This is a genomic window from Schaalia naturae (assembly GCF_042665795.1).
In the GTDB taxonomy this organism is placed as follows: Bacteria; Actinomycetota; Actinomycetes; order Actinomycetales; family Actinomycetaceae; genus Pauljensenia; species Pauljensenia naturae.
Genome location: NZ_JBHTEF010000001.1, coordinates 2,293,956 through 2,408,152, shown reverse-complemented (window position 1 = coordinate 2,408,152; position 114,197 = coordinate 2,293,956). Strand labels below are relative to the sequence as shown.

The following is a 114,197-nucleotide window of genomic DNA, read 5'->3' as shown; positions in this document are numbered from 1 at the left end:
CGTCTACCACATCTACGATCTCGGGTTCCGCAAGATGGAACTCGGGTTGTCCTCGGCCGCCTCGATCGTCCTCCTGCTGCTCTCCGCCGTCATCACGCTCGTGCAATTCGGGTTCGAGAAGAGGTTCGTCCACTATGAGAACTGAGTCCGCGCCGTCCCCGGCGGCGCTCCGGCCACGACGCCGGGGGCTGTGCCCTTCCCGACTGGTGCTCCACCTGATCCTGCTCGTGGGGGCCGTGGGGATGTTCGCCCCCTTCGTGTGGATGGTGCTCTCCTCCTTCAAGACCCTGCCGCAGCTCCTCACCCGTCCGCTGAGCCTCCTGCCCGAGCCGTGGACCGCGAGCAACTTCGCCGACGCCTGGGCCGCGCTGCCCTTCGGGCGCGCGTATCTCAACTCGATCTACATCACGGTCCTCATCGTGGCGGGCGGCATCCTCACGACGTCGATGGCGGGCTATGCCTTCGCGCGGATCCGCTTCCGCGGGAGCAAGGCGCTCTTCGCGGTCGTGCTCGTATGCCAGATGATCCCCAAGCAGGTGACGCTCGTCCCCTTCTACCTCCTGATGTCGAAGCTCGGCTGGGTCGACTCTCACCTGTCGCTCATCATCCCGGGGATGCTCGTCAACCCGTTCGGGATCTTCCTCACGCGCCAGTTCATCCTGTCGGTCCCCGCCGAGCTCGAGGAGGCCGCCATGCTGGACGGAGCCTCCCGCCCGCGCACCTTCTTCCGGGTCATCCTCCCGCTCATCCGCCCCGGACTGGGAGCCCTCGGCATCATCATCGCCATCGACGCCTGGAACAATTTCCTGATGCCCCTGATCCTGCTCAACCGCACGGAACTGTTCACGGTTCCCCTTCTGCTCTCGCAGTTCCAGGGCCAGTTCGGCGGCGTCAATTACGGGTTGATCATGGCGGCGACCAGCCTGTCGACGATCCCCATGCTCATCGCCTTCGTCATCGGGCAGCGCCAGATCATCTCCAGCCTGGCGACCTCGGGGCTGGGAGGGAGATGACGATGCCCACCGCCCTTCCCTTCGTGGATCTCGAGCGGGTGCCGTTCACCGCGCCGGGGTCGCGGTTCGTGGTGCGCAGGTCGCGGGGGCGCATCGAGATTCTCCACGTCCGCTACGAGGTCCCGATCGACCAATGCGTCGCGGCCCGCATCGACTGCGTCACCGACGGGCGGATCCGCGCTCTCGGGGGGCATCTCGAGGTCGACGCGGTGAGGATCGCGATCCTCGGCGAGGAGGTCCGTGTCCTTGGCCCGGGCTGCCGGGTCGAGTCTGCCGACGACGGGGCGCCCGATGTGCGCGTCGCCGCCGCCCCGGCGCGCACGGTGCTCTCCGGGGCGGGTGCGAGACGCTCCGAGCTGGGTGACAGCGAGTTCGTGGAGGCCGCGGACTCGGTCGTCGGCCGGTGGATGGACCGCCTGCCCGCCGTGGCCGGCGGACGCACGGAGATGGCGCGACAGTGCTGGTGGGTGCTGGGTGCGAACACGCTGGAGATCGCGGTTCCCGGGGGCGCCGCCGAGCAGGGCGCTCCGCGCCGGCGGACGGTGGTCGTCCCCTCGAAGATGGGCTATGTGGCGCTGTGGCAGTGGGACGCCTACTTCATCGCGATCGGGCTGCGCAGTGGAGCGCCCGAACTCGCCCTCGAGCAGCTCGAGACCGCATTCGGCGCGTGCGAGGACGGCCAGCTTCCGGACGTCGTCCATGACGGGGGCGTGCTCGCCTCAAGCCGGGACCTTCCTCCCGCCGACCGGGAGCGGTTGGAGGCCTCCGGGTCGCGGTCGGGCGACCACGGCGTCGTGCCCCTGACGAAGCCTCCGCTGGGAGCGTGGGCCGCCGACCGCGTGCTCGAGGCGCTGCCGGCGGATCGGCGTCGCCGGCTGATGGCCCGGTGGTTCCCGGTCCTGACCGCCAACCAGGACTGGTGGTTCCGGGTGGGGGACTCCGATGGGGACGGCGTCCCCGAGTATGCCCACCCCTACTCGTCCGGCCTCGACGACTCCCCCATCTTCGACGGGGCATTCCCGGTGGTCACCCCCGATCTGCTTGCCTACCTCGTCGTCCAGGACGAGGTACTCGCCCGGTGGGCGGATGACCTCGGGGACGCGGTACCCGGAGCGCGCCGGATCGGGGAGTCCTGTCGCGCCCGTTCGGCCTCGACCCGGCGAGCCCTGGACGGGCTCTGGGATCCGCGTCGGCAGATGTTCGAGGCGCGGGACGCCGGGGGGCCGGGCGCGTTGCCACGCACCATCGTGTCCTTGCTCGCCTGTTTCGCCGGGGGCCTTCCTGACGACAGGATGCGCGGTCTCATCGCCGACATCGAGGACGAGCATCGTTTCGCCGGCGCATGGCCGCTGGCCACCGTCTCACGGGACGAGAGGGACTTCGAGCCTCAGACCATGTGGAGGGGCCCGGTGTGGATCAACACGAACTACCTGGTGGCCGAGGGACTCGAACGCTGCGGGCATCCGCAGCGGGCGCGCCGCCTCAGGCGGGCCACCCTCGACCTCGTCGAGCGGGCGGGCGGGCCCGTCGAGTACATGGATCCCCGCACCGGGAACCGGCCCCCGGCGGCGGCGGCGAACTTCTCCTGGTCCGCCGCCCTCTATCTCGACTTGGCCGTTCGGGAGGCCGCGGAGCCTCCGCGCTGACGGCGGCTCACAGCCACCCGGCGTCCGTGGCCAGGCGGACGGCCTCCGCACGGGTGCGGGCCCCCGTCTTCGTCATCGCGGAGCTGATGTGGTTGCGCACCGTGCCCTGCCCCAGTCCGATGCCCGCCGCGATGTCCGCGATCGTGCCGCCCTCGGCCACCAGGCGCAGGACCTCGACCTCGCGGTCGGTGAGGGGGCATGCCCCATGGGTGAGCGCCTCGACCGCCAGCGTCGGATCGATGACGCGCTCGCCGCGGGAGACGCGCCGGACGGCCTCAGCCAGCTGCTCCGAGGGCGCGTCCTTGACGACGAACCCGATGGCGCCGGCGTCGAGGGCCCGCTGGACGTAGCCGGGCCGCCCGAATGTCGTGAGCATGAGGACACGCACCTCCGGGAAGCGCGCCCGCACGGCCGCGCACGCGGTGATCCCGTCCATGACGGGCATCTCGACATCCATGAGGACGACGTCCGCGGCGGGCCGTCCCGCCGCCACGGCCTCGACGGCCTCGCGTCCGTCGCCGGCCTGGGCCACGACCTCGATGTCGGGCTCCAGGTCGAGCAGGGCCGCCAGGGCTCCGCGGACCATCGCCTGGTCGTCCGCGACGACGACGCGCAGGGGGCCGACGGTCATCGGAGCCTCAGCTCCAGGGCCCAGCGCCGTCCAGCGACCGGCCCCCACGTCACGGTGCCCGGCCCGTCCTGCGCGGCGCGCGCCCGCAGCCCCTCCAGCCCCGATCCGCCGCCCGCCGTCGTCTGCGCCTTCCTCGGCGAGTAGCCGTCGTTCGTCACGCGCACGCCGTCGCCGCGGATCTCGATGTCGATGCGGGTGGGCTCCGCGTGGGCGAGCGCGTTCGTGACGCCCTCGCGGATGGTGTGGGCCACCAGGGACGAGGGCGCCCCCGGGGCAGGCTCTCCCGGCCGGGCGACGTCCAGTCGCACGCCGGCGGCGTCGAGGAGGTCGCGGGCGGCCTCGACCTCGGTCTCGGGGAGCATGGCGCGGGTCCGGGCGACCACGGCGCGGACATCGGCCAGCGCCTCGCGCGAGAGCTCGGTGAGCTCATCGATCTGGGTGCGTGCGGTCTCGGCGCGTCCGGCGTCGAGAAGGCGTCCGGCCAGATCCGCCTTCACGGTGATCCCGGTGAGGGTCTGGCCGAGGATGTCGTGCAGGTCGGAGCTGATGCGCGAGCGCTCGGCCTCGCGGGACAGGGCAAGCGCGCGGCGGTGGTCCAGGCGCTCGCGCGCCTCCCGGGCGATGCCCGAACGGACGAGAAGGCAGAAGAGCGCTGTCATGCCGACGGCGACCAGGGGGAAGATCACTTCGTTGCCGGGGGTGAGCAGTGATTCGGCGAGGGCGAGGGCCGGCGTGAGCGAGGCCCCGGGCAAGATGAGGCGGCGGGGAGCCTGGAGCACCCACGCGGCGGCGATGAACGTCACCATGTAGGCGGCGCCCGTGGAGCCCATCGCCCAGATGACCACGGCCATCGCGATCTGGAGGACGGCGAGGGCGGCGGAGGTGAGAGCGAAGGGGAGCGACACGGAGCGGCGCGCGGGCGCCACGGGGTTGATCAGCCAGGACGCCGCGTACACGAGGATCATGCCGATCGTGGCGGCCAGGAGGGCCGCGCCCAGGGGATGGCCGAGCCCGTACTCGACGGCGCCGAGGACCGGGAAGACGAAGAACACCATGAACGGGGAGGCCCACACCAGGGAGGTGGGTCCTCCGCGCTCCGGCGCCTCCGGTGACCGCGTCATGCCACGAACCTACCCGGCGGCGGCCGGTCAGCGTCCCGTGTCGCGGCGCTGGCCCCACACCGCGACCCCGGCGAACAGGAGGGTCCACGCGGCGTAGTTGGCCACCCAGGACCACCGGAAGCCGTCCCAGCCGGTGAGCGGCAGCTGGACCAGCTGGACGATCCCGTGGAAGGGCGTCCACGGGGCCGTCGACTGGAAGAAGGAGCCCATCTGCTCCAGGGGGATGAACATCCCCGACAGGAAGGAGCACAGCACCGTCACGATCGAGGTCGCCGCGAACGCGCCGTCGGAGCGCACCGCGAATCCCGCGGCCAGGCCCAGGACCGTCGGCAGGACCGCCAGCACGACCAACAGCAGGGCCGACATCGCCCACGCCGGCCCCTCCATCCGCGATCCGGTCAGGGCTCCGAAGGCGTAGGTGACGCCGATGACGACGCCCGCGGCTCCGATGCCCGCCAGGACGCGGGCCGCGATCTGGGCGGCGGGGCCCAGCGGGGTCAGCGCGAACAGGCGGGTGACGCCGGAGGTGCGTTCCAGGGAGACGTTCGCCCCGGCCGACGAGGTCGTCATGACGGCGCCGTAGAGCGCCATGTTGACCAGGACGGTCGCCGCGACGTTCGCGTGGCCCGCCCAGATGCCCGAGTAGTCCTGGTTCGCGCCGAACATCAGGTACATGAGGATGGGCAGGGCGATCGCGAAGGCCAGGGAGAAGGGGTTCGTCACCAGCTTGGCGAACGAGTACCAGGCGAGGCGGCCCGCTCCCCGCATGGGCGAGGCGGGTGCGCGTGTGGCGGGGGACGCGGCGGATGCGGCGCTCATGATGGGGTCCTCTCAGGCGGTGAGCTCGGCGAAGACGTCCTCCAGCGAGGACGGCACGATCTCCAGGTCGTGGGCGCCGGGCACGCTCAGCAGCAGCCGCGCGGCGTCGTCCAGGCCGGAGCCCTGGATGGTGACGGCTCCCGGGGGCCACTCGATGAGCCAGTCCCCGGCTCCCGGCAGCGCGCGCAGATCGCGTTCCAGGTCGGTGCGGCCCCGGGCGGCGGGGCCGTCCTCGTCGACGGAGATGCGCAGGGAGCACGAGGTGTCCAGGTGGCGGATGTCGTCCGTGGGGGCGTCGGTGAGGATGCGGCCGTCCTTGACGATGACGGTCCGCTCGGCGAAGTCCTGGGCCTCCGCCAGATAATGGGTGGCGAAGACGATCGTGCGTCCGGCGTCCGCCTGGGCGCGCATGAGGCGCCAGAACGTGCGCCGGGCCAGGGCGTCCATGCCGGCGGTGGGCTCGTCGAGGATGAGCAGGGCCGGGTCGGGCAGCAGCGCCAGGGCGAGGCGGACCCGCTGCTGCTCGCCGCCGGAGAGCTTGCCGACGCGGCGCCCGACCAGGTCGGCGAGGTCGGCCTGGGCCACGACCTGCTCAAGGGGGAGGGGGCGGGCGTGCATGCCTCGGAAGACGCGCAGGGTCTGACCCACCGTGTAGTCCGGCAGCAGGGCGCCGGTCTGGTGGACGACGCCCACCAGCGACCGGCGGATCGCCTCGCGCGGCGCCATGCCGAACAGGCGCGCGGTCCCGGCGGCCCCGTCCGCGTCCCCTCCGGCGGGATCGGGATGCTGGAGGCCCAGCGCGATGTCGATGAGGGTCGTCTTGCCGGCGCCGTTCTGGCCCAGGAGGGCGAGGACCTGTCCGGCCGGGATGGACAGGGTGACGTCGTCGACGGCACGGGTCGAGCCGAAGACCTTCGTCACGTGGAGGATCTCCAGGGCGGGGAGCGCGTTCATGGCTCCATCGTCAGGCACCGGGGTCCGCGCCGGAAGGGCCGGGTGTCGCGGGCGTCTCCATGACATCCGTCATGGTCGCGGCCGGGCTGAACGCCAGGACCACGCACGCCGCCAGCGCCACCAGGCAGGCGATCCCGGCGGCGGGCCCCCAGCCGGGGCGCGCGCGGTCGTCCAGCACGAGGACGCCGATCAGGCCGGGGACGGCGACCTCGATGACGGATCCGGCCGCCGCCACCATCCCGGCGGACCCCGATTCGAGCGCCCGCAGGTAGGCGAGGATCCCGACCGCCCCGCACACCGCGATCACGGCGGCCGCCGGCTGCCAGACGACGGACCACAGCGGCCCCGTCAGCCTCGCGGCCCGCACGCCGACCGCGGCGCCCGCGTACCCCAGGCCGCTGCACACGGCCATCGACCAGGCCGGCCCCCGCCGGTAGAGGGCGGCCGAAACGACGGCCAGCGCCGCGGCCCCTGCGAGCAGGGCGGGCAGCAGGGCGTCGGAGCGGGCGGGGTGCTCGGGCCCCGAAGCGCCGGCCAGCACCGCCAGGCACGCCACGGTCACGCAGGCCGCGCCCACGTCGCGTGCCCGGCGCTCGGCGTGGAGCACTGCCGGGGCCGCCAACACGACGACCACCACGGCTGCCGCGATGATCGTCTGGACGACGAACAACGGCAGGCGGGCCTGGGCGATCAGCGACAGCAGCGACGACGCCCCGTCCAGTGCCAGTCCGCCCAGTACCAGCGGATGGAGGAAGGCCCGAAGACCGCCCGCGGAGCGCCGCGCACCCAGGCTCTGCAGCAGGGTCGCGGTGCCGAAGCCGGCGCTCGCGCCCACGGCGGCCAGGATCGCGGCGTTCACCGCGGGGAGTCCGCGGCGGAGCGGCCGAGGAGGCGGCCGATGACGGGGAGCTCGGTGAGCCCCTCGGCGTCGGCGAGCGCCAGCGCCTGGCCGGCGACGTACTCGACGGCGTCGAGGACGACGTAGCGCGGCATCCACGAGGGGTCGAACTTGTCGTTGAATCGGCTGAGGGAGCCCATCTGGGTGGCGCGCGAGAGGCTCTGGAGGATCGGGCGGATGGCGGCCTCGAGGGCGGAGCCGGGGCCTCCGGGCTCCAGCACGTCCCGCATGACGGCGAAGTTCAGCGTGAGCGAGTGCTCGCCTCGGTCGGCCACCTGCTGGATCGTCGCCGCGATCGTCGCGTCCATGAGGCCGTTGGGCAGATCGTCGACGTCGAGTCGACGGCGCATGAGGTCCAGGGACCATCCGCGCAGGGCGCGCGCCGGGACCCATTGGCACACGGCGTCGATGCGGCCCTCCGGGCTGCGGGTCACGGACATCAGCAGGCCCCGGTCCTCGGGGTCGAAGAGACGCGACAGTGTCATCGAGTAGCCGCGTTCCGTGTCGCCGCGGCGGGACTGGCCGATCATCTCGAGGATCTCGCGGCGCGCGTCCGGGGGGAGGTCCAGGGGGTCCGCGAGCGTCGTCGTCCACCCTCCGCGGGTCACGCGGTTGACCGCCTGACGCAGCGCCTTGTGCGCGTGCCCCTCCAGGGTGAAGGTGCGGCAGTCGACGACGGCCTCGTCCCCCAGGTACACGGTGCGCAGACCGGTGGACTCGTACACCGGCAGCCAGTCCCGTGAGGCGCCGACGACGCAGAGAGAGGTGCCCAGGTCGCGGGCGTAGGCCGTCATCTCCGCCCACACGGCCTCGCGCTCCCCCTCCGGGCCGATGGGGTCGGGGGAGACCAGGCAGACTCCTCCGCGCGCCGAGTAGGCGACGACGGAGGACCCGCTGAAGAACCAGTCCTTGTCGTCTCGCAGCGCGAACCAGTCCAGGCTCCCGGCGCCGTAGCGCTCCACGATGTCTCGGGCGCGTTCGCGTCGGGTCCGGTGCTCCGAGCGCGACAGGTGCGGCGGGCGGGTCGGCGAGAACAGAGACCAGGCGACGGCCGGCAGGAAGACGACGAGCAGCACGATGTCGGCCTGGTGGAGGACGTGGTGCCAGGCGGTGTCGCGCACGAGGGCGATGAGGCCCAGCCCTCCGATCAGGACGGCGACCGCGATCAGGCCCTCGACCAGGCGCCGCCGCGGAGCCAGGGTGAGGCGCACCGGGAAGGCGTCGCGCCTCAGGACCAGCCAGACGGCGACGCCGCAGGTCAGCACGCCGACGAGGGGTTCCGATCCGTGCACGATGTGCAGGATCACGCTGAGGGTCAGCGCCGCGGAGGACAGCAGCCATGCGGTGTGATGGCCGCGGCGCAGGCCACGCGCCAGGATGACGAGGACGGTGGCCATGATCAGCAGCCCGGACCGGGCGGTGCGCGACGTGATCGCGGGGAAGAGGTCGATGGCGATCCACCGCATGCGTGGATGGGTGGCGGCGACCACGGTGAGGATGGCCACCAGGAGCATGAGGCGCGAGGCCAGCGACTGGGTCGCGCCGCGCCGGCGCTGGGTGTCCAGTGGCGAGATCGCACGTCGGGGGGAAGAATCGCGCCGGAAGGCATACTGTGCATTCTTGCACCGCCCGCGCGGGCCGGCACCGGAGAGGATCCCCGGACGCGGAGCGCCGGGGGGAGGACGCGGAGGTGGAGATGGGCGTCGCGGGAGGGCCGTCCGCCGCGGACTCGGATGTCACGTTGCCGCGCGACGTCGCCCGGGCGCTCGGCGGGGGCGGCGGCTGGATCAGCTCGTGGTGGACGGTCGCCGCGGTGCTCGGCGTCGTCGCCGGGGCCGTCGTGTGGGCGGCGCTGCGCCGCCGGCGGGGGCGGCGCGCGTGGCCGGGCGCCATGGTCGCCGTGCCCGCCGCGATCCTGGCGGCCGCCATCGGGGCGAACGCCTACGTCGGGTACATCCCGACGACGGACGCGCTGAGGGTGACACTGTCCTCGTGGGGCATCGGATCCCCGCCGACGACGGCCGCGGCGGTCCCGGGGGCCGCGCAGTCGGGGGCGGGAGGTGAGGGCGTGGGCGCGGTCTCCTCGGCGAGCGTGCCGGCGCCCGCGTCCCTGAAGATGCCTTCCGACGCGCTGACCTGGGTGTACACGCCCCCGGGGTACGACCCCGCGGGCTTGGTTCGCTACCCGGTGGTCTACCTCGTCCACGGGGAGCCCGGTCAGGCCGGGGACTGGATCGCGGCCGGGGACGCCGGGCACACGATGGACGTCCTCATCGATCAGGCGGCGGCCCAGCCCATGATCGTCGTGTCCGTGGACGTCAACGGGACGGGACCCTCGGCCGGCGACACGGAATGCCTGGACTCGACGACGGGCGGCTCCCAGGTGGAGACCTACCTCAACACGGTCGTGGTCCCCTGGGTGGACGCGCACTATGCGACCGTCGCCGACGCCTCCCACCGGGCCGTCGGCGGATTCTCCTCGGGAGGTTTCTGCGCTCTCGACCAGGGGCTTCGCCACCCGGACACGTTCGGCACGGTCCTGTCGATCGCGGGCTACACGGATCCCGGCGACGGGGGGACCGCGATGCTGGCGACCGCCGATCAACGCGCCGCCCACGCCGTGGCCGGGTATGTCTCGGGGCTGGACGGCGCCGGCCGCCACGTCTTCCTCTCCACCGGCGGGGACGAGGGCGATCAGGGCGTCCTGGCCACCCGGGCCCTCGCGGATCCCCTGCGCGCCGACGGCTTCGACGTCGCGACCCAGATCCTGCCCCACTACGGCCACACCTGGGTCTACGCCCGTGCGGCGCTCCCCTACGGCATCGTGTTCTTCTCCCAGTCCCTCACGGCCTCCGCCTCGTCCTCCGGGTGAGAGGCTGGGGGCGCCTCACGCCGGCTCCGAGCGCGGGAGCGGGTGCTCGCGCCGCGTTTCTCCTGCGGCGAGGAGGGTGAGGCGGAACCCGATCCCCCTCACGGAGAGGATCCTCAGCTCCGTCGTGACGACGAGGACGCGGCGGCGCAGCCGCTTGACGGCGGAGAGGACCATGTCCGCGTCGCCGAGGAAGGGCATCTTCCACACGGTCGCCGTGATCTCCTGGAAGGTCCAGACGCTGTTGTCGCCGCGATGCTGGTTGGCCAGCGCGCGATGGTCGTACTGAACGCCTGTGTCGACGCTCGCCACCGTGATGTCAGCGCCGGTCAAACCCGTGGATCAGACTTCGGAGGCTCCTGTCTCGTCGACGCGCCACTCGACGACGTACTGGCCGCGTTCGGTCCGGTCCGCGATGCCGGTGGCCGCAGAGAGGTCCGCCCGGTCCTCCATCTTGACCCAGAAGTCGGCGGCCTGGTCGGAGGTGAGCTCGGAGCGGACGGCGTCCGTGAGCTTGTCGGGCGCATCGTCCGGGGTGGTCGCGGGTGCGACCCGTGTGGTGGCGGGTTCCGGCGGGGTCTGGGCGTTCGCCGGCCCCACCCCCGCCGCTGTCGTCGCGAGGAGCGCGACGCCGACCGAGATGGTCAGCAGTCGCCTCCCCGCCCTGTCGCGCGGTACGTGCACGGTTCCTCCTGGTGAAGTGGCCCCGGGCCCTGCCGGGGCATGACGCACCCATATCGGTGCCTGTCTCCCACTTCACTCATGAAGACGCCGGCGAACAAGGTCAAAAAAAGGTCAATTCCAGGGAGGGAAAGGGTCGGAATGAGGCCGGTGCTCACGCGTCCGCGCAGGTCGTCGCCGTTTCTCCCTCATCCCTCTTCGGCAGCCGCCACAACTTGGTCGTACTCCTCGGCGGTGAGCAGCGTGTCCGGCAGCGTCCCGCCCGGCATCTCGACGGTGAACAGCCACGCCTCGTAGGGGCCGTCGTTGATGAGCTCGGGCGCGTCGACCACGGCCTGGTTGACCTCGACGACGGTGCCCGTCACCGGCGAGTACAGGTCCGCCACCGACTTCACGGATTCGATCTCGCCGCAGGTCTGGCCGCCGGCGACCGGCGTGCCCGGCTGGGGCAGGTCGACGTAGACGATGTCCTTGAGCTGATCGACGGCCACGTGCGTGATGCCGACGCGCGCGGGCGAGGCGCCGTCGACCCACTCGTGCTCGGGGGTGTAGCGCAGGTCCTGGGGGGTGCCGCTCATGACGGGTCCTTTCGTGGGGGGTGCTCGGGGACGAGGATGGCGCCGGCCCTCACCGCCGCTCGCGCCGGAGGAACGGGAGGGGGACGACGTCCGCGGGCTGACCCCGGCCGCGGACGTCGACGGACAGGGCGGTGCCGGGCGCGGCGACGGCGGCGTCGACCAGGGCCATCGCGATCGCGTGACCGAGGGTCGGGCTGAAGATCCCGGACGTCACCGTGCCGACGACACGGGTGCCCGGATCGTCGGGCGAGGCGGGCCGCAGCACCGCGAACCCCTCGCGAAGGGGGCGGCGCGTGTCGGCGGAGAGGCCTACCAGGACGGGACTCGGCCCGTTCCCCGCCTCCTGCTCCCGGGCGGCGCGCTCCAGGGCGGCGCGCCCCGGGAAGTCCTGCGGCTTGCCCAGGGCGACCACGCGGCCCAACCCGACCTGGTACGGCATGGTCTCCGACGTCAGCTCATGGCCGCACAGGGGCATGCCGGCCTCCAGTCTCAGCGAGTCGCGGGCCGCCAGTCCGGCCGGCACCAATCCGGCCGGCCCCCCCGCCTCCATCAGCAGGTCCCAGACGCCGCCGGCCGCCTCCCAGGGGAGGAACAGCTCGAACCCGTCCTCCCCGGTGTATCCGGTGCGCGCGCAGATGGCGGGCATTCCCCCCAGGACCACCGGGACCTCGGCGTAGTAGCGGACGTCGCGCACCGGGGCGGCGGACTGCCCGTCCGCCTCCAGCGCCCGGATCAGGATGTCTTGGGCGGCCGGGCCCTGCACGGCGATGAGCGCCGTCGCGGCCGTCCGGTCCTCCACCGTCGCCTCCAGGCCGCGTGCGCCCTCGTCCATGGCGGCGACCCCCACGGCGACGTTCGCGGCGTTGGGGACGACCAGGAACTCCGAGTCCCCCAGGCGGTAGACGATGAGATCGTCGAGGATCCCGCCGGCGTGGTCGCACAGCATCGTGTACTTGGCGCGGCCGATGCGCAGGCGGGAGATGTCGCCGACGAAGGTCCGGTTGAGGGCTTCGAGGGCGCCGGGGCCGGACACCCTGACCTCGCCCATGTGGGACAGGTCGAACAGCCCGGCCCTGCTCCGCACGGCGTGGTGCTCGGCCAGCGCGGAGGAGTACTGGAGCGGCATCTCCCATCCGGCGAAGCCGGTGAAAGACGCGCCCAGCTGCCCATGCCGGCTGTGCAGGGGTGAACGCAGCATGTCAGTCCGCCTCCCCGGCCGGGCGTCCCGCCGACGAGGGCGGCGCCAGCGTGGCCACGAGGTGCCGGTCCCCCCAGGCGCCGTCGATGCGGCCGACCGGCGGCACGTACTTGTCGGCGGACATGCCCGGCAGGGGGAAGGCCGCCTGCGCGCGGGTGTAGGGCCGGTCCCAGCGGTCCGCCATGAGGACGGCCGCCGTGTGCGGCGCCTGCCGCAGGACGGACTCCCCGGCCGGCACGCGCCCGTCGATGACGTCCTGGATCTCGGCCCGGATGGCGCGCATGGCGGCGACGAACCGGTCGAGCTCGCCGAGGTCCTCGGATTCGGTGGGCTCGACCATCAGGGTCCCGGCGACGGGGAAGGCGAGCGTGGGGGCGTGGAAGCCGTAGTCGATGAGGCGCTTGGCGACGTCCTCGGCGGTGATGCCGGACTCGCGGGTGAGGGGGCGCAGGTCGAGGATGCACTCGTGGGCGACGAGCCCCCCGGCTCCGGTGTAGAGCACCGGGAAGTCCCCGGCCAGCGAGCGCGCGATGTGGTTGGCGGCCAGGACGGCTCCCCGGGTGGCGCGCGCCAGGCCGTCGGCCCCCATCAGGCGGATGTACGCCCACGAGATCGGCAGGACGCCGGCGGAGCCGAAGGTGGCGGCCGCGACCGGCGCTCCGGCCCGCGCGTCGTCTGGATCCGGGCCGGGCCGCGCCCCCGCACTGGACGCCCAGGTCGCGGGCGCCTGCGGGCCGGGCAGGAACGGCGCGAGATGCGCGGACGCGGCGACGGGGCCGACGCCGGGCCCTCCGCCGCCGTGGGGGATGCAGAAGGTCTTGTGCAGGTTGAGGTGGCTGATGTCGCCGCCGAAGCGTCCGGGCCGGGCCGCTCCGATGAGCGCGTTGAGGTTGGCGCCGTCGATGTAGACCTGCCCCCCCGCGGCGTGGACCAGGTCGCAGACCTCGCGGATCTGCGGCTCGTAGACGCCGTGGGTGGAGGGGTAGGTCACCATGATCGCCGCGACGCGGCCCGCATGGGCCTCGAGCTTCGAGCGCAGGTCCCCCAGGTCGATGGCGCCGTCGGCCGCGGTGGCGACGGCCGCGACCTCCAGGCCCGCGAGCGTCGCCGAGGCGGCGTTCGTGCCGTGGGCGCTCGCGGGGATCAGGCAGACCCGGCGCTCGGGGTGGCCCTGGGAGAGGTGGAACAGGCGGATCGCCTGAAGGCCGGTGTACTCGCCGGTGGCTCCCGAGTTCGGCTGGAGGCTGACGGCGTCGTAGCCGGAGATCTCCGCGAGCCATCGTTCGAGGTCGCGGGTGAGGCGTCGCCAGCCCCGCGTCTGGTCCGGCGGAGCGAAGGGGTGGATGCCGGCGAATCCCGGCCAGCTGATCGCCTCCATCTCGGCAGCGGCGTTGAGCTTGAGCGTGCACGAGCCCAGCGGGATCATCGTGCGGTCGAGCGCCAGGTCGCGGTCCGCCAGACGCCGGAGGTAGCGCATGAGCGAGGTCTCCGAGCGGTGCTCGTGGAACACCGGGTGCGTGAGGTACGCCGAGGCGCGTCGCAGGGCGTTTGGGATCCCGTCGAGGGCGTCCCCCTCCTCCGGGGGGAGCGGGCCGCTCCCGCTGCGCGGGCGGTCCGGCTCCGCCCCGGCGTCCGCTCCGAACGCCCGCAGGACGACGTCGATGTCGTCCCCGGTGGTCGTCTCGTCGGCGGAGACGGACACGGTTCTCGCGTCGACGCGCCGGATGTTGACGCCGCCGCGGGCAGCGGCCCCGACGACGGAGTCGGCGGCGGCCTCGTCGGGCAGGGCGACGCGGACGGTGTCGAAGAAGGCGTCGTGGGCGGGGCTGATCCCGGCGGCGGAGAGTCGGCCGGCCAGCCGGCGGGCGTGGGCGTGCGCGCGTCCGGCGATGGCGCGCAGGCCCTCCGGCCCGTGGTGGACGGCGAAGAGCGCCGCGACGATGGCCAGCAGAGCCTGGGCCGTGCAGATGTTCGAGGTCGCCCGCTCGCGGCGGATGTGCTGCTCGCGGGTCTGCAGGGCCAGGCGGTAGGCGGGCGCCCCGGCGTCGTCGTGGCTGAGTCCCACCAGGCGCCCCGGCAGCTGCCGGGTGAGCGCGTCGGTCACCGCCATGTAGGCGGCGTGCGGACCGCCGAAGAACAGGGGCACGCCGAAGCGCTGGGTGGAGCCCACCGCGATGTCGGCGCCCTGGTCTCCCGGCGGGGAGAGGAGGGTGAGGGAGAGGATGTCCGCGATGACGGTGGCCAATGCCCCGCGCTCGTGGGCCCGGGCGATGAGCGGCCGCCAGTCGGTGAGCCGTCCGGAGTCGCCTGGCTGCTGGACGATGACTCCGGCCAGGGGGCGGTTCGCGGCGGGGGAGGGCTCGTCGGCCAGGGCGGCGTCGAGCCCGGCGGACAGATCGGCCTCCACCAGGGTGACGCCCGCGGCACGCGCCCGTCCGCGCAGGACGGCCAGCGTCTGGGGGTAGACGTCGGTGTCGACCAGGACGACGGGGTCGGCGCCGCCGCGCGGGGCCCGCGCCGCCGCCCGCCTCATGAGGAGCATCGCCTCGGCGGCGGCCGAGGACTCGTCCAGCAGGGAGGCGTTGGCGACCGGGAGCCCCGTGAGGTCGGCGACCATCGTCTGGAAGACCATGAGGACCTCCAGGCGGCCTTGCGAGATCTCGGGTTGGTAGGGCGTGTAAGCGGTGTACCACGCGGGGTTCTCGAGGACGTTCCTGCGGATGACGGCCGGCGTGACGGTGTCGAAGAAGCCCTGTCCGATCATCTGGCGCATCGGCGTGTTCTGCGCGGCGAGGTCCCGCAGCTCCGCCAGGACCCGCTGTTCGGAGGCCGGTTCCGGGATTGACGAGGGCGGCTCCCCGGCTCGCGCTCCGACCGGCTCGTCGCGGATCGACGCCGGGACGGCGGCGTCCATCAGCGCCTCCAAGGAGTCCACGCCGATGCGCGTCAGCGCGCGGGCCAGATCCGCCTCCGAGGTGATGCCGACATGACGAGGGACAAAGCCTGCGTGATCCATCCATCTCCTCCTGGTCACGGTGGGTCTGGCGCCGGTGAAGCATGGTCGGAGGCCGTTGATGTGGCCTCCGCCACCACTCTACGTCCCTCCGGGAGATTCTTGGGACGTTCGTCCGTCGTCCCGGGCCTTTCGGCGCCGAGCGTTCCGGTTCTCCCAGCCGAACCGTGTCTTTCTTGCCGGACCGTGGAGTTCTCACCGATATGAAGCGATAGATCGCTTCGGTTCGATGCGACGGCCACGGTTCGGCGCGTGATCCGCGTGGCGCCCTCGCCCCCGGCGGGCCCGCGCGAGCGATCCTCCCCATCCCCATCCGCTCCCCCGGCACCGCCCCGGCTGTTCCCGGTCTCCGGGATCGTCCACAGGAGGGCGGGCCCATTTCACCGCCGTCCACAATCGGCGCTCGGGCCTCTGGCCCGCGCGCCCGCAGTCCGCGAGGCTCGCGCCATGAGGACCACGACCAGCGAGATCATCACCGTCGACTCGGGCAGCAGGAACAGGGTCGTCCGTTCCCCCGACCATGTCCGGATCAAGAGGGGCAGATTCCTGCGGCTGAGCCCCGAGGACGTGACGTCCAAGCCCTGGGAGTCCCGGCGGCGCGTTGCGGAGGCGAGGATCCTGGCCGTGGCGCAGACCTGCGCGCAGCCGCTCGTCTTCACGCTGTATTCGGCCCTGGCGTTGTGGGGGATCGAAGGGTGGGTCGACAACCCGGATGTGACCTTCCGCTGCGAGCAGCGATATGCGGGCTCCCGGCTCCCCAGGGTCCGCGTCGGCCGGGCGGATGTGACCGGCGTGCTCGTCCGCCAGACTTGGATGGCGCGCTGGACGGGCCGGCGCTTCCGGCGCGGCGACCTCTGGTTCGATTCCCTGGAGGACACCGCTCTGCTCTTCGCGTGCACCCGCCATCCGCTGGAGGCGTTCGTCGCGGTGTGCGGAATCCTCCGGAGGCTCACGGGCCTCGACAGATGGGCGCTGCGGACCTCGCCGGACGCCGACGGCCCCATCCGTGAGCGGCTCCTGGCCGTGCTAGACGGCAGGCCGGGAACGCGGGGCATCCGGACGGCGCGGCGGATCCTGAGGTTTGCCAGCGCCCAATGCGAAGGCGTGGGGGAACGCGCCTTCCTGTGGGTCCTCCTGTCGGTCTGTCCGGAGATGCCGCAACTCCAGCACGAGGTCGTCGTCAACGGCACCCGCCGCTTCATCGACTTCGCTTTCCCGGCGCTGAGGATCGCCCTGGAATTCGACGGGATGGGTAAACTCGGGGACACCGAAGCAGAGATCGTGAGGAACCGTCGCCGCATGTTCTCCCGGGACCAGGACCTGGTCCGGGCCGGGTGGAAGGTCTTCCATTTCACCTGGGATGACTTCGCGGACTTCGAGGTGCTGCGTGCCCGCCTAGTCGAGTTGCTCGGGTGGGGCGGCGCCGTCGTCGATCCTCAGCGTCGCGGACTTTGGCGGCCTGTGCCTCCAGCTGTCGGCGCGCGCGACCGGAGGGCGTGAACGGGCATGCGACCTGCGTTGCCGCACCGAACCGTGGGCGAGTCGTCGAACCGGAGCGATCTGGCGCTTCCGGTCGGGATGTCCACGGTTCGGCGCGGAGGGGCCCTCAGAGGTTCAGTTGGATCGCCCGTCCGGGGACGGCGTCGATGAGCTCGCGCGTGTAGTCCTGGACGGGGTGGTCGAAGAGCCGGTCGCTGGGCGCGGCCTCGACCAGCCTGCCGTGCTCCATGACCACCACGTCGTCGGCGATCTGGCGGACGACCGCCAGATCGTGCGTGATGAACAGGTAGGACAGCTTGAACTGGGCCTGAAGGTCATTGAGCAGGTAGAGGATCTGGTTCTGGACCAGCACGTCCAGAGCCGAGACGGCCTCGTCCAGGACGATGACCTCGGGATTGAGGGCCAGGGCGCGGGCCACGGCGACGCGCTGGCGCTGCCCGCCGGAGAGCTCGTTGGGGTAGCGCCGCATGGTCGAGCGCGGCAGCGCGACGAGGTCCAGGAGCTCCTCGACGCGCGACTGGCGCTCCTTCTTCGACCCGATGCCGTGGACGCGCAGAGGCTCCTCGATGACGCGGTAGATCGAGTACTGCGGGTCCAAGGACCCGTACGGGTTCTGGAAGACGACCTGGAGCTTGCGGCGCAGGGCGAAGAGCTGCTTCTCCGTGTAGGCCGTCGTGTCCTCGCCGTCGTAGAAGACCCTGCCCGACGTGGGCTCCAGGAGGTGGAGCACCATGTTGGCCACGGTCGACTTTCCGGAGCCGGACTCGCCGACCAGGGCGAGCGTGGTGCCCTGGCGCAGCGCGAAGGAGACGTCGTCGACGGCGAGCAGCGTCTTGGCCTCGCCCTTCGTGCCCCGGACGTCGAACTCCTTGGTGAGGTGCTCGACGCGGACGATCTCCTTCGTCGAGATCGAGCCCAGCCCGGAGCCCGTGAGCTCCTCGTCGGTGACCTGGATGCCGTGGGCGTGGGCGGACTCGATGCGGGCGGAGGCCAGCGACGGGGCCGCCGACACGAGGCGCTTCGTGTAGGGGTGCTGGGGATGCTGGAGGATCTCCAGGGCGGGCCCGGACTCGACGATGCGGCCGCGGTGCATGACGACCAGCTGCTCCGCGCGCTCGGCGGCCAGCCCCAGGTCGTGGGTGATGAACAGGACGGCCGTGCCCAGCTCGGCGGTCATCGTCGCCAGGTGGTCGAGGATGCGCCGCTGGACGGTGACGTCCAGCGCCGAGGTCGGCTCATCGGCGATGAGCAGCTTCGGATGGGCCGCCAGGCCGATGGCGATGAGGACGCGCTGGCGCATGCCGCCGGAGAACTCGTGCGGGTACTGCTTGACGCGGTTCTCGGCCTCGGGCAGACCGGCCTCCTCGAGCAGCGTGGCCACGCGCGCCCCCACCTCGGAGCGCGGCACCACGTTGTTCGCGGTGAGCGCCTCCTTGACCTGGGTGCCGATGCGCTGGACCGGATTGAGGTTCGTCATCGGGTCCTGCGGGACCAGGCCGATGCCGGATCCGCGCAGCTCCACCCACTGCTTGGTGGTCAGGTGCGTGATGTCGCGTCCGTCGAACTCGATGGTGCCGCCGGTGATGCGGCCGGTGCCGGGCAGCAGCCCGATGACGGCGGCGGCCGTCGTGGACTTGCCCGAGCCTGACTCGCCGACGATCGCGACCGTCTGCCCGGGGTAGACGGTGAGGTTCGCCCCGCGCACCGCGGGGACCATCCCGGTCGAGGACTGGAAGGCGACCTCCAGGTCGGTGATCCGCAGGAGCGGGTTCGCGTCGTCCGGGTGGTCGACCTCGTCCGAGGCGGAGGCGCCGCCCAGGACGGCGCGGGTGACCGCCTGCTCCACGTCGTGATCGGAAGCGGGAGGGGTGGTGGAATCGTGTGGATCAGTCACTGGTTGCGTGCCTTCGGATCAAGGGCTTCGCGGACGGCGTCGCCCATCATGATGAAGCTGAGGACGGTGAGCGCCAGCGCCAGGGCCGGGTAGAACAGGACCATGGGCTGGGATCGCAGCGACGCCTGCGCCTGCTGGATGTCCCCGCCCCAGCTGACGATCGTCGAGGGGAGCCCGATGCCCATGAAGGACAGGGTCGCCTCCGCGACGATGAAGGTGCCCAGCGCGACGGTGGCGTACACGATGATCGGGGCCATCGAATTCGGCAGGATGTGGCTGGCCAGGATCCGCCAGGTCGACGCACCCGTCGCACGGGCCGCGGTGACGAATTCCTCGTTCTTCGCGCTCATCACGGCGCCGCGTGTGATACGAGCGATCTGCGTCCATCCGAACGCGGAGAGCACCACCACGACCATGATGACGTTGCGGTGGTCCTTGAACATCTGCATGAACACGATGGCGGCCAGCAGCAGCGGCACCGCGAAGAAGATGTCCGTGATGCGGGAGAGCAGGGCGTCGAGCCAGCCGCCGAAATAGCCCGCCAGCGACCCGATGATCCCGCCGATCAGGACGACGGCGACGGTCGAGAGCACGCCGACGGACACGGAGGCGCGGGCGCCGAAGACCACGCGGGAGTAGATGTCGCATCCCTGGCGGTCGAACCCGAAGGGGTGGCCGTCGGTCGGGCCCTTGAGCGAGTTCTGGAGCTCGCAGAAACGGGGGTCGACGGAGGTGAAGAGGTGGGGGAACAGGGCGACGAGGATCGCGACCACCATGATGACGGCGGAGACCCAGAAGAGCGGACGCTTGCGCAGGCTCTTCCATGCCTCCCCCCACATCGAGGAGGGGGCGGACTCGTCGGCGACGGCGTCGACGGCGCCGAGGCCGGTCTCGTCTGTGTCGGAGACGAAATGGGCCTGCCCCTTGCGGGTGCGGGCGATGTTCGCGGAGGGGATGTACTCACTCATAGCGGATCCTCGGGTCGAGCCAGGCGTAGAGCAGGTCGACGACCAGGTTGGCGAAGATGTAGACCAAGACCAGGACGGTCGTGATGGAGACGACGGTGGCGGGCTCCCCCTTGAGGATGGACTGCCACAGAGCGTTGCCGATGCCGGGGACGTTGAAGATACCCTCGGTGACGATCGCGCCGCCCATGAGGGCTCCGAGGTCGCCTCCGAGGAAGGTGACGACGGGGATCAGCGAGTTGCGCAGCACGTGGTGCTGCATGACGGACCCGCCGGTCATGCCCTTGGCGCGGGCCGTACGGACGAAGTCGGCGTTGACATGCTCCGAGATCGACTGGCGAGTGAGCCTGAGGACGTACGCCAGGGACTGGGCGCCCAGCACGAAGGCCGGTAACGTCAGGGACTTCAGCGAGACGTGGGCGCCGACCGTGGTGGGGAAGATCCCCCACTTGACGCCGAAGAGGAACTGCAGGACGAAGCCGATCACGAAGGTCGGCACCGAGATGACGACCAGGGAGACCACCAGGACGGTGGAGTCGAAGATCCCGCCGCGGCGGACGCCGGCGACGACGCCGGCGGCGATGCCCAGGACGGCCTCGATGATGATGGCGTAGATGGCCAGGCGGATGGTGACCGGGAAGGCGCGGCCCATGACGGCGCTGACCGGCTGGCCGGAGAAGGTGGTGCCGAAGTCGAGGGTGACGACGCCCTTGAGATAGAGCAGGTACTGGAGCCAGAACGGCTTGTCCAGGTTGTACTCCGCGCGGATCCTGGCAGCGGCATCGGCGGTCACGCCGCGATCGCCGCCGAGGGCGGCCACTGGGTCGCCGGGCATCAGGTACACCATCGCGAAGATCAGGAACGTGGCTCCGAAGAAGACCGGGATGGTCTGGAGGAGCCGCCGTCCGATGTATCGGAGCATGGATGATTCCTTATGGGGAGGGACAGTGCGCGGCCGGGCCCGTCACCGTCCCGGTGGATCGCACCTGGAGCAGGTGAACGCGTCGGTTCGCGTTCGCAGCCGTGGGGATCGCCTGTGCCCAGGTTGCGGGCATTGACGAGGTCGCCGCCCGGTGGGCGGCCCACAGCTGCAGCCTAGGGTAAACGAGTCGCAAACGAGTTGTCACGCGGGACCTTGGATCTGGATGCGACACCACACCCGGACGCGACTGTGGCGGGCGGGTCCCGGAGACCCGCCCGCCACAGTGCGCGGTGACGCGTTCAGCGATCAGCCAGAGGTCACTCGGCCTTGGTGATCTCGTAGTACAGCGGCACGGAGTTCCAGCCGAACTCCACGTTGTCGACCAGCGTCGAGTACCCGCCCGTCACGTTCGAGTACCACAGCGGGATGGCCGGAAGATCCTTGAACAGGACCTCCTGGGCCTGGTCGAGCAGGCTGCTGGCCTCATCGGCCGAGGGAGCCGCAGCCGCCTGGCTGAGCAGCGAGTCGAAGTCGGCGTTGGAGTAGTCGCCGTCGTTCGAGCCCGCGCCCGTGCCGTACAGCGGGGCGAGGAAGTTGTACTTGCCCGGGTAGTCGGCCTGCCAGCCCGTGCGGAACGCGCCGGTGATGGTGCGGCCGGTGACGTCGGTGCGCAGCGACTTGAAGTCGGGGTAGGGGTTGCCCTGCGCCGTGATGCCGAGCGTGTTCGAGATGGAGTTCGCCACGGCGTCGACCCATGCCTGGTGCCCGCCGTCGGAGTTGTAGCCGATGGTGAACGTGCCGTCATAGGGCGAGATCGCGTCGGCCTGGGCCCACAGCTCCTTCGCCTTGTCCGGGTCGTAGGTGAGGACCTCGCTGCCCGGGATGGCGTCGTTGTAGCCGTCGACGACGGGGGACGTGAAGTCCTTGGCCGGCGTGCGCGTGCCCTGGAAGATCGTCTCCGTGATCTGGTCGCGGTCGATGGCGTAGGAGATCGCCTCGCGGCGGAGGCGCCCCTCGTCGTCCATTCCGAAGTGCTCAAGCGTCGTCGGGATGGTGAAGGACTGGAAGATCGCGGCAGGCTGGTTGACCGAGCGGCCGTCGAGGTCCGTCTCGAAGGTGCCGAACGCCGAGTCCGGCACGGCGTCGAGGACGTCGAGGTTGTCCGAGAGGAGGTCGTTGTAGGCCGCGTCCTGCGTGGTGTAGAAGACCAGCGTCACGCCGCCGTTCTGCGCCGTGCGGTCGCCCGTGTACTCGGGGTTCGGGATCAGGTCGATCTGGACGTTGTGCTGCCAGCCGCCGTCGGCCACCATGTACGGGCCGTTGCCCACGGGGTTCTCGCCGCCGGTCTCGGGATCGGCCAGCGTGGAGTCGGGGAGCGGGTAGAACGCGGAGTAGCCCAGACGCGAGCCGAAGTCGGACTCAGCCTGCTTGAGCTTGACCGTGAAGGTGTAGTCATCGACCACGTTGAGGCCGGTGAGGTCGCCGGAGCCCTCGTCGTCCGCGCCCTCGATGGGGGAGAAGAAGTAGGCGGACAGATCGGCGTTCTTCGCGCCGGCCTTCCACGCGTCGACGAAGTTGTGCGCCTTGACCTCGGTGCCGTCGGAGAACTTCTGCCCCTGCTTGAGGGTGATCGTCCACGTGATGTTGTCGTCCGTGTCGATCGACTCGGCCATCTCGTTGTGGGCCGCGCCGTCGGCGTCGTAGTACACGAGGCCCGCGAAGATCAGGTCGAGGATCTTGCCGCCGCCGACCTCGTTGGTGTTGGTCGGGATCAGCGGGTTCTGCGGCTCGGAGCTGTTGCCGGTGACGATGCCGGTGGACGCTGCGGTGGAGCCCGACGCGCTCGCGTCGCCGGACGCGGACTGTTCGTCGCCGCCGCCACTGGAGCACGCGGTCAGCGACAGGGCGAGGACGGCTGGAACAGCCAGCCAGGACCTCTTGAACTTCATGGTGCCTCCTGGGACACGGGTGGGATTTGACCTCTGGGGAGAACCACCAGATGTGCTGTGGACTTTACTGGGCTCGGCTGTGCCGATGCCCACGAGGTTCACCATATGAGCGTTACATTCAGGTAACGATCTCATAAATCCACCGAGATATACGCCTCGTCCGTCAACAGGATGAACCCTGCGACCTGCGCGAACAGGCATGTTTGCTTTCGTGGGCGCCGGCGCCTGGGCTAATGTGTCGTGTCGTGGGTGCCCGCCGCCTCGGGCCCCATGGGCAGGCGCCCGGTCTTCGGATCGGGCGCCTTCCCCGTTCCCGGGGATGTCTCCGGGAGTAGGAGTAGTCGGGGAGCAGCGTCCGGGGAAACGGAGCCGGCCGGCCCGCTCCGTGGGAGCGGGCCGGCCGGGCTCGGGGCCGATGCGGGGTCAGGATGTGGAACGGCGCCGCGAGGCGCGGGCGGCCGTGCCGCCGGCGAGGACCAGCATCAGGGCGAGCGGGGCGGCGGCCTGGAGGCCGGCTCCGGTGTCGGCGAGCTTCCCGGGGGCCTGCGCCGCGACCGTCTCGGTCGGCGTCTGGGATGCGGGAGCGGTCGGAGCGGGGGAGGTCGGGGCGGCCGATCCCTGTGAGTGCGTGGGTTCCGGCTGCTCCGTGACGACGGAGGCGGCCGGCTGGCCGGGTTCAACGCTGATGACGGCGCCCGTGACGTCCAGGGTGACCTTCGAGCTGGTCGCGGCCGCCAGATCGAGGCGCTGCCAGCCGTCGGAGGAGGAGTCCAGCGGGAAGCCCGAGTCGATCTCGGTCGCGGCCAGGACGGCGGCGCGCTGCTCGCCGGTCAGCGTCGGGAAGGCGGTGACCAGGAGGCTCTCCGCGCCGGCCGGAACGCGGGCGGCTTGGCCGGAGGTCCCGACCTGACCAAACCCGTAGGTCATGCGCGCCCGGTAGGCCGCGAGCGCCGAGGCGCGGTCTGTGACGGGGGCGGCGGACACCGCGTCGGTGAAGGCGTTCGTGTACCCGCCGGCGTCGTTCGCTCCGAGGGAATCGAGGCACGCCTCGAGCGTGTCGCCGTGTCCGTCCTCCGCGCAGCGCTCGGTCAGGTACTCTGCCAGCTCCTGATGGGCGGGTTCGATCTCCGAGGCCACGTAGTCGTCGTCGGAGAGCAGGTGGGACACGCCGGCCTCGGACGAGCGGGTGATGATCTCGGGAGCGAGCTGCGGCATCAGTGCCGCCAGGGCGAAGCCGACGGAGTAGGCGTAGGTCGTGTGCCCTGACGGGAAGGCCTGCGAGACGCCGTCGATCATGCTCTGGTAGGAGGCGGTGTGTGTCTTCCCGGTCGCGGGATCGGTCCAGTCCGGGATCTCGGCGATCCCGAGATTCGCCTGGAGCCCATCGAGGTCGTTCTCCCCGCCCAGGGAGCGGTCGTCGAGGAACGGTCGGGGGAAGTTGTAGTGGGGCTTGGTCTCTCCGGTTCCGGCCTGCGCCCCGAAGGAGTCGATGACGCCGGTGGTCAGGGGGAGGGAGCCGTCGGCGACGCCCTCGGAGAAGTACGCGCCGAGGACGGGGCCCAGCGCGTCGGGAAGCGTCTGCTTCCAGTCGTAGTCGGCGTCGATCAGGGCCCGGTGGAACTGGGTCTCGTCGGCCGCACCGGCGTGGTTGATCGCGACCAGGATGTCGTCGTTCGCGCCGAGCATGACGGGGTCGACGACGTCCCCGCGGAACCCCGTGCTCGGATCCGCCTTGTCGTAGGGGAAGGGCGTCCAGTAGTCATCGTACTCGTTCATCAGGGCGATGGGGTCGGGCGCGGGAGCCGTCGGCGCCGCGAGGGTGGGGAGGGCCCCGAGCGTCGCGAGTACGGATGCCGAGGCGGCACCGGCGATGAGCAGGCGCCTCTTGTGCGCACGTGGTGACATCTGAATCTTCTTTCTCTCGCCCCGCTGACCAGGATTCCCTCGACGCGAACGCGGTCCGGAACGGGGTCGCGCACTGCCGCGGGAAGGCGCTGGAACGGATCCGGCGTCATACCGGGGGAGCCGGCGATGACCCTACGGATCCCGGCTGTCACAGGGGTGAACGCCGGTGGACAGGTTTCCCTGAGAATCGCGAATGGACAGTGCCTTTCTCGTCCCCATCGACGAGGGTGGCGCCGGTCAGCTCCCACACCTGCGGCGGTACTCCGACGGCGTCATGCCGATCTCCTTGAGGAACCTCCTGTGGAAGTTCGAGCCGTTGGCATACCCGCATTCGTACTGGATCTGCGAGACCGGCAGGTCCGTCGAGGCCAGCAGGTGGCAGCCGCGGGAGATTCGCAGGCGCCGGACCAGCGTCGAGGAGGTCACCCCCGAGTGCCGGTGGAAGAATCGACTGAATGCCGACTCGCTCATCCCCGCCAAGGAGGCCGCCTCGCCCAGTGAGCCCAGACCGAGCTTGCTCTCGACACCGATCCAGCGACCGTCGTCAGCCTCGACGACTGCGTCGAACTCGTCGCGGGCGCGCATGCCCCGATGGTGGAAGACCCCTCGGGCGCCCATGGCCTGGGCGCACACGCGGAGGTCGTGGACCACCTGCGACTCGACGAGGGATCCCGTCCATGCCGTGAACTAACAGCAGGCGGGTGGGCAAATCCGCTTCTTTCTCGTGGACTTGTTCCCCGGAACCTCTTAAGCCTCTCCACTTTTTACGCCCGGAGCCGGGTGTACCGGGGAGCCGGTGACGCCCAGAGGGGATGTCGACGCCGACATCGGCCGTGAGAACCCGTTTTCATGCGGTGAGCCCCGCCCTCGGCGTCGCCGGACGCCGCGACCCCCGCCCTCGGGTCGACGAGGTGGGGTCTCGGCGGGGGATCTGGCGAGTTCCCGGACATGACGGCGCCGAGGTCACAGCTCGCCGCCCCCTCGGCGGCCGGCGGCTCGGCCGGGACCGATCTCGCGTCAGCGTTCGAACACCGCCCCGACGTCCGGGTTCTTCTGGATGTAGCCGTCCAGCACCCGCTTCGCGACGTTGACGGAGTCCACCAGCGGGTGGCTGGCCAGTGCCCGCCAGGCCAGTTCCCGGCGTCCGGTGAAGGCCGCCTCGATGACCAGCTCCTCGCAGGCCTTCACGGATGTCACCAGGCCCAGCTCCGGTCCCGACAGCGCACCGACTCTGCGGGGGTGGACGCCGTCGGCGTCGACGAGGCAGGGGACCTCGACCACCGCGTCCTCGCGCAGCTGGGGGATCAGCAGCGCGCCCGTCCCGGCGCCGTCCGGACCCGCCCCGCCGGCATCGGAGTTCGCGACGTCCAGGATCATCCGGGCCGGCGTCCCCGTCGAGATCGCCGTCATGAGGTCCAGGGCGACCTGCTGGTATCCGCCACCGGCGATGTCCTCCTCGCGGCGCCCGGCGCGCTCCTCCTCGGAACGCGACTCCGCCATGTACGTCGCTTCGCGCTCGTCGTGCGTGGCCGTCCACAACTCACCGGCTCGCTCGGGCGCTGCCGCGGCCTCGCGGTAGAAGGCTCCCTGCTGCTGGTCGAGGAACTCCCCGCGGGTCTGGGCCTCCTCGCGGATGCGCGCCACCGACTCCCGGTTGAGGTAGTAGTAGAACAGGTACTCGTTGGGCAGCATCCCCAGCGTCCGGATCCAGTCCACCCCGATCGCGCGGGCCTCCTCGATGTGATCGAGCAGCGAATCGTCCCCGATCAGCGCCGGAAGACGGTCGCTGCCGTCGACGGTCAGGGACCGCAGCCAGCCCAAGTGGTTGAGTCCGACATAGTCGAAGTCGAGGCCCGCTCCGCCCTCGCCCCCGGCGGGGCCCCCCGGCACCTCCGAGATCCGCGCCGGATCCAGGCCGAGCGCCGCGGAAGAACGCCTGACCAGGCCGATCGGAGTGTCGCAGATCCCCACGACGCGCTCTCCGAGCACGGTGCGCATCGCCTGGGTGATGATTCCCGCCGGGTTCGTGAAGTTGATGACCCAGGCCCCGGGAGCCACCTCGCGCACGGCGCGCGCCAGCTCCATCGCCGCTGGGATCGTGCGGAACGCGAAGGCGTAGCCGCCCGCCCCGACCGTCTCCTGGCCCAGTACGCCCTGGGCCAGCGCGACGCGCTCGTCGAGGACGCGCCCGCATGTCCCGCCCACTCGGAACGCGGAGAAGACGAAGTCGGCGCCGCGAAGAGCGGTGCGCAGCTCGGTCGTGGCCGTGACGCGCGGGGAAGACGGGAACGCGAGATCGCGCAGGACCGCCCGCATGGTGTCCAGCCGCGCGGTCGAGACGTCATGCAGACAGACTTCGTCGACGACGAGCCCCGGATGGGAGCCCGTGCCGGTCCGGGCCTGGGAGAGAACCTCCACGATCTGGGGGACGCGGAACCCGCCCCCGCCGACGATGACCAGTTTCATGCCTGCACCACTTTCGTTGAATCCGCGCCCCCGGCCGGGACGCCCCAGGTGTCCGCGAGGTCCGGGGCGTCCATGACGTCCAGAGTGTCCAACGGCGCCGTGCGCGCGGCAGGCGCCGTGGTGATGACGGCTCGCAGGTCGCCCACCGAGCACACCGGCAGCAGACCCGAGCCCGGGAACTTGTCCGAGCTGGCCACCAGGCACGTGCGCTCGGAATTCGCGAGGATCGCCCGCTTGACGGGCACCTCGATGCCGGTGGTGTCCATGACCGTCCCATCGGGCAGCACGCCCGACGTGCCGATGAACGCGATGTCCGCGCGGAGCTGCGACAGGGCGTGCTCGGTGAGCGAGCCGACCATCGACAGGTAAGAGGGGCGCACCACGCCCCCCAGGATGATGAGCTCGACCTGGCGGTCGTCGCGCAACTCGTCGACGACCGCCAGGGACGCGGTCACCACGGTGATGGCGCGCCCGCGCAGGTGCCGGGCCACCGCGGCTCCGGTGGTCCCGATGTCGATGAGCACGATGTCGCGGTCGCGCACCAGCGCGGAGGCGGCCCGGCCGATGCGGTCCTTCTCCTCCGAAGCCCGCGCCGCCACATGGGCGAAGGGCTGATCGTCGACCTCGGGCGCGCCTCCCCCGCGGACCCGGCGCAGCTTCCCCTGGCGGTCCAGGTCGTTGAGGTCGCGTCGGATCGTCGACTCGGAGACGTCCAGGCGGGTGGCGAGGTCGGCGACGGTGGCTCCGCGCCCCTCCCTCACGAGGGAGAGGATCGTCGAGCGTCGCTGTTGGGCCAACATGGAGTCAATCCTACCGGATCGGCCACCAATTTCGAGCAGAAGCGCGCACAAATGCGCACGCGTCGCGTAGAGTGGGCCATGTCACGTGGCTCGCGCCACGTCGGACACCTCGCACAGAGTGACCGCAATGGGGAGGAGGCGAGGGCGATGAGCGATTCCGGCCAGATCGCGGGCGGCGGCGCGTGGGGGGACCCCCGCGGAGCCGGAGCGGCTAAAGTGCCCTCCGACATGCGCATCTACATCGCTGGCCCGGTCTTCCTCGACGTCGTCATGAGTGGTCTCGCTCACGCTCCGGTCCCCGGCGAGGAGCAGTGGGTGCCCCACTGCGACCTCATGCCCGGCGGTTCCGCCAACCAGGCGGTCGCCTGCGCCCGGCTCGGGTTGCCGGCCTCGCTCATCGCGTTCCTGGGAATGGACGGCGCGGGCGGGCTGGTCCGCTCACGGCTCCTTGACGAGGGCGTCTCCCTGGCCTTCTCGACGGACATCCCCCGGCAGTCGGTCACCACCTCGTTGTTCTTCGACGGCGATCGCGCGATGACGACCTTCGGGACGGACGCCGTGCCGGGCCTAGCCGGTCTGGAGGCTCCGGCCGCCCTGCTCGCGGACCTGCGGGCGCTCGCGGACAACCGCGGCGCCGTGCACTCGTGGCGTGCGGGGGGGCGCGGGGGGACCGGCGTTCCCACCTGGGTGCTGGCGGACGCGGGCTGGGACGACTCGCAGCGATGGGACCCCATGGACCTAGAGGCGCTGGACGCGGCGGATGTCTTCGCGCCCAATGACGTCGAGGCCCGGCGCTACACGCGTCGCGACGACGTGCAGTCGGCGGCGCGCGCCCTGGCCGAGCTGGTCCCCGGCGTCGTGGTGACCTGCGGCCCCCGGGGCGTGACGGCGATCCTGGACGGCCAGGAGATCCGGCTGCCAGCCATGCCCGCGCGTGTGGTCGACACGACGGGGGCCGGTGACACCTTCTCTGCGGGGCTGGCGTGGGCGCATGCGCATGGTCTGGGTCCCCGGGCCGCGCTGAGCGCCGCCTCGCTGGCCGCCGCCTGCACGGTCGAGTCGCCGGGCGGATCAGCCTCGGCTCCGACGGCTGAGCGGCTCGCCCAATGGACGAATTTGCGCAGAGATGACATTCCCAAGGAATATGACATTCAATTCCTTGACCTGATTGAGAGGAAACGTCCATGAGAACACGCATCGCGCGATGCGCGGTCGCCGTGACGGCCGCCGTGAGCATCGCGATCCTGGGGGCCTGCGCCCCTTCGGCCGGAGGCGGCGCGGCCTCCGAGGAGTCCGGGCAGTCCGGCACCGGCGCGTCGGGCGACGTCGAGGTGTCCACCGACATCTCGGACGTCGGGGACTACACGCTCACCGTGTGGGACCAGGAGGTCCGCGGAGGCCAGAACGAGCAGATGGAGCAGCTCAACAAGGCCTTCATGGAGAAGTACCCGAACATCACGATCAACCGGGTCTCCCAGTCCTTCGACGACCTGCAGACCACCCTGCGGCTGGCGCTGACCGGGGACGACGCGCCCGACGTGGTCGAGGCCAACAACGGACGCAACATGATGGGCCAGTTCGTCGCCGCCGGCCAGCTGGTCTGCCTGGATCCCTGGGCTGAGGCCTACGGGTGGGGAGACGAATACTCCGAGTCGATCCTCCAGTACTCCTCCTACTCCTCCGACGCGACGGACTTCGGCACCGGCTGCCTCTACGGCCTCCCGCAGATGGGCGAGGCCGTCGGCATCTACTACTCGAAGGCGAAGCTCGCGCAGCTGGGCCTGGATCTGCCCACCACGTGGGAGGCCTTCGGCGACCAGCTCGGCACGATCAAGGACGCCGGCGAGACCCCGCTCATGCTCGGCAACGTCGAGAAGTGGCCGGGCCTGCAGGACTTCGGCGTGGTCCTGGGCCAGCACGCTGATGCGGAGACGGTGCGCACGCTGGGCTTCGGCAACGCCGGCGCCAGCTGGGACGCCGATGAGAACCTGGCCGCCGCCACCGAGCTGCAGGACTGGGCGAAGGCCGGATACTTCAACGACGGCTTCAACGGCGTCGACTACGACACCGTGTGGCAGGACTTCGCCCAGGGCACCGGCGCCTATCTGATCGCCGGATCGTGGCTGGCCCCCGATCTGGCGGACGCCATGGGCGACGATGTCGGCTTCGTGCTCCCGCCCAGCGCCCAGGGGATGGACAAGGCCCAGACGATCGGCGGGACGAGCCTGCCCTTCGCCGTCACCTCCGCCTCCAAGAACCCGAACGTCGCGGCCGCCTACATCGACTTCATCACGAACGCCGATGCCATGAAGGTCCTGGCGGACACGGGGAACGTGCCCGTCAACGACACGGCGACCTACGCCGCCGACCAGACGGGGGTCGTGGCGGACGTCATGAACGCCTTCGCCTCCGTGTCCACCGATGGCAACATCCTGCCGTACCTGGACTACGCGACACCGACATTCGACCAGGTCGCTGGTGACGCCGTCCAGGGACTGCTCGATCAGAAGTCCTCGCCCCAGGAATTCCTCGACACTCTCGAGCAGGCCTACACGGAGTTCACGGGACAGTGACCTCCGCCCAGCCGATCCGCTCCGCCGCCCTCCCCCTGCGACGCCGCCCGCGGCGCGCGCGAGGGGAGGCGGCGGCGCCCTCGTCCCCCAACCGGGGGAGCGGGATCTCGAAGCGACGGGGACGGGCCCTCGCCGCGGTCGCGCTGATGGCGCTGCCCCTGGCGGTGTACGGGCTGTTCATGCTCTACCCGATCGGGCGGGTCTTGGTGCTGTCGCTGTACACCTGGGACGGCCTGGGGACGGGGACCTGGGCCGGCCTGGACAACTACCGCCTGACATTCACCGATCCGCGCCTTGTCGGCGCCTTCGCCCACGCCCTCGTGCTCATCGTCTTCTATGCGGTGATCCCTCTGGCCATCGGGCTGGTCCTCGCCTCGTTGCTGGCACGCGCGAAGGTGCGCGGCATCGGGTTCTTCCGCACCGTCGTGTTCCTGCCGCAGGTCATCGCCATGGTCGTCCTGGCCATCGCGTGGCGCCAGATCTACCAGCCGAACGGGCTGCTCAACACCGTGCTCTCGTGGTTCGTGCCCGGAGAGGTCACCACGGCCTGGCTCGGGGACTACTCGACGGCTCTGGTGGCGGTCGGCCTCATCGGCACCTGGGTGAGCACGGGCCTGGTCACCGTGCTGCTGATGTCCGGTATCGCCGGGATCCCCAAGGACTACTACGAGGCCGCCACCCTGGACGGCGCCGGATGGTTTCGCCAGTTCCGGTACGTCACCGTCCCCGGGGTGCGCGCGGAGATCCTCGTGTCGCTCACGCTGACGATCATCTCCGCGCTCAAGACCTTCGACCTGGTCTACATGACGACCTCGGGCGGGCCGGGAACGTCGACGACCGTGCCGTCCTACGAGGTGTACAACCAGGCCTTCCGGCTCGGACAGGTCGGGACGGCCTCGTCCCTGGCCGTCGTCCTCACCCTGGTCATCTTCGTCATCAACCTGACCCTCAACCTGGTGGGGGAGCGTGGTCAGAAATGACCGTCTCGCGCACCGAGCGTCTCGTCAATTACGTCATCCTGGCGCTGTTCGCGGCCCAGGCGCTGGTCCCGATCCTCTACGTCCTGTGGCTGGCGCTGAGCTCGGAGCGGATCGGCGACCACTCGTGGTTCCACCCCGAGAACTTCGCCACCGCCTGGGACCAGGGGCACTTCTCCCAGTACATGCGCAACTCGATCGTCATCGCCGCCCTGGTCGTCTCCGTGGCGCTGGTGTTGTCGCTGATGAGCGGGTACGTTCTGGGCATCCTGCGCCCGAGGGGCTCTGACGTGCTCTTCTACGTGTTCCTGCTCGGGATCATGGTGCCCTCCGAGGCGATCGTGCTGCCCTTGTTCTTCGACCTGCGCAGCCTGGGGCTGACGGACACGATCTGGGCGATCGCGCTGCCCCAGATCGCGCAGTCCCTGGCCTTCGGCACGTTCTGGATGCGCGCGTTCTTCCGGGGCGTCGACCCGGCGATCCTGGAGGCGGCGCGCCTCGACGGCGCAGGGGACGCGAGGATCCTGTGGTCCATCCTCCTGCCCATCGGGCGGCCCGCCGTCGTCACCCAGGTTGTGCTCACCTTCATGTGGACATGGAACGACTTCCTCATCCCGCTGGTGATGTCGCCCTCGGGCAAGATGCGCACGGCGCCCCTGGGGCTCGCCTTCTTCCAGGGCCAGTACACCAGCGGCTCGACGCTGCTGGCGGCCGGCGCCGTGCTGGTGGCGCTCCCGATGGTGGTCCTGTACCTGCTGCTCCAGAAGCAGTTCATCTCCGGCATGACGGAAGGAGCCGTCAAGGGGTGAATGCGCCGTCGGGTCGTCGGCCGCGCATCGAGGTGGGGTCTCGGTGGCGCTTCCGGCGGATTCCTGTTCGAGACCTCGTCGAGACCACGGCTCGTCGCCCGATGGCCGCAGGTCCGCGGCGCTCATCGGGTCGACTCACCCGAAGTCCGGGGCGTCGGACAGCGGATGTTCCTCACCGACGATGATCGCGCGCAGGCGGTCCAGTGGGATCTTCGGGACGCGATCGGCGTCGGTCAGGCCGTTGGTCTCCTGCTGGGTATCCGTGAGCTGAGTGAAGCACCATCCGGCCAGACCCGCGCACCGGTGCACGGCGCCGAACAGGTCGCGGAGGTGCTGTTCCAGCTCGTCGACCGAGCCGACGAGGCTGTAGCCCCATGCCCCGTCGTGGTCGGGGTGCAGGCTCACCCCGCCGAACTCGCTGAGGACGACGGGCTGCTCCAGGGTGGACGCCTGCTCCTCGGGCGTGCCCACCGCGACGCGGCGGCCGTTGGGGGCGATCCCGCGGATCCACCGCGCGCGTGCCTCGAAGGTTCCGTAGCAGGCGAGGAGGCTGCGCGGGTCGTTCTCGTAGTCGTGCAGGGTGAGCAGATCTGACCCGGTGTGCTCCCATCCGTCGTTGGAGATCACGAGGCGTGTGGGATCCAGGGATCTGGTCAGGTGGTATGCGGCGCGCAGGAGGTCCTTTTGCGCGCCGTCCATCGCGACGTGCTGGACGCCCCAACTCTCGTTGAATGGCACCCAGGCCACGATGCAGGGGTGGGAGTCATCCCGGTGGATCGCCTCCTGCCACTCGTCCAGGAGACGTCGAGTGCTCCGAGCGCCGAACTCGTAGACGCTGGGCATCTCCTCCCACACCATGAGGCCCAACCGGTCCGCCCAGTACAGGAACCGGGGGTCCTCGATCTTCTGGTGGATGCGGGCGGTGGTGAACCCCAGGTCGCGGATGAGCTGGACCTCGGCGCGCAGGGCGTCCGCATCGGGGGCGGCCAGATGGGACCGAGGCCAGAACCCCTGGGAGAGCACGGCCCGGATCGGATGGGGACGGTCGTTGAGCAGGAACCGTCCCCGATCGGTCCCGACGCTGCGGAACCCGAAGTAGGAGGCGATGGCGTCGGATGCGGCGGCTCCGCCGGGGGGGACGAGGGCGACCTCGGCGTCGATGAGGACCGGGTGCTCCGGGCACCACAGGTACCGGTCCAGGTCCTGGCCGTTGCGCAGGGCGTCCACATCCAGTGTGAGAGCCGTCCGGGCGGTGCCGGGGGCGCAGACGGCGGTGCCCTCGGCCAGCGGGGTGCCGTCGCAGCTCAGACGCACGCGGAGCTGCGTTCCCGGACGGGGGCGGCGAGACAGCTCGGCGTCCATGTGCACCCGTGCCGCCGCCGCGTCCGGGCGCCACGCCACGTGGGTGAGGTGCAGAGGGGGAACGGACTCCAGCCACACGGTCTGCCAGATCCCGCTGGTGCGGTCGTACCACACGGCATGCGGTTCGGGCTGCCAGTCCTGCTTGCCGCGGGGCTGGGCGAGGTCCTCCGGGTCATCGCGGACGCGCACGACCACCGTGGAGGCGCCGCCGGTCCCGATCGGGGGGAGCTCGACGGTGAAGGGGGTGTGTCCGCCCTCGTGATGCGCCAGGTGGAGGCCGTCCGCCCAGACGTCTGCCTCATAGTCCACGGCGCCGAAGTGCAGCAGCAGGGAGTTCCCTTCGGTGTGTCCGGCTTCGGCCAGGTCCTCCTGGCCGATGGAGCGGCGGTACCACAGCACGCCGTGGAACGAGGTGTCCCCGATGCCTGAGGCCCGGGACTCCGGGGGGAACGGCACGATGATCGAGCGGTCGAACGGCATCGAGGCCCTGGGCCATCCGTCGCGGACCCCGCGGTCTTCGTCGTCGAAGGCGAACCCCCATGGGCCGGACAGATCCGTCCACCGCGCGCGGGCCATCTGGGGGCGGGGGTGGGTGTCGTCCGAGACGCGGGCGGCCGGGAGATGCTCATCCATCATGCGGATGAGCTTAGGTCAATGGTTATAGCGCTGTAAAGCTAGTTGAGCCGTCCGTCCGGATGGCTGGGGATGCCGCGCGGGCGGACAGGCGGGCCCAGGCGGCCGATGGGCCGCGGTCGGGCGGGGGCGGGGATCAGCCGGCCGGGCGCGGCGCGGGCGAGGTCGTGGCGCGTTCCGCGATCGAGTAGGCGGTGAGCCGGTGCCGGCCCAGGCCGTCGAAACCGGTCATACGGTCCTCGAGGAGGTCGAAGGCGGTAGTGGCCAGTGCCTTCTTGTCGGGGGAGACGGAGGAGACCGGCGGCGTGGCGTTGCGCGCGTACGCGGTGTCGTCCCAGCCCAGGACCGCGACCTCGCCAGGGACGGATCGGCCGGCGGCGTCCAGGGCGCGCATCGCCGCCAGGGCGAAGAGGTCGTCACGGCAGAGGACGGCGTCGAAGTCCACATCGGATTCCAGGGCCTGGGACACGGCCCGGACGCCGTCCTCGAGCGCGAATCCGTCGCTCTGGAGGACGAGGCCGGGATCCGGATCGATCCCGGCCTCCACCAGAGCCTCCTGGTATCCGAGCAGACGGACCCGCGTCGACGCCGTGATGTCGCCGCGCACGGCGGCCAGGAAGGCGATCCGCCGGCGGCCCTGGGCCAGGAGGAGGCCGACGGCCTCGTGGGCGGCGGCGGTGTTGTCGATCATCACGTGGTCCGCGGTGAGGGGCAGCGCGGCCTCTCCCAGGAGGACCAGGGGGGTGTCCGGCTGGAGGCGCGCGATCTCGACGGTGCCGATGCGGACGGGGTGGAAGATCACGCCGTCGACCAGGCCCTCCTCCCGGTCCCTGAGGACGGCGCGTTCGGCCTCGACCTCGCCCAGGGTCTGCTCGACCAGGATGCGGTAGCCGCGACGGGTCGCCTCCTCGCCGATGAGGCGCGCCATCTCGGCGAAGTAGGGCTGGTCCATCTCGGGGAGGGCGAGGGCGACCATGCCCGTCCGACCCGTCGCCAGCCGACGCGCGGTGAGGTTCGGCCGGTATCCCAGTTCGTCGATGGCCGCTTGGACGCGTTCCCTCATCTGCGGGGAGACGTGCTGGTAGCCGTGGACGACGTTGGAGACCGTCTTCATCGAGACGCCGGCAAGCGCGGCGACGTCCTTGAGACGCACGTGGCCCGAAGATCTTCCGCCGGTGGTCATGTCGTCCATCCTAGAGGGGCGGGGGCCAAAGGGTGTTGACTTTTTCTAGCGCTGTACACTACGGTCGTGAGGGTCACGGCAGTCGCCTCGGGGTCGATGTCGACCCTGCCCCGCACGCACCGGCGCGTGGGAGTGACGAGTGCCCCAACGACAGGAGAGACAGATGAAGCGGTCCCTGACAATGACGGCGGCGCTCGCTGCAGCGGCGCTCGCCCTGGCCGGATGCGGAGGCAGCGGCGGCGGTTCGGCCGCCAGCGGCGAGAGCGGCGATGACGGCGACGTCACGACGCTGACGGTATGGCACGGTTTCACCGGGTCGGACGGACCGGCCCTGCAGCAGGTCATCGATGACTTCAACGCCTCGCAGGACGAGATCAAGGTCGAGGCCGAGGTCTACCCGTGGGACTCCCTGTACCAGAAGTTCCTGACATCGGTCACATCGGACTCCAGCCCCGACATCGTCGCGATGAGCACGTCCAATCTGGCGCAGTACGCGGCGAAGGATGTGCTCTCGCCGACGACGGACTTCTACGCGGACACGACCTACATGGACACCGCGCCACTCGCGAGTGGAGCCATCAGCGCCTCGGAGTACGACGGCGTGAACTACGGAATTCCTCTCAATATCGGTCCGATCATGCTCTACTGGAACAAGGACCTGTTCGAGGCCGCGGGCCTCGATCCCGATCAGCCGCCGACCACGTGGGACGAGTTCGCGGAAGACGCCAAGAAGCTGACGATCGACGAGAACTCGGATGGCAAGCCCGAGCAGTACGCGATCTCGATCGGCGAGACCAACACGGTCCCGATCTACCCTGCGCTGTTCGCGCAGAACGGTGGAGGCGTCGTCTCGGCCGACGGAAAGACCTCGGAACTGGACAGTGAGGCGACCCTCGAGGCCGCGGACTTCTGGATGGACATGGTGGTCAACGATCACATCACCCCGACCGGGATGACGGGGGAGGACGCGGACCAGCTCTTCTCCTCAGGCAAGGCCGCGATGGAGATGAACGGCCCCTGGCTGACCACCGGGCTGACGGACGCCGGCCTGAACTTCGGCGTCACGGTCCCGTTCCGCGCCTCGGAGGACGCGGATCTCTCGGTCATGACCGATGCGGTCTCGTGGACCGTCCCCAAGACCACCTCTGAGAAGGAGAAGGCCGCGGCCTACGCGTTCTTCGCCTACTGGAACTCCGTCGAGGGGCAGACCACCTGGGCCAACGGCTCAGGCTTCCCGCCCGTGAGGTCGGACATCCCCGAGTCGGACCTGACCAACGAGTACACGAAGACCTTCGGCTCCTCCGAGGTGCTCGACGCCATCACGATGTACATGACCGGCGTCCCAGCGAACCAGGAGATCAACAACGACATCTTCACGCCGGCGCTCCAGAATGCCACGAGCGGATCCGGCGACGTCGACCAGCTCTTCACGGAGGCGTCTGCCCAGATCCAGTCGAAGCTGGATGAGTCGGAGTAGTGCGGGCCGAGGGTCGTCCGCCGTCGCGGGCGGCCCCGGGCCGCGTCGCCGAGAAGAAGCAACCGAAGGGGGAAGGAGAACGATGGGCCGCCGATCAATCCGTGCCCCGCAGACGCGCGCCGCGTGGCTCTTCATGACGCCATCGCTGATCATCCTGGCGATATTCATGGTGTGGCCGATCGTGAGGAACCTCTACCTCTCATTCACCGAGTACGACCTGCTGAGCGCACCGAAGTGGATCGGGCTCGCCAACTACCGGTGGATGTTCAGCGACGCCGACACCATGAATGCGCTGAAGAACTCGTTGGTCTACGCAGTCATCGTCACGCCGGTAACGGTGGCGCTCTCCCTGGCGTTCTCGATCGCTCTGAACAAGGCGATCAGGGCGCGGTCGTTCGTCCGGACGGCGATCTTCACCCCGTTCATCGTCTCCCTGGCCATCGTCGCCATCGCCTTCCGGTTCCTCCTCGATCCCAACTACGGGCTGGTGACATCGTGGCTCGAGCGGATCGGCCTCGTCATGACGCAGGGGATCCTCGCCGACCGAACCTCCGCGTTGGTCGCGGTGATGGTCGTCGGGGTGTGGAAGAACGCCGGTTTCTACATGGTGCTGTTCCTGGCGGGGCTGCAATCCATTCCCGGCGACCTGTACGAGGCCGCCGAACTCGACGGGGCCTCGGGGTGGCGGAGGTTCACGACCGTCACGTGGCCCCTGCTGTCGAACCAGACGATGCTCGTGTGCATCCAGGCGCTCTCTGCGAGCTTCCAGGTGTTCGACCAGATCAAGGTCATGACGGACGGCGGACCGGCGAAGGGGACCGAGACACTCGTCGTCCTCATCAACCGACTCGGGATGAACAACCTCGAGTTCGGAGCCGGGGCGGCGATCTCGGACCTCCTTCTGGTCATCGTCCTCGTCCTCTCCGGGATCCAGTACCTGCACTTCTCCAAGAGACAGGTGACGTACTGATGTCACAGGTCCACGCCCCTGCGGGGTGGCGCCAGGGCGGGGCGCACCGTTTGTGGATGGGGCTCCTGTCCGTGGCGATGATCTTCGTCGCGATCGTCATGATCTTCCCGCTGATCTGGATGGTCCTCACGGCCTTCAAGACGAACGCGGACGCGGCATCCGGCACCCCGACGCTGTTCCCGCGCGAACTGACGGTCCAGAACTTCCTCGACATCTGGTCGGCGATTCCGTTCGGCCAGCTCTACGTCAACACGATCATCTTTGCCGGCGCGGTCACGATCTTCTCTCTCGCGTTCGACACGATGACCGGCTACGCGCTGGCCCGCTACCACTTCAAGGGCCGCAACGCCGTCTTCATCGGGATCATCGTCCTCATGCTGGTCCCCTACCCGTCGGTCCTCATCCCCCTCTTCGAGGAGACGGTGAAGCTCGGTGTCGACCACACGCTCATCGGAATGATCATGCCGAGGATGTCGAACGCGTTCGGCATCTTCTTCATGCGCCAGTTCTTCCTGTCACTGCCGAAGGACCTCGAGGAGGCGGCGCGGATCGACGGGGCGAGCGAGATGGGCGTCTTCACCCGGATCATGCTTCCCCTGACGAAGCCGGCCATCCTGACGCTCGGCCTCTTCCATTTCCAGTACAACTGGAATGACCTGCTGTGGCCGCTGGTCATGTCGACGGACATGTCGGGAGCCACCCTGCCCGCGGGCCTCCAGATGTTCACGGGCCAGCACGTCGTGCAGTACGGCCTGCTGATGGCCGGCTCCGTCCTGGCGCTGCTGCCGCTGATCGTGTTCTTCCTGGCCATCCAGAAGACGTTCGTGCAAGGAATCGCCACCACCGGGATGAAGTCGTGAATCCCCCTGCCAATGATGAGGAGTCGAAGTGATGGAGAACCTGTCCCTCGGTGTCGGAATCGAGGACACCTTCATCCCACAGGAAGCGCCCGGGATGAGGAAGCTCGACGAGTACGAACTCACGCAGCACTACACGTACTGGCGCGAGGACCTCAGGCTCGCAGCGGAGTGCGGGGCCCGATACGTGCGATGGGGCGTGCCGTGGTACCTCGTCGAGCCTGAGCAGGGCGAGTACGACTTCCGCTGGATCGACGAGGTCGCGGAGCACACGCAATCCCTGGGCCTCGACGTGGTCGTCGACCTGCTGCACTACGGGACCCCGCTCTGGTTGGACAACTCATTCCTCAACGCGTCGTATCCCGAGCATTTCGGCGAGTACGCGGGGGCCGTGGCCGATCGCTACAAAGACGTCTTCCGCTCCTACACCCCCGTCAACGAACCGATGGTCAACGTCCTCCGCTGCGGGCGGCAAGGACTCTGGCCGCCCTATCTGCGGGGCGAGGACGGACTGGTCAAAGTGCTTGGACCGCTCTGTCGCGGGATGGCGGTCGCAGCCCAGCGCATCCGGGAGACGGTGCCCGACGCCCGTCTGGTCCACGTCGACGCGGGTTTCCGGTGGGCAGGGTCGAACTTCCCGAACATGGGCGAGCAATTGCTCGGCGAGTGGCGTTTCCTGGCGACGGACCTCTACCTCGGACGGGTGGACGGCTCTCATCCGATGGTCCCGTACCTGCGCGAGAACGGAATGGCGGACAGCGACCTCGACTGGTTCCAGGACCACGCGGGCACATTCGACATCATGGGGGTCAACTACTATCCGGCGACCTCGACGGTGCGGTACGGGGACTCCGGCGAGGAGATCTTCGTCGACCGCGGCGTCGAGGGCCTCACCGATCTCCTGCGCGCGTACTGGACGCGGTACGGCATTCCGCTGGCGGTCACCGAGACGTCCCGCAACGAGTCCGACCGAGCGAAGGCCGAGTGGCTGGCGGCGTCCCTCGAAGGCGTCGACGACCTGCGCGCCGAGGGGATTCCGGTCGTCGGATACACGTGGTTCCCGCTTCTGTCCCTGGTGGACTGGACCTATCGCGAGTCCTGCGAGGACGTCGACGGGTTCTGGAACAGGCTCGGGCTGTACGACCTTCAACGAGGAGCCTCCCGGGAGCTCAGGCGAGTCCCATCGACCGCCGTCGACCTGTTCCGCCGGGAGGCGGAATCGAGGAGATCTCCCTCTCGCTGAGTCCGCTCCTTCGGGCGGCGTCGCGCCAGGCGGACGCCGCCGTGGCGCCGCGCGCGACGTGCTGACGTCCGTCGGACGGCGACAGGTCACAGCGTTGACCGGCAGCCGCAGGCTCGCGCGCCGATTCACGCACGCCCATACCGAGGTCGCGAATGCCGGGCGACGACGTTCCCGACCATACTGGGGGCATGGCGAATGAGCAGGCACAGACCACACCGGACCCGGCGGCGTCGCGGGTGGGCGCAACAGACCAGGCGGCGCCGTCCTCGCCGTGCGGCGCAGAAATCGGAACCGGGGGAAGCGCTGACCCGAGGAGCCCGAAGCGTCCCCTGCCGGCCCCGACCACTCGGACGACGCGGCGCACGCTCACGCTGGACGGCGAAGAGCGGTCCTACGACGCGACCGTCGCCACGCTGACCATTGACACGAAGAAGGTCGCGCCCGCCGCCAGCGTCTTCCACGCCGACTTCATCGCGCTGCCCGACGGCGAGCACGCGGACCCCTCAAGGCCCGTGACCTTCCTGTTCAACGGCGGTCCGGGCAGCGCGACGACGTTCCTCCTGCTGGGGTCTCTGGGGCCGCGCCGCATTGTGACGGAGGACCCGGTGCCCCCGGCCGGCGCCGCCCCGGCCACCACCGCGCCCTACGAGCTCATCGACAACCCGCAGACGCTGCTGCCCCAGTCCGACCTCGTCTTCATCGACGCGCCGAGCACCGGGTTCTCGCAGATGGCGGACGAGGCGAAACCCGAGCTCTGGTCCGTCGACGGAGACGTCGCCGCCTTCGCCCAGTTCATCCAGAAATGGCTCTCCGCCAACGGACGATGGAACTCGCCGAAGTACGTCTTCGGCGAGTCCTACGGCACGGTGCGCGGATCCGCCCTGTCCTATGCGTTGCTGGAGGCCGGCATCGCGCTCAACGGACTCGTGCTGCTCTCCGACATCCTCGACTACGGGCACATCCTGGGCAGCAGCGACCAGGCCTACATCGGGTACCTGCCGACCTATGCGGCGATCGCCCACCACCACGGGCGGGCCGGTGGTCGAGCTGATCTGGAGGCTCACGTCCAGGAGGCACGCGTCTTCGCCGACGGCGCGCTGAGGCGGGCCCTGTCGCGTGGGGACCGTCTGGCCCCCGGGGACGCCGCCGCGGCGGCGGAGCGCCTCGGCGAGCTCACCGGGCTATCCCGCGACTACGTGCTGCGATCCGACCTGCGAGTCACGGATCCCCGGTTCCGCAAGGAACTGCTGCGCGACCAGGGGCAGGTCGTCGGCCGCTACGACGGGCGGGTAAGCGCCTACGACCTGGACGCCGCCAGCGACGACGAGACCTTCGTCGCCGACGACGCCTTCCTCAGCCCCGCCTACGCGGCGCTCGTCAACGCCTATCTGCGCGACGAACTCGGGTGGAGCGGGACCGAGGAGCGTCGCCCCTTCGCGGACTTCGACTGGGAGTCCGTCGAGCCCGGCAAGGGGTGGACGTGGTCGCACAAACTGCCTGAGCACACGAAGACGATGTGGGGAACGCAGCTCACCCACCCGCAGGTCATCCCGGATCTGGCGGCCGCCGTCGTGCGCAACCCGCGCCTGAAGGTCCTGGTGGCCAACGGGTACTTCGACCTGGCGACGCCCTTCTTCCAGACCGAGTACGACATCGACCACCTGGCCCTGCCCGCCGCCCTGCGCGCCAACATCGCCTTCACGTACTACCGCGCCGGGCACATGGTCTACACCAGCCCGGCCGCGCTGTCGAAGCTCATCGGCGACCTCCGCCGCTTCTACGAGGCCGACAGCGCTGGCGCGATGACGGCGCTGGACGAGCGCCCGGCGCTCCCTCCCCTCGGGCTGGACGCCTGAACCGGGGCGCCTGAGCGCGCGGGCCCGCCCCCGGCCCGGACCGGGGGCGGGCCGTCAGGGCGTCCTGGCGCGGGCACGCGAGACGCGCCACGCGATCCCGGCCACGGCTGCCACGGCGACGAGCACCGCCCAGTCCGGGACGGCCTGCGTCGCCAGGCGGACGGCGGCCTCCAGCTCCACCTGCTTCGAGGCCCCCAGGAGCCCGCCGAGCGACGAGGTCCCGCCCGTCACGAGCATCAGCACGCCCAGCGCGCAGGTGAGCAGCCCTCCGACGATCCCGGTGACGGTGGTCGTGACCGGACCGAGGCGGACCATGCGCGGGCGCACCAGGCGCTGGATGGCGGGAAGCCGTCGCCACAGCGCCGCGAGCAGCACCAGGGGGAGGGCCATCCCGGCGGCGAAGACCAGCAGCACCAAGCCGCCGTACAGCGCGCTCGCGGACATGGCCGCGACCGTGAGCGCGGCGCCCAGCAACGGCCCTGCGCACACGCCCGCCAGGCCGTAGACCGTGCCCAGGACGTAGACGGCCAGGGCGGACGTGCCGTCGGCGGCGCCGCCCGCGCCCGGTGCGCCCGGGGCCCCGGAGTCCACGCCTCCGGTCCGCCGACGCGAGGGAGGAGAGGGGAGGGGGACGTCGAGGACCATCAGCACGCCCAGCGCGATGACGACCGCGGACAGGACGGCGACCAGCGTGAGGCGATGGGCGGTGACGAAGGCGCCGACGGTTCCGGCGAGGACGCCCAGCGGCACCAGTGTCGTGATGAGCCCCAGGTAGAAGACGCCCGTTCGCGCCAGCAGCTTGGCCGGAGAGGAGAACGCGTAGGAGAAGAACGCTGGGAGCAGCATCACCGAGCACGGACTGAGCAGGGTGAGCACCCCGCCTGCCAGCGCGCCCAACAGGCCCAGCTCCATGGCGTCAGCCGATCTGCGCTGCGCCGGAGACGGTCGCGCCCCCGGGCCTCGCGGCCGCGCCCTCCCGACCGGCACCCGCCGCCCCGGAGCCCGCGGCGGAGGCATCGACCCCCGCCCCCTTCAGCGCTTGGTCCAGGTACTGGCGGAACACGTCGATGGGCTGGGCGCCCGCCAGCGCCTGGTCGCCGACGACGAAGAAGGGCACCGAGTTCACGCCCAGCCCCTGGGCGGTCGCGGTGCTCGTCCGGGCCGCGGCGCGCAGGTCCGCCGAGTCCAGGTCCGCGGTGAACCGCGCGATGTCGGGGACCCCGGCCTGTTCGGCGAATCCGATGAGCGTCTCGCGCGGCAGGTCCGGGTGCCCGCTGGAGGGAGCCGCCGTATAGACCGTCTCCATGTACTCCATCGCCAGGCCCTGCTCGCCGGCCGCGCGCGCCGCGACCGCCGCGTCCTCGGACTGGTCCCCGAAGAAGGCGACGTCGCGGACCTCCAGGCGCACCAGCCCCGAGTCGACATACTCGGAGAGGAGCGCCGGCAGGGTGTCGCGTGCGAACGCCGCGCAGAACGGGCAGCGCAGATCGGTCCACTCGACCAGCACCACGGGCGCGTCGACGCTCCCGGCCGCCATCGGATCCGCCGGATCCCGCGTCACCACGGGCGCGTCCGCGTAGGCGGCGCCCGCGCCGGAGTCCTCGCCCGCCCCGGTTGTCGGCGACGAGGACGCTCCCGGCTGTCCGGGCGCCTGCGACGCCGAGGAGCCGCCGGATGCCGGAACCGCGGCGGGCGAGGTTCCGCGGCCCATCTGACCGGCCAGGACGACCACCAGGAAGACGCAGATCACCGCCAGCACCACGGTCGTGCGCCGGTAGAGGCGAAGCCTCGACTCCATCGTCTGCCGGGTGTACTCCGTCGCCGTGACCACGGGCCGATCGTATCCGGTTTCCCCGCCCGGGTCCCGGTCCTCCGGCCGCCTCGCCGCGCGGGCTGGACCCGCGAGCCGTCCCCGCAGTAAACTACCGACCGATAGATTGTCTGTCGGGGAGCCCCGACCGGCCTGACCCGTCGGCGTCCCGGCGGATCGGGGCCGTCCTCGCCGATGTCCCGAGACCCAGTCCGTCCGTCCTCATGGAAGAAGACCGATGACGTCCCCACGCACCCCCTCGCCGTCCGCGCCCTATCGTGACCCCGCTCTCCCCACCCCCCAACGGGTCGCCGACCTGCTCGCGCACATGACGCCGGAGGAGAAGGTCGGGCAGATGATGCAGCTGGACGCCAAGGCGGACTACGCGTCGTGGATCCGCGACTACCATGCGGGCTCGCTGCTGCACACCTCGCCCGAACGGCTGGCGGACGCGCACCGCCTCAACGCGGGCACGCGCCTGGCCATCCCCCTCCTGGTCGGCGAGGACTGCATCCACGGGTTCTCCTTCTTCGAGGGCGCCACGATCTTTCCGACGCAGCTCGGCATGGCCGCGTCCTGGGATCCGGATCTGATCGAGCGCGCGGCCCGCGTCACCGCGGTGGAGGCGAGCGCCGCCGGCATCCACTGGACCTTCAGCCCGGTCCTGTGCCTCGCGCGCGACCTGCGGTGGGGCCGCGTCGACGAGACCTTCGGCGAGGACCCGTTCCTCATCGGCGAGCTCGCCTCCGCGATGGTCCACGGCTACCAGGGATCGGGGCTGGGGGATCCGACCGCCGTGCTGGCCACCGCCAAGCACTTCGCCGGCTACTCCGAGACCCAGGGCGGACGGGACGCCTCGGAGGCCGACCTCTCCAGGCGCAAACTCCGCAGCTGGTTCCTGCCCCCCTTCGAACGGGTCGCGCGCGAGGGGTGTCGCACCTTCATGCTGGGCTACCAGACCACCGACGGCGTCCCGATCACCCTCAACGAATGGCTGCTCACCGACGTGCTGCGCGGCGAATGGGGGTACCGGGGCATGCTGGTCACCGACTGGGACAACGTCGGACGGATGGTGTGGGAGCAACACGTCCAGCCTGACTTCGAGCATGCCGCCGCCGCGGCGGTCTCCGCCGGCAACGACATGATCATGACGACGCCCCAATTCTTCGAGGGTGCGCTGGCTGCGCTGCGCGACGGGCTCCTCACGGAGTCCCAGCTGGACGCGCCCGTCTCGCGGATCCTCACCCTGAAGTTCGAACTCGGCCTGTTCGAGGACCCGCGGCGCCCCGACCCCGATCGTGTGCGCGCCGACATCGGCACGCCGGACCACGCCGCGCTCAATCTCGAGGTCGCCCGGCGTTCCCTGGTCCTGCTGCGCAACCGGGGCGCCCTGCCCCTCGGCGAGGCCGCCCCCGCCGGTGCGCGCCTCCCTGCCCGGCGGCCTCGTCTGGCGGTTGTCGGCCCCCTGGCGGACGACGCCCAGGCGCAGCTGGGGGACTGGGTGGGCAGCTCCGGCCAGGCCGACTGGATGCCGGACGGACAGCCTCGCGAGATGATCACGACCGTTCTGGACGGGTTGCGCGAGGTCGGAGGCGCCAGGGGCTGGGAGGTCGCGTACGCGCGAGGGGCCGATATCCTCGTCCTCGCTCCGGATCCCGAGGGAGAGACCTTCCCGGACGGCCAGCCCCGGCCGCCCGTCGTCCGGCCCGTTCCCGCCGATCCCGACGAGATCGCGCGGGCCGTCGCCGTGGCCCGCGAGTCCGACGTGTGCGTCGCTGTGGTCGGCGACCGCGTGGAGGTCACCGGCGAGGGACGCTCCACCGCCACGCTGGACCTGCTGGGCGGCCAGATCGCCCTCCTGGACGCGCTGTCCGAGGCGCTGTCCGGCACGGGCATCCCCTTGGTCGTCGTGCTGATGTCCGGCAAGCCTCTGGTCCTCCCCGGGTCAGCCCTCAATGCGGATGCGGTGATCTGGACCGCGAATCCCGGCATGAAGGGCGGTCAGGCCCTGGCGGAGCTGCTCTTCGGAGACATCGAGCCCTCCGGGCGCCTGCCGATCTCCTTCGCCCGCCACGTGGGCCAGCAGCCCGCCTACTACAACCAGATCCGCGGCCAGCACGGTGGACGCTACGCCGATCTCACACAGACCCCGGCCTTCGCCTTCGGCGAGGGGCTGTCCTACACGACGGTGGTGTACTCCGATCTGCAGATCGGGGACGCCCTCGTCCACGTGGACGGCCAGGCCGGCGCGGAGACGGCGGTGCGCGCGCGGGTGACGGTGACGAACACGGGCGAACGCCCGGCGCTGGAGACGGTCGAGGTCTACATCAGGGACCTGGTGACCTCGGCGTCGTGGGCGGACAAAGAACTGAAGGCTTATCGGCAGATCCGATTGGCTCCGGGCGAGCAACGCGTGGCCGACATCGAGGTGCCGCTCGCAGCATGCTCGATCGTCGACGCGTCGGGCCGGCGGGTGGTCGAGCCGGGCGAGTTCGAATTGCTGGTCGGGCACTCCTCGAAGGAGGGGGATCTGCTGCGGGCCGGGTTCACCGTCGCGTCCTGACGACGCCGGCCCCGCGCAGGCGGATCTCACCGGAGGGGAAGAGGGGGCCCTCCCAGGGTGCGGTCCAGCCCGCCCGCGCGCATGCTGGCCAGCAGCGACTCGCCGTCGACGCCGTACCAGACCGGGATGCGCTCGGGGACGCTCCACAGGGCCCCGGGAACCAGGGGGGCCAGCGTGCCGTGGGACATGACCTGCTGGAGGTGCGAGAGCGACCTGATCGCGATGCCGGCGACGTGGTCGGGGTGCTCGCGGGCGAACTCGGCGTAGACCTGGGGATCGCGCTGGCCGTCGTCCCCGACGAGGATCCAGCGCACGCCCGGCAGCTCCGCCGCCAACCGGCGCAGCTCGCGGCGCTTGTGCTCCAGGCCGGACCGCAACCACCCCGTGTTCGACGGGCCGAAGCTGGTCATGAGGAAGGCGCCGCGCGGGTAGTCCAGTCGCGCGAGGAAATCCTTGAGCGTGGGCACGACGTTCCACGCGCCGGTCGACAGGTAGATGACGGGGGCGGCGTCCGGCCCGCCGCTCACCCGCGTGATCGTCGACAACAGGGAGGCCATCCCGGGAACGGCCTCGCGCGAGGACACCCGGTCCACGAGGGCATGGCGCATGGCCGTGAGCGCGCGCGGGACCATCGACACCATGACGGTGTCGTCGATGTCGGAGACGATGCCCACCCGCTCATCGTCGCCGACCACCCGGACGGGGACGGGGACGGCCCGGCCGGCGCGCACATGGCGGGCGCCGGGACGGGAGCGGGATCCGCTCAGGGCGTCGCCCTCGTGGACGCCGGCGCGCGCGACGTCGGCGGGGTGCAGCGGTTGGAGCCGCGCGGAGTGCCATCCGGGAGGAAGGCCATGGTCCGAGAGGGTGAGGTCGATGTAGCCCCACCTGTCGGCGAAGGCGACGGCGCGGGCGGCCCCGCAGGTGACCAGGACGGGCTGGCGCGGAACCTGCGCGTCGAAGAACTGCCGCCATCCCCGGCGTTGCGCCAGCCACCCGCGCTGGTCGCCGGAACGGGTCATGAGCGCTCGCCCCAGGACGCGGACCTGCGTGGTCGAGGCGTAGCCGCCGTAGGCGATCAGCCCGGGCCACCACCCGATCGCGCGCAGCGCCTGGGCGATGAGGACGCTCGAATGCTCGCCCAGGGTCGTGACCACCGTGAGGGGCCACGAGGGCGACTCGTCGTCGATGAGCGGCTCGCCCATCCATCTTCGCGCGCCGGCTGGGCGTCCGGGGGTCACGTGATCACCGGCCGGACTGGTCGGGCCGGTCGGGCGGCGGGGCGGCCGAGGCCCGCTCGACCAGGCTGGGGAGGAACTTCCGGTGCCCGACCGGGGCGCCGTCGGCGGTCGCGAAGAGCGCCTCCGCGGCGGCCCAGCCCAATTCCTCCATCGGCTGGCGGATCGTGGTCAGCGGCACCGACATCTCCGACGCCATGGGGATGTCGTCGAAGCCGACCAGGGAGACATCTGTGGGCACGCGCACGCCGGCGTCGCGCAGAGCGGTCATGGCGCCGAAGGCGATGAGGTCGTTCGCGCAGAAGAAGGCGGTGGGGAACGAGGCGGGCAACGGCCGCGGGGCGGGCCCCGCATGGATCCCGGCGTCGAGGAGCAGCTGATGGACGCGGTCGCGGGCGGCGTTCGCCGTGAAGGACTCGAGCGGGATCTCGACGAGGTCGACCCTGTCGTTCGGGGAGGGCCTCCTCGAGGCGGGTCGCCCGGCCCCTCCGGCGGAGCGGCGCGCGGCCAGGCTGACGGCGCGCCGCACGCCCGCCAGGCGGTCTCGGGCCTGACGGACCCGGCGGGGCCCGTTGAGGAAGGCGATGCGCCGGTGTCCCAGCCCCAGCAGGTGCGTGAGCGCGAGCTCCGCGCCCTTCTGGTCGTCCACGGAGATCGAGGGCATGTCGGGCGGCGTGGCCGGAGAGTCGAAGAGGACGACGGGGATGCCCCGGCCGACGACCTCGTGGGCGACGGTCAACGCGGTGTCGCTGGGCGTGAGGAGGATGCCGCGCACTCCCTGGCCGGCCAGGGCGTGCAGCAGGCGCGCCTCCTCCTCCACGTCGGAGTGGGTGGAGGACAGCGCCATCACGCAGCCGTCCTGGTTCAGGCGGCGCTCCATGCCGGTGGCCGCCTCCATGAAGAACGGGTTCGCGAGGTCGAGCACGGCGACGCCGACCAGGGGCGACACCCCGGTCCTCAGGGCCTTGGCCGTGGCGTTTCGGACGAATCCGAGCTCCGCGATGGCGGCCTCGACGCGCTCGCGGGCCTCGGCGCGCACGAAGGTCCGCCCGTTGACGACGTTGGAGACGGTGCCCACCGACACGCCGGCCAGCCGGGCCACGTCCTTGACGCTCGGTCGTCTCGCGGTCCCGGAGGCTGTCGGCGGGGAGGCGGGGGAGGTCGGACGGGACGCGGTCACGAATTCCTTCTCGAACGGATCGGCGATGGAGGCGGTGCGCGGGCACGACGGTGCCCGCCGTCCATTGTGCCCGATACGCGGGCCGGGCGGATCCGCCGCCGCGGTTCGGCGCGGCGCTACAGTGCCCATCGAAGACGGGCCGTCCCCGTCGACGGCACAGGGAGGAGCCCGATATGGCCAGATTCGACCTTCCGTTGGAGGAGTTGCGCGCGTATCGTCCCGAGGTGCCCGAGCCCTCCGACTTCGACGACTTCTGGCAGGAGACGCTGGAGGAGTCCCGCGCGGCGGTGGACCAGGGCCCCGGGGTGCGCCTCAAGCGGGCCGACACCCCGGTGAGCGTGGTCGACGTCTACGATGTGACGTTCCCGGGGTTCGCCGGGGAGCCGGTCAGGGCGTGGCTGTCCGTGCCGCGCGGCGCCACCGGCCCCCTGCCCGGGGTCGTCGAGTTCCTCGGGTACGGCGGCGGAAGGGGGCTCGCGCACACGGCGGTGGGGTGGTCGCTGGCGGGATTCGCCTATCTGCTCATGGACACGCGCGGGCAGGGCAGCGGATGGGCCCCGGGGGACACCCCCGACCCCCATGGCTCGGGGCCGGCGGCGTCCGGCGTGATGACGCGGGGCATCGAGTCTCCGCGGACCTACTACTACCGCCGGCTCATCGCCGATGCTGTGCGCGCGGTGGAGACGGCGCGCTCCCTGCCGCAGGTGGACGCCGACCGGGTGGCGGTGACGGGCACCAGCCAGGGTGGCGGGCTGACCCTGGCGGTGGCGGGCCTGGTCGGCGGACTGGTCGCCGCGATGCCGAACGTGCCCTTCCTGTGCCATTTCGTGCGGGCCGTGGGGCTCACGGACCGTGCGCCCTACACGGAGATCCGCGACTACCTGCGCATCCACCGTGATCTGGCCGAGCAGACCTTCACCACCCTGTCCTACGTCGATGCGGTGAGCTTCGCGGCACGGGCGACGGCGCCTGCCCTGTTCTCCACGGCCCTGGAGGACCAGACCTGCCCGCCCTCCACCGTCTTCGCCGCCTTCAACCGCTACGGGGCACCGGGATCGGCGGGCGCCGTCGACAAGGACATCACGGTCTACCCCTACAACACCCACGAGGGCGGCGGGGAGTTCCAGTGGCCGCTCGAGGTCGCGTTCGTGAGGGAGCGCCTCCGGCGCCTCGACTGACGTCGGCGCGACCCTGCGCCCCGGCTGTCTCGGCAGAAGGGACCCCTTGACAATGAATCGGTTCAATTGCAATATATCGCTCGGTTAATTACCGATTCGAAGGGGAGTCACATGTCTTCATCAGAAGGGTCGGCCGAGCCCAAGATCCCGGCCACAGTCTGGTTCAGATCCGGCGTCGCCGGCATGGCGTCTTACCTGGACGCCGCCGGCATCGTCTCCACGGGCACGGCGCTGGTGCTGTTCCAGGAGCCGCTGGGCCTCGACGCCGCGCACATCGGGCGGCTCAGCTCGCTGCTGACCATCATGATCGCCGCAGGCGCCCTGGTCGGCGGGCGGCTGGGCGACCGGTTCGGCCGCCGCCGGGTCTTCACGGCCACCATGGTGGTCTACGCCCTCGGCGCCCTCCTCCTGCTGACCGCGGGCTCCGTTACGACGCTCTACATCGCCATCCCGCTGCTCGGATTCGCCGTCGGAGCCGACCTTCCCGCCTCCCTCGCCACGATCGCCGAGGAGGCTCCCGAGGGCACGGCCGGCAAACTGATCGGCTTCTCGCACATGCTGTGGATGATCGGGATGGCCGTGACCATGGTCATCCAGATCATCGTCGGGGGCATGGGCGCCACCGGTGCCCGGCTCCTCTACGCCCATCTCCTCGTCGTCTCGCTGGCGGTGCTCGTCCTGCGCTGGCGGCTGCCCGAGTCGGAGAAGTGGACCGCCGCCCACGACCGCGAGGTGGCCGGACTGGACGAGGGCAGCATCGACACGGCCTCCCTCAAGCAGCTCGCCCACGCCCCCTGGCTCGCGCCGATGCTGGCGGTCTCGGCCTTCTATGCCCTCGTCAACATCGCGGCCAACACCAACGGGCAGTTCGGGACGTACATCTACGTCAACGTCGCAGGGTCGACCGTCCAGATCGCCTCGACGATCAGCCTCGTCACGCTCGCCCTCTCCTTCGTGATGACGTACGTCCTCATGAGGGTCGTCGACACGAAATACCGCATGCCAGTCTTCGCCGTGTGCGCGATCCTGAGCCTCGTCGCGTTCCTCATCCCGATCGCCTTCGGGTTCAAGGTGCCCATGCTGGCCCTCCAGGGCATCCTGTACACGATCGGCGGCGCGATCGCCGGCGAGCCGATGTTCAAGGTCTGGGCCCAGGAGCTCTTCCCGACGATGCTCCGCGGGACGGCCCAGGGCATCGCCATCGCGTTCACCCGCCTGGTCGCCGCCGCGGTGGCGCTGTGGACCCCGACCGTGCTGTCGGCCGGGCCCCGCATCCTCTACGGTTTCATCGCGGCCGTCGTGGCCATCGGATGCGGGCTCGGCTACTTCGTCGTCGGGCGCATGCGCAAGGCCGAGGACGTCGTCGCCGAGTCGGAGTCCCTGGAGGGGCCTCGGCCGGCCCCGGTGGCCCGCGGATCCCAGGAGGCGTGAACGGAGATGGAAGCGACCCGGCTGAGCGCACCCGCGCGTCTCGCCCTCGGCGGTCATCGCGACGGCGCCCTGGCCCTCGGATCCACCACGCCGCGGATCTCCTGGACGGTGCCCGAGGCGCCGTCCGGATGGGTCCAGGAGGAAGCCGTCGTGGAGATCACCCGGGTGGTCGGGGGCCGGCGCAGCAGCCGGTCCTTCGCCGTCGGCGGCGCCGCCCGGATCCGGACCGGTTGGCCGGATGAGCCGCTGCGCTCGCGTGAGCGCGTCGAGCTCCGCGTCCGGGTGGCAGGCGGCGGCCTGACGAGTCCGTGGTCGGATGCGGCCGTGTTCGAGACCGGGCTGATGTGGCCGTCGGACTGGGCGGCTCAGATGGTCGGGCCGGGGTGGCCCGAGGCCCCGGGGACGGACCGCCGTCCCGCCCTCGTGCGCACCGAGGCGGTCCTGCGCGGGGCGCCAGTGCGGGCGCGCCTCTACGTCACCGCCCACGGCCTGGTCGAGATGGAGGTCAACGGGCGGCGGGTCGGATGCGACGAGCTGGTGCCGGGATGGACCGTCTATGGGGAGCGTCTGGCCTACCGGGCCTACGACGTCACCGGGCTGGTCGAGGAGGGGCCCGTGGCCGTGGGCGCCTGGCTGGGGGACGGCTGGTACCGGGGGCGCATCGGCTTCGAGGGAGGGTCCTTCGACAACTTCGGCACGGACCTCGGCGTGATGGCCCAGCTCGAGGTCGGATTCGCGGACGGGACGACCCAGACGGTCGCCACGGACGGGTCGTGGCAGGCCGGGTTCGGACCCATCCTCTTCTCCGGCCTTTACGAGGGCGAGATCTACGACGCGCGTGAGATGCCCGAGGGGTGGAGCAGGGCGGGCTTCTCCGGGACTCCGGCGGCGTCCGGGTTCTCCCCGGTCCGCGTCGGCCGCCGGGATCCGGCCACGCTCGTCGCCCCGTCCGCGGAGCCGGTCCGGTGCGCGGGGCGGATCGAGCCCGTCTCCGTCGAGCCCAGGGGGGAGGGCCGCTACCTGCTGGACTTCGGGCAGAACGCCGCGGGCCGGCTGAGGCTGCGGATCGACGCCCCCCGTGGTGCGACGGTGACGATCCGGCATGCGGAGGTCCTCGAGGGCGGGGAGCTGGGCACGCGTCCCCTCCGGCGCGCAGTGGCCACGGACTCCTACACCTCCGACGGCCGCGGGCCGGCGGAGTGGGAACCCCGTTTCACGATCCACGGCTTCCGCTATGCGGAGGTCTCGGGCTGGCATGGGCCGTTGCGGCCCGGCGATGCCGTCTTCCGCGTCCTGCACACCGACATCGAGCGCACCGGGTGGTTCGAATGCTCTCATCCGGGCGTGACGCGCCTCCACCGGAACGTCGTGTGGTCGACGCGATCGAACTTCGTCTCCATCCCCACCGACTGCCCTCAGCGCGATGAACGCCTCGGCTGGCTGGGGGACATCCAGGTGTTCTGCCCGACGGCCCAGTATCTGTTCGACGTGGCCCCCATGCTCACGGACTGGATGCGCGACGTGTGGATCGAGCAGCGGCGCGTGGGCGCAGGCGTCCCCGTGTACGTCCCGTGGATCCCGGGAGGTTTCTGGAACGGGAAGAACGCCATCGCGGCATGGGGCGACGCGACGACCGTGGTTCCGTGGTCCCTCTACGAGCAGACCGGCGATCGCGACGTCCTCGCCCGGCAGCTGCCGTCCGCGCAGAAGTGGGTGGAGGACATCCTCCGCCTCGCGGGCCCGTCGCGGGTCTGGGACGGCGGACTGCAGCTGGGCGACTGGCTCGACCCCTCCGCCCCTCCGGACAACCCCCTCCAGGCCATGACCGACGCCCACCTGATCGCCACGGCGTACATGGCGCGGTCCACGCGCCTGCTCGGCCTGATGCACGAGACGCTCGGCCACGCCGGGGAGGCACGGCGCTGGGCGGCCGAGGCGTCCGCGGTCGCCGAGGCGTTCAGGGGCCGCTATGCCCTGGACGAGGACGGCCGTCTCTCGTCGGACACCCAGGCGGCCTATGCCCTGGCCATCGCGTTCGACCTGCTCACGCCCGAGCAGCGCCTGGGGGCCGGAGAGCGTCTGGCGGAGCTCGTGCGCGCGGCCGGAGGAGCCATCTCGACCGGCTTCGCCGGGACGCCGGTGGTCACCCGGGCCCTCCAGGACACCGGCCACCTGGAGGAGGCCTACCTGCTGCTCGAGCATGAGGACTGCCCCTCGTGGCTGTACCCCGTGTCGATGGGGGCGACCACGACCTGGGAGCGCTGGGACTCCATGCTGCCGGACGGCACGATCAACCCCGGCGAGATGACGTCGTTCAACCACTACGCGCTGGGCGCCGTCGCGCAATGGCTCCACGAGTCGGTGGCCGGCCTGGCGCCGGACGCCCCGGGCTATCGGCGCATCCGCTTCGCGCCGCGTCCGGGCGGGTCGCTGACGTGGGCGCGGACCACGCGGCAGACGCCTTACGGGCTGGCCGGCATCGAGTGGAGGATCGAGGGCGGGACGATGACCGTTCGCGGCCGCGTCCCGGTGGGGGTCACGGGGATCCTGGATCTGCCCGGCCTGCCGGTCGAGACGGTGGGCAACGGCGCGTTCACGCGCTCCGTCGCCATGTGAGTGCGCCGGGCGCGAGGCGTCCGCTGGGGGAGGGCGACCGGAGCTGGTGCGGCGAGGCGCGCCCTTGACGATCTCACGGCGACGACGTATCTTTCTCATGCGCGCCTGAATCGATTCAAATCCCGGGCGCGCCACCGAGACGATGGAGACGAGGCACGTAGCACATGGATGACGAAGTCCATCAGTCACTGGCCGACCAGCTGGCGGCCACCACCCAGAAGTCCCCGACCCGTTGCTGCTTCCTGCTGAGGGTCAGGCCGGAGCGGCTCTCCGAGTACATCGAGGTCCACCAGCATGTGTGGGCGGAGATGCGCCAGACGCTCAGCGGCTCCGGCTGGCGGAACTACTCGTTGTTCCTGCAGCCGGACACCGGCATGGTGGTCGGCTACTTCGAGTCGGACGACGTCGACGCCGCCCAGCGGGCGATGGCCGCCACGGAGGTCAACGCGCGCTGGCAGGCCCAGATGGCCGAGTACTTCGTCCAACCCGACGGCGGCACCAACGAAGTGCTGTCCCAGTACTTCTATCTGGCCTGATCACAGACCTCACCGAGAGATTCGACGAAGGAGTCTTGCCCACATGAGCGTTCATCCGCACGCCCGCCGATTGACGGGCTGGAAAGCGACGGCCGCGGTGTCGATGTCGAACTACATCGACTCCGGATCGATCATCGCCATCGCGACCTCCCTGGGTTTCTGGGGATCCCAATACTTCCCGGGCGACGACGGCACCATCGCGGGCCTGCTCGCCGCCTTCAGCTCCAACGCCTTCGGCGCGACCATCGGAGCCCTCATCGGCGGTCCGCTGTGCGACAAGTACGGCCGGAAATTCATCTACACGTACGACCTGCTGGTCTACGCCCTCGGCGGGCTGATCGTCACCTTCGCCGGGGATCTGGCCATGCTGTTCGTCGGTTTCGTCATCATCGGCCTGGCCGTGGGCGCCTCGGTGCCCGCCGGCTGGACCTACATCGCCGAGTTCGCGCCCGCCGACAAGCGCGGCCGCCATGTCGGCGCGACCCAGCTGGCGTGGTCCTTCGGGCCGTTCATCGGCTTCGGCCTGGCGGCGGCCCTGGAGCCGCTCGGGCTGCTGGGCTCGCGCATCATCTTCGCCCACCTGGTCGTCATCGCGCTGGTCACATGGTGGATCCGGCAGGGCCTGGACGAGTCCGCCGCCTGGCAGGCCTCCAAGGGCGGGGCCGGCGCCAAGCCGCCGTCGGCCTGGTCGTCGTTCCGCGCGCTCTTCAGCCGCAAGGCGAACATCACGGCGCTCATCTTCCTGGCGTGCATCTACACGTTCTGGAACCAGGCCGCCAGCCAGAACGGCATCTTCCTGCCGACCATCCTGGGGAACATGGGATGGAGCACCTTGCAGTCCGATCTGTTCTCGATGCTGACCTGGGGCATCGTCATCATCGGCACGGCCGTCTACATGGCCCTGGTCGACCGGGTCCCCTACCGCTGGTTCTTCCTCGTCGGCGGCCTCCTGGCCATCGCCTCCTGGATCGTCCTGGCCTTCGGGCCGGCGACGGCGGCGAGCACGGCGTTCACCTACGCCCTGCTGTGGGGCCTCAGCTCCGGCCCCTCCGCCCAGGCGTTCTACTCCGTGTGGTCGCCCGAGCTGTTCGCCACGCCCTACCGCGCCGGGGCCCAGGGCTTCGTCTTCTTCGTCGTCCGCCTGGCATCCGGCCTGATCTCGTTGGTCTTCCCGGTCATCCTGGCCACGGAGAACGGCCTGCTCAAGGATGGGCTGATCCTCATCGGCTTCCTCGTCGCCTCCACCCTCATCGGCACCATCTGGGCGCCGAAGACCCAGGGCAAACCGCTCGAGCAGATCGAAATGGAGCGCTACGGCGAGGTCATCTCGGCCACGCGCATCGAGTCCGAGCTGGCCTCCGCCCCCGTTTCCGCCACCGCAACCACCAAGGAGTGACAACACATCATGGTCGCACTTTCTGACCTCACCCCCGAGCAGCACCGACTGCTGTCCGAGCAGACCGTCGAGCTGGCCAGCTGGGCCTTCGGCAACGCCGGGACCCGCTTCAAGGTCTTCTCCACGCCCGGGACGCCACGGGATCCCTTCGAGAAGGTCGCCGACGCCGCCCAGGTCCACCGCTTCACCGGCATCACCCCCCGCGTCTCCCTGCACATCCCGTGGGACGAGACCGAGGACTACGCCAAGTTGCGCGCCTACGCGAAGGACCAGGGCATCACGCTGGGCAACATCAACTCCAACGTCTTCCAGGACGACGACTACAAGTTCGGATCCCTGACGAACTCCGACCCGAAGCTGCGCCGCAAGGCGATCGACGCCCACAAGCACTGCATCGACATCATGGGCCTGACAGGTTCCGACACCCTGAAGATCTGGCTGGGCGACGGCACCAACTATCCGGGCCAGGACTCCATCGACGCCCGGCAGGACCGCTTGGCGGACTCCCTCCAGCAGATCTACGGCTACCTCTCCGAGGACCAGAAGCTGCTGCTCGAGTACAAGTTCTTCGAGCCGGCCTTCTACGCCACCGACGTCCCCGACTGGGGCACCGCCCTGCTGCACGTGCTCGCCCTGGGCGAGCGCGCGGTCGTCTGCCTCGACACGGGCCACCACGCGCCCGGCACGAACGTCGAGTTCATCGTCGACCAGCTGTTGCGGGCGGGGAGGCTGGGTGCCTTCGACTTCAACTCGCGCTTCTACGCCGACGACGATCTCATGGTGGGCGCCGCCGATCCGTTCCAGCTGTTCCGGATCATGAACGAGATCGTGTCCTACGGCGCCCTGGACAAGGACTCGGGCGTCAACTTCATGCTCGACCAGTGCCACCAGCTGGAGGAGAAGATCCCCGGCGAGATCCGTTCGGCGATGAACGTCCAGGAGGCGACGGCCAAGGCGCTCCTCGTCGACCGCGAGGCCCTGTCGGCCGCCCAGGAGGCGCACGACGTGCTGGGCGCCAACGGCGTGCTCATGGACGCCTTCTACACGGACGTCCGCCCGCTGCTCGCCGGGCTCCGCGAGGAGCAGGGTCTGGATCCCGACCCCTACGGCGCGTTCCTGCGCTCCGGGTACCTGGAGAAGGCCCGCGAGGAGCGCGTTGGCGGCACGCAGGCCAGCTGGGGAGCCTGACACCCGTCCGCGGGGGCGCCGAGGCCGGTCCGCCCGTCCCGGCGCCCCCGCCCCCACGGGCCGCGCTCCCCGTCGCCGCCCACCAGGAACCCCTCCCCCGGAAAGGAAACAACCGATGAGTCACACCGTGGTCGCGATCGACCTCGGAGCCTCCAGCGGGCGGGTGCTCGCCGGCACGCTCGACCAGGGGGTCCTCGCCGTCGAGGAGTGCTCGCGCTTCCCCAACGGCCCGGTCCGCGTCCCCGTCGAGGGCGAGGACAACCTCCAGTGGGACGTGCTGTTCCTGTGGGAGGGCATCCGCAACGGCCTCACCGAGGCGGCGCGGCGCGGCCCGGTCGACGCGATCGGCATCGACACCTGGGGCGTCGACTACGGCCTGCTCGACGCGGATGGGCGCCTCCTGGGCGACCCGGCCTCCTACCGCAGTCCGCGCACCGAGCCCGCCGTCCGGGCCGTGCACGCGCTCATGCCCCAGGCCGAGCTCTACACGCACAACGGCGTCCAACACCAGCCGTTCAACACGCTGTTCCAGCTGGTCGCGGACCGCGGGCGCACGCCGGTGCGCGAGGGCGCGGCCCGCACCGCCCTCCTGCTTCCCGACCTGCTGGCCTACTGGCTGACAGGCAGACGGGTGTGCGAGGTGACCAATGCGTCGACGACCGGGATGATCGATCCCGCGACGCGGAGCTGGTCCCCGGAGGTCCTGGGCCTCCTCCACGACCGCCTCGGCGTGGAGGTCCCTGCCCTCCTCGCCCCCCTGATCGAACCGGGCACCCTCATCGGCCCCGTTTCCTTGGAGGACATCCCGCTGCGCACGCGCGGCGGGGAGCCGACGCCCGTCGTGGCGGTCGGCAGCCACGACACGGCGTCCGCCGTCGTGGGGGTCCCGGCACCCGGTCGCGCGTCCGTCGGCTTCGTCTCCTCGGGCACCTGGTCGCTGGTCGGCATCGAGCTGGACCACCCCGTGCGCACCGAAGAGTCGATGGCCGCGAACTTCACGAACGAGCTGGGAGTGGATGGCACGGTCCGCTACCTCAAGAACATCATGGGCATGTGGATCCAGCAGGAATGCCTGCGCCAGTGGCGCGACGCCGACATGCGCGGCATGTCCTGGAAGGTCCTCGACGCGGAGACGGAGGCGTCGCAGCCCCTGCGCACGCTCGTCGACGTCAGCGATCCCTCCTTCGCCGCGCCCGGCGCGATGACGGGGCGGATCGACGCGTGGACCGCCGCCCACGGCGAGCCTCAGCCGCGCGAGCGCGCCCAGTACCTGCGGGCGATCACGGAGTCGCTGGCGGTGGCCTATCGGCGCGCGCTGCGCGAGGCGACGACCCTGTCGGGGACGCCGATCGGCGCGGTCCACATCGTCGGCGGCGGATCCAAGAACGCCCTCCTGTGCCAGTCGACAGCCGACGCGACGGGCCTGCCCGTCGTCTCCGGTCCCGTCGAGGGCACGGCCATCGGCAACATGGTCGTTCAGCTGCGCGCCGTCGGAGCGCTCGCGGGCGGCCTGGACGAGCTGCGCGAGGTGGTCGCGAGCTCCGTGACCACGACGCGTTTCGAACCGGCGCCGGGGCGGACCCGGCTGTGGGACGAGGCGGAGCAGCGCGTCTTCGGGGCAGAGGAGGCGTCCTCGCCGATCCGCTGACCCCTTCTTCCCGCACCTGACATCCCCACCCTCACGCCGTACAGATCCGGGCACACGCCCGCGAAGGAGACATCACCATGACCCACCCCACCACCGCTGCCGCGATCCTCGACTCGATGGGCCGCGCCGGAGAGCGCCTGGACCACATGGGCGCCTGCGAGGCCGGCGCCGGCAACATCTCGGTGTCCATCCGCCAGACCCCGCCCGACCTCGACGACTTCTTCCCCGAGACCTCCCTGATCGATCTGCCGGTGGCCGTCCCCGGCCTGGCCGGATGGACCTTCTTCGTCACCGGGTCGGGCTGCCGGCTGCGCGACGTGCGTGAGGCCCCCCGGGAGAACGTCTCCGTCGTCATCGTCCAGGAGGGCGGGACCCGCGCCACCTGGCGCACGGCCCCCGAACGGGCCTACACGAAGCCGACCTCCGAGTTCAACAGCCACCTGGGCGTCCACGAGGACCAGGTGACGCGGCGCGGCCTCGACTTCCAGGCCGTCATCCACGCCCAGCCGCCCTATCTCGTCAGCCTGTCGCACATCCCCGGGCTGCGCACGCAGCACGACTTCAACCATGCGGTCCTGAGGTGGGAGCCCGAGACCATCGTGCAGGTGCCGGCCGGCATCAAGGTCCTCGACTTCATGGTCCCCGGCGGGGAGGAACTCGGCGCCGCCAACGTCGCCGGCCTGCGCGACCACCAGATCGTCCTGTGGTCGAAGCACGGGATCATGGTGCGCTCCGACGACTCGCCGCTGGCGGCCGTCGACAAGGTCGAGTACGTCGAGACCGGCGCCATGTACGAGTACCGCAACCGGCTGCTCACCGGGGCCGTCGCCGCGGCGGGGCTCGACCGCACCCAGACGGGCGAGGGCCTGCTCGAGTCCGAGTCGAAGCGGGTCATCGAGGCATTCGGGGTGGACACGGACCTCTTCGGGTGAGCTGTCCCGGGAGGGGCGGTCCCCCTTCGGCGGGCAATAGACTCGGGGACAGGCAACGCCGGTCCGATCGGGGAGGAGTCCCGCAGTGCGTTCGACGCGCGTGACGTTGAGGGACATCGCACTCGCGGTGGGGACGTCGACCAGCACGGTCTCGCTGGCTCTGCGCGGGAACACGCGGATCAGCGCGCCCATGCGGGAACGGGTGCGGGTCGAGGCTGAGCGTTTAGGCTACCAGGGAGATCTGGCCGGGTCGCTGCTGCGGACGGCGAACCCCCGCGTCCTCGGCCTGCTGTGCCGTCTGGACCAGGAACTGCACTTCACATATCACGAGCGCATCCTTGCGCTGGCCTGGGCGCGGGGATACCGGGTCCTCGTCGAGGGCGTGTCGGAGGGGCATCCCGCGCAGCAGGCGATGGGCCTGCTCGAGCAGTTCCGCGCCCAGTCGATCATCGTCATCGACCCGCGGACCCTGGAGGGCGTCAGCGCGGAGACGGCGCGCGTCCCCCTCGTCACGGTCGGCCAGGAGCGCGCGAGGGCGGGCGACGACCTCGTCGTCAGCGACAACGCCAGCGGGATCGGCGAGCTGGTGGACCATCTGGCAGGACTGGGCCACCGGCGGGTGGTCCACCTGGAGGGGCCGGCGGGGGTCTCCTCGCGCGCCCGCCGGCAGGCCCTGTGCGACCAGGCCGCCGAGCGAGGCATGGGCGTGGAGACGGTCCAGGCGGGTTCGGACCTCGACAGCGGGTTCCGGGCCATGGAGTCCCTGGTGGAGGCGGCGGACGGGGCCTGGGGCCTTCCCACGGCCGTCGTCTGCTACAACGACCAGTGCGCGCAGGGAGCGGTCATCGCTCTCCTGCGCGCCGGGCTGTCCGTTCCCGGGGACGTGTCGGTGAGCGGGTTCGACAACTCGCGGGTCGCGGCCTCCCGGGCTCTTGGCTTGACCTCTGTCGACCGTCGGCCCGAGGACATCGCGCGGCATGCGGTCGAACGGGCGATCGCGCGCAGCGAGGGGGACGGGGGCGGCTCCCACCTTCAGCGGGTCGCCAGCCGGCTGGTCGTGCGGACCTCGACGGGGCCCGCACGACCGGGCCGGACCTGAGCGGGCCGGTGGGGCGGCTGCCGGGGCGGCGCCTCAGCGCGGGTCCGCCATCAGCCGCTGGAGCAGCTCGCGATGCGTCTGCGGGGAACCGGCCAGGATCGACCCCTTGTGCCGCACGTCCAGGGGGGTGCCGTCCAGGCGCGTGACAACGGCTCCGGTCTCCTGGCAGATCACCGTGGCGGCGGCGATGTCCCAGGGAGAGACCCACATGTGGACGAAGCCTCCGGCGCGCGCGCAGGCGACCTCCACGCACTCCAGCGCGGCCGAGCCGTAGCGGCGGTGCCCGCGGGACTCCTCCAGGCAGGCCATGAGGCGGGGGAGGGCGCGGATCTCCTTGAGGTCGGTGATGAGGACGCTGTCGCGGTAGCCCCGGTCCCTCTCCACCCGGGGCAGTAGGCGGCCGTCGCAGCGGGCTCCGCGCCCGCGGATCGCGGTGTAGAGGTGGGCGCCGACGACATCGGCGACGATCCCGATCAGGGGGACGCCGTCCTGGCACAGGGCCAAGGAGATCGCGTAGTCGCGATGCGTCTGGACGTAGTTCATCGTCCCGTCGATCGGGTCGAGCACCCACACCCGTCCCGCGAAGGAGTCGATCGTGTGGCCCTCCTCGCCCAGGATCCCGTAGCCGGTGCGAGCGGTGAGCTCGTTCGCCATGTAGTCCTCGATGCCGCGGTCGACCGCGGTGACGAGGTCGTTGCGGTCGGACTTCGTGTCGATCTGGAGCCCGTCGAGGTGGAGATGCCCGATCGGGTCGAGGGCCATGTCCGAGGCGTGGCGGACGAGGTCGGTGGCGATGGCGAGCAGGGCGTCCAGGTCGTCGTCCGGTGTTCCTGCCTGCGCGGTGGCGGCTGTCACTTGAGATCCTCCGATTCTGTGTCGCCGACTGCGCCCGGGCGCGCGGTCGGATCCTGGTCGCTGCCCCGGTCGAGGCGGGCCTTCTGCTCGGTGAACGCCCGGTCGTCGCGGAGCATGCGCTCCTCGAAGAACGCGACGACGGCCAGGCAGAGGATGCCGACGAGCGCGGAGGCGATGAGGACGTTGAACGTCGCCCCCCAGCCGTGGAGGACGTGGCCGAACAGGTGCAGTCCCTCCTTCTCGGGATCGGCGATCCTGCCCAGGAGCACCTTGGCCAGCGAGTCGCCGAAGACGTATCCGAAGGCGCGCGGCACGGCGTTGACCACGACGGTCGCGGACTTCGGGGCGAAGCCGATGACGGAGATCCCGATGAGGGTCACGGGCCCGAAGATGAGGAACCCGATGAAGAAGAGAGCCGGGTAGACGACGGCCGGCGTCGTCGCGTGCGCGTAGACGAGGACGGGGGCGATGACGAGGACCAGGCAGATCGTGGCGGTGAGGGCCCGACGTCCGCCGAGCCGGTCGGAGACGTAGCCCCACAGCAGCGACCCCGCCAGCCCGCCGATCTCGAGGGCGATCGTCGTGTTGACGGCCGTGTAGTCGGAGAACCCGAGGACCTGGCGGGTGTAGAGCACGTTCCAATTGTCGACGCCGATGCGCACGGCGTAGGCCGCGACGTTCGCGATGCACAGGAACCACACCGCGGGGTTCTTCACGACGTAGGTGAGGAGGATCTGTCCCTTGGAGACGCCCTCGTTGACGATGTCGGCCTTGGACTCGGGCTCGCCGAAGATGGCCTCGGGACGGTCCCATCCCAGTTCCGAGGGGTCGTCCTTGCCGAAGAAGAGGCCCCAGACGCCGATCGGGATCGCGACGAGGGCGGGCACGACGAACATGCCGACCACGGATCCGTGGAAGAAGGTGTTGGCGCCCCACAGGGCCAGGACGCCGGCGATCATCGCCCCGATGTTGTGGGAGGCGTTCCACCACCCGATGAAACGCCCCCGGTAGCGCCGGGGCGTCCACCGGTTCATCGTCGAGTTGCAGCACGGACCGCCGGGCGCCTGGAGCAGGCCGTTCATCGACCACAGCAGGATGAGGTACCCGAAGGGGTTCTTCGCCGTCGCCAGGGTCAGGCCGATGGCGATCGCGACGACACCCGAGCCGATGAGCAGCGCCGAGACGATCCTCTTGGTGTTGCGCCCGTCGAAGAAGAAACCGAGGAGCAGGCCGCCGAAACCGTAGGTCAGCGAGAACAGGAACCCGATCGTGCCCAACTGGGTGGTGGTGAGTCCGATCTGGTCCTGGAGGAAGGGCTGGGCGGACTTGAAGTTCGTGCGCAGCAGATAGAAGCCCGCATACCCGATGATGACGACCGCATAGGTCTTCAGGAACTCCCCGAGCCAGCGCCTGCGCTGGGCGGGGAGGGGCACCCTGCCGCCCTGGGCCGGTTTGATGTCGAAAGCTCCGCGGAATGCGCCCACGTTGGCTACCTCCTGGTCGGGTGGGTCTCAGGGTCGATCGTGACGGTCGCGCGTCCGACTCGACCTCGTGTGGCCGGCGCCGTCCTCGTCGAGGTTAGTCAATCGATTGCGCACTGGGGTGCGGAGGATTGGGAATGTGATGCACTCCATATGTCGGGAAGCGTTCGGGCATGGCGGCTCCCCGTGCCCCTGCGGGCGAGCGCCTGGGAGCCTGCCGGGTCATACTGGACCGCGAGCGGCCGCCCGCGCCGATTCCGTGCCGAACGGACCGGCGCGCTGTCCGGAAGGAGCATCCATGTCGGAGCAGAACCAGTCATCCCAGGGAACGTCGGGGACGGGGTCCTTCACCGAGCGCATCGAGGTGGTGGCCGACGAGCTCGTTTCCACCATCAAGGACCTTGTCCAGCAGGGCAACGTCCGTCGCGTGACGATCCGCGACAAGGACGGCAAGCAGCTGTTCTCCCTTCCCCTGACGGCGGGCGTCGCCGCCGGAGGCGTTGCGGTGCTGGCCCTTCCGACCCTGGCGGCCATCGCCGGGATCGCGGCTCTGGTCACCAGCACGACGCTGGAGGTCGAGAGGACCGATGTCGTGGACGGCGGGTCCGTCGTCGACGTGGACGCTGGCGAGCAGCGTGGATCCGGTGCCGGGACTCCGACGGACGGCTCGATGTCGTCGTGACGCTGGGGGCGGGGTTCAGTGTTCTGAGCGGCCTCGGATGGGCCCGGAATGCCGTTGAACCCGGCGCTCGATGTCGGATTCTCATGTGAACCCCGCACACGGCGCGCAGACTCCGTTCGGGGGTGAATCAGGGGGTTCCCCGATGCGGAACGGGCCACCCGGCTGCGACGATGAGACCGCATCGGCCCCCTGTCCGGCGGCCTGCAGAAGGGAAGACGACCGTGTCCGACTATCAGGCGAGGCGCTACGCGTACGCCCCCAACCCCAGCACGGGACTGGGCACCGCCAGTCTGGTCATCGGGCTGGTCTCGCTGCTGGCAGGCTGGACCTTCATCGCGCCGATCATCGGCATCGTCCTGGGCGTCAGGTCGCGCAGGGAGGAGCCCTACGCCCGCTCGATCGCCGGATGGGGCGTCGCCCTCAACGTCTTCTGCATGCTCGGGTGGTTGGTGCTCGGGCTCCTGCTGCTGGCGTTCGGCGGCCTCGTCGGGCTCGCCGGACTGGGCTTCGCCTGGGTGTGATCCGAGCCTGACGGTCCCGACGGGCCGAGGGCGTCGCGGCGCGGGGCTCAGCGACCCGCCGGGCGGCTGGACCTCACCGGTCCTCGGCCGATGCCGGCAGCATGAGATCGCGGTACTCGGGATGCCGGTTCACCCATCCCTTGATGAACGGGCACAGTGGGACGACGCGGAGCCGGCCGTCCTCGCGGACCCGGTCCAGCGCATGGCGGGCCAGCGCCGACCCGACCCCGCGGCCCTCGAAGGGAGGCAGGACCTCGGTGTGGGTGAAGACCACGCGATCGGGCCCGAGCTCGTACTCGGCGAATCCGGCGAACTCGCCTCCGACAGCGGCCTCGAAGCGGCGGCGCTCGGGCACGTCGCGCACCTCGACGGCGGGGCGTGTCCCGGGCACGGGCACGTCAGGCATGGGAGTGGTGCTCCTCGATGCGCAGCGCTCCGGACGGGCAGCGGCCCACGACCTCGCGCAGGCGGTCCGCGAGCTCGGGGGTCCCGGCCCGGCTGGGATCGGTCCAGGGACGCCGGCGGACGTCGAAGACGTCCGGCATCCCGCGCAGGCACACGCCGGAGTGGATGCATAGCGGCCGGTCATCCGACACGTCGACGATCGGGCCGAAATACGCCTTGCGGGCCATGGCTCCTCCTGGGACGGATGCTCCGCGGTTGTCCGCATGGTAGCCCGATCGCCTCCTCGGCGCGCCGGCGCTGGGAGCCCGAGACAGCGGCGCCAGGCAGGGGGATGGAGACGTTCAGGGTCGGCGCGGCCGGCCGGGAGCGTCCGCTCAGAAGGCCGGCCTGGACGCCTCACCGTCGGGGACGCGCGGCGCGGCCGCGGGACCGGTGGTGTCGCGGCGCAGACGGGGCAGGCCGATGACCATGAGGGCGGCCATCACCCAGGCGGAGGCCACGACCACCAGGAACCCTCCGTGGGCGCCGGAGGCGTCGATGGAGCGCCCGCCCAAGGCCGAGCCGACGGACGTCCCGACGTTCATGGCTGTGATCGTCCAGGTCAGACCCTCAGTGAGCTGGACCGGTGGGACCACGCGCGCGACGATCGTGTTGACGTTGGTCATCGTCGGGGCGATCGTCAGCCCGGTGATCCACATGACGACGCCGAGCATCACCAGGTTGCGGGCCAGGAGGAACGTCGAGACGCCCATGGCCAGCAGCAGGATGCCGCCGGCGAAGAGCTTCCACAGCGGCTGGGACCACGTCCTCGACCCGTAGAAGAGCGCCGCGGTGAAGGACCCCGCCGCGAAGAACGCCAGCAGGATCCCGGCCAGGCCCGGGGCGCCGTGCTCCTGGGTGAAGGCCACGACGGAGACGTCGTTCGCGCCGAACATCGTGCCCGCCCCCACGTAGGTGAGCGCCAGGATGACGACGACGGGGTTGCGCAGGACGGTGGGCCGGCGCTCGCCCTGCTCGCGGGGGGCGGCCGGCGGCTCGGTGGAGGTCTGGGCGAAGAAGACGGCGCCGCCGGCGATGAAGAACACGGCTCCCAGCACCAGGCCGGCCACCGGGTGGATCGCGGTGCCCAGGACCGTGGCCAGGATCGGGCCGACGATGAAGCAGAACTCGTCGATGGCCGCCTCCATCGCGTAGGCGGTGCTCAGCCGCTGGGGCGTGTCCACGACCTGCGCCCAGCGCGAACGCACGAGGGATCCGGGCGATCCCCACGTCGCGCCGCACGTGGCCGCCAGCAGGTAGAGGACCCACGCGGGAGCATGCGCCAGGATGGCGGCGGCCAGGCCCGCCATGGACAGGGCGGAGACCAGGATCGCGGGCGCCATGACGGCGCGTTGGCCGCGGGTGTCCACCAGGCGCGCCAGCTGCGGCGCGCAGAGGCAGGACACCAGGATGTTGACGGCGCTGACGGCGCCGGCCAGGGAGTAGTTCCCGTACTCCGCCTTGACGGACAGGATCGTCGCGATCCCCACCAGCGACATCGGCATGCGCATGACGAAGCCGGCCAGGGAGAACCTCCAGGCGCCGTGGATGCGGAGGACGTCGGCGTAGGTCGAGAACACAATTTCCCAGCCTAACGGGGCCCGTCGCGCGTCGTCAGGGGGCAATCGGTGAGATTCGCCGCCAGGTCGGCTCACCCGCCCGCGGCGGCGCGGAGGGCGTTCGTGCCCGCCGCCGCCTCCTCGCCGGCTCCCCTGCGCGTGCCCTCGATCTCGACGTCCTTGCCGAGCTCCCAGGGCACCATGACGATCACCACCCCCGGGATGCGGAGCAGAGCGCGGCGCAGCCGGGTGGCCGTCTGGTTGTGCATCGCGTTCTCCCACCAATGCGACACGAGGAACTGGGGCAGGTACACGAACACCACCTCGCCGGGGGAGCGGCGCCGCTGGTTCCGGACGAATGAGACGACGACGTCGGTGATGTCTCGGAAGGGCGACGACAAGAGCGTGAGGGGAACCGGCACCCCGGACTCCTCCCACTGCTGGAGGATGCGCTCCTCCTCCGCGTCGTCGCTCACCACACTGACCAGCTCGAGCGACGAGGGCGCCGTCGCGCGCGCCGTCGAGATCGCACGCATGGCGGGGCGCGCCATGTTCGACACGAGGACGAGGGCGCGCATGCGGGCCGGGAGCGCGCGCCTCATCGAATGGTCCTCGACCCGCAACTGGTCCGCGACCGTGTCGTAGTGGTGTCGGATGCCGCGCTGGACGGCGAAGACCACCGCCATCATGAGGATCGCGATCCACGCGCCGTGCGTGAACTTCGTGGCGAGCACGACGACGAGGACGAGGCCAGTCAGCAGGAATCCCGCGATGTTGATGGCGCGGGACCGGGCGATCGCTCGGCGCGCATCGACCGCCACGGTGCGGCGCGTCTCCCGGTTCCAGTGCCGGATCATCCCGAACTGGGACAGCGTGAAAGAGACGAACACGCCGACGATGTAGAGCTGGATCAGCCGGGTGACGGACGCGCCGGAGACGACGACCAGGATCGCGGCGGCGGAGGCCAGCATGAGGATGCCGTTCGAGTAGGAGAGCCGGTCCCCGCGCTTGTAGAGCTGGCGCGGCAGATACGAACTCCGCGAGAGGACGGACGCGAGGGAGGGGAACCCGTTGAACGCTGTGTTCGCGGCGAGGACCAGGATCAGTCCCGTCGTGATCGTGACCAGCAGGAACAGCGGGGTGCCCGGACCGAAGACCGCAGAGGCGAGCTGTCCGATCACCGGGCCGATGATGACGTCCCCGCTGACGGGTGCGCCGTTCAGCGTGAGCTGGGCGGCCGGGTCGTCGACCATGACGACGCCGGTGGACCGCGCGAGGAGGAGGATCGACAGCATCATCGCCGCGGCGATGCCGCCGAGCATGGCGAGGGTGAGGGCGGCGTTCCTCGACTTGGGGCGGCGGAAGACGGGCACGCCGTTGGAGATGGCCTCGACCCCGGTCAGCGCCGCGCATCCGGACGAGAACGCGCGCATGAGCAGGAAGGCGCCCGCGAGGCCGGTGAGCCCCGTGGCGTACGCGGGCTCGGGGACGATCTCATAGCCCGCGGTCGGCGCCCGCCCGAGCGTCCCCGAGGCCATCTCGGACACGCCGACGACCGTCATGAGCGCGATGGAGGCCATGAACAGGTAGGTCGGGATGGCGAACCCGGCGCCCGCCTCCCGGAGGCCGCGCAGGTTCATCAGGGTCAGCGCCGCGATCAGGATCAGGGCGATGACGGGCTCGCGACCGGTCAGGGAAGGGACGGCGGTCGTCAGATAGTGCGCGCCGGAGGAGATCGAAACGGCGACGGTCAGCGTGTAGTCCACGAGCAGGGCGGAGGACACCACCAGGCCCCACGTCCGCCCCAGGTTCGCCGAGACCACCTCGTAGCTGCCGCCGCCCGAGGGGTAGGCGCGGACGACCTGGCGGTATGAGAGGACGACGATCGCGAGGACGGCCACGACGGCGACGCCGACCCAGGTCGAGTGGATCGCCGCCGCTCCGCCCGCGAGCGCGAGGGTGAGGAGGACCTCGTCGGGCGCGTAGGCCACCGACGACAGGGCGTCGGAGGCGAAGACGGGGAGCGCGATCCGCTTGGGGAGCAGCTGGCGCTCCATCGATGCCGATGGCATGGGCCGCCCGATGAGCAGCATCTTCACAAGGTCGATGACACGATCCACTGCAGGGGCGCCTCGGGCTCGGAACGGACGACGGACACGCGGGGAGGGGAGGGCTCCTCGCCCCGCGCCGAGAATGCTAGGCGGGGCGTCCGTTGGGAATTCGTATGCGTTTCCGCCGGATCCGTATGGGTTCCGTCAGGATCGATGTCGTATGCGTCCCGGGCGCCCGCCCGGGACGGGGTCCAACGCCGGAGACCCGTCGTGCGGCCAGTGAGGCCTGCTCAGCCGCCCAGAGCGTCGGCGACGAGCGTCCGCGCGGCGGCCTGGACCTCGGCCAGGTGATCGGCGCCCTTGAAGGACTCGGCGTAGATCTTGTAGACGTCCTCGGTGCCCGAGGGGCGGGCCGCGAACCAGGCGTCCTCGGTGACGACCTTGAGGCCGCCGATGGGCGCGCCGTTGCCGGGCGCGCGCACGAGCCGGGCGGTGATGGGCTCCCCGGCCAGCTCCGTGGCGGTGACGTCCTCGGGGGAGAGGGCGGCCAGGCGCGCCTTCTCCTCCTTCGTCGCTGCGGCGTCGATGCGGGCGTAGGCGGAGTCGCCGAAACGTGCCACCTGGTCGCGGTGCAGTTCGGAGGGGGTCTTCCCGGTGACGGCCAGGATCTCCGAGGCGAGCAGGGCGAGGATGATGCCGTCCTTGTCGGTGGTCCACACGGTGCCGTCCATGCGCTGGAAGGACGCTCCGGCGGACTCCTCGCCTCCGAAGCCCACCTGGCCGGTGAGCAGTCCGGGGACGAAGTGCTTGAAGCCCACGGGGACCTCGATCAGCCCGCGTCCCATCGCCGCGACCACGCGGTCGATCAACGAGGATGACACGAGGGTCTTGCCGACCGCGGCGTCCTCCGGCCAGCCGGGACGATGCGTGAACAGGTACTCGATGGCGACGGCCAGGTAGTGGTTCGGGTTCATCAGGCCGTCGGGGGTGACGATGCCGTGGCGGTCGGAGTCCGCGTCGTTGCCGGTGGCGATGTCATAGGGCGTGGAGCCGTCGGGGTCCGGGGTCATGGCGTCGCGCAGGGAGGCCATGGCGAACGGGGAGGAGCAGTCCATGCGGATCTTGCCGTCCCAGTCGAGCGTCATGAACCGCCATGTCGGGTCCACCGTCGGATTGACCACGGTGAGGTCGAGGTCGAAGCGCTCGGCGATCGCGGCCCAGTAATCGACGGAGGCCCCGCCCAGCGGGTCGGCGCCGATCCGGATGCCCGCTGAGCGGATCGCGTCGACGTCGATGATCGTGTCGAGCTGGTCGACGTAGTTCCTCAGATAGTTGAAGCGGTGGACCCGCGGATGCTGCAGGAGGTCCGATCCGAGGGCCCGGGGGACTGAGCGCCAGCCGTCTGCCAGGATCTCGTTCGCCCGAGCCGCGATCCACCCGGTGGCGTCGGAGTCGGCGGGGCCCCCGTGTGGCGGGTTGTACTTGAAACCGCCGTCGCGCGGCGGGTTGTGCGAGGGCGTGACGACGATCCCGTCGGCCAGTCCCGGTCCTGTGGTGCGCAGCGCTCCCGGCGCGCCGTTGGCCCCCAGGATCGCCAGCGACACCGCGGGGGTGGGCGTGTAGGACTCGCGCGCATCGACCATGACGTCGACGCCGGCGGCGGCCAGCACCTCCAGCGCCGTGCGCCAGGCGGGCTGGGACAGGGCATGGGTGTCCCGCCCGATGTAGAGGGGGCCGTCAATGCCCTGTCCCGCGCGGTACTCGACGATCGCCTGGGTGATGGCGACGATGTGGGCCTCGTTGAACGCGCCGTCGAGGGAGGAACCCCGGTGTCCGGATGTCCCGAACACGACTCTCTGGTTGGGATCCGACGGGTCGGGCTCGCGGTCGTAGTACGTGGAGACGACGTCCTGGACGTCGATGAGATCCTCGGGGAGGGCAACCGTGCCGGCGCGTTCGTGCATGCCTCCAGTCTGGCACGCGCCCGTCCGCTTGTCCCACGCCCCTTCCGGCCCGCTCCTGCGCCAGCGGCGCGGAGCGCCAGGTAATGTGGGGCCGATGGGAGTCGACGAGGAGGTCGCCATGGGATGGTTCGGTTCGGTGGAGCACGACAGATGGCTGTCGGCCCAGATGAGGGCCCTCCTGGATGAGGCCCGGGGGGCGAGTGTGCCCACCGGCTTCGCCCACCTGCTGCCGGAGGGAGGGGCCGATCCGGACCGGCCGATCGATCTGGCGGTCACGGCGCGGATGACCTACGTGTTCTCCCTGGGGGTCCTCATGGGCATCCCGGGGTGCCGGCGCCTGGCGGACCACGGGGTGCGGTCGCTGGCCGGATGCTTCCCCGATCCGGTCAACGGGGGATGGTTCTCCTCGATCCGCCCGGAGCTCGACGCCGAGGGAACGGCCGTGCCGTGGGACGCCACCGGGAGGTGGAAGTCGCAGTTCCACCACGCCTTTCTCGTCTTCGCGGCCTCCGCGGCGACCATCGCGGACCGGCCGGGCGCGTTCGAACTGCTGGCGGCGGCCCTGCACGATCAGGAGAGGCATTGGCTCGACGATTCGGGTCTGGTCGTCGACGCGTGGTCGGAGGACTACTCGCTGCCCGTGCCCCAGCGGTCGATGGACACCCTCCTCCACACCGCGGAGGCCTACCTGTCGGCGGCCGAGGCCACGACGGATCCCGTGTGGGTCGAACGCGCCGAGGCGATGACGCGTTTCGTCGCCGACCGCGCCCGGGAGAGCGCCTGGCGTCTGCCTGAGTACTTCGGAGCGGATCTGGAGCGTCTCGACGCCCCGGTGGTGCGCACGGATCGGCGGCCTGCCTACGACGGTTCCGTCATCGGCCACTCGATGGCGTGGGCGCGCCTGGCCCTGCAGATCCGTGCCGGCCTGCGCTCGATGGGCCGCCCCCAGCCGGACTACCTGATGGAGATGGCGCAGGAGCTGTTCGAGCGCGCCCGCGCGGACGGCTGGCGCCGCACCGACGGCGAACCGGGATTCGTCCTCACGGTCGACCAGGAGGGGCGTCCCGTGGACGCCCGCCACCTGCAGTGGGTGGCTTGCGAGGGCGTGTGCGCCGCCGTCGCTCTGCGTCGCGCCGCCCTCGACGACGGCGCGCAGCCCGGCGAGGTCGAGCACTACGAGCACTGCTACCGTTCGTGGCTCGACTTCATCAACGACCACATCATCGTCCGCCCGGGCCAGTGGCGCCGCGTCCTCGATGCGCACAACGAGCCGCTGGAGCCCGCGGTCAACAACCCCATGGACGTCTACCACAGCATCCAGACGCTGCTCATGGCGCGTGTGCCGTTGTGGCCGCCGTTCGCGTCGGCGATCTCGCGCGGGCTGCTCGACCATCCGGAGGAGGCTCCGCGCGACCGCCGGTCGTGGAACGTGTTCCGCCGCGGAGGGCGGGCCTGAGCGGGACGGATCGGGATCGGCTCCCGCGCCTCGGCCTGGGAGGGTTCCCGGATCTGGGCGCCGGCCAGTTCACGGGCGCCCGGGTGCTGGGATGGGGGTGGCGCGCGCATCCGCGCGGTGCGACGGTGGCGGGGTGAACGCCCGTCCGCCCGTCCGCCGCCCCCGGCTGTTCGTGTCGAACGTCGTGTCGCGCAGGCCCGGCGCCCGGCGCTTCCACGACGCGGTGACGATGCTGTCGAACAGCCTCGTCCAGTCGGCCTCGGGCTCGTGGGACGTGACCTGGGCCTTCGCCGAGGACGACGGTTCCGCCCGCACCCTGGATCGCGCTCGAGACGCGGACGCGATCATCCTCATGGGCGGCGAGGACATCAGCCCAGACCTCTACGGCGTGGCTCCCGGCTATCCGGGCGAGGGGCCGCACTGGCGCCGTGCGGACCTGGCGCAGATCGCGCTCGCGAGGTTCGCGGTCGCCGACGGCGTCCCGCTGCTCGGGGTGTGCCGGGGCCTCCAGATCCTCGCGGTGGCCCTGGGTGGGAATCTCGTGGAGGACGTGGACGTTCCCGGACACCGATCCGCGACCTTCTTGGACGACCACCGGCTGGCCCGCCACGACGTCCTCGTCGAGGCCTCCTCGATGCTGGCCCGGGGGATCCCCCGGCGCGAGGGCGGCGCCGGCGGGCCCGATCCCGGCGGGCGCCTGCGCCTGCGCGTCCACTCGGCGCACCACCAGGCCGTCGCGGATCCGGGGCCTCATCTCGTGGTCTCGGCCACGGCCCCGGACGGCACCGTCGAAGGGGTCGAGCACCCCGCCGCGCCGGTCCTCGGCGTGCAGTGGCATCCCGAGGACCCCGAGGCGGATCCGGCGGGCCTTCGGGCCCTCCTGGGGCTACTGCGCGAGGGGCGGGAGGGGGCGATCGGCATGTCTGGCGCCGGGCGCGCGCGCCCCGTCCTCGTGTGACCGTTTCCCCATCCGACGTGCGAGGCACGCCGTATGCGGAGTACGTTCTTTGTCAATCCATCACCAAGAGAAGAGGAAACCGATGAACACGCTGAGATCCGGCACTCGTCCCCGGCGCGGACGCGCCTCTCGACGCCCCATGACGGTCGTCGCGATGGCGGCAGCGGCCATCCTCGGCCTGGGCGCCTGCGGTTCGAGCGATACCGGAGGTGCCTCGGGCGAGTCGGGGACGGACGGCGGAGGCCTCTCCTCCGGGGACGCGACCTATGACGCGGTGGTCAACGGCGGGCCGGTGGCGGACGCGGCGACGGTCGCCGCCAACGAATGGGCCAGCGCCGTCAAGGAGTCCGGGACGCTGCGCGTGGGCGGGACAGAGACCTCGACGCTGTTCTCCAACCTCGATCCCACGACCGGCGTGGTCACCGGCTTCGACGCCGGCATCACGCAGCTGCTGGCCCGCTACATCCTCGGCGACGCCACCCGGACCGACCTCACCCAGGTCTCCGTGGACACCCGTGAGGAGCTCCTGGTCAACGGCCAGGTCGACCTGGTCGCCGCCACCTACTCGATCACGCCGGAGCGTCTGGCGCGCATCGACTTCGCGGGACCGTACTACTCGTCGGCAGCCGGCATCCTGGTGAAGAAGGACAACACGGACATCGCTGGCGTGGACGACCTCGCCGGGCGGACCGTCGCCACCCAGGCGGGGTCCACCGGCGAGACCACCCTCGCGACGTTCGCCCCCGACGCCACGGTCCTCGCCCTGCCCGACCACGCCCAGTGCGTCCAGGCGGTCCAGCAGGGTCGCGCCGACGCCTACGTCATCGATCAGTCCCTGTTGCTCAACGCCGTCACGTCGAATGACGACGTCAAGGTCGTCGGCGGCGGCTTCGGGTCCGAGGACCTCTACGGCATCGGGCTCCCGAAGGGCTCCGACGCCACCGAGTTCGTCAACGACTTCCTCACGGAGATCGAGCAGGACGGCACGTGGCTGGACCTGTGGAAGGCGACGATCCAGGCGAAGACCGGAGTCGAGACCGCGCCGACGCCTCCGGAGATCGGCGTCTCCGAGGACGCCCAGAGCTGATGGTCCTGTGGGACTACCGGGGGGAGTTCCTGGACGGCCTGGGGGTGACGCTCCAGCTGACGGTGTGCGCCTTCGCGGGGGCGGTCGTCGTCGGGACGCTCGTCGCCGTCCTCCGCATCTGCCCGGTGACGCCGCTTCGGGCCTTGGGGGCCGTCTTCGTCGAGGTCTTCCGCAATGTGCCCGTCATGAGCCTGCTGATCCTGGTCGCGTTCGCTCTGCCGGAGATCGGCGTGATGATGGACCTGACCACGTCGGTGATCGTCGCGATGACGTGCGTGGGCGGGGCGTTCCTGTGCGAGGCGGTGCGCGGGGGCGTCAACGCCGTCCCCGCCGGCCAGATCGAGGCGGCCCGCTCGCTCGGCTTCACCTTCTCGGGCCTGCTGCGCACCGTGGTGCTGCCCCAGGCGTTCCGCTCGATGGTCCAGCCTCTGGTGACGGTCTTCATCGGGATCCTCATCAGCTCGTCCCTCGCGGGGGTCATCGGGGTGCGCGACCTGACCGCCACCGTCTCCTCGATCAACAACCGCGAGGCGCTGGGGCTCACGACGTTCCTGGTCGCCGCCGTCCTGTACCTGGTCATCGCCCTGACGGCCGAGGGCGTCGGGGCGCGGCTCGAGAAGAGACTGAGGATCTTGCGATGAGCGCCGCGACGCCCGTCGGGACCATACGGGCGCCCCGGGGAACGGGGGCCTCCACCCCGTTGTTCGACGAGCCGGGGCCCCGCACGCTCCGGCTCATCCGCCTGGCGACGGCGGTCTCGGTCGTCGCCCTGACCGCGCTGGCGGTATGGGTCGTGCACGTCTTCGGGGAGAACGGCCAACTGGCCGCCGACCGGTGGCACGAGTTCACGGCGTGGCCGACCTGGCGCTATCTCATCGCGGGGTTCTTGGGCACCCTGCGGGGCGCCGTCGGAGCGGCTGCGATCGCGCTGCCGTTGGGGGTCGTCCTGGCGCTGGGGAGGCTCTCCGAGAGGCGGCCGGTGCGGTGGCTCTGCGTCGCCGTCATCGAGTTCTTCCGCGCGATGCCGCTGCTGCTGCTCGTCTACATCTTCTTCTTCGCTCTGCCGCGCCACGGGATCAATCCGGCGTTGTTCTGGCAGCTCGTCATCCCGATCGGGTTGTGCTCGGGCGCGACGCTCGCCGAGGTCTTCCGGGCGGGGATCCTCGCCCTGCCCGCCGGCCAGACCGAGGCGGCCTATGCCGTGGGCATGACCCACGGGCAGGCCATGCGGCTGGTGGTCCTGCCGCAAGCGACCAGGCTGGTTCTGCCGGGGCTGCTGGCCCAGGTCGTCGTCCTGCTCAAGGACACGACCCTGGGCTACGTGGTGTCCTATTCGGAACTCCAATTCTCCGCGAAGGTCCTGGTGTCCTCCACCGGCCATCTGGTCCAGACCTACCTGTTGGTCACGATCCTGTACGTCCTCATCAACCTGGCGATCTCGAAGGCCGCCGACGCGTGGGGCCGCAGGGAGCGGCGCGCGTACGCCCGGGCGGGCGCGGCGTCCACCACGGCCACCGGCATCGCCTGAGCCGGCGTGCGGACCCGCGAAGAGGGCTCGGACCCGGCCAGAAGGCCGGGTCCGAGCCCTCTTCTCCGCTTCAGCGTCGCGGCCTCAGCCCTGACGGGCCTTCAGGCGCGGGTTCTTCTTGTTGATGACGTAGAGGTGCCCGCGGCGGCGGACCACCACGGATCCGGGCTGGCGGGCCAGGGAGCGGATCGACGCGCGGACCTTCATGAGCGCGCCTCCCCTGCGGGATCGGCGTCGGCACTCGCCTGGCGGGGACGCCCATAGCGCGCATAGAACTTCTCGACGCGCCCGGCGGTGTCGACCAGACGCGAACGCCCGGTCCAGAAGGGGTGGGAGGCCGAGGAGACCTCGACGTCGACGACGGGGTAGGTGTTGCCGTCCTCCCACTCGATGCTCGTGTCCGAGTGCTTCGTGGACCGGGTGAGGAACGAGAATCCCGCAGCGCGGTCGCGGAAGACGACGGGATGGTAATCGGGATGGATACCGGGTTTCATAGGTGCTCTCCTTGGAGGGTCGCGGTGATCAGGGGCCGGGTCAGGGGCGGCGCGGCGCGCGGGGCGGGCGGTCACACCGGCCCGATCACCATGAGGACTTGGTGACGCCGGGCAGGTCGCCTCGCAGGGCGAGCTGGCGGAATTGGACGCGGGAGAGCCCGAACTGGCGGAGGTACCCGCGGGGCCGCCCGTCGGAGGCTCCCCGGTTGCGCAGCCTGGTCGGCGAGGCGTCCCGGGGGAGCGCATGGAGATCCCGCATGGCGGCCTCCCTCTCCTCGGCCGGGAGGCGGGGGTTCACCGAGGCGCGCTTGAGGGCGGCGCGGCGCTCCGCGTACCGCTCGACGACCGACGCCCGCTGGGCGTTGCGCGCGATCTTGGACGTCTTGGCCATCAGCGCACCTCCACGAACTCGACGTGGCGGCGGGCCACGGGGTCGTACTTGCGCAGGCGCAGCCGGTCGGGCGTGTTGCGCCTGTTCTTGCGGGTGACGTAGCGGTATCCGGTGCCCGCCGTGGACTCCAGCGTGATCACCGGGCGCGAGGCGGTGGAACGTGCTGCCATCTCAGAATCTCTCCCCTCGAGCACGCATGTCCGCGATGACCGCGTCGATCCCGTGCTTGTCGATCGTGCGGATCCCGCGGGGGCTGACGGTGAGCGTCACCGTCCGGCCCAGGGAGGGGACCCAGTAGCGCTTCTTCTGCACATTGACGTCCCATCGCCGGCGCGTTCGCCGGTGCGAGTGGGAGACGTTGTTGCCGAAGGACGGGCTGGCGCCCGTCACCTGGCAGTGATTGCTCATCGCGTGACCTCGTGGTTGTGGGACGGCCGTGACATGCCCTATGGTACTGATAATCAATCTCATGTACACCGTCAATCCAGTTCGAGAGGTCACACTCGATGCTCGTCAGCGTCCTGTCCACCGTCGATCCGATGTTGCGCGACCTCGTCTGCCTGGGGGTGAGCGACGAGTCCGACGTGCTCGCCGTCGACCTCATGGAGGACGGCGTCGTCCTGCGCCGCTGGTAGGGCGCGGGCACGCCGTCGCGCGAGGAGGTCCCGCTGGCGCACCCCTGCCTGACGTGCTCGGTGCGCGAGGCCGTGGTCCCGGCGCTCGCGCTGATGCGGGCGGAGGGCTGCGAACGTGCGGTGCTCGCGCTCCCCGTCGCCCTGGAGCCGATCGCCGTGGTCCCCGCGCTGGTCGATCTCACCCAGCCGGACGGACCGCTAGCCGGATGCGCGGTCACCACCAGCGTGCACGCCGTCTCCGTCGACGTCGCGGCCGGGGACCTCCTCCGGCACACCCCCCTGGCGGAGCGAGGATTGGAACTCGCCGAGGACGACACGCGGTGCACGGGAGAGGTGCTCATGGTCTCCCTGGGCTACGCCGACGTGCTGCTCGCGCTGGGGGACGACCCCCTCGGCTCGGATCTGGTGGAGCACCTGCGCCCCCTCGACACGCTGCGCGTCGACCATCTGGACGAGCTCACAAGTGATGTGCTCTTCGGCTCGGCGGGCGGTCTCCGGCATGACCCAGAGGCGGCGGTGCGCCGGGTCCACCCCGCCTCGACGGCCGCCTGGGGCGGCCCCACCGCCCATGGCGTGTGGACCCTGGACCTGCGCTCCGACCGGCCCTTCCACCCGGGTCGGCTCGCGGAACGGGCGACGGAGCTCGCCGCGGACGGGACGCTGGCGCGCGGCTGCTTCTGGCTGCCCACCCGGCCCGACACCGTGTGCACCTGGGAGGTCAACGGCGACACGGCATCGGTGGGGACAGCCGGCCGGTGGGACGGCGAGCCCGCCACACACCTCATCGTCACGGGCACCGCCGACCCCGATGTGCGCGACCGCATCCGAACGGTGTTCGCCCGGATGCTCATGACGGAGGCTGAGATGGCGGGCGCTCTGGCCTGGGTGGGGGCCGACGACGGCCTCGACGAATGGTTCCCCGGAGAGGAGTGACCCCGCCGACGCGAGACGACCCGGTCCCAGGGCCCGGGGAGGGGACGCGGTCCCACAACAAGGAATCCCGACAAAACAGAAGAAGAACCATCCCGATTCGGTGCGCACGCACCTGGACAGGAACATGCCATGACCACATCCACGCGACCACGCGCCCAGGCGCTGCTGGGCGCCCTCGTCCTCGCCTCGGGTCTGCTCGCGGTGCAGCCCGCGGCGCTCGCAGCCGACCCGGCCTACACCGATCCGAGCGTCATCAAGTCGGATCCGATCACCCTGGAGACGGGGCATATCGACGCCTTCAACCCGGTGGCGACCGGTGACGGCCAGATCCAGCTGGCCCTCAAGGAGGACGTCACAGGATCCGGGGTGCTCCGCACGCCCGAGTCCGTGACGCTCAAGGTGAAGGAGAGCGCCCACACGGCGATCCCCGATGGGTACCCGGGGGCGCCTGGAGGCTACCTGCTCCCCCTCACTCAGAATCCGGACCTCATCTGGCCCGGGTGGGACACGATGCACGCGGGCGCCGCCGTGGGGGTCACCGACCTCAACGCCGGACGCGCCGACATCACGATCTCCGACGTGCAGGGCCCCGGCGACGTCTACATCTTCTCCCAGTCCGGCTTCGGCGCGCTGAAGTCCCTCCTGACGGACGGCGGCTACCAGCTGCCCGGGACGATCCACCAGGACGGACTGGCGCACGTCCACACGAACTGGGTCTTCACCGAGCCGGGCAGGTACTCGCTGACCGTCAGCTCCACGGTGTGGAACGCGGAGGAGCCGACGAGGACGGCAACGAGCCAGACGGCGACCTACACCTTCGAGGTCGGGACCTTTGCCAAGGTCGCGGTGACGGGGGCGCCGGAGGGGCACGCCCACTCGGGCTCGCCCATCGAGCTCACGGCGGCGGGTGAGAACCTGCCGGAGGGCGCGGCCTACCGGTGGGAGGTCAAGCGGGCGGACCAGTCCGATTTCGAGGCGGTCGAGGGTCAGAGCGGCTCGTCGTACACGCTGACGGCAGAACAGGCTTTGAACGCTGCGCAGGTGCGGGTGAGCGTGCTCTCGGGGGACGAGGCCGTCGCGACCTCGGAGCCCGTGACCCTCGAGGTCGACGACCACGGGGCGGCGCCGCTGCAGAAGGTGGATGTGTCTGGTCTGAAGGATCACTACCACCCTGGTGATGACGTGTCCCTCAGCGCGTCCGTCAGCCCCGCCTCCGTGGTCGACACCTGGGCGTGGTACGTGACGAACCCGGGCGAGTCCGAGGTTCAGGTCGAGGGCGCCGACTCGTCGTCCGTGACCCTGGAGGCCGGGACCGCCGTCAATGACGGAGCGACTGTTCGCGCCGCCCTGGTGAAGGACGATGGGACGGTCTATGTCGCCTCCGACCCGGTTACCGTCGCGGTGGAGGACCATGAGGAACCTGCGGCCACGGTGGCCATCCACGACGCGCCCGACGGTGCCGTCCAGGCGGGCGAGACGGTCACCCTGTCGGCGGCGGGTGAGAATCTGCCGGAGGGCGCGACCTACCGGTGGGAGGTCAAGCGGGCGGGCCAGTCCGATTTCGAGGCGGTCGAGGGCCAGAGCGGCGCCTCCTATGCGCTGATCGCCGGGCAAGGGCTTGACGGCGCGCAGGTGCGGGTGAGCGTGCTCTCGGGGGACGAGCTCGTGGCGACCTCGGAGCCTGTGACCCTCGAGGTGGAGGGCGCGGAACCCGACGAGCCCGAGGCTCCGGCCGAGTCCGAGCTCACCGACGCCACCCGCGGTGGCGTCACCGCGCCCGCCTCGGCCGAGCAGGGCAGCACAATCACACTTGATGTGGGTGCCGCGTACGCCGGCCAGGCGGTCACCGTGTGGCTGCACTCCGACCCCGTGCTGCTGGCCGAGAGCACAACCGTCAATGCCGCTGGCGCCGTCTCTGTCACGATCCCCGCGGACACCGAGGTGGCCGGGCACAAGATCTCAGTTCAGGACGCGGACGGCGGCGCGCTGATCGGGTGGGCGCCCCTCGAGGTGACGGCGGCGGACGAGGAGCCTTCGCCGGATCCGTCGGACGTGCCCACGACGGACCCATCCGGTGAGCCTTCGGACGCGCCCTCGCCGACCCCGTCCGGTGAGCCTTCGGACGCGCCCTCGCCGACCCCGTCCGGTTCGGCCACGAAGGACGGCGCGAAGCAGGATCAGAAGAAGGACGGACTGGCGGACACGGGCGCCGGCACGGAGGCGGCCCTCGCGGCTGCGGCGCTGCTGGCCCTGAGCGGAGCCGCGACGGCTCTGGCCGCCAGGTCCCGACGTCGCCGCGGCTGACAGCGGATCCGTACCACCGGAGAGCGGCGTCGTGACCGGGCATCCCCCAGTCTCGACGCCGCCACGGGCCGCCCGGACGCTCCCAGGGACTGTCCGGGGCCCTTCCCCTCGGGGGATCATCGCCGGGCCGACCGCCATCGGCCACATCATCATCGGACACCAGATCTGAGAGGCATCACGGACACTGTGCTCTTCCCATCGCAACGACGAGTCCGCAGGCGCCGGCCGGCGGTCCTGGCGGGCGTCGCCCTCGTGACCCTCCTGGCCGGATGTGCGGGCACCACTACCGGTGGGGCGGGCACCGTCGCCCTGTCGCCGGACTCGGACAGGCTCCAGGTCGTCACCACCACCGGAATCCTGGCCGACCTGGCCCGCAATGTGGGCGGAGACCGGGTGGACGTGGCGTCGATCGTCCCCGACGGGGCCGATCCCCACAGCTATGAGCCGACGCCCCACAACGTCCGCGACATCGTCTACGCGGACGTCGCCTTCTCGAACTACCTCATGCTCGAGGAGCAGGACATCGTCAAGACCCTCGACGCGAACGTCCGCGAGGGCGTGCCCAACATCTCGCTGGCGGAGGCCTCGGTGAAGTACGCCGCCGATGTCATCCCCTTGGTCGAGGACGTCTCCCTGGACACGATCTGGCTCGGCCTGCGCGTCGAGGGCAGCGGCCAGGGCATCGGGATGGACCGCTCCTCGGAGGTCCTCCTCTCGGCGACCGGGATGGAAGGGCCGGGCAGGCTCGTGGCCTACCTGACCGAGAGCCTGGGGCAGACTGACGTCTACTTCGACTCCGGGGACGGATTCGACGCCGCCAGCGGGTACCGCGACGACACGGTCTCCCTGCCGACCGCGGCGCACACGCATCTGAGCTGGGCTTTCACGGAACCGGGCGTCTACCGCCTGCACCTGCAGGCCCGCGCCAAGCCCTCCCAAGAGGAGCAGACGGTCGACCTCGGATCCGCCGTCGTCACCTTCGCCGTCGGCGTCGATCCGTCGACCGTGGCGGAGGAGGGGGACACGATCCTCGGCGAGGGGCATGCCGACATCTCGGTGGACGTGGACGCCGGCGGGTTCTCGGTCCTGGCGGACCACACGCACGACGGCGAGGCCGAGCAGGACCACACGCCGACGGAGTCCACGGTCATCGAGGTGCCCACGAAGGCCCTCCATGAGCTGCCGTCCGGCCTCCAGTACCGGTTCCTCGGCGAGAGCGGGTCGAAGGTCTACCAGCTCCCCCAGGCGGTCCTCGGCAAACACGTGCACGGCGAGATCGACCCGCACCTGTGGCAGAACGTCGCGAACGCGGAGGCCTACGTCAAGATCATGCGCGACCAGTTCATCGAGGCCGACCCCGCCGGCGCCGCCGAGTACACGGAGAACGCCGCGAACTATCTCGCGCAACTCGATGCGCTCGACACCGAGGTGCGCGAGACCATCGCCCAGATCCCGGCCGAGAGACGCCACCTGGTGACGACGCATGACGCCTTCGCATACCTGGGCAAGGCCTACGACCTCGACATCGCCGGGTTCGTCACGCCGAACCCCGCCACCGAGCCGAGCCTCGCGGAGCGCAAACGGCTCACGGAGACGATCCGCAACCTCGACGTGCGCGCCGTGTTCCTCGAGCCCGAGCTGCGTGCCCGCTCCTCGACCCTGGTGGAGATCGCCCGCGAGCAAGGGGTCCGGGTCTGCACGATCTACGGAGACTCCTTCGACCGCGACGTCCGGACGTACATCGACATGATGCGGTTCAACGCCCACTCCATCCATGACTGTTTGACAACCAATAAGGACACTGATCAATGAGCGCACTGACGTCCGTCCACCACCGGGTGAGCCGTCCCACGGCGATCGCGGGCCTGGCGGCGTGCCTGCTCGCGGCCGCCCTCGTCACGCCGGCGGCGCGGGCCGACGACGACCTCGCCCAGACCATCGACCCGAACCAGGCCCAAGGCGAGGGCCAGACGGTCCTCGACGAGGGGCACATCGACATCGGCCCGACCCTGGGCACGGGCGAGTTCATCCTGGAGGCGCACGACGACACTGGGGAGACCTCGGTGTGGCGGCGTCTGAGCGACGTGGTGGTCGAGGTGAATGACGAGGGCATGATGACGATGCCCGACGACGACACCTACTCCTTCATCGGGGCGGAGCCCGGATCGTCGATCTGGATGATCCCGCAGACCCAGCAGACCGGTGTGGCGTGGCTGGGGTGGAACACCCAGGAGCCCCAGCTCATGCAGACGGTCAGCGGCGGCGTGACCTTCTCGCTGCTCGGCATCGAGGGTCCGGGCGACGCGACGGTGTACCTGCAGTCCGGCAACTTCGGCGCTCCCGAGGTCATCTGGAGCTCGCAGAACGCCTTCCCGCAGGACTCGTGGATCGAGGTCAACACCCACACGCACGCGAACTGGGCGTTCACCGAGAAAGGACTGTACCTGATGCGGTTCCGGATCTCGGCGACGACGCTCGCCGGGGACGAGATCTCCACGGAGGACACGCTGAGGATCGCCGTGGGCTCCGATGCGGACACGGACGCCGCGTTCGCCGCCCAGTGGGAAGGCGAGCCGCAGACGGACGCGGCATCGGGCGCGCAGTCGGAACCCTCGAGCGGCGCCCCCGCCTCCGATCAGGGCGCCCCGCCCTCGGGTGCGGCGGCGGGCGACTCCGGGTCGTCGTCGGCCATGCCTGTCGTCCTCGCGGGCGCCGGCATCGTCGCGGCCGCGCTCCTCATCGCGGCGATCGCCTTCGTGGTGTCGGGGCGCCGGGCGCGTCAGCGTGTCTGGGAGGCCCGCCGTGCCGCGGACGAGCAGGCCGAGCAGAGGCACAGGGCCGGGACCTCGGGCGGAGGGGCCTCCGATGAGTGAGGCAGCTATCTGGCCGGCGGTCCTCCCCACCGGGGACGGCCTCGCGGTCGACCCGGCTCCCGGCATCCCCGAGGACAGCCCGGAGGAGAGGGGCACGGCCCTGATCGAGGTCCACGACCTCGCCGTCGCGTTGGGCGGCAGGCGGGTCCTCACCGGCATCCGCTTCCAGGTCCGCCCCGGCGAGTTCATCGGCATCATCGGACCCAATGGCGCGGGGAAGACGACGCTGATGCGCGCCATCCTCTCCCTGGTGCCCGCCGAGAGCGGATCGATCCTCGTCGACGGGCGCCGTGCCCGCAGGGGCAGCGGGAGCATCGGATACGTGCCCCAGCGCCACGAGTTCATGTGGGACTTCCCCATCTCCGTCGAGGACGCCGTGCTGACGGGGCGCGTGTCCCGGATCGGATGGCTGCGGCGCGCTCGCGTGGAGGACTACACGGCGGTGGCCGACGCGCTGTCACTGGTCGGCATGTCCGACCTGCGCCGGCGTCCCGTCGGCGAGCTCTCCGGGGGCCAGCGGCAACGGGTGCTCGTCGCTCGGGCGCTGGCCCTGCGCCCCCGGGTCCTCCTGCTCGACGAGCCCTTCACGGGCCTCGACATGCCGACCCAGGAACTGCTCACCGACCTGTTCACGACGTTGTCCGCCCAGGGGACGGCGATCGTCATGACGACGCACGACATCGTCGCCGCCGTGCACCAGTGCGCGCGCCTGATCCTCATCAACCGCCGGATCATCGCCGACGGCCCCCCCTCGGACGTGACCGAGGGGCGCCTGTGGAAGGAGACCTTCGACGTGACCGACTCCAACCCCCTCCTCATGGCGGTGGGGGCGATCCGATGAGCCCCCTCGACTTCATCCGCGACGTGCTCAACCCGGATCTGCAGTTCCTGCTCAAGGCGCTGTTGATCTCCGTGATGTCCTCGGCGGTGTGCGGCGTCATCGGCTGCTACGTCGTCCTGCGCGGCATGGCCTTCATCGGCGACGCCGTGACCCACGCGGTGTTCCCCGGGTTGGCGGTCGCCTTCGTCCTGCAGGGATCGCTCGTCCTCGGCGGCGTCGTGGCGGGCGTCGCGGTCTCGGTCCTAGTGGCGGTCTTCTCCCAGAACCGGCGCCTCAAGGAGGACTCCATCATCGGCGTCCTCATGGTGGCGGCCTTCGCCTTGGGCATCGTCATCATGTCCTTCTCCCCGGCCTACGCGGGATCGCTGCAAGGCTTCCTGTTCGGCTCGATCACCGGCATCCCGGACTCTGACCTCGTGGTCGCCGCCGTGACCGGCGCCGCGGTGCTCCTCGGCGCGCTGGCGTTCCATCGCCAATTCGTCGCGGTCAGCCTGGACCGGGAGATGGCCCGGGCCGCGGGGCTGCCCGTCTTCCTGCTCGACGTCGTGCTCTACGTGCTGGTCACCATCGCGGTCGTGATCTCCGTGCAGACCATCGGCAACATCCTGGTCCTCGCTCTGCTGGTCACGCCGGCGGCCACCGCTCGGCTCCTCACGGACCGACTCGGTCCCATGATGGCGATGGCGCCCCTCATCGGGGCCTTCTCCGCGCTCTCCGGGCTCTATGTCTCGTGGGCGCTCAATTTGCCGGTGGGCGGCACCATCGTGCTGGTCGCGACGATCCTGTTCCTCCTGGCATGGGTTCTCGCCCCGCGCCACGGAATGGTCGCCCGCCGCCTGCGCGCCCGGCGCTCGCCGTCCGACGCCGCCCCGTCCCCGAAGTCCTTGGAAGGAGAGGGGACCGGTCTGGCACGGGTCCCCGGCACAGTCTCATGAGCAGACGATCCTCAGAACGCCTAGCGTCCCGCCACGGCCCGCTCTCCCGTTGGCGCCGCTGCGCGCTGCTCGGCGCGGGCGCCGCGGCCGTCCTCGTCAACGGCCTGGTCCTGCCCACGGTCGCGGCCGGAGCCCAGGACCCCTCCTCGGATCGCTCCGTGAACACGGAGGTCCCCGCCGCCCAGGCGGTGGTCGTGGCCGATCTGGCGGATCCGCAGGCCTCCCGGGTGGTCCTGGAGGACGGAACCGAGAAAGGCCTCGACGAGGTCGTCCTCACCTCCGACACCACCGAACTGCGCCTTCAGATGAAGGCCTCTGCCGAGGGGGTGGGCGCACCCGGGTCCTCGGAGGACTCCGTCCTCGTCCCGCTGGCCGGGGCGGTCGAGGATCTCGCAGGCGACCAAGGGGAGGACGGCCTTCCCACCGTGTCCACCGCCACCGGTGAGGATGTCGAACCGGGCCTCGACGAGGCCGAGGGACGGGCCACGTGGAGCGTCCCGGGGGGAGACCCCCCCGAGGTGAGCGTGTGGACCTTCGCGGAGGCCGGCACCTATGTCCTCCAAGTCGCAGCGGCGGGCGACGCCGACGGGCCGGACGCCGCCGCCGAGTCGGGCGGTGGCGCCGCGAACGACCTGACCCTCCGGGTCGGCGCGAGTGGGAGAGCTGAGGACGCGGGACAGTCGGGCGAGCAGACCGGCGCGGGCGCGGCGGAGGATCCCGCATCCGAGACAGCCTCCGGGCCGGCGGGCCAGGAGAGCCGCGGCACGGCCTCGTCCCTGTCCGGTCTGGGCGCCGTCACGCCCTTCTCGGCCTCGGAGCGGCGGGTGCTCTCCAAGGTGCACACGGACGCCATCTCGGCCTACGTCGACGACGGCGCGCTCGTCGCAGCCACCAAGGCGGATGTCGACGGCGTCGAGGGCAAACGGCTCGACCCCGACCAGATCGTGTTCAACATCGAGCCGGCCTCGCTGACCACGCTGCCGGCGGGCACGCCCTCGTGGCTGGGCGCGCCGGGGCAGCAGGTCTACTGGGCGCCCCAGACGTGGGACGACAAGGAGATCATCTGGCCCGGGTTCTCCACCCAAGATCCGGCCCTCATCCAGGCGCTGGGCGATGGCGGCCAGGTGCGCTACACGCTGGCCGACGTCAAGGGGCCCGGCTCGGTCGAGGTGTTCCTCAACGGGAACTTCGGGGGCGCGCCGACCAGGTGGTTCTCCAGCACGGACGGGGACCACTCGTACCACGACATCCCCGCCAACACCCACGCGCACGCCAACTGGGTGTTCAGCGAGGCGGGGCGCTACGAGCTCACCTTCCAGATGACGGCGTCGATCAACGGGAAGGCCCAGACGACGCAGTCGACCTACGTCTTCTACGCCGGGGACGCGAAGGGCCTCAGGCAGGCGACCCAGACGTATCTCGCCGCCACCCCGGACGCCGACGGCGGGCACGTCACGCTCCAGGCCCTGGTGACATCCGAGGTCCCCAACAGCAACGGCCTGTCCTACACGACCACCGGCACGGTCACGGTCTACCGCGGGAGCAGGGACACGGCGGATCCCGCCACGCTCGAGGGCATGACCGCGGTGGCCAGCCTCCCGCTGAAGAATGGCGGCGCGACCTCGGACCCGCTGGAGGATCCCGACGGGGACAGCGTGTTCGTGGCCGTCTATCGGCCGACCTACTCGAACGAATTCGCGTCCTCGACATCGGATCCGGCCGATCGGACGATGCCGGACCTCTCGCGCGACGGGATGACGGTCGCCGCCGCGAAGGCGGGGACGGACATCAAGGCGGGATCCTCGGTGATCGGCACCCTGGACGCGGACGTCGACGCGCCCGACGGCAGCGGCTATGTCGCATGGCTGCGCGACACGACCGGTATCACCCGCCAATTGGGCTCCGTCGAGGTCGCGGACCGGGCGTTCTCGGTGACCCTTCCCGACGGGCTGGCGAGCAGCAAGTGGCACAAGCTCGCCCTCACCGATGCGGAGGGCACGCTGTTGGGGTGGAGCGAGTTCGCCGTCGTCGGGGACTCGGGGACGGTGCCCGACGTCCCGCCGGACGCGCCCGGCGGCGGCACCGACAATCCTGGAGGTGGCGGCGGCAACGGCGGCGGTGGCTCCGGCAACCAGAACGGGGGCGGCTCCGGCGGCCAGGGAGGCGGCGGGACCGGTGGCGGCGGTTCCGCCGGCCGCGTGTGCCAGCCCGGCGTGACCCTCGACCACGGCCACATGGACATCTGGAACGTCACCTACTCCGATGGCGGCATCGTCATGCAGATCAAGGAGGACGCCACCGGATCCCACGTGCTGCGCGATCCGAAGACGGTCCTCCTGCAGGTCAAGGAGTCGGCCGTCCAGTCTGTGCCCTCCGGGTACCCGGGCGGAGGCGGGCAGGCCTACGTGCTTCCGCTGACCCAGGACAACAACCTGATCTGGCCGGGGTGGGACACGAACGGGGTGAAAACGGGGCCGTTCACCGACGTGTCGATCCATATCACCTCGGTCTCCGGCCCCGGATCCGTCTTCCTCTACTCGGAGGACAGCATGGGCCATCTGAAGTCGCTGTTCACAGACGGCGGCTACCAGTTCCCGAACACGATCCGGGAGGAGACCCCCGCGCACACGCACGCTCAGTGGACCTTCACCCAGAAGGGCGTCTACGTCCTGAAGGCCTACGCGGAGGCGCGCAATCCGCAGACGGGGGTGACCATCAAGACGGCCACGGTGCCCTACGTCTTCCAAGTGGGCGATGTGTCGATCGGGGACGTCTTCTGCGACGTCGGCGATGACACGTCCACGGCGGCGACGGCCTCCGCCGATGATGTCGCCAAGGCGGAGGCGGCCGAGAAGGCCGAGGAGGAGGCCTCCGCCAAGGCCGCGGCCCAGGCGAAGGCCAAGGCGAAGGGGGCCCAGAGCGGGGACGGGCAGTCGGGGGCCCAGTCCGGAGCCGGGGCGTTCGGTCCCCTCGGGGACGGAGCGGGCTCACCGTGGGCCTATGCGGGGATCGGCGCCGGGTCCGTCGCGCTCGCGGGCGGCATCGCTCTGGGAGCGACCGTCCTCATCCGCCGGCGGAACATGCAATTGGCCGCTCTGGCGAATGCCTGAGCACGCCCGGGGCCGTCGCCGGTCGCCTCACACGATCGGTGGCCGGCCCCGGCGCGCCGTATCGCCGGCGTTCCTCGCGGCGGTCGCCCTCGTGCTGGCCGGCGCGGTCGTCCTCGTCGGGGGGATCCGCGCGGTGACGGGGCGGGGGGATGCCGGCGGAGCGACGGCGGCCTCCGGTGGGCCCTCGGGCGCCGCTCCCCGCTCGGCAGTCCTTCCCTCGGCCGCTCCGCGGTCCTCGGCGGACGGGCGACGCCAGGGCGCGGCGGATGCCGCAGATGAGGACTGGGTCGACGCGATGGCGGGAGCCACCGGCATCCCGGCCCGCGCCTTGGCGGCCTACGCGGGAGCCGCCCTCGTCCAGCAGGAGCGGACCCCCGACTGCCATCTCGGGTGGAACACCCTGGCGGCGATCGGCCAGGTCGAGTCCGGCCACGGCGGGGGCGATCTGAAGCCGGATGGGGACGTGCGGCCCCGGCTCGTGGGCGTCGCGCTCGACGGCGCGGGCGTCGCGGCGGTGCCCGACACCGACGACGGGCGCCTGGACGGCGACCGGACCTGGGACCGGGCGGTGGGCCCCCTGCAGTTCCTGCCCGCGACGTGGGACCTGTTCGGCCGCGATGGCAACGGCGACGGGGTGGCGGACATCGACAGCATCGACGACGCGGCGGTCAGCGCGGCCGCCTACCTGTGCTCCTCAGAGGCCGATCTGTCCGAGGAGTCCGACTGGGCGGCGGCGGTCTCCCGCTACAACGCGGGGACGCGCTACAACAACGAGGTGGCCGACGCGGCCGAGGCCTTCGCCTCGGTCAGGATCCCGTGAGGGCCGGCCTTCTGGCAGGTGCGGAGAGGACGAGATCATGTTAGTCTCGCCTTAAGTTCGGATATCCGAAACTTAAAGTTTGATCACCAATAAATCAGTGGGCACGAGAGATCGACAGGAGAGGACCATGACCATCCCCAGAGGGCTCCGGGCCCTTCTCGCACTCGCCGCCGCGGGCTCCCTCGGCTTGAGCGCCTGCTCTGCGGGACCTGGAGGATCGCAGAGCGGAAACGCCTCGGCGGGCTCCCAGGACGCGCCCCTCGTGCTCACGACCTTCACCGTCCTGCAGGACATGGCCGCCAACGTCGCGGGCGACCACCTGCGCGTCGAGTCGATCACGAAGCCCGGCGCCGAGATCCACGACTACGAGCCGACGCCCTCGGACATCACGAAGGTCGAGGGCGCCGACCTCATCCTCAACAACGGCCTCGGCCTGGAACGCTGGTTCGAGAAGTTCGTCGCCGACTCCGACGCGCCGCGCGTCGACCTCAGCGAGGGCATCGCCCCGATCGACATCTCCGAGGGCGACTACTCCGGCAAGCCGAACCCCCACGCCTGGATGTCCCCGGCCAACGGGCAGATCTACGTCGACAACATCGCGAGGGCCTTCACCTCGATCGACCCGGACCATGCCGCCGACTACCAGGCCAACGCCACCGCGTACAAGCAGAAGATCCAGTCCGTCGCCGACTCCCTCGAGGCGCGCTTGGAGGCCCTCCCCGACAACGAGCGCACCCTGGTCAGCTGCGAGGGCGCCTTCTCCTACCTCACCCGCGACGTCGGTCTCAATGAGGTCTACCTGTGGCCCGTCAACTCCGAGACCGAGGGCACCCCTCAGCAGATCGCCTCCGTCGTCGACAAGGTCGCAGCCGATCGCGTCCCCGCCGTCTTCTGCGAGTCGACCGTCAACACGAAGGCCATGCAGCAGGTCGCCGACGAGACCGGAGCGGCCTTCCGCACCGACGCCGACCATCTGCTCTACGTCGACTCGCTGTCCGAGGCCGACGGCCCCGTGCCGAGCTACCTCGACCTGCTCCAGCACGACGCCGACGCGATCGCCTCCGGCCTGACCGGGCAGGGCGCGCAGTGACACCGCTCGTCCGCACGCTCAGGGCCGCAGCGCCCCCCTCACCGGACACGGCGGCGGCCGGGGCCGCGCCGGTCTGCCCGCCCCCGGAGCCGCCGGGGATCGAGGCCCGCGACCTCGCCGTCTCCTACCGGGAGGTCGTCGCCCTCGAGGACGTGACGCTGCGCGTGGAGCCCGGCGACCTGTGCGGCCTCGTCGGGATGAACGGGGCCGGCAAGTCCACCCTGTTCAAAGCGCTGATGGGCGTGGTCGCCCCGAGTCGCGGCGAGATCCGCTTCCTCGGCGTGCCCGCCGAGCGGGCCCGCTCGCGCGCACTCGTCGGCTACGTCCCCCAGCGCGACGAGGTCGACGCGGCCTTCCCTCTCAGCGTCGCCGACGTCGTGATGACGGGACGCTACGGCTACCAGAATCTTCTGCGCACGCCGCGCCCGGCCGACCGCGAGGCCGTGGCCGCCGCCCTCGACCGCGTCGGGCTGGCCGACCTCGCCCATCGCCAGATCGGCGCCCTGTCGGGCGGCCAGCGCAAGCGGGTCTTCGTCGCCCGCGCCCTGGCCCAGGAGGCGCGCGTCCTCCTGCTCGACGAGCCTTTTGCGGGGGTGGACCGCGACTCGGAGGCGACGATCATCGCGGTCCTCCACGACCTGTCCGACCAGGGCGTCACGATGCTGATCGCCGAGCACGACCTCAACACCCTGCCCCGGATCTGCTCCGAGGCGATCCTCCTCAACCGCACCGTGCTGCTCCACGCCGACGTCCAGACCGTGCTGCGCCCGGAGAACCTGGCGCTGGCCTTCGGGATCGATACGGCCCGCGCCGAGGAGGTCGTCCGATGAACGACCTCCTCGCGGTTCTGGAGTCCGTCCTGGTGGAGCCCTGGGGTTACACCTTCATGCAGCGGGCGCTCGTCGTCGGCCTGGTCACCGCGCTGGTGTGCGGGGTCATCAGCTGCTGGCTGGTGCTGATCGGGTGGTCCCTGATGGGCGACGCGATCTCCCACTCGGTCCTGCCCGGCGTCGTCATCGCCTACATGCTGGGCCTCCCCTTCGCCGTGGGGGCGCTCGCCTTCGCCCTGATCGCCGTCGCGATGATCGGATCGATCCGCCGCTCCGGCGAGGTCAAACCGGACGCCGCGATCGGCATCGTCTTCACGACGCTCTTCGCGCTGGGGACCGTCCTCGTCTCGGTGACGCCGAGCCAGACGGACCTCAATCACATCCTCTTCGGGAACCTCCTGGGCGTCATCAGATCCGACATGGTCCAGGTCATGGCACTCGGCGCGATCGTCCTCGTCTTCATCCTGGTCAAGCGGCGCGACCTCACTCTGTTCGCCTTCGACCCGATGCAGGCACGGGCCATCGGGCTGTCCCCGCGGTTCCTCAGCGCGTCGCTGCTGGTGTCGTTGGCGATCACGGTCGTCGTGTCCTTCCAGGCAGTCGGGTTGATCCTCGTGGTGGCGATGCTGATCACCCCGGGCGCGACCGCGCGGCTGCTGACCGGGAGCATCTGGCGGATGCTGTGGATCTCGCCATTGGTCGCCGTCGTCGCCGTGCTGACCGGCATCCTGTCGAGCTACGCGCTCGACGCCTCATCGGGCGGGATGATCGGCGTCTCCCTGGGCGTCCTGTTCGGGATCACGTACCTGGCGGGGCCGCGCGGGGTGATCACCGAGGCCGTCCGCCGGCGCAGGCGGGGCGGTGCCCGCGCGAGGGCCGTGGCGGCCTGACCGTCACGGCAGCAGGGCGTGCGCTCCGACATGTTCGCCGTGCAGCACGGCCTCGTGGGCCCGGGCGGCCTCCTCCAGCGGCCAGACGCCCGCCAGCACCGGGCGGACCAGCCCGCGCCGGACCAGCGGCCAGACGTGGGTCTCCAGGGCGTCGCACACGGCGGCCTTCACCTGCTCAGGCTGTGAGCGCAGCGTCTCGGCGTGGACGGACAGGTTGCGGCTGAGCATCCGCTCCAGGTCGATCTCCGACCGGGTGCCGCCCAGCAGTCCGATGACGGCCAACGTCCCGTGGTTGGCCAGGGACTTGACGTCATCGGCGAACGACCCCGCGCCCGACACGGACAGGATGATGTCGGCGCCGTGCCGGCCGGTCTGCGCCCTGACGAAGGCCGGCAGGTCGTCGGCTCGGTCCAGGGCGGCCTCGGCCCCGAGTTTCACACAGACCAGTGCCCGTTCAGGGGAGCCGGCGGTGGCCAGGACCCGGCAGCCGAGCGCGCGCGCGATCTGAATGGCCGTGCTCCCGACGTTCCCGGTCCCGCCGTGGACGAGGACGACGCGCCCCTCGTTGTCCGCGGGGGCGGGAGAGAGCCCCCCGATGCGCACCAGGTTGAGCCAGGTCGTCGCCGAGGCCTCGACCAGGATGGCGGCGGCCGCGAAGGCGGCGGTGCCGCGGGTGAGGCGCGTCTGGAGGGCGTCCTCGTCGGAGGCGGCGGAGAACCCCGGGTGGTAGCGCGGGTCCTGGGCGGGATCCAGGTCCGTGAGAGGCAGGGGCATGACCTCTCCGTCGTCTGCCAGGCACAGGTCCGCGCACGCGCCGCCGGCCACCAGCGCGCACACGGCGTCGCCCTCGTGCCAGCGGGAGACCCCGGGGCCGACAGAGGCGATCATGCCCGCGCAGGCGAGCCCCAGGGTGAGCGGGGAGCCGGCCGGCGGGACGTAGCGCCCCCGAGACTGCGCAACGTCCGCGCGGTTGACGCCAGCGGCGACCACGCGGATCAGGACCTGGCCGGGACCGGGTTCGGGCACGGCGGCGTCGACGAGGGCGAGGTGCGGGCCGATGCGCCGCACCGCGGGATCCTCCGGACAGGTCTCGCTGAGGGTTGACAGGGTGCGCATATCCTCATTGTCTCGCCTCAGGTACCCGAGCGGAATGGGGTCGGCTAGGATCGGACAGTCTGGAGGGCTGACCGAGCGGCCGAAGGTGACGGTCTTGAAAACCGTTGTGCCAGCAATGGCACCAAGGGTTCGAATCCCTTGCCCTCCGCGGCTGTCGGCGGGCGGGGGCGCGGGAGACGCGCTCGGTCCGCCGAGCATGCCGGCCCGCGGTCCGATTTTCGCCAGTGGGCGGGATTCGGTACGCTGGACGCGCACTGGAGACGTCGCATAGCCAGGTCGAGTGCGCCTCCCTGCTAAGGAGGTAGGGGTTCACGCCCCTCGAGGGTTCAAATCCCTCCGTCTCCGCGGATGGTGACCCCGGAACCGCATGGTTCCGGGGTTTTCCGTTAGAATGGAGCCGATCGAGCGTGTCCCGGATATGGACTTGAGTAGTCACGGATGACCTCTCAGTGACTCTAGACTAGCCACATTTCGGGGTGTGTGTCTAGTAGGCGCGACGGAGACTGAGAGGAGATCTCATGGCGAAGATCGGAGGGGCCCGGCTCCCGCAGGGCATCTCGATGCAGCGCGGCCGCTACCGGGTGCGCCTGTACGTGGACGGGATCCAGCACTCCCTCGGCATGTTCGAGACGCTCACCGACGCGAAGGCCGCACTGGCCATCGCCCGGTCGGAGAAGGTGCGCGGAACGTTCGTGCCCCCCGCGCAGCGACGCAGGGACGCCGAGGAGGCCAAGCGCTTGCGGGCCCAGACGGCGCTGACCGTGGCCAGCTGGTCCGACACGTGGTTGAAGCGCCTTGAGGACGACGGCAAGTCCCCCGGCACTGTCCGCGCCCACCGGTCCCTGCTGGACCGGCACATCCTCCCGGCCATCGGGGACATGCCGCTGGCCGAGGTGACCGAGGACGACATCGACGCCCTGGTGGAGGCCATCCGCGCGCTGCCGTCCGCCAGGAACAGGCACGCGACCACGAACGGAGTATGGGCGAACGCTGCGCGCACCCTGCGGGCCCTGTTCAACGCGGCCGTGGCAGCGCACGCGGGCGGACTGGAGGCGACCCCGGTCCACGTCCGGGTCCCGAAGTCGGTGCGCGTGCGCAAGGTGGAGGAGGGGACCGACATCGCGTCCCCGGCCGACGTGCGCGCGTTCACCGAGGGGATGCCCGACCGTATGGCCATCGCGGTGCCGCTGGCCGCGTGGTGCGCCCTGAGGCTCGGTGAGGTCCTCGGGTTGCAGCGCGGCGACCTGGAGCACCTGGACGCGCCGGAACGCGCCGTGCTTCACGTGCGCCGACAGTGGAACACGAAGGCGGCGCCGCCGGAGTACACGGACCCGAAGGCCGGCAGCGTGCGCACGGTCGCGATCCCCGCGTCCCTGGTGCCAGCCATCCGCGCCCACCTGGAGCGCTTCACCGGCCCCGGCGCGAAGGCCCCGCTGATCCCCGGCCAGGATCCGGCCAAGCCGCTGTCCCAGACCGCGTTCGACTCCGCGTGGAGGAAGGCACGGGCAGGCGTTCGCCCAGGGTTCCGGTTCCATGCGTTGCGGCACACCGGGTTGACCCTGTTCGCCCAGCAGGGTGCCACGCTGACGGAGCTGATGTCGCGTGGCGGGCACAAGTCGGCCGACGTGGCGCTGCGCTACCAACATGCAGCCGCCGAACGCGACCGCGCGCTGACCGACCGGCTCAACGAGATGATCGGGGAGTAGCCGCGACACACCGTGCGGGGCCCGGAGTGCACACGGGAGGACACTGTTGTTATTCTGGGGGTGTCCCCGCACGACAGGGGGACACGCCGGTGGCCATGAGGTCCCCGGCTCGGCATGAGAATGCCGAGGTGCTAGTTCCCAGGACTACACACCGGGCCAGGTGAGTACAACTCACCGAAGGGCGAAAGCCAGTGCCCGGATAGGCGCCGAGCAATTCGGTTCCGAAGTGAGGTAGGGGCAAGAACTAACGGCCATGTCCGCAACGGAAGCCGAGCACTGAGAGTCCACAAGAGGTGGATTCTCAGAAGCTCGGCATTCGTGTATTCGGACGGAGTTGGCCGTGAACACGAACACTACAATTGCACGCGACTTCCTCAGCGTTGACGAGGCCGCCGCCATCTTTGGCGTCTCATCGAAAACAGTTCGCCGCATGATCTCCCGAGGGGAACTCAGGGCGAAGAAGTTCGGGACGCTGATTCGCATCAGTCGCACCGACCTTGACCGGGCAGGCCGCCCGGTGACATCCCTCGCCACTGTGGGTGGTGAGTGACCTTGGCATCGGAGACCGAGTACCGGGCGCGCGCCGCATCATTCGCCGCCCACTACCAGCTGGCACTGTCCCCGGGGGACCTGCGGAGGATGGCCCGCGACATGCGCACCCTCGGCACGGATCGGGCGCTGCGCGCCGCGTTCTACGCCGCCGGGCACAGGGACCTACGCCGCGGCCAGGATCCCACCTGGACATCCGCCTACGCCGCGCACCCGGAATGGGGGCAGGCAGCATGACGATATGGACAAACGAAACCCGCCCGGCTGGCGACCGGACGGGAATCGGAGAAGTTCAAGTGAGCGACCCGAACGGTTCCCATCATACCGCCGAGGCCGCCCTACTGTCCGCTGCGGCCCTGCTGGCCGTGTGCGTCGCCCTCCTCGCCATTGTCGCGGTGGGGGTGATCTCGTGAGCGCGCTTTATCAGGCTAGCCGCGTAAAGAGACACCGGAGCACGAAGGCACAGTTGGCCGCCCTGGACGACACGATCGTGGAGGTCTTGTCCGAGGAGAATCCAACCTCAGTGCGCAGCGTCTACTACCGGTGCGTCTCGCGCGGGGCCGTGGCGAAGACCGAGCTGGAGTACCAGAAGATCAGTCGCCGTCTGGTGGCGCTGCGGGCCAAGGGTCGCGTGCCCTACCGGTGGATCGTTGACGGCACCCGCCTGACGCGCGGGCCCGTGGTCTACGACAGTGCGGAGGCCGCGCTGCGGGAGACGGCCGAGTTCTACCGGCGCCGGTTGTGGAACGACCAGCCGGTGGAGGTCATCGTCTTGTCGGAGAAGGACGCGATCAGCGGCACGGTCTACCCGGTGACATCGCGCTATCAGGTGGAGCTGTCCGTCACGCGCGGATACACCTCGGTGACGTTCGTCCACGACATGGCCGAGACGCTCACGGACAACACGATGCGCGGCAAGGAGACGTTCGTCTACCAGCTGGGGGACCACGACCCGTCCGGCGTGGATGCGTGGAGGAGCTTTCAGGACCAGCTTCACCAGTTCGCGCCGAACGCCAGGTTCGAGTGTGCGCGGCTGGCCGTGACTCCCGAGCAGATCCTCGACCTTGGGTTGCCGACCCGCCCGACGAAGCGGACGGACTCCCGGTCGAAGGGCTTCACGGGGGACTCGGTGGAGGTGGACGCTATCCCGCCCACCGAGTTGCGCAGGATCGTGGAGGCCGCGATCACGCAGCACATCGACCCCGACCAGCTGGAGTTCACGAAGTCCGTGGAGCACACGGAACGGGATCTCCTGGAGAGTCTGGCAAGGGGTGGTCTCAGGTGAGCGAGACGACCCTGTTCGACCGTCTGGCCGCAATGGTCACGCCGGAGGCACTGAACCTCGCAACGCACCTCATGAACGAGTGCTACGACCTCGGCAGGTCCTCGATCCGTGAAGATCTCCGTCTCGGTGATTACGAGAGCGGCTACTCGGACGGGCTGTCCGCCGGTTTCAACGACGGATACGCCGTCGGCTACAAGGCGTGCCTGAACCGCATGGCAGAGGCCCAGCGCCACGGACTGAGGCCGCTGTCCGTCGCCGAGCACAACCGGGCTTTCGAGGACGAGCGGGGGCGGGCCGCATGAACGTCAAGGACATCATCAACGCCCACCGGTGCAGCCCTCAGTGCTTGTGCGCGGCGACCCCGCGGGCCCGGTGCACCTGCGCGTGCCAGGGCACGTTCCACGGCGCCCTGGTCGACGCCGACGTGGCGGAGGAGGTGAGCGACAGTGAGTGACGGTGTGACGGATGTGTCGGCAATAGGGGGTCAGGGGTGGAAGGTCCTCGCTGACGTTGAGACGCACCTGAAGCGCTACGTGGTCTATCCGGGCCCGGACGAGCTGGTCGCTCACGTTCTGTGGATCGGGCACACCTGGTTGCTGGACTCGTGGGACTCCACGCCCAGAATCGCGTTCCTGAGTCCTGAGCCGGGGTCCGGTAAGTCGCGGGCCCTGGAGGTCACGGCGCCGCTGGTCCCCAACCCGGTGCACGCGGTCAACGCGACGCCGGCCTACCTGTTCCGGAAGGTCGCGGATCAGGATGCGCGCCCGACCGTCCTGTTCGATGAGATCGACACGATCTTCGGACCTCGGGCCAAGGACAACGAGGAGCTGCGGGGGTTGCTGAACGCCGGGCACCGTCGCGGCGCGGTCGCGGGCCGGTGCGTGGTGCGTGGCAAGGAGGTCTTCACCGAGGAGCTCCCGGCGTATGCGGCCGTGGCCCTCGCGGGTCTCGACGACTTGCCGGAGACGTTGATGACTCGGTCGGTGGTTGTGCGGATGCGCAGGCGGAAGCAGTCGGAGCGCCGCCCGATGCCGTGGCGCGCCAGGGATGCGGACAGTGAGCCGGTGGTTGCCCTGCGTGAGCGCATGGAGCGCTGGACTCAGTCCGTGGCCCCACTGGCCGGGCGGGGGTGGCCGACCATGCCTGACGGTGTGGAGGACCGCGACGCGGACGTGTGGGAGGCCCTGCTGGCGGTGGCGGACCTCGCGGGCGGGGTGTGGCCCCAGCGGGCTCGCGATGCCGCCGTGCGCATGGTCGGCAAGTCCCACCAGACGGCGCCGAGTCTGGGAGTGCTCCTCCTACGCGACACGCGCCAGGCGTTCGAGGACGCCGGAGTGGACAAGATGCCCACGGAGGACCTGCTGGAGCGCCTCAACGCGATGGAGGAGTCCCCGTGGGGTGACCTGCGGGGGAATCCGCTCAACGCGCGTGGCCTCGCGTGGCGACTGTCGAAGTACAGCATCAGGCCCTCGACGGTGCGCGACGGATCTCGGACGTTCAAGGGGTACGTGGCCGGGTGGTTCGCGGACTCTTGGGAGCGGTATCTCGCGCCCCCGTCCCCCGATAGTGCCGTCACATCCGTCACAACGTCACAAGATGGCACTGACCTGCGGAAACCGTGTGACGGACCGGAGGACCCGCCAGCGGCTATCCGTCACAACCCCGACCTATCCGTCACAACGGACGAGGAGCCAACACCCCCTGACCTGCGATGTGACGGTGTTACGGATGTTACGGCAGCAGAAGGTCACGGGGGGAGCAGGACCTCCCGACCGTGTGCCAGGCCGACGGATGCACGCAGCCGCTATGGGCACCGGGATCCCGCGCCAGCGGGTATTGCGAGAAGCACAAGGATCTCAGGAGGGCATCATGACCACGACCACGACAACTGTTCTCGGCAGCGCGACGTTCCAGTTGCGACTGACGAGCATCGACGTGACCGCGACGCGCACGCGGCGCGGCGTGTACTACACCGTCGCGTCACCGGGCGGATGGCGGCAGACGTGCACGCCCGAACAGGTCCGCAAGGTGTTCCCCGAGACCAAGGCGTGGGCCGATCGACTCGAGCTGCTGGCCGGTGAGGAGGAGAAATGAACACCGTCCTGTTCGACACCGACCGGCAGGAAGTCACCGAGGTTGCCGTCTGGGAGGACGCCGACGGCATCCCCGCCGCCATGCAGGCCACCACGCACCACGCTGAAGTGACCCTCGCCGAGGACGGGACGCCCGTCGCGTTCTGGACCCGAGAGGACCTCACATGAACCGCAACACAGCCCCGATCATCATGGTCGCGCCCACCAGATCCGACAACGTTCGCGTCGTGTCCGTGCGATGCCCGTTCTGCGCGCGCATCCACCGGCACGCATGGGGGCCCGGACGGGGCGCCCTCCCCGGCAGGCGACACGCCCACTGTGGCGGGCCCACACACCGCTCCTACTGGATCGACAAACCGAAAGGAACCACCCATGAGTGACCAGACCACAACCCCCGACACCACCGACGCCGACACGCAGGCCCCAGAGGCCCCAGAGGACACGCCAGAGGGCCCGCAGGCCGACCAGGCCGACCAGGAGCCCCCCGAGGACCAGACCCACGACGACACGCCGCCAGACGCCGAGGACGACACGCACGCCGCCCGCGACGCCGCCAAGTACCGGAAAGCCCTGCGCGCGGCCGAGGCCCAGCGCGACAAGCTCCAGACCGTGGTGGACGCGCTACGCAAGTCCATCGCCGAAGACACCCTCACAGGCGTCCTCGACAAGCCGTCCGCCCTGTGGCTCACCGGCAAGACCCCCGGCGACTACTACGGAGAGGACGGCACGCTCAACACGGACCAGCTCCTCACCGACGCCCGCCAGGCCATCACTGACAGTGGGCTCGCACGCGCCAGCCGGTTCAAAGGCAGCGCAGACGGAGGCGCCCGAGGCACCGCCCCATCGCGGCGCGAACCAACCTGGAACGACCTCATCAGAGACGGCCGCAAGCGGTAGACTGTAACCGTACCTGCGGGAGGCGCCAGGAGCGGACCCGCCGGGTGCACGCAGCCCCAGGGGGGCCGCCCGGTAGGCCAGGGGCCGCCGGGTAGACGAAGGGACCAGCACAAGCCGGTTCCTGGATCTATCCGGCGGCCCCAACCGTTTCGGCCGCCGGGGAACGGAACACACTCCAATGGCAGACACATCCACCACCACAACCGGTGTCGGCGGGTTCCTCCCCGAGGACTACGCGCAACTGGTCATGCGACCCGTCTTCGCGGAAGGCATCGCTTACCAGGCGTCGACCATCCTTCGCACGGACTCCCACGAAGTGCACTTCCCCATCATCGACACCGACCCGGCAGCCGGATGGACCCCCGAAGGCACCGAGATCTCCGTCGCGGACCCGACCTACGCGGAAGTCGTCGCCACGCCCGCCAAGGTCGCGGCGATCCACACGATCACCAACGAAATGGTGTTCGACTCCAACCCTGCGGCGCTCGGAGTTGCCGGCGCGTCCCTGAAGCGCAGCCTCATCAACAGCATTGACGGCGCGTTCTTCGCGGCCACCACGCCCACCAACGCGCCCGACGGGCTCGGAGCCCTCGAAGGCGTGCAGGAGATCTCCGGTGAACTCACCAGTCTCGACCCGTTCGCCGAGGCCATCACCCAGGTGGAAGGGGCCGGAGGCATCGTCACCAGCTTCGTCCTGTCCCGCGCCGACCTCCTCACCCTGCTGAAGCTCAAGGACCAGGCCGACTCGAACCGGATCCTCCTCGGCATCGACGCGAACCAGCCGACGCGGCGCACAGCACTCGGAGTGCCCGTGCTCGCAACGCCCGCGCTCGCAACAGGAACCGCTTACGCGATCAGCCGAGCCGACACGTTCGTCGTCACCCGAAACGACGCGACCGTGGAAGCCGACAGGTCCGTGAAGTTCACGTCCGACCAGACGGTCCTGCGGGCCATCGCCAGGGTCGCGTTCGCGTTCCCCGCGCCCGCACGAATCGCACGGATCACGTTCACAACCGAACCTGAAGCGTGACCAACGTCGGGCCGCGCTGACCAGCAGCAACGCGACGCGCGGCCCGACCACCAAACCGCCTCTGACCAGGGGGATGCCCCCTGACGGGGTCCCGCGTTGGGACCGCCGGTGGGGTGGCAGAGGGGCGCGCCGACCGAACAACCTGAACCGACCGCCTGTTTTCGCAGGTCAGAGACTGTTAGGAGCGTGAGAACGTGCCTCAGATGAGGAACGCGACGAAGAAGAACAGCCGCGCGCACCGTGATTCGGCCCGTTTCGAGGCGATTCTGCTGCCCCCGGGCGGGTGTGAGTTGCCCGTGCCGCCGGTGCCAGCTCAGTGTGAGGAGCTGTGGAACCGGGCGCAGAAGGCCAGGTGGCGGGAGTTGTGGAGGTCCCCGCAGGCGTCACAGTGGGATGAGTCTGTGCGCGGCACGGTGGCGGCCCTGGTGACGTATGAGGACGCGATTCTGACGCGGGGTGCGTCCGCGTGGCAGGCGCAGGAGGCCCGGTATGCGTCGGAGGCTTTGGGGTTGACTCCCCGGGCGATGGCTGCCCTCGGTTGGGTGATCGATGATGAGGGGGTGGTTGGCGGTGACGAGTAGGCGTAGGGCTCGGGCGTCTGCGGCCAGGTCGGCGCGGGCGGTGCGTGTGGATGCGGCGCCGTTGGTTCGTCGTGGCGGTGTGGCCAGGTTGTGTTGGATGTGCGGGACGGATGTCGCGGGAGTGTTCGGCAGGTGGGGTCATCAGGTGCAGTTGTGTGATGGGTGTCGGGCGGAGTTTGTCAGCAAGCGTGCCGTGTGAAACGTCCTGTGACGTGCGTGTTCGTGAGCATGGTTGCTCGGTGAGTCTGACGTTCGAACAGATACGCGGTAGACGTAGCGGGGACGTGTGTGTGGGATGTGTGCGCGGCATGGTTCGCGGGTGACATCCTCGCGTGTCGGTTCCCGGCGCCGGGAAGAAGGGTACCCGCTCAGCGAGTATCCCTTGCCCGCCCTCGCGCGCGGGGACGCTCGACCATTGTGTTGGTGCCAGCAAGAAGGTGTGCCAGGACGCCGTTACCCTCTGTCGGGCGGAGGGTACGCGCTGAACGCGGACCCCTTGGATGCCCGGAGCCAGGTTCCTCCCATCGTCCGTGCTGTGGTTGGGTTGCGTGGTCGGCTGTCCGTGAGCTCATCGTTGAGTCCACCCACACCCGCAAGGACCGCCCTGCGGGCGGGGCTCTCTCGGAGCGTCCCACTGTCCCCAGAGCGCCCGTCGCCCCCGCCGACCGTCTGCGACATTCCGGGCACGACGAGCGGCACCTACCGGTGTGGCAGGCGCGGCCTATGTGCCCTCGGTGGCGCACGCGAAACGTCACCTCCCGCAGCGGCATACGGGCAAGGTCGGTGTCAGCCGCGGCCCCCTGGTTGTTCGCGGGGGGGTCAGGAACGCGAAGGGCGGTGCTACCGTCCTCGCGCGCCTCAGATGGCCGGGCGGGGCCGTCTGGGGCACGCGGCAGCGGTAGCCGTGGCCGCGGGGGCCCGTGAGCGTTGCTCGGCTCCCACGGGCCCGCAGAATGTGTTCTAGGCGCACTCCTCGGTGTGTCCGTTGATGACGTGCAGGGTGTGGATGGCGCGGTCGATGGCGACGCGGAGGCGCCTCAGTTCGTGCTCCCCGACGCAGGGGAGTGCGGGGACGTAGACGTTCGCGTAGGTGTGGCCGTTGGGCTCGGTGCGGGACACGACGGTGACGGGTGGCAGGCCGACACCGAGGGGGAGGGTCCTCTGGTGCCATTCCATGCCGCACGCGGGGTCGGACATGCACGTGCCGTCCGCGCCGTCGCACCACGACGGGTGCGTGATCTGGTGGCCGGTGAGCGGCCCGGATGTGGGGATGGTCGCGGTCATGACGGGTGCTCCTCGGTGGCGATCTGGTGGATGACGTCGACGATGTGGGGCAGCGCGCCGGCCAGGGCGGCCAGGTCCTCCTCGGTGTGCTCCGACGTCTCGACGTCAACGAGGGGACGCGGGGATTCGTCATTGGCCGTGAGCCGCAGGACGACGGGCTGGTGGGGGTCGCTGGAGGGGATGTGCACGTCCAAGCCCTTGGACCAGCAGGACGGGTCGACGGGATCTCGTTCGACGGGCTCCTCCCACCAGTCCCCGGCCCGGAACGCGGAGGCGAGAACGGCCGTCACCGGTCCTCCTCCTCGGTGGGTGTCGTGCACAACGTGGTGACGGTGACGCGGAGTGCTCCGGCCAGGGCAGCCAGCTCCGGGATGGTGAGCGCGCCGGGCCGGGACAGTCGCCGCCGGAGGGTGGGTGCGGGGATGCCGGTGCGCCGCGCCAGGACGGCCACGGTCATGTGGCGGACGGTCATCTCGTGGCGCAGGCGGGCTCCGACGAGCTCCGCCCACCGGGTCGCACCGGCCGCGAGAGGGTCGGTAGTGCCGACGGGCTCGGGATCCTCGCCGGGGGTGTCGGTAGTGCCGTCGTCCTCGGGAACGTCGTCGTCCTCGGGGCCGGGCGCGTACTGGAGGAAGTAGCGCAGGCCGGTTGCCCGGTCCATGCGCAGGAGAGTCTCACGGTCGCCGTCGCAAGCGCGTGCGATGCCGTCCGCGCCCTCGTGGAACGGTCGGCGCTGGGACGGCCAGGCCGGGGCCAGCTCGGCAATGGGATGGCGCGCGGGATGGAAGATGTCGACGGTCGGGGATGTGACGGTAGTCTGGTTCATGGCTAGGACCTCCCGAGTCCTTGCCGCCGCCCGCCGGGACTGGACTCCCGAGCGGGCACCTCACTTTGAGGGGCGGCGCGTTAGCCACACCCAAGACACGGCGCCTCGCGAACACCCTCTGACCTGCGGTGTTCAGAGACTCCCTCCGTCTCCGCCATATGCGGTGGGGCGGGGCATCCTTCGTTGGATGTCCCGCCTTTTCGCGTGTCCCGATGCTCCGAGGTCATGGCGCGGGGCTCTCGTCTGCGCCGATCCGGTCGAAGGCCGAGGCTGGCCATGACCTGGGAGCGTGGCGGGTCCGTCGAATCTCGGGCGACGGGTGGGAGCCGCGCCGGCGTCGCACAGAATGCGCCGCGGCCCAGACGGGTGATCCCGGTCGTAGTCGTCATATGTGCTGGTCGTGGGGTTGGACGAGAAGACGTTCAGCGTTCCGGCGGTGGCATTCTGTGCTGTTGGCCCTGGACCGATGGGGCCGGGGCAGGCGACCGTGGCAGGATGGGAGCGGCCTCGGCCACATGGCCTCCGCCGGGCAGGTCCGGCGAGGCGGGCCGGACGCCGGAGGGAGCAGCTGATGGGACACGCGCGCAGCGGGAACGGGCCGCGGGCGCGGGGACGGGATCCCCGCGATGGCGAGCACACCGGGTCGCTGCTGGTGGCGCGCGGCGTCTCCCGCACGGTCGGCGGCCTGAGGATCCTCGCGCCGGTGTCCTTGGAGGCCCGGCCCGGCGCCTGCGTGGTGCTGCGCGGGCCGAACGGATCCGGGAAGACGACCCTGCTGAGGCTCCTGCTGGGTCTGGACCGGCCGACATCGGGCGTCGTCCGGATCGCCGACCCGTCTCTCACGGGACGCGACATCGCAGGCGTGCTCGGGATGCCCCCCTTCTTCGAGAATCTCACGGTTCTCGAGCATCTGCTGTTCGTGCGGGCGTCATGGGGACTGCCCCCAGGGTCGGTGGAGCCGCTCGCGCTCCTGAGGGCCTTCGACGCGGAGCGCCTGGCCCGCCATTTCCCCGATGAGCTCTCCTCGGGTGAACGGCAGATCGTCGCGCTGAGCCTGGGGCTGGCCCGTCCGGCGCGCATCCTTGTCCTGGACGAACCCGAGCAGCGCCTCGACCAGGAGCGGCGCGCGGCGCTCGCGGGCCTGCTCCGGACGCGCCTGGCCGCCGGGACCGCCGTGGTCATGGCCACCCACGCCCCCGACCTGGCGGACGCCGTCGCCGACCGCGTCATCACCCTGGACCCCGCGTGATGGCGCGGAGACCTCTCTGGTCCGGAGACGTGCCGGCTCCCGGCGGTTCCGCGGGCGCGGGCAGCCCGTCGACGCGGATCGACCGGGCGGCCCTGCGCCGGGCCCGCCGTGTCATCCGGGGAAGCGAGGGCTCGACCCCGCAGGACCTCCTCTACCGCATCTACGTCACCGTGCTCCTGGCCGTCCTCATCGCCGGCCCCCTGGTCTCGGGGGTCGCCGGACAGGTCAGGGACGTGGTCGCGCAGGCCGGGGCGGAGGGCCTCACCTGGAACATCCGAGCCGCCCTGAGCGTGCTCATCCTCTTGGGGGGCCTGGCCCCCGCCTGGCTGGGCCCCGTCATCGCCTCCCAGACCGAGCTCCACTACCTCATCGACGGCCCCTTCGGCGTCCGGCCGGTCGTGCAGGCGCGGACCTGGGGCATCGTCGTGGGCCTGATCGTCGTCGCCCTGGTCCCGGGCATCATGCTGGTCTGGGCCGCCGCGCTGACGGGGCTGCCCGCCCTGGCCTGCGTCGTCTGGTCGGTGGCGGCCGCCCTGCTCCTCGGGGCGGGCCTGCTCACCACCCAGACCGGCCGGGCCGCGCCGCTGAGGGCGGTCACCGTGGTGGTCGGCGGCACGCTCGCCGCGACCTCCCTCAGCGCCCGTACGGCCGGGGTCGCCCTAGGATCGGGGCGGGACCTGGTGCTCGCGGGCGCACTCGCCGCATTCGGGCTCGGCGGGGCAGCCGCCGTCCCGATGCTGCTCGACCACGTGTCGCTGGTGACATTGGCCTCCACGATCCGCACGAGGCGCATGATCCGGGCCGGCATGGCCGTGGGCGACATCCGCGGCGTCAGCGTGCGGGAGCAGCCGCCGCGCCGCAGCCTCCGCGACATGCGCCGGCCGATGCCCCGGGGACGCATCCGCCGGGCAGCGTCCGTGGACCTGTTGAGCGTCGTCCGCCGCCCTTGGCGTGCGGTCCTGTCCGCCTTGGCGGTCATCGCCGCTGGAGCCGTCGCCGTGGCCGTCCTGCCCTCGGGCGCCGGCGAGGGCGTCCCAGCCGCTCAGGGCGGCGGACCCGCCGTCCTGGCGCTCCCGCTCTGCCTGATCGCGGTGTCCCTGGCCTTCGGCGTCTGGGCGAAGGGCCTCCAGGACCTCATGGACACGGTGGGCGCCGGGCGCCTCGGGCCGGAAGGGTTCCTCGGCGACGTCGCGCGCCACCTGGTCCTGCCCGCCGCCGTCACCGTCGTGGGCCTGGGTGCCGGGGCCGTCCTCGGGACCCTCGCCGGCCTCGCGACGGCGCGGGGAGCGGGACCCGGCCCGGCCGCGATCGCCGAGGCCCTGATCCTGCTGGCGATCGCGGGTCCGTCCACGACGCTCGCACTGGCCGGATCGGCCGGCGTCCCGCCGCAGCTCCTGGACGCGACGGTGGGGCCCGCCGCCGAGATGACCGCGGCCCTCGTCGCCCTCTGGCTCGGGCGGGGCATCCTGCCCGCCGCCCTGCTGGCCGCCGTCATCGCCGTCGCCGGTCCGGCGGCGGGGGCGCCGATCGCCGCGGTGGTGCTGGTCCCCGCGTGCCTGCTGGCCGCCCTGTGGCATCTGAGGACGGTGAGGCGCACCGACCTGGACGCCCGCGGTCAGTACCTGGCCGTGGACGCCTGAGGGCCCGTCCCCGCGGGGACGCCCTCGTCGTCGCGCGTGCGGGCCCGGCGCGGGCCGACGACGATGGGGAGGCGTCTCGGAGAGAGGATGATCATGGCGGAGGAGTGGCGTCGCATCGTCGCGGTCCTGGCCAATCGCGGCCTCAGGGTCGCGTTCGCACGGATCGTGCTGGAGACCGAGGGCGGGCGGCTGGGAACCTCGGGGGCCAGCACGGTCCGCCCGCGGGACATCTCCGCGCTGGAGGCATCCGGTTTGATCCTCCGTGACGAGGGAGGCCGCGCCGGCGTGGACGAGCCGGCCCTGCGCGCGCTCCTCGCGCGGGGATCGCGCGAACCCAGGCCGCGCGGGCCCGAACGTTTCCTCGACGAGGCCGGACGGATCGCGGGCTATCCTTCGCGGCTGCGCGACGAGCTCGCCCTGCTCCGCCTGATCGCCGGACGGGTGCTGGCCGATGACGAGGTCGTCGACGAGGCCGGGCTGAACGCGCGGCTCGCTCCCTTCGACCCGGACACCGCGCGGTTGAGGCGGGCCCTGGTCGACCGCGGGTTCCTCACCCGGACGCCGTCGGGATCGCGGTATCGGCGGGAGCGCCGGGGCTGAGGGGAGCCATGGCCGCGGGCGCAGGCCGAAGAGGCTCCGGCGACGGATCCGCCGCTCACGAGTAGTCCGCCCACACCCGTTGCTGCTCCCCGTCCACGGTGATCGTCCCGCCGTGGGGGAGGATCCACTGCGGCCGGGTGTGCCCGAAGGGCACGCCGGCGCAGATGACGGCGTCGGGGTTGTAGCGCTGGACGACCTCGACGGCGGCGGCGCGCTGATCGGCGCGCAGACGGCGGGCGGTCTCCGCGTCGGGGTGGCGCTCGAAGTCGCCGACCGGGGGGCGTGCCACCAGCACGGCGTCGACGGCCGCGAGGATGCCGCGCTCGCCGAGGAGACGGAGGATGCGCGCGACCTCGAGGGGCGGGATGAGCTCTTCGGAGGTCTCCGCCAGGAGCACGCCGCCCTGGAAGGCGTCGGCGTCCGCGTGGAGGTGACCGGCTCCCAGGACGTCGCGGACGACCTCCAGACAGCCGCCCCAGCTCGGTCCGGACACGCGGCGCGCGGGACCCGACCAGATCCATGGCTCGTCGGCGGTGGAGACCCGTTCCCCGGACTCGGTGAGGGCCCGTGGATCGGTCCACGACCACCCGTGGTCCTCGGACTCCCCCGGATCGGTGATCTCGAGCGTGCCTCCGTCCAGCAGGGCGGCCCGCAGCGCCCGCGCGTGGATCTCGTCGACGGCGGGGCCGGGGCCGAGCTGTACCTGAGTGGAGCCTCCGTAGAAGCTGCGCACGCCGGCACTCCACCACCAGTGGTGGAGGTGGAAGTTGTCCGAGTATCCGAGGAAGGGCTTCGGGTCGGCGCGCAGCAGGTCGGGCTCCAGGTACGGCAGCACGGTGATCTGGTCGTCCCCGCCCACCGTCGCCAGGATCGCGCGGATCGAGGGGTCCGCCAACGCCGCGTTCACGTCGGCGGCCCGGTCCTTGGGCGAGGCGTCCAGGCGGCGCGTCGTCGGGTACTCGACGGGCTCCAGCCCGGTGAGCTCACGCAGCCGCCGCATCGCCTGCTCGTGGATCCCGGGCCCGATCGCCGGAGCCGCGACCGAGGGAGACAGCACGGCGACGCGGTCCCCCGGCTTCGCCTTCGGGGCGGGCGCCGGGACGCGGGGCGAGGGCGAGGGTGCGGTCGGGCTGCTCATAGGGCCGTTATACAGGATCGTCCTCGGGCCGGTCACGGGCATCGGTCCGACGTCTCAGCGGATCTGGGCGATCCGGTCAGAGTCCCCCCGGGCCCGGTCGCCGCCGTGGGCCAGGACCTTCTGGGAGGTCTCGGACCAGTTCGCCGATCCGACGACGTCGTCGGCGAGGCTGGTGGAGACCTGATCGCTGCGCTTGCCCTCGAGGAAGGCGAGAAGGGCGGAGGCGCGTCCTTCCCGGTTGCTCGCTAGGATCGGTCCGTCACCCGGAAGGAGTACGCCATGGCGACGAAGCAGGACGACCTGGGAACCCCCGTCCCGACACAGCAATTCGATCCCGCGTGGCGGGCGGACCCCGGGCGCTACCAGGCCTCCGGCGCCGTCTACCGCAGGTGCGGGCGCTCGGGCCTCCGCCTCCCCGCGATCAGCCTCGGCCTGTGGCAGAACTTCGGGGACGAACGCCCGCTCGAGGTCCAACGCGACATCCTGCGCACCGCCTTCGATCTGGGTGTCACGCAGTTCGACCTGGCCAATAACTACGGCATCCCCTACGGCTCGGCCGAGTCCAACTTCGGGCACCACATGGACCGCGACTTCCGCCCCTACCGCGACGAGATGGTCATCACCACGAAGGCTGGGTACGACATGTGGCCCGGCCCCTACGGCGAGGGCGGATCGGGGCGCAAGTACCTGCTGAGCTCGCTCGACCAGTCGCTCGCCCGCATGCACCTGGACTACGTCGACATCTTCTACAGCCACCGCTTCGACCCGGACACGCCGCTGGAGGAGACCATGGTCGCGCTGGACCAGTCGGTGCGATCCGGCAAGGCGCTCTACGTCGGGATCTCCTCCTACGATCCGGACCAGACCCGCCGCGCGGCCGCGGTCGCACGGGAGCTCCGCACCCCGCTGATCGTCAGCCAGCCGCGCTACAACATGCTCGACCGCGCCGTCGAGGGCGAGGGCGGCGTCCTGGCCGCCTGCGACGAACTGGGCCTCGGCACCGCCGTCTTCAGTCCGCTCGCCCAGGGGCTCCTCACCGACCGCTACTTGGGCGGCGACCCGGTCCCGGAGGGCTCGCGCATGCGTCTGCAGCGCTTCCTCCGCACGGACGTGCTGACCGAGGATCGGCTCGTCCACCTGAGGGCGCTCGCGGGCCTCGCACGCGACCGGGGCCAGACGCTGGCGCAGATGTCGCTGGCCTGGCTGCTGCGCGATCCGCGGGTGACGACCGTGCTGGTGGGGGCCTCCTCCGCGAGGCAGCTCCGCGACTCCGTGGGAGCTCTGGGCAACTTGTCGTTCGCCGAGGAGGAGCTGTCCGAGATCGACGCCCACTCCCGGGCGGCCGCCCTGTAGGCGCGAGACCCCGCCGGTGGCGGACGTGTACGATGAGCGCCGGCTGGCGCCCGTCGTGACGGCGGGGGAACAGGTGCAGGCAGCACGACTTCGATAGGGGTGGGCGGGGTGAACGCCGGACCGTCGGTGCCCGGAGCGATCCGCCAGCGACTGCTGGACAGGATGCGGCCTCTCGCCCCGTTGACCGTCCTGTGCGGCGTCCCCGGCACAGCGAAGAGCGAGCTGATCCGCCAGCTCGCGGAGCAGATGGCCGCGGATGCGGGCTCCCGCGGCCATCCGGTCGTGCTCGTCGACTTCCCGCGCCGCCATCTCGGGGACGTGGCGGCTCTCGCCTTCGCCATCGATGCCGTGATCGAGGTCCTGGGGCCTGGAGTCGTCGATGCGGGGGTCGTCTCCGACCTGCATCGCGGGCGCGTCGATCTGGGGGAGTTCGCCGGGAACGCCCGTCGGCGGCGCGTCGCAATGGCGGGAGCCTCGCTCTTGCTCATGAACTACGAGTGGCAGTCCTCGTCCGGGCTCGACCGGATCCTTGTCGAGTATGCGCGGGCGGGCCTCGATGTCGTCTGCTCCCTTGTCGACGTCGCTCCGCTCCGGGACCTCGCCCAGGCCCAGGGCGTGACCGTGCGCGTCATCGACGACGGGGACCTCCGGTTCCGCGCTCCCGAGTTGGAGGCCTTGGCCCGGAGCCTCGGGATCGAGCCGAGCGAGGAGCTCGTCGTCCGTGTCGAGGAGATGACCGCCGGCCTCCCCGATATCGCGGCCGTCATGATGCTGCAGCTGGCGGGCGTCGAGCGCGTCGTCGTCGAACGCGGCGAGGCGCTCATCCTGAGGAGGGGCGCCCGGGAGGAACTCGTTCCGGTCGACCGTCCTGGGGCGCGTGCGCAGGACGATCGTGCGCCGTTACGGCGTGTGGATCCCGGGGCGTTTCAGCTTGACGATCTCAGACGGGTCGTCGCCGCGATGCGGTATCGCGGATTCGCGGCCGGCGACCCCCTCACGGGCGAGCAGGGCTCGAGTGGCTTCGTGCGTTTCCTCGACGCCGTCCTGGAGGTGCCGCAGGTCGACGTTGATGCGCTGGAGGACCTGTTGCCGGGCTGCGGGGCGTTCGTCCAGCGCCTGGTGTCGGCCGGGTACGCGCGCCTGGAGCTCTGGGAACGCCCGGTCGGGCGGTTGGTGTGGAACGAGGGCTTCCGGATCGTCGCCAGGCAATGGCGGCGGAACGCGGCGGCGGGCGACCTGGCGGACTCCTCCGGAGGCTTTCCCGTCCGGTTGGCGCAATGGTGCGCGGAGCGGGACAGGTACGCCGAGGCGGTGGAGGTCCTCAGACAGACGGGAGACGACAGGCTCCTGGAGCGTTTCGCGGCCTCGCGCTTCGTGGACCTCATCGTCGACGGGCGGACCCACGGGCTCGCCTCTCTCCTCCCGGCCTCGGCGGGGGCCGCGGCCTCGTGCCCGTCGACGACCGTCCTCTCCGCGCTGGAGGCGCATCCGCTGGCCCGGGACGACCGGGATATCGCGATCGTCCTGGAAGCTCTGCTTCCCCAGCTCTCGAAAGACTTCGAGGATCCAGATCCCCTGATCCGCCTGCGTTCCGTCGAGGAGTTCCTCGTCGCCGCCGGCGCGCTCGACCGGTGGGAGGACGCTCCGGGAGCGGAGGAACGGGGGATCGACGCTCTGGAGGAATGCCTGGCCACCGGGCGGCTCACACAGGGCAGGGCCGCCAAGGAATACGCCTTCCTGGGGATGATCTCCCTGCTCAGAGCGGACATCGTCGCGGCGCGCCGGGCTCTGACCAGATCGGTGGCAGTCTCGGTCCCCGGCAGCAGGGACTTCCGGATCGCCGCGACAGGCTTGATCCTCCTGGAGGGTTACTTCGGGGAGTTCCTCTTCGACCGCTCCTTCGACCGGGCGCGCCTCCTCGAAGAGGAGCTGCCCCTGGCTCAGCGCGGCGAGAGGTGGCAGGGCTCCCTCGTGGTGACGCGGCTCGCGCGTTCCTGGACTCGGGTGTGGAACGGTTCCTACGAGGAGGGGCTCGAGGAGAGCGTCCGACTGGTGAGGGAGGCGCCCCGGACGGCCATCCATCCGATCGTCGTGTGGACCCAGATCCTGGAACTGCTCCTCACGGGCAGGCCGGCGGAGGCCCGCGTCCTCGTCAGAGGCGTCGACCGCCGCGTCGCCGACCTGGGCCACCCGCCCAGGCGGTCCCCGGTCTTCGTCCTCGGGGCGACTCTGGCCTGCGTTGCCGACGGAAGGCTGCCAGAGGCGCTCGGGTTCGCCTCGCGGCGCCCCTCGCATGAAGGGGTCCTGGACGAGGTGACGCAGATGGTTCTCGCGACGGCATCGGGCCAGAAGACCGAGGGGCCCGGTCCGGAGTACTTCGATCCGGATCAGGCGCCGCCCAGTGCCCGCGCCTCGACGCTTCTCACCTGCGCATGGGCCGCGGCACGCGTTCACAGCGGGCATGGCGCCCAGGCCGTCGAGGCGATGCACGGCCTGGCCGCCTCGGCCTCGCCGATCGACGTTGATTTCGCGTGCCGCTTCATGACGCGCGAGGACACCGTCCGCTTGCGCGACCTGGCCGAGTCCGTCGCGCCGGGTTCGGTGTCGGAAGCGATCGCGAAGGCCGTGGACGGGCCCCATGCGGTGATGGAGGACCTCGCAGTGGTCTCGCTCAGCGGCGTTCAGCTCGCCGTCGTCGACGGGCTCCGCCGAGGTCTGCGCAATCAGGAGATCGCGGACGAGCTGTACCTGTCCGTCAACACGGTGAAGACCCATCTGCGGACGATCTACAGGAAGCTCGGGGCGTCGAACCGCGCGGAGGCGGTGGCCTTGGCGAAGACCTTCGGCCTGCTCGACCGGTGACCACCGCCGTGGGCGGCTTCGGGTCCGCGCGGGCGGTGCTCATCGGCTCGGCAAGGTGAGGCGTCTCGCACCCGGGTGACTTCGAGGGTGAGGAGGCGCGGAGGCCGGTCATCCGAGGAGCGCTCACCGGGTGATTCTCCGAATGAAATTGGCTCTGAACAGCGAATCCGTCGCAGATGCGTCGCCAGAATGGGGTTGGCCCGGCGGGGACCGGGTCTGACTTCCGCAGCCGTCCCACTCTGGAGGAGCACCCGGTGACACGAGAGACAGGCGCGAGCGTGCCCGCGTCGATCGCACAGCACGCACGAGCGGGCCGATTCCTGCCATGGAGAAGAGCGGCGGCGACGGCCGCCGGCATGCTGGCCGTGGTCGCGGTCTCGCTGACCCCGGCGGTTGCCCCTCCGGCCCTGGCGTCCGACGGCGGGACCACCTGCGCCGACCCGATGGCCGCGTCCACCCCGGTGGGCAGCGCCGCCGGATTCACGATCTACACCACGGGCGACGCCACCTTCGCCAACGGCGAGATCGAGGGCTCGATCGCGATCGGCGGCACGGCCGCATTCGGCAACCCGGGAGACGGCTACGGCGACTACGCCGTGAGATGGCAGGCGGCAGGCAACGGCGACTACACGGTGCCGACGATCGACGGGGACAGCACCCGGATGCTCCTCAACCGCTTCGACACCGCCTCGGGCCGGGTGCCCCACCTGATCACGCAGAAGGAGGACCCCTCGTATCCTGCGGTCGCCAAGCTCGTCAACGTCGACCAGGGCTTCGTGTTCGAGAGGTTCGGCGCGGACGGGACGGCGTACAAGGCGCAGGGGTCGACGAATCAGAGCCCCCAGATCCAGTCGGAGACGAACCTCTGGTCAAAGCCCGGCCACCAGTTCGCGGCGGAGGGGTCGTTCACGGACTACTTCGCCGCCGACGCGGGTGTCCCGGCGCTGAGCGCCGTCGGGGACTGGAGGACGCCGTCGATCTCGGGCGACCAGAACCAGACGGTCATCGCCCTGGACGGCAGCGGAGCGAATCGGATCGAGTACGAGGCCGTCAGCCAGGCCGAACAGTTCCGGATGGAGAACTGGAGCGAGTCCTCTCCGCTCGTCGTCCACGTCTCCGCCTCCGACGTCCGTGACGGCACGCTGATCCTTCCGTCCTATATGTCTGAAGGCGGCAGTCCGGAGGGCCAGGCGATCAGCTACCTGCTGTGGGACCTCTCGGAGATCACGGGAGCCGTGTCCATCGACACGCGCAACGGCCCGATCCGCGGCTCGATCTATGCCCCGAACGCCGACATCACGGTTCCCCAGCGGCAGCTTGAGGGCCAGGTCGTCGCCCGTTCCTTCGCCGATCTCGCGCAGGGGCAGGAGATCCACACCAATCTCTTCGGGGGCACGCTCTGCTCCTCCAGCCCCGAGACGCCGTCCGTGGGCGGATTCTCGCTAAGCAAGGCCCTCTTGGGCGCAGCGCCCTCAGCGTTCCCCGACGGCACGCGTTTCACGGTGACGGCGTCGTGGACGCGGGAGGGACGGACGACGTCGCAGGACTTCGAGCTGAGCCCCGACGGGACAGCGGTCGAGGGGCCGCAGGACTTGCCGGCGGGGACGATGGTGTCCTTCTCGGAGCCGGTGGCGCCGGAGGCCGGCGGCCTCGCCTTCGTCGGCGCCGCCTTCGCGCCCGAGACGGTCACGATCGCCGAGGGAGAGGACATCGCGGTGGTCGTGACGAACACCTACTCCGACGCGAGCGCCACGCCCGAACCTAGTCGTCCGGCCGGGTCCGGCGTTCAGTCCGGCGACGGCAATGCGCCTAGCGGAGGCGCCGGGTCCGGTGCCGGCGGGTCGACGGGCGTGGCGCTGGCGGAGACCGGCGTCTCCGCCGGACCGTTCCTCGTGGGGGCCGTGGCGCTGACGCTCCTCGCCGCCGGATTGGTGATCGCGGTGGCCACCAGGAAGGAGCCCTGATCCGGTCCGCCCGGACGCGTCCGGCCCCGGGCCACGCGGTGCCCTAACATCGTCGGCATGGCGGACCTGCTCATCCGCGACGCGCGGATCGTCCGATTCGGGCCTCTCGGCCCGCCCGCGCGGCCCGTCCCCGTCGGCGAGCCCGTGGACCTCTTGATCCGCCGGGGGCGCGTCGCCGCCGTGGGGCGCGGACTGGATCCCGGCGGCGCCCGGATCCTGCAGGCGGAGGGCGCCCATGCGATCCCGGGCCTGTGGGACGCCCACGCTCACCTCGACCTCGAGGCCGCGCGGGCCGCGCGCCTCGACCTGTCGCCCGCCGCGGGGCCCGAGGACGTCCTCGTTCGGGTCAGGGCGGCAGCGGAGGCGGTCGCGGCTGGATCCGCCCCATATGCCAGCGTGCAGGGTTTCGGTTTCCGGCTCTCGCAGTGGCCGCGCACGCCGACGGTCGGGGAACTCGATGAGGTCTCCGGCGGCGTGCCCGTCGTCCTCGTCTCCGGGGACGTCCACTCCGGGTGGCTGAACACGGCCGCGCTGAGGATCCTGGGACTCCGGGGCGTCACCGGGCCGATGAGCGAGGAGCCGTGGTTCGCCGCCCTCAACCGCCTCGACCGGATCCCGGGGACCGCGGCCATGCGCCGGCTCGGATACCGCCGGGTGATGGCCGCGATGAGGGAACGCGGAGTCTGCGGCGTCGTCGACATGGCCCGGCAGACGG

103 protein-coding genes, 2 tRNA genes and 1 pseudogene (2 of these 106 cut by a window edge) are annotated in these 114,197 nt (G+C 70.8%); 64 read left to right on the top strand and 42 right to left on the bottom strand.

What is annotated here, in order from left to right; all coding sequences use genetic code 11:
* The 3 genes in view from ACFQWG_RS10675 to ACFQWG_RS10665 are tightly spaced (at most 2 nt apart) and all read left to right on the top strand, a layout consistent with a single transcriptional unit that may run on beyond the window.
* On the top strand, positions 1-145 hold the 3' end of the coding sequence (locus ACFQWG_RS10675; RefSeq protein ID WP_380975148.1) for a carbohydrate ABC transporter permease. 782 nt of this gene lie to the left of the window's left edge; 145 of the gene's 927 nt are visible here — the last part of the coding sequence; the start codon falls outside the window, past its left edge; the stop codon is at positions 143-145.
* Complete coding sequence (locus ACFQWG_RS10670) at positions 135-1,013, top strand: carbohydrate ABC transporter permease (RefSeq protein ID WP_380975146.1); 879 nt, start codon at positions 135-137, stop codon at positions 1,011-1,013. Before ACFQWG_RS10675 ends, ACFQWG_RS10670 begins: the two co-directional genes overlap by 11 nt.
* A 2-nt stretch (positions 1,014-1,015) precedes the next feature.
* The gene (locus ACFQWG_RS10665) at positions 1,016-2,659 is read left to right on the top strand and encodes an amylo-alpha-1,6-glucosidase (RefSeq protein WP_380975144.1); all 1,644 of its coding nucleotides are present in this window, start codon (positions 1,016-1,018) and stop codon (positions 2,657-2,659) included.
* 7 nt (positions 2,660-2,666) lie between these two features.
* Here ACFQWG_RS10665 and ACFQWG_RS10660 read toward each other — a convergent pair whose 3' ends face one another.
* Genes ACFQWG_RS10660 through ACFQWG_RS10635 form a run of 6 tightly spaced genes read right to left on the bottom strand, consistent with a single transcriptional unit; the run spans position 2,667 to position 8,587 of the window.
* Positions 2,667-3,290 (bottom strand): response regulator transcription factor, encoded by a 624-nt coding sequence (locus ACFQWG_RS10660; protein ID WP_380975143.1) that lies wholly within the window; start codon positions 3,288-3,290, stop codon positions 2,667-2,669.
* Complete coding sequence (locus ACFQWG_RS10655; RefSeq protein ID WP_380975141.1) at positions 3,287-4,411, bottom strand: sensor histidine kinase; 1,125 nt, start codon at positions 4,409-4,411, stop codon at positions 3,287-3,289. Before ACFQWG_RS10655 ends, ACFQWG_RS10660 begins: the two co-directional genes overlap by 4 nt.
* A gap of 27 nt (positions 4,412-4,438) precedes the next feature.
* Positions 4,439-5,230 (bottom strand): ABC transporter permease, encoded by a 792-nt coding sequence (locus tag ACFQWG_RS10650; RefSeq protein ID WP_380975139.1) that lies wholly within the window; start codon positions 5,228-5,230, stop codon positions 4,439-4,441.
* 12 nt (positions 5,231-5,242) lie between these two features.
* Positions 5,243-6,184 carry an ABC transporter ATP-binding protein gene (locus tag ACFQWG_RS10645; RefSeq protein WP_380975137.1) on the bottom strand — a complete coding sequence of 314 codons (942 nt, stop codon included), beginning with the start codon at positions 6,182-6,184 and terminating at the stop codon, positions 5,243-5,245.
* A 10-nt stretch (positions 6,185-6,194) separates the two neighbouring features.
* Complete coding sequence (locus ACFQWG_RS10640) at positions 6,195-7,043, bottom strand: hypothetical protein (RefSeq protein WP_380975135.1); 849 nt, start codon at positions 7,041-7,043, stop codon at positions 6,195-6,197.
* Complete coding sequence (locus tag ACFQWG_RS10635; RefSeq protein WP_380975133.1) at positions 7,040-8,587, bottom strand: bifunctional lysylphosphatidylglycerol flippase/synthetase MprF; 1,548 nt, start codon at positions 8,585-8,587, stop codon at positions 7,040-7,042. The genes ACFQWG_RS10640 and ACFQWG_RS10635 overlap by 4 nt, the downstream gene beginning before the upstream one ends.
* Before the next feature lie 191 nt (positions 8,588-8,778).
* Between ACFQWG_RS10635 and ACFQWG_RS10630 the strand changes: the two genes are divergently transcribed.
* Positions 8,779-9,954: an alpha/beta hydrolase gene (locus ACFQWG_RS10630; RefSeq protein WP_380976311.1), complete on the top strand. Its 1,176-nt coding sequence runs from the start codon at positions 8,779-8,781 to the stop codon at positions 9,952-9,954.
* 15 nt (positions 9,955-9,969) lie between these two features.
* Here ACFQWG_RS10630 and ACFQWG_RS10625 read toward each other — a convergent pair whose 3' ends face one another.
* From ACFQWG_RS10625 to gcvP, 5 genes are all read right to left on the bottom strand, one after another.
* Positions 9,970-10,284, bottom strand: a complete 315-nt coding sequence (locus tag ACFQWG_RS10625) for a winged helix-turn-helix domain-containing protein (RefSeq protein WP_380975131.1) — start codon at positions 10,282-10,284, stop codon at positions 9,970-9,972.
* Positions 10,285-10,293: 9 nt separating this feature from the next.
* Entirely contained in the window at positions 10,294-10,635 is a 342-nt protein-coding gene (locus ACFQWG_RS10620) for a hypothetical protein (protein WP_380975129.1), read from the bottom strand.
* 185 nt (positions 10,636-10,820) lie between these two features.
* Entirely contained in the window at positions 10,821-11,210 is a 390-nt protein-coding gene (gene gcvH / locus ACFQWG_RS10615; protein WP_380975128.1) for a glycine cleavage system protein GcvH, read from the bottom strand.
* A gap of 49 nt (positions 11,211-11,259) precedes the next feature.
* Complete coding sequence (gcvT, locus tag ACFQWG_RS10610; protein WP_380975126.1) at positions 11,260-12,408, bottom strand: glycine cleavage system aminomethyltransferase GcvT; 1,149 nt, start codon at positions 12,406-12,408, stop codon at positions 11,260-11,262.
* A 1-nt stretch (position 12,409) separates the two neighbouring features.
* Positions 12,410-15,424: an aminomethyl-transferring glycine dehydrogenase gene (gene gcvP / locus ACFQWG_RS10605; protein ID WP_380975124.1), complete on the bottom strand. Its 3,015-nt coding sequence runs from the start codon at positions 15,422-15,424 to the stop codon at positions 12,410-12,412.
* 444 nt (positions 15,425-15,868) lie between these two features.
* Between gcvP and ACFQWG_RS10600 the strand changes: the two genes are divergently transcribed.
* Positions 15,869-16,921: a hypothetical protein gene (locus tag ACFQWG_RS10600; protein ID WP_380975122.1), complete on the top strand. Its 1,053-nt coding sequence runs from the start codon at positions 15,869-15,871 to the stop codon at positions 16,919-16,921.
* Positions 16,922-17,027: 106 nt separating this feature from the next.
* On the opposite strand, the gene ACFQWG_RS10595 is transcribed toward ACFQWG_RS10600, so the two are convergent.
* From ACFQWG_RS10595 to ACFQWG_RS10560, 8 genes are all read right to left on the bottom strand, one after another.
* Positions 17,028-18,815, bottom strand: a complete 1,788-nt coding sequence (locus ACFQWG_RS10595) for a dipeptide ABC transporter ATP-binding protein (RefSeq protein ID WP_380975120.1) — start codon at positions 18,813-18,815, stop codon at positions 17,028-17,030.
* On the bottom strand, positions 18,812-19,783 hold the full coding sequence (locus ACFQWG_RS10590) for an ABC transporter permease (protein ID WP_380975118.1): 972 nt from the start codon (positions 19,781-19,783) through the stop codon (positions 18,812-18,814). The genes ACFQWG_RS10595 and ACFQWG_RS10590 overlap by 4 nt, the downstream gene beginning before the upstream one ends.
* Positions 19,776-20,702 (bottom strand): ABC transporter permease, encoded by a 927-nt coding sequence (locus ACFQWG_RS10585; RefSeq protein ID WP_380975116.1) that lies wholly within the window; start codon positions 20,700-20,702, stop codon positions 19,776-19,778. Before ACFQWG_RS10585 ends, ACFQWG_RS10590 begins: the two co-directional genes overlap by 8 nt.
* 317 nt (positions 20,703-21,019) lie before the next feature.
* Positions 21,020-22,651, bottom strand: a complete 1,632-nt coding sequence (locus ACFQWG_RS10580) for a peptide ABC transporter substrate-binding protein (protein ID WP_380975114.1) — start codon at positions 22,649-22,651, stop codon at positions 21,020-21,022.
* Between the two features lie 423 nt (positions 22,652-23,074).
* Positions 23,075-24,556: a hypothetical protein gene (locus ACFQWG_RS10575; protein ID WP_380975112.1), complete on the bottom strand. Its 1,482-nt coding sequence runs from the start codon at positions 24,554-24,556 to the stop codon at positions 23,075-23,077.
* Positions 24,557-24,793: 237 nt separating this feature from the next.
* Positions 24,794-25,207: a helix-turn-helix domain-containing protein gene (locus ACFQWG_RS10570; protein ID WP_380975110.1), complete on the bottom strand. Its 414-nt coding sequence runs from the start codon at positions 25,205-25,207 to the stop codon at positions 24,794-24,796.
* Positions 25,208-25,573: 366 nt separating this feature from the next.
* Complete coding sequence (locus ACFQWG_RS10565) at positions 25,574-27,022, bottom strand: 6-phospho-beta-glucosidase (protein WP_380975108.1); 1,449 nt, start codon at positions 27,020-27,022, stop codon at positions 25,574-25,576.
* A complete protein-coding gene (locus ACFQWG_RS10560; protein WP_380975106.1) occupies positions 27,019-27,822 on the bottom strand; it encodes a DeoR/GlpR family DNA-binding transcription regulator in 804 nt (267 codons plus the stop codon). The genes ACFQWG_RS10565 and ACFQWG_RS10560 overlap by 4 nt, the downstream gene beginning before the upstream one ends.
* A 147-nt stretch (positions 27,823-27,969) precedes the next feature.
* Here ACFQWG_RS10560 and ACFQWG_RS10555 point away from each other — a divergent pair, with 147 nt between their 5' ends.
* The 4 genes from ACFQWG_RS10555 to ACFQWG_RS10540 are packed head-to-tail and all read left to right on the top strand — an operon-like array spanning position 27,970 to position 32,181.
* A complete protein-coding gene (locus ACFQWG_RS10555) occupies positions 27,970-29,010 on the top strand; it encodes a carbohydrate kinase family protein (protein WP_291500740.1) in 1,041 nt (346 codons plus the stop codon).
* Positions 29,007-30,395, top strand: coding sequence for an ABC transporter substrate-binding protein (locus ACFQWG_RS10550; RefSeq protein ID WP_380975104.1), 1,389 nt, complete (start codon positions 29,007-29,009; stop codon positions 30,393-30,395). The genes ACFQWG_RS10555 and ACFQWG_RS10550 overlap by 4 nt, the downstream gene beginning before the upstream one ends.
* Entirely contained in the window at positions 30,392-31,375 is a 984-nt protein-coding gene (locus ACFQWG_RS10545) for a carbohydrate ABC transporter permease (protein ID WP_291500738.1), read from the top strand. The genes ACFQWG_RS10550 and ACFQWG_RS10545 overlap by 4 nt, the downstream gene beginning before the upstream one ends.
* On the top strand, positions 31,372-32,181 hold the full coding sequence (locus ACFQWG_RS10540) for a carbohydrate ABC transporter permease (RefSeq protein ID WP_291500737.1): 810 nt from the start codon (positions 31,372-31,374) through the stop codon (positions 32,179-32,181). The genes ACFQWG_RS10545 and ACFQWG_RS10540 overlap by 4 nt, the downstream gene beginning before the upstream one ends.
* 135 nt (positions 32,182-32,316) lie before the next feature.
* Here the strand turns inward: ACFQWG_RS10540 and ACFQWG_RS10535 are convergent, their stop codons facing one another.
* Entirely contained in the window at positions 32,317-34,179 is a 1,863-nt protein-coding gene (locus tag ACFQWG_RS10535) for a glycoside hydrolase family 2 TIM barrel-domain containing protein (protein ID WP_380975101.1), read from the bottom strand.
* A gap of 133 nt (positions 34,180-34,312) precedes the next feature.
* Entirely contained in the window at positions 34,313-35,359 is a 1,047-nt protein-coding gene (locus ACFQWG_RS10530) for a LacI family DNA-binding transcriptional regulator (protein ID WP_380975099.1), read from the bottom strand.
* 163 nt (positions 35,360-35,522) lie between these two features.
* Here ACFQWG_RS10530 and ACFQWG_RS10525 point away from each other — a divergent pair, with 163 nt between their 5' ends.
* The 5 genes from ACFQWG_RS10525 to ACFQWG_RS10505 all read left to right on the top strand — a co-directional run bounded on the left by ACFQWG_RS10525 (position 35,523) and on the right by ACFQWG_RS10505 (position 41,762).
* Positions 35,523-36,836, top strand: coding sequence for an ABC transporter substrate-binding protein (locus tag ACFQWG_RS10525; protein WP_380975097.1), 1,314 nt, complete (start codon positions 35,523-35,525; stop codon positions 36,834-36,836).
* Positions 36,837-36,918: 82 nt separating this feature from the next.
* On the top strand, positions 36,919-37,806 hold the full coding sequence (locus tag ACFQWG_RS10520) for a carbohydrate ABC transporter permease (RefSeq protein ID WP_380975095.1): 888 nt from the start codon (positions 36,919-36,921) through the stop codon (positions 37,804-37,806).
* Positions 37,806-38,666, top strand: coding sequence for a carbohydrate ABC transporter permease (locus ACFQWG_RS10515; RefSeq protein ID WP_380975093.1), 861 nt, complete (start codon positions 37,806-37,808; stop codon positions 38,664-38,666). The genes ACFQWG_RS10520 and ACFQWG_RS10515 overlap by 1 nt, the downstream gene beginning before the upstream one ends.
* 31 nt (positions 38,667-38,697) lie before the next feature.
* Positions 38,698-39,906, top strand: a complete 1,209-nt coding sequence (locus tag ACFQWG_RS10510; RefSeq protein ID WP_380975091.1) for a family 1 glycosylhydrolase — start codon at positions 38,698-38,700, stop codon at positions 39,904-39,906.
* A 188-nt stretch (positions 39,907-40,094) separates the two neighbouring features.
* The gene (locus ACFQWG_RS10505; protein ID WP_380975089.1) at positions 40,095-41,762 is read left to right on the top strand and encodes a S10 family peptidase; all 1,668 of its coding nucleotides are present in this window, start codon (positions 40,095-40,097) and stop codon (positions 41,760-41,762) included.
* A gap of 54 nt (positions 41,763-41,816) precedes the next feature.
* On the opposite strand, the gene ACFQWG_RS10500 is transcribed toward ACFQWG_RS10505, so the two are convergent.
* Together ACFQWG_RS10500 and ACFQWG_RS10495 are read right to left on the bottom strand one after the other, a co-directional pair.
* A complete protein-coding gene (locus tag ACFQWG_RS10500) occupies positions 41,817-42,674 on the bottom strand; it encodes a cytochrome c biogenesis CcdA family protein (protein ID WP_380975087.1) in 858 nt (285 codons plus the stop codon).
* Between the two features lie 4 nt (positions 42,675-42,678).
* A complete protein-coding gene (locus tag ACFQWG_RS10495) occupies positions 42,679-43,593 on the bottom strand; it encodes a DsbA family protein (protein WP_380975085.1) in 915 nt (304 codons plus the stop codon).
* 217 nt (positions 43,594-43,810) lie between these two features.
* Here ACFQWG_RS10495 and ACFQWG_RS10490 point away from each other — a divergent pair, with 217 nt between their 5' ends.
* The gene (locus ACFQWG_RS10490) at positions 43,811-46,135 is read left to right on the top strand and encodes an exo-beta-d-1,3/1,6-glucosidase (protein ID WP_380975083.1); all 2,325 of its coding nucleotides are present in this window, start codon (positions 43,811-43,813) and stop codon (positions 46,133-46,135) included.
* 26 nt (positions 46,136-46,161) lie between these two features.
* Here ACFQWG_RS10490 and ACFQWG_RS10485 read toward each other — a convergent pair whose 3' ends face one another.
* Positions 46,162-47,340, bottom strand: coding sequence for an App1 family protein (locus ACFQWG_RS10485; protein ID WP_380975081.1), 1,179 nt, complete (start codon positions 47,338-47,340; stop codon positions 46,162-46,164).
* 40 nt (positions 47,341-47,380) lie between these two features.
* A complete protein-coding gene (locus ACFQWG_RS10480) occupies positions 47,381-48,553 on the bottom strand; it encodes a LacI family DNA-binding transcriptional regulator (RefSeq protein ID WP_380975079.1) in 1,173 nt (390 codons plus the stop codon).
* Between the two features lie 173 nt (positions 48,554-48,726).
* Here ACFQWG_RS10480 and ACFQWG_RS10475 point away from each other — a divergent pair, with 173 nt between their 5' ends.
* The 9 genes from ACFQWG_RS10475 (at position 48,727) to ACFQWG_RS10435 (ending at position 60,577) form a co-directional block, all read left to right on the top strand.
* Entirely contained in the window at positions 48,727-49,731 is a 1,005-nt protein-coding gene (locus tag ACFQWG_RS10475) for an acetylxylan esterase (RefSeq protein WP_380975077.1), read from the top strand.
* A 111-nt stretch (positions 49,732-49,842) separates the two neighbouring features.
* Positions 49,843-51,162, top strand: coding sequence for an MFS transporter (locus tag ACFQWG_RS10470; protein WP_380975075.1), 1,320 nt, complete (start codon positions 49,843-49,845; stop codon positions 51,160-51,162).
* A gap of 6 nt (positions 51,163-51,168) precedes the next feature.
* Entirely contained in the window at positions 51,169-53,778 is a 2,610-nt protein-coding gene (locus ACFQWG_RS10465) for a family 78 glycoside hydrolase catalytic domain (RefSeq protein ID WP_380975073.1), read from the top strand.
* Between the two features lie 164 nt (positions 53,779-53,942).
* The gene (locus ACFQWG_RS10460) at positions 53,943-54,314 is read left to right on the top strand and encodes an L-rhamnose mutarotase (RefSeq protein ID WP_380975071.1); all 372 of its coding nucleotides are present in this window, start codon (positions 53,943-53,945) and stop codon (positions 54,312-54,314) included.
* 43 nt (positions 54,315-54,357) lie between these two features.
* Entirely contained in the window at positions 54,358-55,710 is a 1,353-nt protein-coding gene (locus ACFQWG_RS10455; RefSeq protein ID WP_380975069.1) for an MFS transporter, read from the top strand.
* A 9-nt stretch (positions 55,711-55,719) separates the two neighbouring features.
* On the top strand, positions 55,720-56,898 hold the full coding sequence (rhaI, locus tag ACFQWG_RS10450; RefSeq protein ID WP_380975068.1) for an L-rhamnose isomerase: 1,179 nt from the start codon (positions 55,720-55,722) through the stop codon (positions 56,896-56,898).
* A gap of 115 nt (positions 56,899-57,013) precedes the next feature.
* A complete protein-coding gene (locus tag ACFQWG_RS10445; protein ID WP_380975066.1) occupies positions 57,014-58,546 on the top strand; it encodes a rhamnulokinase in 1,533 nt (510 codons plus the stop codon).
* Between the two features lie 77 nt (positions 58,547-58,623).
* Complete coding sequence (locus ACFQWG_RS10440) at positions 58,624-59,478, top strand: class II aldolase/adducin family protein (protein WP_380975064.1); 855 nt, start codon at positions 58,624-58,626, stop codon at positions 59,476-59,478.
* Between the two features lie 85 nt (positions 59,479-59,563).
* A complete protein-coding gene (locus ACFQWG_RS10435) occupies positions 59,564-60,577 on the top strand; it encodes a LacI family DNA-binding transcriptional regulator (RefSeq protein ID WP_380975062.1) in 1,014 nt (337 codons plus the stop codon).
* A 33-nt stretch (positions 60,578-60,610) separates the two neighbouring features.
* On the opposite strand, the gene ACFQWG_RS10430 is transcribed toward ACFQWG_RS10435, so the two are convergent.
* Together ACFQWG_RS10430 and uhpT are read right to left on the bottom strand one after the other, a co-directional pair.
* Positions 60,611-61,432, bottom strand: coding sequence for an inositol monophosphatase family protein (locus ACFQWG_RS10430; protein WP_380975060.1), 822 nt, complete (start codon positions 61,430-61,432; stop codon positions 60,611-60,613).
* The gene (gene uhpT, locus ACFQWG_RS10425; RefSeq protein ID WP_380975058.1) at positions 61,429-62,916 is read right to left on the bottom strand and encodes a hexose-6-phosphate:phosphate antiporter; all 1,488 of its coding nucleotides are present in this window, start codon (positions 62,914-62,916) and stop codon (positions 61,429-61,431) included. The genes ACFQWG_RS10430 and uhpT overlap by 4 nt, the downstream gene beginning before the upstream one ends.
* 295 nt (positions 62,917-63,211) lie before the next feature.
* Here uhpT and ACFQWG_RS10420 point away from each other — a divergent pair, with 295 nt between their 5' ends.
* Together ACFQWG_RS10420 and ACFQWG_RS10415 are read left to right on the top strand one after the other, a co-directional pair.
* Positions 63,212-63,595, top strand: a complete 384-nt coding sequence (locus tag ACFQWG_RS10420) for a DUF4342 domain-containing protein (RefSeq protein WP_380975057.1) — start codon at positions 63,212-63,214, stop codon at positions 63,593-63,595.
* Positions 63,596-63,816: 221 nt separating this feature from the next.
* Complete coding sequence (locus tag ACFQWG_RS10415) at positions 63,817-64,116, top strand: hypothetical protein (protein WP_380975055.1); 300 nt, start codon at positions 63,817-63,819, stop codon at positions 64,114-64,116.
* Between the two features lie 73 nt (positions 64,117-64,189).
* Here the strand turns inward: ACFQWG_RS10415 and ACFQWG_RS10410 are convergent, their stop codons facing one another.
* From ACFQWG_RS10410 to pgm, 5 genes are all read right to left on the bottom strand, one after another.
* Complete coding sequence (locus ACFQWG_RS10410) at positions 64,190-64,522, bottom strand: GNAT family N-acetyltransferase (protein WP_380975053.1); 333 nt, start codon at positions 64,520-64,522, stop codon at positions 64,190-64,192.
* Positions 64,515-64,748: a (4Fe-4S)-binding protein gene (locus ACFQWG_RS10405; protein ID WP_380975051.1), complete on the bottom strand. Its 234-nt coding sequence runs from the start codon at positions 64,746-64,748 to the stop codon at positions 64,515-64,517. The genes ACFQWG_RS10410 and ACFQWG_RS10405 overlap by 8 nt, the downstream gene beginning before the upstream one ends.
* Positions 64,749-64,895: 147 nt before the next feature.
* Positions 64,896-66,140: an MFS transporter gene (locus ACFQWG_RS10400; protein ID WP_380975049.1), complete on the bottom strand. Its 1,245-nt coding sequence runs from the start codon at positions 66,138-66,140 to the stop codon at positions 64,896-64,898.
* Positions 66,141-66,211: 71 nt separating this feature from the next.
* On the bottom strand, positions 66,212-68,239 hold the full coding sequence (locus tag ACFQWG_RS10395; protein WP_380975047.1) for an APC family permease: 2,028 nt from the start codon (positions 68,237-68,239) through the stop codon (positions 66,212-66,214).
* Between the two features lie 221 nt (positions 68,240-68,460).
* Complete coding sequence (gene pgm / locus ACFQWG_RS10390) at positions 68,461-70,134, bottom strand: phosphoglucomutase (alpha-D-glucose-1,6-bisphosphate-dependent) (protein WP_380975045.1); 1,674 nt, start codon at positions 70,132-70,134, stop codon at positions 68,461-68,463.
* 94 nt (positions 70,135-70,228) lie between these two features.
* Between pgm and ACFQWG_RS10385 the strand changes: the two genes are divergently transcribed.
* The 5 genes from ACFQWG_RS10385 (at position 70,229) to ACFQWG_RS10365 (ending at position 75,163) form a co-directional block, all read left to right on the top strand.
* Complete coding sequence (locus tag ACFQWG_RS10385; protein ID WP_380975043.1) at positions 70,229-71,590, top strand: AGE family epimerase/isomerase; 1,362 nt, start codon at positions 70,229-70,231, stop codon at positions 71,588-71,590.
* 133 nt (positions 71,591-71,723) lie between these two features.
* On the top strand, positions 71,724-72,548 hold the full coding sequence (locus tag ACFQWG_RS10380) for a gamma-glutamyl-gamma-aminobutyrate hydrolase family protein (protein ID WP_380975041.1): 825 nt from the start codon (positions 71,724-71,726) through the stop codon (positions 72,546-72,548).
* 82 nt (positions 72,549-72,630) lie between these two features.
* Complete coding sequence (locus tag ACFQWG_RS10375) at positions 72,631-73,635, top strand: glutamate ABC transporter substrate-binding protein (protein WP_380975039.1); 1,005 nt, start codon at positions 72,631-72,633, stop codon at positions 73,633-73,635.
* Positions 73,635-74,276, top strand: coding sequence for an amino acid ABC transporter permease (locus ACFQWG_RS10370; RefSeq protein WP_291496874.1), 642 nt, complete (start codon positions 73,635-73,637; stop codon positions 74,274-74,276). Before ACFQWG_RS10375 ends, ACFQWG_RS10370 begins: the two co-directional genes overlap by 1 nt.
* Positions 74,273-75,163, top strand: a complete 891-nt coding sequence (locus ACFQWG_RS10365; RefSeq protein ID WP_380975037.1) for an amino acid ABC transporter permease — start codon at positions 74,273-74,275, stop codon at positions 75,161-75,163. The genes ACFQWG_RS10370 and ACFQWG_RS10365 overlap by 4 nt, the downstream gene beginning before the upstream one ends.
* Positions 75,164-75,247: 84 nt before the next feature.
* Here the strand turns inward: ACFQWG_RS10365 and ykgO are convergent, their stop codons facing one another.
* From ykgO to rpmB, 5 genes are all read right to left on the bottom strand, one after another.
* The gene (gene ykgO / locus ACFQWG_RS10360; RefSeq protein WP_291496870.1) at positions 75,248-75,370 is read right to left on the bottom strand and encodes a type B 50S ribosomal protein L36; all 123 of its coding nucleotides are present in this window, start codon (positions 75,368-75,370) and stop codon (positions 75,248-75,250) included.
* Complete coding sequence (locus ACFQWG_RS10355; protein WP_380975035.1) at positions 75,367-75,657, bottom strand: type B 50S ribosomal protein L31; 291 nt, start codon at positions 75,655-75,657, stop codon at positions 75,367-75,369. Before ACFQWG_RS10355 ends, ykgO begins: the two co-directional genes overlap by 4 nt.
* Before the next feature lie 85 nt (positions 75,658-75,742).
* The gene (gene rpsN / locus ACFQWG_RS10350; RefSeq protein WP_380975033.1) at positions 75,743-76,048 is read right to left on the bottom strand and encodes a 30S ribosomal protein S14; all 306 of its coding nucleotides are present in this window, start codon (positions 76,046-76,048) and stop codon (positions 75,743-75,745) included.
* Positions 76,048-76,218, bottom strand: coding sequence for a 50S ribosomal protein L33 (gene rpmG, locus ACFQWG_RS10345; RefSeq protein WP_291496864.1), 171 nt, complete (start codon positions 76,216-76,218; stop codon positions 76,048-76,050). The genes rpsN and rpmG overlap by 1 nt, the downstream gene beginning before the upstream one ends.
* 1 nt (position 76,219) lies before the next feature.
* Positions 76,220-76,456, bottom strand: coding sequence for a 50S ribosomal protein L28 (gene rpmB, locus ACFQWG_RS10340; RefSeq protein ID WP_291496862.1), 237 nt, complete (start codon positions 76,454-76,456; stop codon positions 76,220-76,222).
* A gap of 98 nt (positions 76,457-76,554) precedes the next feature.
* On the opposite strand from rpmB, the gene ACFQWG_RS10335 reads away from it, so the two are divergent.
* From ACFQWG_RS10335 to ACFQWG_RS10280, 12 genes are all read left to right on the top strand, one after another.
* Positions 76,555-76,683 (top strand): hypothetical protein, encoded by a 129-nt coding sequence (locus tag ACFQWG_RS10335; RefSeq protein ID WP_380975031.1) that lies wholly within the window; start codon positions 76,555-76,557, stop codon positions 76,681-76,683.
* A 60-nt stretch (positions 76,684-76,743) separates the two neighbouring features.
* Entirely contained in the window at positions 76,744-77,616 is an 873-nt protein-coding gene (locus ACFQWG_RS10330; protein WP_380975030.1) for a GTP-binding protein, read from the top strand.
* Between the two features lie 129 nt (positions 77,617-77,745).
* The gene (locus ACFQWG_RS10325) at positions 77,746-79,920 is read left to right on the top strand and encodes a choice-of-anchor M domain-containing protein (RefSeq protein ID WP_380975028.1); all 2,175 of its coding nucleotides are present in this window, start codon (positions 77,746-77,748) and stop codon (positions 79,918-79,920) included.
* Between the two features lie 186 nt (positions 79,921-80,106).
* Positions 80,107-81,732 carry an anchored repeat ABC transporter, substrate-binding protein gene (locus ACFQWG_RS10320; protein ID WP_380975026.1) on the top strand — a complete coding sequence of 542 codons (1,626 nt, stop codon included), beginning with the start codon at positions 80,107-80,109 and terminating at the stop codon, positions 81,730-81,732.
* The gene (locus ACFQWG_RS10315; RefSeq protein ID WP_380975024.1) at positions 81,729-82,793 is read left to right on the top strand and encodes a choice-of-anchor M domain-containing protein; all 1,065 of its coding nucleotides are present in this window, start codon (positions 81,729-81,731) and stop codon (positions 82,791-82,793) included. The genes ACFQWG_RS10320 and ACFQWG_RS10315 overlap by 4 nt, the downstream gene beginning before the upstream one ends.
* The gene (locus tag ACFQWG_RS10310; RefSeq protein ID WP_380975022.1) at positions 82,786-83,634 is read left to right on the top strand and encodes an anchored repeat-type ABC transporter ATP-binding subunit; all 849 of its coding nucleotides are present in this window, start codon (positions 82,786-82,788) and stop codon (positions 83,632-83,634) included. The genes ACFQWG_RS10315 and ACFQWG_RS10310 overlap by 8 nt, the downstream gene beginning before the upstream one ends.
* Positions 83,631-84,569: an anchored repeat-type ABC transporter permease subunit gene (locus ACFQWG_RS10305; RefSeq protein WP_380975020.1), complete on the top strand. Its 939-nt coding sequence runs from the start codon at positions 83,631-83,633 to the stop codon at positions 84,567-84,569. The genes ACFQWG_RS10310 and ACFQWG_RS10305 overlap by 4 nt, the downstream gene beginning before the upstream one ends.
* A complete protein-coding gene (locus ACFQWG_RS10300) occupies positions 84,566-87,679 on the top strand; it encodes a choice-of-anchor M domain-containing protein (protein ID WP_380975018.1) in 3,114 nt (1,037 codons plus the stop codon). The genes ACFQWG_RS10305 and ACFQWG_RS10300 overlap by 4 nt, the downstream gene beginning before the upstream one ends.
* Entirely contained in the window at positions 87,672-88,499 is an 828-nt protein-coding gene (locus ACFQWG_RS10295; RefSeq protein WP_380975016.1) for a lytic transglycosylase domain-containing protein, read from the top strand. Before ACFQWG_RS10300 ends, ACFQWG_RS10295 begins: the two co-directional genes overlap by 8 nt.
* A 127-nt stretch (positions 88,500-88,626) precedes the next feature.
* A complete protein-coding gene (locus tag ACFQWG_RS10290) occupies positions 88,627-89,589 on the top strand; it encodes a metal ABC transporter substrate-binding protein (protein ID WP_380975014.1) in 963 nt (320 codons plus the stop codon).
* Positions 89,586-90,419 carry a metal ABC transporter ATP-binding protein gene (locus tag ACFQWG_RS10285; RefSeq protein WP_380975012.1) on the top strand — a complete coding sequence of 278 codons (834 nt, stop codon included), beginning with the start codon at positions 89,586-89,588 and terminating at the stop codon, positions 90,417-90,419. Before ACFQWG_RS10290 ends, ACFQWG_RS10285 begins: the two co-directional genes overlap by 4 nt.
* Positions 90,416-91,309 carry a metal ABC transporter permease gene (locus tag ACFQWG_RS10280; protein WP_380975010.1) on the top strand — a complete coding sequence of 298 codons (894 nt, stop codon included), beginning with the start codon at positions 90,416-90,418 and terminating at the stop codon, positions 91,307-91,309. Before ACFQWG_RS10285 ends, ACFQWG_RS10280 begins: the two co-directional genes overlap by 4 nt.
* A gap of 3 nt (positions 91,310-91,312) precedes the next feature.
* On the opposite strand, the gene ACFQWG_RS10275 is transcribed toward ACFQWG_RS10280, so the two are convergent.
* Positions 91,313-92,425 (bottom strand): zinc-binding dehydrogenase, encoded by a 1,113-nt coding sequence (locus tag ACFQWG_RS10275; RefSeq protein WP_380975008.1) that lies wholly within the window; start codon positions 92,423-92,425, stop codon positions 91,313-91,315.
* A 61-nt stretch (positions 92,426-92,486) separates the two neighbouring features.
* On the opposite strand from ACFQWG_RS10275, the gene ACFQWG_RS10270 reads away from it, so the two are divergent.
* From ACFQWG_RS10270 to ACFQWG_RS10205, 14 genes and pseudogenes are all read left to right on the top strand, one after another.
* A tRNA-Ser gene (locus ACFQWG_RS10270) sits at positions 92,487-92,573 on the top strand.
* 108 nt (positions 92,574-92,681) lie between these two features.
* Positions 92,682-92,770: transfer RNA gene (locus tag ACFQWG_RS10265), tRNA-Ser, on the top strand.
* A gap of 173 nt (positions 92,771-92,943) precedes the next feature.
* Positions 92,944-94,131: a tyrosine-type recombinase/integrase gene (locus tag ACFQWG_RS10260; RefSeq protein ID WP_380975006.1), complete on the top strand. Its 1,188-nt coding sequence runs from the start codon at positions 92,944-92,946 to the stop codon at positions 94,129-94,131.
* A 340-nt stretch (positions 94,132-94,471) separates the two neighbouring features.
* A complete protein-coding gene (locus tag ACFQWG_RS10255) occupies positions 94,472-94,681 on the top strand; it encodes a helix-turn-helix domain-containing protein (RefSeq protein WP_380975004.1) in 210 nt (69 codons plus the stop codon).
* A 2-nt stretch (positions 94,682-94,683) separates the two neighbouring features.
* Positions 94,684-94,917 (top strand): hypothetical protein, encoded by a 234-nt coding sequence (locus ACFQWG_RS10250; protein ID WP_380975002.1) that lies wholly within the window; start codon positions 94,684-94,686, stop codon positions 94,915-94,917.
* A 229-nt stretch (positions 94,918-95,146) separates the two neighbouring features.
* Entirely contained in the window at positions 95,147-95,965 is an 819-nt protein-coding gene (locus ACFQWG_RS10245; protein ID WP_380975000.1) for a hypothetical protein, read from the top strand.
* Positions 95,962-96,267 carry a hypothetical protein gene (locus ACFQWG_RS10240; RefSeq protein ID WP_380974999.1) on the top strand — a complete coding sequence of 102 codons (306 nt, stop codon included), beginning with the start codon at positions 95,962-95,964 and terminating at the stop codon, positions 96,265-96,267. The genes ACFQWG_RS10245 and ACFQWG_RS10240 overlap by 4 nt, the downstream gene beginning before the upstream one ends.
* A complete protein-coding gene (locus ACFQWG_RS10235; protein WP_380974997.1) occupies positions 96,264-96,419 on the top strand; it encodes a hypothetical protein in 156 nt (51 codons plus the stop codon). Before ACFQWG_RS10240 ends, ACFQWG_RS10235 begins: the two co-directional genes overlap by 4 nt.
* Positions 96,420-96,936: 517 nt before the next feature.
* Positions 96,937-97,497 (top strand): annotated as a pseudogene (locus ACFQWG_RS10230) (DUF3631 domain-containing protein); the annotation flags it as partial.
* A gap of 337 nt (positions 97,498-97,834) precedes the next feature.
* Positions 97,835-98,059, top strand: a complete 225-nt coding sequence (locus ACFQWG_RS10225) for a hypothetical protein (protein ID WP_380976370.1) — start codon at positions 97,835-97,837, stop codon at positions 98,057-98,059.
* The gene (locus tag ACFQWG_RS10220) at positions 98,056-98,226 is read left to right on the top strand and encodes a hypothetical protein (RefSeq protein ID WP_380974995.1); all 171 of its coding nucleotides are present in this window, start codon (positions 98,056-98,058) and stop codon (positions 98,224-98,226) included. The genes ACFQWG_RS10225 and ACFQWG_RS10220 overlap by 4 nt, the downstream gene beginning before the upstream one ends.
* A gap of 204 nt (positions 98,227-98,430) precedes the next feature.
* On the top strand, positions 98,431-98,955 hold the full coding sequence (locus ACFQWG_RS10215) for a hypothetical protein (RefSeq protein ID WP_380974993.1): 525 nt from the start codon (positions 98,431-98,433) through the stop codon (positions 98,953-98,955).
* Between the two features lie 178 nt (positions 98,956-99,133).
* Positions 99,134-99,985 (top strand): phage major capsid protein, encoded by an 852-nt coding sequence (locus ACFQWG_RS10210; RefSeq protein ID WP_380974991.1) that lies wholly within the window; start codon positions 99,134-99,136, stop codon positions 99,983-99,985.
* A 194-nt stretch (positions 99,986-100,179) separates the two neighbouring features.
* A complete protein-coding gene (locus tag ACFQWG_RS10205; RefSeq protein ID WP_380974989.1) occupies positions 100,180-100,566 on the top strand; it encodes a hypothetical protein in 387 nt (128 codons plus the stop codon).
* Positions 100,567-101,526: 960 nt separating this feature from the next.
* Here the strand turns inward: ACFQWG_RS10205 and ACFQWG_RS10200 are convergent.
* The 3 genes from ACFQWG_RS10200 to ACFQWG_RS10190 are packed head-to-tail and all read right to left on the bottom strand — an operon-like array spanning position 101,527 to position 102,676.
* Positions 101,527-101,850 carry a hypothetical protein gene (locus tag ACFQWG_RS10200; protein WP_380974987.1) on the bottom strand — a complete coding sequence of 108 codons (324 nt, stop codon included), beginning with the start codon at positions 101,848-101,850 and terminating at the stop codon, positions 101,527-101,529.
* On the bottom strand, positions 101,847-102,140 hold the full coding sequence (locus ACFQWG_RS10195; RefSeq protein WP_380974985.1) for a hypothetical protein: 294 nt from the start codon (positions 102,138-102,140) through the stop codon (positions 101,847-101,849). Before ACFQWG_RS10195 ends, ACFQWG_RS10200 begins: the two co-directional genes overlap by 4 nt.
* A complete protein-coding gene (locus ACFQWG_RS10190) occupies positions 102,137-102,676 on the bottom strand; it encodes a helix-turn-helix domain-containing protein (protein ID WP_380974984.1) in 540 nt (179 codons plus the stop codon). The genes ACFQWG_RS10195 and ACFQWG_RS10190 overlap by 4 nt, the downstream gene beginning before the upstream one ends.
* Before the next feature lie 571 nt (positions 102,677-103,247).
* Between ACFQWG_RS10190 and ACFQWG_RS10185 the strand changes: the two genes are divergently transcribed.
* From ACFQWG_RS10185 to ACFQWG_RS10175, 3 genes are all read left to right on the top strand, one after another.
* On the top strand, positions 103,248-103,925 hold the full coding sequence (locus tag ACFQWG_RS10185; RefSeq protein WP_380974982.1) for an ABC transporter ATP-binding protein: 678 nt from the start codon (positions 103,248-103,250) through the stop codon (positions 103,923-103,925).
* On the top strand, positions 103,925-105,565 hold the full coding sequence (locus ACFQWG_RS10180; RefSeq protein WP_380974980.1) for a hypothetical protein: 1,641 nt from the start codon (positions 103,925-103,927) through the stop codon (positions 105,563-105,565). The genes ACFQWG_RS10185 and ACFQWG_RS10180 overlap by 1 nt, the downstream gene beginning before the upstream one ends.
* A gap of 93 nt (positions 105,566-105,658) precedes the next feature.
* Positions 105,659-106,165 (top strand): DUF2087 domain-containing protein, encoded by a 507-nt coding sequence (locus tag ACFQWG_RS10175; protein WP_380974978.1) that lies wholly within the window; start codon positions 105,659-105,661, stop codon positions 106,163-106,165.
* Positions 106,166-106,220: 55 nt separating this feature from the next.
* Here the strand turns inward: ACFQWG_RS10175 and ACFQWG_RS10170 are convergent, their stop codons facing one another.
* A complete protein-coding gene (locus tag ACFQWG_RS10170) occupies positions 106,221-107,303 on the bottom strand; it encodes a S66 family peptidase (protein ID WP_380974976.1) in 1,083 nt (360 codons plus the stop codon).
* A gap of 279 nt (positions 107,304-107,582) precedes the next feature.
* Here ACFQWG_RS10170 and ACFQWG_RS10165 point away from each other — a divergent pair, with 279 nt between their 5' ends.
* The 4 genes from ACFQWG_RS10165 to ACFQWG_RS10150 all read left to right on the top strand — a co-directional run.
* Positions 107,583-108,656 (top strand): aldo/keto reductase, encoded by a 1,074-nt coding sequence (locus ACFQWG_RS10165; RefSeq protein WP_380974974.1) that lies wholly within the window; start codon positions 107,583-107,585, stop codon positions 108,654-108,656.
* A 108-nt stretch (positions 108,657-108,764) separates the two neighbouring features.
* A complete protein-coding gene (locus ACFQWG_RS10160) occupies positions 108,765-111,518 on the top strand; it encodes a response regulator transcription factor (protein ID WP_380974972.1) in 2,754 nt (917 codons plus the stop codon).
* A 254-nt stretch (positions 111,519-111,772) separates the two neighbouring features.
* Positions 111,773-113,482: a collagen-binding domain-containing protein gene (locus ACFQWG_RS10155; protein WP_380974970.1), complete on the top strand. Its 1,710-nt coding sequence runs from the start codon at positions 111,773-111,775 to the stop codon at positions 113,480-113,482.
* A gap of 57 nt (positions 113,483-113,539) precedes the next feature.
* A protein-coding gene (locus ACFQWG_RS10150; protein WP_380974968.1) for an amidohydrolase crosses the window boundary here: on the top strand, positions 113,540-114,197 show its 5' portion. Its footprint extends 926 nt past the window's final position; only the first 658 of its 1,584 coding nucleotides appear in the window; it begins with the start codon at positions 113,540-113,542; the stop codon falls past the right edge of the window.

Excerpts from the sequence above, each read along its gene's own strand:
- ACFQWG_RS10670 (WP_380975146.1), top strand. The coding sequence starts at position 135 with ATGAGAACTGAGTCCGCGCCGTCCCCGGCGGCGCTCCGGCCACGACGC.
- ACFQWG_RS10665 (WP_380975144.1), top strand. The coding sequence starts at position 1,016 with ATGCCCACCGCCCTTCCCTTCGTGGATCTCGAGCGGGTGCCGTTCACC.
- ACFQWG_RS10660 (WP_380975143.1), bottom strand. The coding sequence starts at position 3,290 with ATGACCGTCGGCCCCCTGCGCGTCGTCGTCGCGGACGACCAGGCGATG.
- ACFQWG_RS10655 (WP_380975141.1), bottom strand. The coding sequence starts at position 4,411 with ATGACGCGGTCACCGGAGGCGCCGGAGCGCGGAGGACCCACCTCCCTG.
- ACFQWG_RS10650 (WP_380975139.1), bottom strand. The coding sequence starts at position 5,230 with ATGAGCGCCGCATCCGCCGCGTCCCCCGCCACACGCGCACCCGCCTCG.
- ACFQWG_RS10645 (WP_380975137.1), bottom strand. The coding sequence starts at position 6,184 with ATGAACGCGCTCCCCGCCCTGGAGATCCTCCACGTGACGAAGGTCTTC.
- ACFQWG_RS10630 (WP_380976311.1), top strand. The coding sequence starts at position 8,779 with ATGGGCGTCGCGGGAGGGCCGTCCGCCGCGGACTCGGATGTCACGTTG.
- gcvH (WP_380975128.1), bottom strand. The coding sequence starts at position 11,210 with ATGAGCGGCACCCCCCAGGACCTGCGCTACACCCCCGAGCACGAGTGG.
- gcvT (WP_380975126.1), bottom strand. The coding sequence starts at position 12,408 with ATGCTGCGTTCACCCCTGCACAGCCGGCATGGGCAGCTGGGCGCGTCT.
- gcvP (WP_380975124.1), bottom strand. The coding sequence starts at position 15,424 with ATGGATCACGCAGGCTTTGTCCCTCGTCATGTCGGCATCACCTCGGAG.
- ACFQWG_RS10600 (WP_380975122.1), top strand. The coding sequence starts at position 15,869 with ATGAGGACCACGACCAGCGAGATCATCACCGTCGACTCGGGCAGCAGG.
- ACFQWG_RS10590 (WP_380975118.1), bottom strand. The coding sequence starts at position 19,783 with ATGAGTGAGTACATCCCCTCCGCGAACATCGCCCGCACCCGCAAGGGG.
- ACFQWG_RS10585 (WP_380975116.1), bottom strand. The coding sequence starts at position 20,702 with ATGCTCCGATACATCGGACGGCGGCTCCTCCAGACCATCCCGGTCTTC.
- ACFQWG_RS10580 (WP_380975114.1), bottom strand. The coding sequence starts at position 22,651 with ATGAAGTTCAAGAGGTCCTGGCTGGCTGTTCCAGCCGTCCTCGCCCTG.
- ACFQWG_RS10575 (WP_380975112.1), bottom strand. The coding sequence starts at position 24,556 with ATGTCACCACGTGCGCACAAGAGGCGCCTGCTCATCGCCGGTGCCGCC.
- ACFQWG_RS10565 (WP_380975108.1), bottom strand. The coding sequence starts at position 27,022 with ATGAAACTGGTCATCGTCGGCGGGGGCGGGTTCCGCGTCCCCCAGATC.
- ACFQWG_RS10560 (WP_380975106.1), bottom strand. The coding sequence starts at position 27,822 with ATGTTGGCCCAACAGCGACGCTCGACGATCCTCTCCCTCGTGAGGGAG.
- ACFQWG_RS10555 (WP_291500740.1), top strand. The coding sequence starts at position 27,970 with ATGAGCGATTCCGGCCAGATCGCGGGCGGCGGCGCGTGGGGGGACCCC.
- ACFQWG_RS10550 (WP_380975104.1), top strand. The coding sequence starts at position 29,007 with ATGAGAACACGCATCGCGCGATGCGCGGTCGCCGTGACGGCCGCCGTG.
- ACFQWG_RS10540 (WP_291500737.1), top strand. The coding sequence starts at position 31,372 with ATGACCGTCTCGCGCACCGAGCGTCTCGTCAATTACGTCATCCTGGCG.
- ACFQWG_RS10535 (WP_380975101.1), bottom strand. The coding sequence starts at position 34,179 with ATGATGGATGAGCATCTCCCGGCCGCCCGCGTCTCGGACGACACCCAC.
- ACFQWG_RS10530 (WP_380975099.1), bottom strand. The coding sequence starts at position 35,359 with ATGACCACCGGCGGAAGATCTTCGGGCCACGTGCGTCTCAAGGACGTC.
- ACFQWG_RS10525 (WP_380975097.1), top strand. The coding sequence starts at position 35,523 with ATGAAGCGGTCCCTGACAATGACGGCGGCGCTCGCTGCAGCGGCGCTC.
- ACFQWG_RS10520 (WP_380975095.1), top strand. The coding sequence starts at position 36,919 with ATGGGCCGCCGATCAATCCGTGCCCCGCAGACGCGCGCCGCGTGGCTC.
- ACFQWG_RS10515 (WP_380975093.1), top strand. The coding sequence starts at position 37,806 with ATGTCACAGGTCCACGCCCCTGCGGGGTGGCGCCAGGGCGGGGCGCAC.
- ACFQWG_RS10510 (WP_380975091.1), top strand. The coding sequence starts at position 38,698 with ATGGAGAACCTGTCCCTCGGTGTCGGAATCGAGGACACCTTCATCCCA.
- ACFQWG_RS10505 (WP_380975089.1), top strand. The coding sequence starts at position 40,095 with ATGGCGAATGAGCAGGCACAGACCACACCGGACCCGGCGGCGTCGCGG.
- ACFQWG_RS10500 (WP_380975087.1), bottom strand. The coding sequence starts at position 42,674 with ATGGAGCTGGGCCTGTTGGGCGCGCTGGCAGGCGGGGTGCTCACCCTG.
- ACFQWG_RS10490 (WP_380975083.1), top strand. The coding sequence starts at position 43,811 with ATGACGTCCCCACGCACCCCCTCGCCGTCCGCGCCCTATCGTGACCCC.
- ACFQWG_RS10485 (WP_380975081.1), bottom strand. The coding sequence starts at position 47,340 with ATGGGCGAGCCGCTCATCGACGACGAGTCGCCCTCGTGGCCCCTCACG.
- ACFQWG_RS10475 (WP_380975077.1), top strand. The coding sequence starts at position 48,727 with ATGGCCAGATTCGACCTTCCGTTGGAGGAGTTGCGCGCGTATCGTCCC.
- ACFQWG_RS10470 (WP_380975075.1), top strand. The coding sequence starts at position 49,843 with ATGTCTTCATCAGAAGGGTCGGCCGAGCCCAAGATCCCGGCCACAGTC.
- ACFQWG_RS10465 (WP_380975073.1), top strand. The coding sequence starts at position 51,169 with ATGGAAGCGACCCGGCTGAGCGCACCCGCGCGTCTCGCCCTCGGCGGT.
- ACFQWG_RS10460 (WP_380975071.1), top strand. The coding sequence starts at position 53,943 with ATGGATGACGAAGTCCATCAGTCACTGGCCGACCAGCTGGCGGCCACC.
- ACFQWG_RS10455 (WP_380975069.1), top strand. The coding sequence starts at position 54,358 with ATGAGCGTTCATCCGCACGCCCGCCGATTGACGGGCTGGAAAGCGACG.
- rhaI (WP_380975068.1), top strand. The coding sequence starts at position 55,720 with ATGGTCGCACTTTCTGACCTCACCCCCGAGCAGCACCGACTGCTGTCC.
- ACFQWG_RS10445 (WP_380975066.1), top strand. The coding sequence starts at position 57,014 with ATGAGTCACACCGTGGTCGCGATCGACCTCGGAGCCTCCAGCGGGCGG.
- ACFQWG_RS10440 (WP_380975064.1), top strand. The coding sequence starts at position 58,624 with ATGACCCACCCCACCACCGCTGCCGCGATCCTCGACTCGATGGGCCGC.
- ACFQWG_RS10420 (WP_380975057.1), top strand. The coding sequence starts at position 63,212 with ATGTCGGAGCAGAACCAGTCATCCCAGGGAACGTCGGGGACGGGGTCC.
- ACFQWG_RS10410 (WP_380975053.1), bottom strand. The coding sequence starts at position 64,522 with ATGCCTGACGTGCCCGTGCCCGGGACACGCCCCGCCGTCGAGGTGCGC.
- ACFQWG_RS10405 (WP_380975051.1), bottom strand. The coding sequence starts at position 64,748 with ATGGCCCGCAAGGCGTATTTCGGCCCGATCGTCGACGTGTCGGATGAC.
- pgm (WP_380975045.1), bottom strand. The coding sequence starts at position 70,134 with ATGCACGAACGCGCCGGCACGGTTGCCCTCCCCGAGGATCTCATCGAC.
- ACFQWG_RS10385 (WP_380975043.1), top strand. The coding sequence starts at position 70,229 with ATGGGAGTCGACGAGGAGGTCGCCATGGGATGGTTCGGTTCGGTGGAG.
- ACFQWG_RS10375 (WP_380975039.1), top strand. The coding sequence starts at position 72,631 with ATGAACACGCTGAGATCCGGCACTCGTCCCCGGCGCGGACGCGCCTCT.
- ACFQWG_RS10370 (WP_291496874.1), top strand. The coding sequence starts at position 73,635 with ATGGTCCTGTGGGACTACCGGGGGGAGTTCCTGGACGGCCTGGGGGTG.
- ACFQWG_RS10365 (WP_380975037.1), top strand. The coding sequence starts at position 74,273 with ATGAGCGCCGCGACGCCCGTCGGGACCATACGGGCGCCCCGGGGAACG.
- ykgO (WP_291496870.1), bottom strand. The coding sequence starts at position 75,370 with ATGAAGGTCCGCGCGTCGATCCGCTCCCTGGCCCGCCAGCCCGGATCC.
- ACFQWG_RS10355 (WP_380975035.1), bottom strand. The coding sequence starts at position 75,657 with ATGAAACCCGGTATCCATCCCGATTACCATCCCGTCGTCTTCCGCGAC.
- rpsN (WP_380975033.1), bottom strand. The coding sequence starts at position 76,048 with ATGGCCAAGACGTCCAAGATCGCGCGCAACGCCCAGCGGGCGTCGGTC.
- rpmG (WP_291496864.1), bottom strand. The coding sequence starts at position 76,218 with ATGGCAGCACGTTCCACCGCCTCGCGCCCGGTGATCACGCTGGAGTCC.
- rpmB (WP_291496862.1), bottom strand. The coding sequence starts at position 76,456 with ATGAGCAATCACTGCCAGGTGACGGGCGCCAGCCCGTCCTTCGGCAAC.
- ACFQWG_RS10335 (WP_380975031.1), top strand. The coding sequence starts at position 76,555 with ATGCTCGTCAGCGTCCTGTCCACCGTCGATCCGATGTTGCGCGACCTC.
- ACFQWG_RS10325 (WP_380975028.1), top strand. The coding sequence starts at position 77,746 with ATGACCACATCCACGCGACCACGCGCCCAGGCGCTGCTGGGCGCCCTC.
- ACFQWG_RS10315 (WP_380975024.1), top strand. The coding sequence starts at position 81,729 with ATGAGCGCACTGACGTCCGTCCACCACCGGGTGAGCCGTCCCACGGCG.
- ACFQWG_RS10310 (WP_380975022.1), top strand. The coding sequence starts at position 82,786 with ATGAGTGAGGCAGCTATCTGGCCGGCGGTCCTCCCCACCGGGGACGGC.
- ACFQWG_RS10305 (WP_380975020.1), top strand. The coding sequence starts at position 83,631 with ATGAGCCCCCTCGACTTCATCCGCGACGTGCTCAACCCGGATCTGCAG.
- ACFQWG_RS10300 (WP_380975018.1), top strand. The coding sequence starts at position 84,566 with ATGAGCAGACGATCCTCAGAACGCCTAGCGTCCCGCCACGGCCCGCTC.
- ACFQWG_RS10295 (WP_380975016.1), top strand. The coding sequence starts at position 87,672 with ATGCCTGAGCACGCCCGGGGCCGTCGCCGGTCGCCTCACACGATCGGT.
- ACFQWG_RS10290 (WP_380975014.1), top strand. The coding sequence starts at position 88,627 with ATGACCATCCCCAGAGGGCTCCGGGCCCTTCTCGCACTCGCCGCCGCG.
- ACFQWG_RS10280 (WP_380975010.1), top strand. The coding sequence starts at position 90,416 with ATGAACGACCTCCTCGCGGTTCTGGAGTCCGTCCTGGTGGAGCCCTGG.
- ACFQWG_RS10275 (WP_380975008.1), bottom strand. The coding sequence starts at position 92,425 with ATGCGCACCCTGTCAACCCTCAGCGAGACCTGTCCGGAGGATCCCGCG.
- ACFQWG_RS10260 (WP_380975006.1), top strand. The coding sequence starts at position 92,944 with ATGGCGAAGATCGGAGGGGCCCGGCTCCCGCAGGGCATCTCGATGCAG.
- ACFQWG_RS10235 (WP_380974997.1), top strand. The coding sequence starts at position 96,264 with ATGAACGTCAAGGACATCATCAACGCCCACCGGTGCAGCCCTCAGTGC.
- ACFQWG_RS10225 (WP_380976370.1), top strand. The coding sequence starts at position 97,835 with ATGACCACGACCACGACAACTGTTCTCGGCAGCGCGACGTTCCAGTTG.
- ACFQWG_RS10220 (WP_380974995.1), top strand. The coding sequence starts at position 98,056 with ATGAACACCGTCCTGTTCGACACCGACCGGCAGGAAGTCACCGAGGTT.
- ACFQWG_RS10215 (WP_380974993.1), top strand. The coding sequence starts at position 98,431 with ATGAGTGACCAGACCACAACCCCCGACACCACCGACGCCGACACGCAG.
- ACFQWG_RS10210 (WP_380974991.1), top strand. The coding sequence starts at position 99,134 with ATGGCAGACACATCCACCACCACAACCGGTGTCGGCGGGTTCCTCCCC.
- ACFQWG_RS10200 (WP_380974987.1), bottom strand. The coding sequence starts at position 101,850 with ATGACCGCGACCATCCCCACATCCGGGCCGCTCACCGGCCACCAGATC.
- ACFQWG_RS10190 (WP_380974984.1), bottom strand. The coding sequence starts at position 102,676 with ATGAACCAGACTACCGTCACATCCCCGACCGTCGACATCTTCCATCCC.
- ACFQWG_RS10185 (WP_380974982.1), top strand. The coding sequence starts at position 103,248 with ATGGGACACGCGCGCAGCGGGAACGGGCCGCGGGCGCGGGGACGGGAT.
- ACFQWG_RS10180 (WP_380974980.1), top strand. The coding sequence starts at position 103,925 with ATGGCGCGGAGACCTCTCTGGTCCGGAGACGTGCCGGCTCCCGGCGGT.
- ACFQWG_RS10175 (WP_380974978.1), top strand. The coding sequence starts at position 105,659 with ATGGCGGAGGAGTGGCGTCGCATCGTCGCGGTCCTGGCCAATCGCGGC.
- ACFQWG_RS10170 (WP_380974976.1), bottom strand. The coding sequence starts at position 107,303 with ATGAGCAGCCCGACCGCACCCTCGCCCTCGCCCCGCGTCCCGGCGCCC.
- ACFQWG_RS10165 (WP_380974974.1), top strand. The coding sequence starts at position 107,583 with ATGGCGACGAAGCAGGACGACCTGGGAACCCCCGTCCCGACACAGCAA.